Below are 115,343 nucleotides of genomic sequence, written 5' to 3' on the forward strand. Positions count from 1 at the left end.
TTTTGTAACTGGTTAGTGAATATGTTGATAAGTAAATTAATTTTATACGTACAAAAAAGCGGAAATTTACTTATCAACATATTCACTAACTATAATCTGTGTACCGTTACACAAAATGTGAATTGGAAGTATTTTTTAATTTTATGATACAGCTTGAACAATTTTTGTAATTTTTTTGTTGACTTGCAAGACGGTATCTACTCCTTTCTCTTTTAAGTCATTTAACATCCCTAGCCAAAAGTTAGCTCCCTCACTTTCTGCTATATAAAAGCCTAAAACTTCTTTCCTTTCATTCTGCTAATATATTCTACATATATTTACTTACGCAATGCCCGTCTTCTTTGACCTTAAAAAACCATAAACACTATTGGATACACTGATTGCAGTGGACGACTACGCCACTCATTTATTACAGGCAATAATTTATCAGTAATACTTGATATCTCCGCTACAGATATTTTATATCTCTTCTACATGCGACTCTATATCTCTATATACCATGCCACTGGCATATGTACTTAAAACCTTTGCTTCAAGTTCGGTTGTTTGCCTTTTTCTGACTACTTGTGGCTCAAAGCTTCCTTCCCTATCTCTTGGTGTCAATAACTCAAATGAACCTGCACTTGTCCGTAAAGTCTTTGAATTTCTTCAATTTCTTCGATTATTTTCTTCGCTTTTAGCCGACAAGTGATTTTTTATTTCACCTTCCAGAATCGCTTCCAGTAGCCTTTTTACAAACGGTGTTAATGCACCATCTCTTTCCGTCAATGGTCTTCCTTCTCGTATAGACGATAAGATATTTGTTTCTAATTCTTTATAGTCTACCAAACCGGTAGTTCTGTTTGCTTGACTGATTGTCAAACCTCCATTTTTTGTTTCTATTTTATTTTTACTTCTCGGTTTGACACAGTTTATTTAACACTTCCCTAAGTACGTAAGAAAAAACACTCCTATACTGAAAGTACAAGCATTTGTTGAGATTATTAGGAATGTAAAACCTAGCAGAAATCTTGATAATTCAAACGCTGAACAACTTCAAGCTATTGATAGAAAAATCCCTTAATTTTACATAGGCCAAGTTGGCTTATGTGTTCTTATTCTCACTTTGTAAACATGCCAATAATTTTATCCATTATTCCGCCCATATTTGCTTCAGCTTGAGTGTGTGCTATCTTACCACCGTGTGAAATTAATTTGGGATCTGCGCCAGGTGATATATTAACAAATTTACTACCAACAACTCCACTGCTAGTGATTAGGGCTGAGCTATCAACTGGGAGTTTTATATCCCTACTTATACACATGTCGATTCGTGCTATGTAGGTAGCTTTGTCGAGTGATACACCAGTTATGCTTCCGACTTCCACACCAGAGATCTTGACACTATCACCAACTCCTACACCGTTAGCATCAGTAAAAAGGCCATGTATTTTATAACAATCCTTATAGTTTTTCTTTATGTAAGATAATTTATCAATAGCGAAGAAGATAAGAAAAACAGTAAAAATTAATACAAATGAACCAGCAGTTATTTCAAGTATATTTGACCTTCGCATCTTTAGTTATTAGGATTCCAGCTTTCATAGTAATTTTTCACCTTTTGGTTTGGGTAGTATGCATCTTTTGTACCTGTTAAATTAGGAATTTTTCTTTTGTTATTATTCACTGGTACTGCATTATCAGTATAATGCAGCCATATATGCCATGCTGGAGGAATTGTTGTAGGCTCAGAAACATTGTCATATATTACCCATCTTTTTCCTTTACTTGATTCATAGTAAGAATTTCCGTTTTCGTCCCTTCCTATAAGTTCACCTTCTCTCCGCAATAGGCTCGTTACTGCATTATAAATTTTAGACAACATAAAGGTGTTAAAACAAAAAGTATTATATATACTAATACTTTAACGATGTATTAACAACAGTTTAATGCAATTACCAATTCTACAAGTTATTATACCAATAATTGCATCGATGTTCTGCTTTCTTACCAGGAAACATAGGGTGTCCTGGTTTATCTCTTTTTTTACAACGGCAGCTACTTTCTTTATTTCATTAATGTTGCTAGTGAAAACATACAATGGTGAAATTATAACTTATTATCTTGGAGATTGGGCTCCTCCATACGGAATAGAGTTGAGAATCGACATATTGAACTCCTTGATTCTAACTTTGGTGAATTTTATAGCGCTGATTAGTGTGCTTTATAGCTTTCATATTAATGAAAAAGAGATTAGCAAAAACAAAATCATTGGTTTTTATTCTCTATTTTTACTGTGCTTGAGTGGATTACTCGGAATTTTAGTAACAAACGATATATTCAACCTTTATGTCTTTTTAGAAATTTCATCTCTTTCTTCTTATGTTTTAGTTTCAATGGGAAGGGATAAGAAAGCTTTAGTTGCAGCATTTGAATACCTCATTAGTGGTACTGTAGGAGCAACATTTTACTTGTTTGGCATCGGCCTTTTATATTCTATGACCGGAACGCTCAACATGTCTGACATGGCTGAAAGAATAGTACCATTATACGATAATAACATCATAAGACTTGGTACATTATTCATTTTTGTTGGTCTCTCAATCAAAATTGCACTGTTTCCACTCAGTAAATGGCTAGTTAATGCGTATAGTGAAGCACCAAGCTTCATTAGCGTATTCTTTTCAGGTACAGTAACCAAAGTGATGATATATGTTTTTATCAGAATCTTTTACAATGTTTTTCAGCAAAATTTTTTCTTACCACTGCATAATGTGATAATTATCCTCGCACTTTGCGCTATTGTATTTGGATCAATATCTGCAATAATCGAAAAAGATATAAAAAGACTGTTTGCTCACTCCAGTATCAGTCAGATTGGCTATATACTTTTAATGCTGGGTTTAAATTCAAAATCAGGTTTGTTTTCAGCAGTTCTTCACATAGTAAATCATAGCATGATAAAAACGTCTTTATTCATGGTTGCAGGGTGTATTTCTTATAAATTTGGTATGACAAAGATAGAAAATTTGTCAGGACTAAAAAAGTCAATGCCCTATACAACACTCGCATTTACTCTACTTAGTTTAGCATTAATCGGTGTACCCTTGACAAATGGCTTTGTAAGTAAGTGGTATATGATGCAAGCAATTCTTGAATCTCATGCATGGATTTCCCTTGCAGTTTTTGCTGCTGGCTCTTTTCTTGCACTAATATATATGTGGAGGGTGGTAGAGAAAATGTATTTTGAAAATAGCGCAGCATCAAACACTGAAATGACACTTAATGAGGTACCATTACTTATGCTCTTTTGTCTATTATTTATGGCAATTTTAACGATAATAACTGGGATATATAGTAGTCCAATTCGTTTGGTAATTAATAAATTTGCTTTTTGATTTTCTTATGTTTTATTGTATCTAAAAGTCTGTAAAGTTTTCGCTGTGGATAAGCTGAAGAAGATTCACTTATTATTAGTCATGAACGTAATAGCTCTGTTTTGCGTTGGCATTGTTGTTCAATATTCTTCTGCTGGAGGAAAGTGGGCTCCATTTGCAATTCACCAATTGGTCATATTCTCTTTCTTCCTTTTGCTTGCTATAGCTATGTCATTTATAGAGCTAGATTTTTATTTGAAGCACGCTTATTTTTTTTACATAGCAGCAGTAATTGCGCTGTTAGCAGTAAATTTTTTTGGCTCGCATATAATGGGTGCAACGAGATGGATAAGAATTGGGTCAATTAGTTTACAACCATCAGAATTTGTAAAAGTGGGCTTAATACTTGCACTTGCTCGTTATTTTAATAAACAAAGTGTGTATAAAATGATGAAATTTCAAAGTTTATTTAAGCCACTTATAATTATTTTCTTACCTGTATTCCTTGTATTGAAGCAACCTAATTTAGGAACAGCTGTAATAATATTGTTTATAGGAGCATCAATTATATTCACAGCAATAATGGAAAGACCTCATTTAATAATTTTTGGAACGCTTGGCATTTTCGCAATACCAGCTATTTGGCCTTTTTTGCGCCCTTATCACAAGCAAAGGATATTATCATTTTTGGATTCATCAGTAGATCCACTTGGAATAGGTTATAATGCACAGCAATCTCAAATAGCTATTGGTTCAGGAGGTTTGTTTGGTAAGGGGTTTGTTAATGGGAGTCAAACTCAACTTGGATTTTTGCCAGAGAAACGCACAGATTTTGCTTTTGCGGTACTTAGTGAGGAATGGGGGTTCTTAGGCAGCATGGCTTTGATTTTACTCTATACCACATTGCTTGCTATAATATTCTCCATTGCTTACAGGTCAAAAAATTACTTTTCTAAGTTAATATCTATCGGGGTTTTCGCCTTTTTTGGTGCTCATTTCTTTATAAACATTGGAATGACAATAGGCCTATTACCTATAATAGGTGACCCACTTCCATTTCTATCCTATGGCGGAAGCACAACTGCTGCGAGCTTAATATGTATAGGATTGCTACTTAGTTCCGTGACATCTACAAAGGACTTAAAGCTAAGTTTCCGATTTCACCCATAGAAAGAGCTTAGACAACCATCACTCTGCTAATGGTTAACGTCTTATTCTTCAATGAGAGTCCCATTTTACGGTGCTTAAATCTATTCCCTCTTGTACCATTTCCAAAAGTGGGCTCATCTCTCTTAGCCGTCCAACATTTTTAGTAACAAGATCTGCCGCGTATAGAACTTCATCTTTAGTTGTAAATCGGCCAAGGCCAAATCTAATTGATGAATGCTCAAGATCGTGGCCATTGTTTAGTGATCTTATGACATAAGAAGGTTCAAGAGATGCGGATGTGCATGCAGAACCAGAGCTTACTGCTAAATCCTTGATTGCCATGATAAGAGACTCACCCTCAACATAAGGAAAACTTAAGTTAAGGTTACCTGGAATCCTATTTTCGTAATCACCATTTAAAACAACATCAGGAAATGCCTCTTTTATTTTGTTGTACAAAATATCTCTCAACTCTTCTAATTTGCTTGCTTCTATTTCCATTTCTTCTTTAGCGATACGTGCTGCTTCACCAAAACCAACTGCAAGGGGAGTAGGAACTGTTCCAGAGCGCATGCCTCTCTCCTGTCCACCACCACTAATTAGTGGCGTCAACCTAACACGAGGATTTTTTCTACGGACATATAATGCGCCTATTCCCATAGGTCCATAAATTTTATGGCTAGAAAGGCTCATAAGATCAATGTTCATTTCATTTACGTCTATTGGAACTTTTCCAAAGCTTTGAGCAGCGTCTGTATGAAAAAATATATTATGCTTTCTACACATTGCACCAATTTCTTTGACAGGTTGCATTACTCCGATTTCATTATTTGCCATCATCACTGAAATCAGAATTGTTTTATCAGTAATTGCCTTCTCAAGTTTCAACAAATCTATAATTCCGTTTTGCTTAACGGACAAATATGTAACTTTAAAGCCTTCATTTTCCAGATGTCGACAAGAATCTAAAACGCACTTATGCTCCGTGCAGACAGTTATTATATGATTTCCCTTATTCTTATAAAAATGAGCAACACCTTTGATAGCCATGTTATTTGATTCGGTTGCACCCGAGGTAAAGACGATTTCTTTGCTGTCTGCATTCACTAAATCAGCAATGTGCTTCCTTGCTTTTTCTACTGCTTCCTCAGCTGTCCAACCAAATGAATGACTACGAGAGTGTGCATTACTAAACTCACCAAAATAAGGTATCATCACCTCCAAAACACGAGGATCTACTTTAGTAGTAGATTGATAATCGAGAAATATTGGTAATTTTATTTTAGTATCATGTATTTTCTTACTTTCAACATTCATAAAGCTACCACAGAGACAAAATTTACAACTATTTAATAGCACTAAAGCTTAATTTTTTCAAGGTATAATCTTGCCTAAACGAAAGTTGTCAGCGCTCTCTCCTAAGTTATTCCAGTGTCCCTGTAATGTCATTCCCTATGATCAGTGTTTGACACTGGTAGGTCGAATACGCGCTAGGCAAACCTACCAGCGCTAGCAGCTTCTTGCTGTCCATTTGTTAAGACTGGTTTATCAATTTGAGTATCAGGTTTTGACAATGCATATATAGCACTGCCAACTACTAACGCTATAGCTGCAGTTTTAGCCACTGCTATTGGTGTAGAGGGTTTTGACTCAACTGTAACTATTCCAGTTGCAGAAAGTGCTTTCGCTATTAAAACACCTGATAATGCATTTGCACTACCGGCAAAAAAACCTTTCGCAATTGCTGATGTGCGTTGTTTTTCCTCTTTAGTTAAATTCCTAGAAGCAGTTCTAGCATGATTTTTCACATTAACATAGGAGCCTTCACGTTTTTTTGGCGGAGTAAATACATAATCTCTTTGAATAGCCAAAGATGAAGGTGTCACTCTATAGTCATCTTTTATATTAACATTCGCACCGTTTCTTACGAGAGATTCTACCACGTCTGCATGGCCATTCATAAGAGCTAAATGTAAAGGTGTCCATCCCTCCTTATCTTCTTGTTCATTAATCCTGATTTTATCTTTTTCCAACAGAGCATCTACCACCCCTTCATAACCATTTTCAGCAGCTAAATGTAAAGGTGTCTTTTTATTCTTATCTTTTATATTAACATCTATCCCTTTTGTTACTATTAAAGCCTTTGTCAAGCTCGTATAGCCTAACTTAGCAGTTAAATGTAATAATGTGAATTCATTATCTCCAACTTCAAATTTATAATTTACATAAAAATTACTCTTTTCCCACTGTTTAAATACCTCTTCATTGCTTGCCTTTAGCTCTTCTTTTACTTTTTCAATTACGTTCCTTTTATCTAATTTATTATCACTATTAACCGTACTTAATATTTCCAACCACTGCTGATAATTTATTGTCATAACTTTTACCTCTAATCTTAAATATATATTTAATTTTTGTAAAATTATAATAAGAAATCAATATTTATTTTAAATAAGATAATAATTAAGCTTGGATACGCTCTTATTGTCTCTTAAATTACAATGTCCGTATAGCTGCAACTCGCGAGCTACTGTCTTTCATCCACTGCAGATATTGCACGGTGCTGTCGACTTGATCGTCGTGGCGGGTTTCTGGAAACATTAAAATTTCATACTCAAAATCGCTGAGCCATACTGCTTGGTGTGGCAGAAAAACCTTGCCGGATTCTATTATCGGAACAATCTGGTGGAATCGAGCGATTTTACTGTTATGCGGCACTATCTCAATAACAGGTATTGTCTTTAGCTCTTGAATCAATTGTTGACCGCTTGTTTTTGCTTCGATTAAAATTGCGTGTGGCTTCCACCTTGCAGCTAGTGATAGAACTTGTTCTTTAAGTTTTGGATACTCAAGCTTCGCACGGTATACATCGAGTAAATAAAACTTATTATTCACCTTTGTCCAGGTGGTGCAGACACTAAAGCCGCTAGAATCGTTTGTTGAAACTGCAGTATCCCAGCTCTGAGTTATATGTAAGAGATTGTCAGGAAAATTTCTATAGCGTTTCAACCATTCTTGCTTAATTATACCACTTGAAAGCGGCAGAGGATTTTGTTGATATTGAGCAGCAAAAGCGTAACTCCCAAGTTCAGCCTTTATCATTTCAATTTCTCCTCCATCTAGGGGATATAGCAGCTGACCTTCCTTTTTTAAGTATAAAATCCTTGAAGATGTAGCGCCTGTTGAGCTTTTGCACTCATTTGTAGTTACTTGAATAATAGGAACAGGAGAAGGGAGAATTGATCTTTTGATTGAATAGATAATTTCCTTGTTTTCAGAAATCATTGGCAAACAAACATGATGCCATATATTTTTCGGTTTGGAGAGAAGATGCCCGGTTAAATCCTCCTGATGTAGTCTGTGCATTACAACAACGATAACTCCTTTTTTCCTGTCATTGAGCCTGGTTATTAGAGTCTGATCGAACCAGTTTGTGGCACGTTTTCTAAACGTTTCACTCAAAGCTTGAGAGGAACTCAGTGGATCATCCACGACGATAAAATCACCACCTTCACCAGTCAGTGTTCCACCAACAGATGTTGCAATCCTGCATCCTCTCTGTACTGTTTGAAATTTGTATTTAGTGTTTTGGTCTTTGCATAGTTCTACCTCTGGAAATAGCGCTTTATACCAACTAGACTGCATTACGCACCTGGTGTCGAGCGAATGCTTTTCGCTAAGCCGCTGAGAATAGCTTGCAACTATTATTCTTGCAGTTGGCTGATTCCCTAGTATCCATGCGGGCCATGCAACACTCACGCACATAGACTTCATCGAGCGCGGAGGCATATTGAATATTATTCGCTTCACTTCACCAGTGCCTGCTGCTTCAAGCCTGTCTGCTATAATTTTTATATACTGATAATTGTTATACTCACATCCCGGCATCACCGTTTGAAAGCATAGTTCGATAAATTTTAAAAAGTTCATGTTAGTCTCCTATAGTGTTAGTGGAATTTACTTTATGGTGGTGTCAGCCTCTTTGGTGTCATATCAGCGTCCTTTTTCTTGTCATCCAAGTAGCCCTTTCCTTGTCATTCCAGTGCTTGACACTGGTTCACCTTATGATGGTGTTATTCAAGTAGCCTCTATCCAAGTGCCCCTTTGGTGTCATCCGAGTAGCTGACACTGTGACCTTACCCAGAAAAAGTAGACAGAAAGTTAAGACGTTTTTGAAGTAAAATAAAACGTTTTTTCAAAGAGGTGTGGTATGACAAAAAGAAAAGAATATACAGCAGAATTCAAAATTGAAGCTATAAGACTAGTAAAAGAAACAGGTCAATCATCAGCAAAAATAGCAAGAGATTTGGGTATTAGCGGTGATTCATTAAGCAGATGGGTAAAAACATACAATGATAGAATGTCTGGAGTAGATGCGTTTCCAGGAAAAGGGAAAGTAGCTCATTGTGACAAAGAAAAGTTTGATTTAAAGAAAGAGCTGGCAAGAGTAACGAGGGAAAGAGACATTTTAAAAAAAGCCCTGGGATATTTTGCAAACCAAAAAGAGTAAAATATTCTTTTATAAAAGAACATGAAAACTGCTATAAAATACGGGAATTATGCAGATTTTTGAACGTATCTGCTTGTGGTTATTATAAATGGATTACTAAGGAAAAAAACAACAAAAAATCAATAAGAGAAGAGCTCATACAAGATATTCAGAAGGTATATCGAGCATCACAATGCAGATACGGAGCTCCTAAAATTCACGCTGAATTAAAGGCTTTAGGTAAAAATTATAACATCAAAACAGTGCAAAATGTTATGCAGAAAAATGGCATTCAAGCTAAGCTTAGACGAAAGTTTAAAAGTAAAAAACCACAAATAGACAATAGAGTTATAACTCCTAACATATTAAATCAGAATTTCATCGCTGATCAACCTAACAAGATATGGGTAACTGATATTACGTACATAAAAACTAATGAAGGATGGTTATATTTGGCAGCAATAATAGATTTATATTCACGCATGGTGATTGGCTGGTCAATGAGTAATGCAGTAAATAGGCAATTAGTTATAGATGCGTTATTCATGGCTATTGGTAGGCGCAAATCTGCTAAAAATCTACTATTTCATAGCGATCAAGGATCGCAATACACCTCTAAAAATTATCAATTTTTACTAAGTACAAAAAATATTACTTCTAGTATGAGTCACAAAGGTTGTTGTTATGATAATGCTGTTTCAGAGAGCTTTTTTAGTTCACTTAAGAGAGAGTTACTCATTGATACTTCACAACACTCTGCACAACAAGCTAAAACCGCAATATTTGAATATATAGAAATTTTTTATAATAAACAGCGTAGACATTCTACTATTAACTATTGCATTCCTGAGCTTTTTGATTCATCATTCTCATAGCAAAAACGTCTTAACTTTCTGTCTACTTTTTCTGGGTAAGGTCAACTTGGGATGACAGGAAAAAAAGGCATTCTGATGACACTATTTTTTGTACTTTTGCATTCAATATTCGTACAATTATGTGTCAAGCAGTGGAATGACATTATCTACTATGCAAGATGTGAATTATAATAAGAAATGGAAGATATGAACATAACTATACATTCACAAGAAGACTTTGACTTTATGCGTAAAGCTGGCAGGCTTGCAGCTGAAACCCTTGATTTTATTGCACCATACGTCAAAGTAGGCGTAACAACTAATGAATTAAATGATCTATGTCATGATTTTATAATCAATGCAGGTGCAATTCCAGCACCACTGAATTATAAGGGATATCCGAAATCAATTTGTACTTCGAAAAATGCTGTTGTATGTCATGGTATTCCTGATGATAAACCTCTTAAAGATGGAGATATTTTAAATATTGACGTTACAGTGATTTTAAATGGCTGGTATGGTGATACAAGTCGCATGTTTTGGACCGGTAAACCCTCAATAAAAGCAAAGCGTTTGTGTAATGCTGCCTACAATGCGCTAATGGAAGCGATAAAACAAGTTAAGCCCGGCAATAAGTTAAATGAAATAGGATTTGCTATAGAAAAATATATTGAAGATTTTGGATATTCTATCGTACGCAATTATTGTGGACATGGCATAGGAAAGGTTTTTCATGCTCCACCAAATGTTGTACATTTTTATGATGAAGGTGAGGATCTTATCTTAAAAGAAGGCATGTTTTTTACGGTAGAACCAATGATCAATGCTGGAAAACATGAAACTCTTCTCAGCAAGCTAGATGGCTGGACAGTGACAACACGTGATCTTTCACTTTCTGCACAGTTTGAGCATACGCTTGGAGTCACAAAAGATGGAGTTGAAATATTTACACTATCACCTAAAAATTGGCATTTTCCACCTTATGATTAGATTTTTTAAACACTTGGTTTTTGAAAAAACCTAACTCTTAACTTGTGATATAGCAACTAACCCAATTAGTGCACAGAAAATCATGTAAAAACTTGCTAAAGTTCCTTGTCCTGTAACTTTGATAATAGTTGTGCATATAAATGGTGCAAGACCACCAAAAAATCCCGAAGCTATATTTCTTGATAAACCAAATCCACTGTATCGTACCTTTATTGGGAATAATTCGCACATAAACGCGCTAACAGGACCAAGAGAAGCAGCTATTGGGATTATAAAAAGAACGTGCGCCATTATGGTGAGCAAATTATTACCACTTAGTATCATTGAAAAAACTGGATAACTTACTACTATAAAAGTCACAAATGCAAATTTCATGACTCTTTCTCTCCCTACCTTATCAGAAAGTATTGCAAATAGTATAGTCAATCCTCCAAGTGCAACCTGATTCAATATTTCTACTGCGTGATTAAAGTGAGTGTTTATTGTTGATGCAAGTAGATTAAAAAACACTAAATATATGTAAAGAGATGCATTCTCAACTATGTCAACTCCAATTGATATTAGAAAAGGTTTTTTATAGCCATTTAACAGTTCTTTTAACGGTAATTCATGTGGCTTTTCCTGCTTTTTATATTCTGGGCTTTCATCGAGTATATATCTCATATATATACTGATTAATCCTATTACAAAACTGAAAATAAAAGGCAATCTCCATCCCCAAGATTCAAAATCGGATACTTTTTTGCATATAAGCACCACTATAAGACTTAATATTGAGCCAAGAATTGCGCTCAATACTGACCTTACCCAGAAAAAGTAGACAGAAAGTTAAGACGTTTTTGCTATGAGAATGATGAATCAAAAAGCTCAGGAATGCAATAGTTAATAGTAGAATGTCTACGCTGTTTATTATAAAAAATTTCTATATATTCAAATATTGCGGTTTTAGCTTGTTGTGCAGAGTGTTGTGAAGTATCAATGAGTAACTCTCTCTTAAGTGAACTAAAAAAGCTCTCTGAAACAGCATTATCATAACAACAACCTTTGTGACTCATACTAGAAGTAATATTTTTTGTACTTAGTAAAAATTGATAATTTTTAGAGGTGTATTGCGATCCTTGATCGCTATGAAATAGTAGATTTTTAGCAGATTTGCGCCTACCAATAGCCATGAATAACGCATCTATAACTAATTGCCTATTTACTGCATTACTCATTGACCAGCCAATCACCATGCGTGAATATAAATCTATTATTGCTGCCAAATATAACCATCCTTCATTAGTTTTTATGTACGTAATATCAGTTACCCATATCTTGTTAGGTTGATCAGCGATGAAATTCTGATTTAATATGTTAGGAGTTATAACTCTATTGTCTATTTGTGGTTTTTTACTTTTAAACTTTCGTCTAAGCTTAGCTTGAATGCCATTTTTCTGCATAACATTTTGCACTGTTTTGATGTTATAATTTTTACCTAAAGCCTTTAATTCAGCGTGAATTTTAGGAGCTCCGTATCTGCATTGTGATGCTCGATATACCTTCTGAATATCTTGTATGAGCTCTTCTCTTATTGATTTTTTGTTGTTTTTTTCCTTAGTAATCCATTTATAATAACCACAAGCAGATACGTTCAAAAATCTGCATAATTCCCGTATTTTATAGCAGTTTTCATGTTCTTTTATAAAAGAATATTTTACTCTTTTTGGTTTGCAAAATATCCCAGGGCTTTTTTTAAAATGTCTCTTTCCCTCGTTACTCTTGCCAGCTCTTTCTTTAAATCAAACTTTTCTTTGTCACAATGAGCTACTTTCCCTTTTCCTGGAAACGCATCTACTCCAGACATTCTATCATTGTATGTTTTTACCCATCTGCTTAATGAATCACCGCTAATACCCAAATCTCTTGCTATTTTTGCTGATGATTGACCTGTTTCTTTTACTAGTCTTATAGCTTCAATTTTGAATTCTGCTGTATATTCTTTTCTTTTTGTCATACCACACCTCTTTGAAAAAACGTTTTATTTTACTTCAAAAACGTCTTAACTTTCTGTCTACTTTTTCTGGGTAAGGTCAATTGGCTGGTCAATGAGTAATGCAGTAAATAGGCAATTAGTTATAGATGCGTTATTCATGGCTATTGGTAGGCGCAAATCTGCTAAAAATCTACTATTTCATAGCGATCAAGGATCGCAATACACCTCTAAAAATTATCAATTTTTACTAAGTACAAAAAATATTACTTCTAGTATGAGTCACAAAGGTTGTTGTTATGATAATGCTGTTTCAGAGAGCTTTTTTAGTTCACTTAAGAGAGAGTTACTCATTGATACTTCACAACACTCTGCACAACAAGCTAAAACCGCAATATTTGAATATATAGAAATTTTTTATAATAAACAGCGTAGACATTCTACTATTAACTATTGCATTCCTGAGCTTTTTGATTCATCATTCTCATAGCAAAAACGTCTTAACTTTCTGTCTACTTTTTCTGGGTAAGGTCACCCTGGAACAAATGCAATAAGTACGGTTGATAGAGTCATCAATATGATAGAGAGAAATAGAGCAATCCTTCTTCCATATTTATCGCCAATGTGGCCAAATATAGCAGCACCAATTGGTCTTATTAAGAAACCCACTGCAAACACTCCAAAAGCTTTAAGTATGCTGACTAATTTGTCGTCTGATGGAAAAAACACATCTCCGATTATGCTTATTAGATGGCTGAAAAGCATGTGATCATACCACAACAAAGTGTTACAAATTAAACTTGATAGTATTACTTTTGTTATTTGTTGCACGAAATCTTCCGTAATTTGTTTGATATTATAGTAATATTACTTACTTTTTCAAACGTGAATTATGTAAATGTTATATTAATAATATTATCTTATTAAATTTTTATATCGTTGATTATATTTAAATATTCTTATACTATACCTATATATTTCCATATATTTTTTGGCGAGAAAGTTATTTTAATTTAAGTGCACAAAGTCTCTTGATATGACACATACTCCAGTTTTGTTAAAAGAGATGCTATTTCAATTAGCACCACAAAGTGGTGGCATATATGTAGATGCTACATTTGGGGCTGGAGGATATAGCAAAGCAATATTGGAATCCGCTGATTGCAAAGTGTATGCAATTGATAGGGATGAAACAGTTACCAAATTTTATGATGATCTGAACGTTAAATACCCTGATAGAATAAATCTATTTATTGAGAAATTTAGTAATATTAAAAATTTATTAGATAGTAATAATATTAAAGGTATCAATGGAATAGTTTTCGACGTTGGAGTTTCATCTATGCAGCTTGATAATGGAGATAGAGGATTCTCATTTCTACGTGATGGCCCACTTAACATGAGCATGGATAACTATTCTCATATGAATGCTTCGACGTTTGTTAACGCTTTACGTGAAGAAGAGATTGCGAACACTATATATAATTATGGGGGTGAGCGTCATTCTCGTAAAATCGCAAGAGCGATAGTAAATGCGCGGAAGAAGAAAATTATCAAAACTACATTTGAACTTGCGGATATTGTACGTTCTGTAGTGTTTCGTGGAAAAAGCAAGATTGACCCTGCAACTAGAACATTTCAGGCAATCAGAATATGGGTAAATGATGAGCTAGGAGAGCTTGAAAAGGGTATTAAAGCTGCATCTGAGATTTTAAGTGAAAACGGCAAATTAATTGTAGTTACCTTTCATTCTCTAGAAGATCGTATAGTTAAAACCCTTTTTAAAGATTTGTGTGAACCAGGACCTACAAAGACATTCTCCCTTTTAAACAAAAAAGTGATTAAAGCAAGTGCGGAAGAAATAAATGCAAATCCGCGTGCGCGTTCAGCAAAATTAAGAGTTATACAGAGGTTGTCATGAGAACCTTCTGTATTATTTCAATAACTATGTTTTTATTATAGGGTTATTTAAGGTAAAATTACATGTCCACTCACTAAATAAATAGCTAACACAAATAAAACGTGAAATTAATTTAGTGCAAAGCAACATAAAAGTTCTTCAAGCAGAATGAAGTTATTTGAGTAATCCAAAAAAACTTGCAGTCTTACGGAGAAATACCTAAAAAATAACTCTTTGATACTAGCTAGCCAGGTTCGACTATCTAAATGACCTTAGTGTGTTAGCAAAATCATAGTAACGATTAGGTTTAGGTTTTTAGATAAACACACTACGATAAAACTTACTTTGATACGAAATTATTTGCATAAGATTTTGGCAGTCTTTTAACATCTTTTGGCATTTCAATTGTGTACTTTGTGTTGTGTTTCTTTGCGTAAGATATTGCTTTTTCAAGAGAATCAAACTTTAATACAATCTGTTTTTGGGGATCTTTTGAGCCAACCCATCCCATCAAAGGTTCAATATAGTAAGAACAAGGCTCAATTTTTAGGTACCAGAATTTTGTATTACCTAAGCCAGATTGTGTTGCAGTTTTTGTTGGCTTATAAATCTTAAAAACTACTTGATCGTTAATACCCATAGCTCTTACTACGTAATCTTAAGTATATATCTAAATAAATTTTTCCACAAAGAATTAGTGTGAAAGAATGAAGTTTGAAATAAATATTTTTATGTTATATTATTAAATTATATAAAAAGGATTAGCTGAATAGGAGTAATCGATGGCACAGCAAGAAATGGTAACAATTAATGCAGAGTTACGTGATGTAAAAAAAAAGAAAGCGATTCAGGCTCTGAGGGAGAAGGGAAGTATACCTGCAGTTATATATGGTAAAGGGCATGATAACGTAAATTTGACATTGTCTGCAAAGGAATTTACTAAACAATATAAATCAGGTGCTCTTTCTGCACATTTAATAGAACTAGATATTTCAGGGAAAAAAGAATATGCTCTTGTTCGTGATATTCAATGGCATGTAGTAAAGGATACTGTGCAACATGTTGATTTTCAGTTTGTTGATAAAGGTAGTGAAATTAAAATAGATATACCTTTATCATTCATCAATGAAAGTAAATCACCAGGAATCAAATTAGGTGGAGTGCTTAATGTTCTGTGTCGTTCTATTACTGTCAAATGCTCTCCTGAGAAAATACCTCAAGTCATAGAAATTGATTTGTCTGGCAAAATGATTGGTCAGTCTATACATATCAATGATGTAAAATTGCCAGAAGGTGTTAAATTTGTAGCTCATGAGGAAGAAAATTTCACCATTGTAACAATCTCTGCTGCCGATAGTGATGTTGAAGAGACTCAAACAAAAACAGAGGAGTAGTGCATTTAATAGCTGGGCTTGGTAATCCTGGTAGTCAATATGAGTTAACTCATCATAATATTGGTTTTATCGTTATTGACGCAATCTACAAATATTGGAATTTTCAGTCATTTTCTAAGAAAGCCGATTACTTGATAACCTCTGGCATAATTAACAATAATAAAGTTATGCTAATAAAGCCTTCTTCATTTATGAATAATTCAGGTATTCCTGTTGCAAAAATAAAAAATTTTTACAAATTATCGCTAGACAATATTGTTGTCATACATGATGATGCTGACTTGAAATTTGGAAGAATAAAAGTAAAAAAAGGTGGTAGTTCTGCTGGACACAATGGACTTAAGTCTATAGATAGCTTTATTGGTAACGATTATTGGCGTTTGAGATTTGGAGTAGGTAGGCCTGAAAATCGGAAAAGCTTAGCAGATTATGTATTATCAAAATTTGAAAATTTTGATAACGCTATCCTCTTAGTGGAAAAAATAGCAAAGAATATACACCTAATGCTGCAAGGAGATATCGCAGCTTTTATCAACTCAGTTGGGAGAGTGTGAAATATAGCAATTGAACAGGACATCCTATTCAATATAAAACTTGTATCCGTTCAGCAGGGTAGCAAAATAAGATAGACAAAAATATAGGAACAAATAGTCAGTGTGCAAACACACAGCTATACGAACATTGTGACAATTTGCGTAACAAATGGTGTCATCCCAGTGCTTGACACTGGGATCCAATTTTTCATTTAAGCTCATTAATTTAGCATAAGCTTACCGAATTAGTTTGCCTGTGAATTTTCTTAGATCCCAGTGTCAAGCACTGGGATGACACCAAAAGGGCTACTTAGGCGACAAGAAAAGAAGCACTGATTTCAACATTTGCACATTAGCCATGCATCTGAATGGATACTAAAACTTCACCCTAATCTAGATTAGAATACTGATTCTTCTAGAAGTTGTTCACGCTCCTCTTCTATTGCAATAGAGTTATCGTGATTTTTAAATAAATCTCTGATTTTTGTTTCTATTTCATTTGCAATTTCTTTATTCGCCTTGAGGTAGCTTTTTACATTTTCTCTTCCTTGCCCAAGACGCGTATTGTTATATGAATAATAAGCGCCTGCCTTTTCAAGGACACCAAGTTTTGCTCCTATATCTATTATTTCCCCAAGTTTTGATATGCCTTCATTATACATTATATCAAATTTTGCCTCTCTAAATGGAGGAGCGACTTTATTTTTTACAACTTTAACTCTCGTTTCATTACCCGTAATATTCTCTTTATCCTTTATCGCACCAACTTTTCTTATATCAAGTCTTATAGAAGTATAGAATTTTAACGCATTTCCACCAGTGGTAGTTTCAGGATTTCCATATACTACTCCTATTTTCATACGAATTTGGTTGATAAATATCAATATACAGTTTGCTTTTGAAACTACAGAAGTTAGTTTCCTGAGTCCATGGCTTAGAAGCCTTGCTTGCAATCCCATGTGCTGATCGCCCATATCCCCTTCAATTTCAGCTCTTGGAGTTAGTGCTGCAACAGAATCAATAACTATTACATCAACTGCACTAGAACACACTAAATACTCAACAATATGCAACGCCTGCTCTCCAGTGTCTGGTTGTGAAATTACCAAATCATCAGTTTTCACTCCAAGTTTACGAGCATATATAACATCCAGTGCGTGTTCCGCATCGATAAATGCACATAAACCTCCTTTTTTCTGTGCTTCAGCAATTACATGCAAAGCAAGAGTAGTTTTACCAGAACTCTCAGGGCCAAATATCTCAATTATACGTCCTTTTGGCAATCCCCCAACACCCAGAGCTGAATCAAGTGCAATCGACCCTGTAGATATCGTGTCTATTTTTTCTACAGGGTTTTGCTTTAGCTTCATTATTGCACCTTTACCGAATGCTTTTTCAATTTGACTTATTGCATTATCTAGTGCTTTTTGCTTATCATTATTTCTTTCTTCTGGATTATGTGCCATGGATCATTTATTAACTTGTATAGTCTCCATGGTAATTGAACGCAACCAATCTGCCAAGGGTTTTTTAATAACGAAGAACGTTAGTTACCTAAAATTAGATAGATAGACTTTGTAGTGCGATACAAAATAACGATAGAATACAATGGTAGTGGTTTCTCTGGCTGGCAAAAGCAACAACACTCTGCTAACTCAATTCAGGAAACCATAGAAAACGCTATATTTAATTTCAGTGGCGAGAGAGTCTCTTTGCATTGTGGTGGCAGAACTGACACAGGGGTTCATGCTTTAGGGCAAGTTGCTCATTTCAATATGGAAAGGCAATTTGAGCTTTACAGAATAAGAAATGGAATAAACTATCACTTAAAAGCGATTCCTATAGCTGTGCTTAGTGCAGAAGCCGTAGATGATGCATTTCATGCGCGATTTTCAGCAAAAAAAAGATATTATGAATATAGAATAATTAATCGCTACGCTCCTGCAGCTCTGGAAATCGGTTATGTGTGGCAAGTATTTAACCCACTTGACGTAAACATCATGCGTGAAGCTGCTAGACACCTGCTTGGAAAACATAATCTTTCAAGCTTCCGCTCAAAAGATTGTCAAGCTACAAATCCGGTCAGAACAATCGATGATATTGATATAGTACAAAATGGAAGTCACATATACATCAAAATATCTGCGATTTCCTTTTTACATAACCAGGTGAGGATTATTGTTGGTACTTTAGTTGAATTTGGAAAAAATAGAACTAATCCACAAGAAATGCTAAACATATTAAGTCAATGTAAAAGAAACGCCGCTGGGGTCACTGCGCCGTCTCACGGCTTATACTTAGTAAAGATAGATTACTAGCTTAAGTCCTCATTGGCATCACTATGTATAGTGCACTTGGATCATCTTCATCAGTGATAATTGTAGCGCTATTACCATCTGATAGGCTGACCTTACATTTGTTTTTTATACAAGATAAAGCATCAAGCAAATAACGAGAATTAAATCCTACTTCCATAAGAGCTCCATCGTAATCCACCTCTATAGACTCAGTCGCATCACTGCACTCTTGGGAATTTGAATGTAGAGTTAATAAATTCTCTTGCAATGAAAATTTAATTGATTTTATTTTATCGGACACAACAACGGAAACTCGGTCTATAACACTAGCAAGTTTGCTACTCTCAACAATCATTTGTTTATCTTGAGACGTTGGAATGACAGCTTTGTAATCTGGAAAAGTCCCATCTATCAATTTTGATATTAGAATATACTCACCACATGTAAATTTGATTTTTCTATCTGAAAGTTTTATATTTATCTCATTACAATCACCCAATACTTTCAACAGTTCCATGATAGTTTTACGTGGAATGATCACCCCAAATTCTCCGTTGATATCTTCAGGTTTAGGCCTTTTTATACATGATAAACGGTGGCCATCAGTTGCAACGCAGTACAGAAATTGCTCATCTGTATGCAGATATATCCCGTTTAAATTATACCTTGTATCATCCAGCGACACAGCAAACTTCGTTTTAGTCAACAAGTCTACCAAATCTGCACTTAGTAGAGTGAAATCGTATTGATGATCACCTTCTTCAAGAACAGGGAAGTTATTTGAAACTACGTTCGGTAAAGAAAAATTTGCATTTCCACAGGATATCAATAATTTTCCTTGATTATTCATTTCGAAATTGACATCCAAATTAGTTGGCAATTTTTTCACTATGTCATGTAAAGTATGTGCTGAGATTTTCACTTCTCCTTCTGCTGATACATTTGCAGTAAGTGAGGCAAATATTGAAATGTCAAGATCAGTAGCCTTCAATTTTATGCTGCCATGTTGTGCTTTGATATTTATACACGCTAAAACATCTATCGCGTTGCGCCTTTCAACCACTCCACTTACCCTGGATAGCGTATTTAAAAGGCTTGCACGACTTACACTAAAACGCATTTGTTCACACACAGAACTTTGTTCTTTGATTCCTATATCTACAATTTTTGACATATTAATTCTCAAAAATATATTTTAAATGATATTCATATTCTATGTAAAGTGATATCCATATTTTTGTCTGAGAGACAAAACAGCCTATCTTATACTTTAGTGATCAATAATTTGCTTTGTATGGCATAAGTCATGCATTTTTTGGTACGCTTTTTGAAAGCCAAGCAAGGAATAAGTATCATCAACATTTGCTGTTTTTACTTTTCCATTAACTACCATTGATAATCCCTGCTTCATTTTGAGAATCAAATCTTGGTCCATTTTTGTATCATCTGTCCACGCAAGACTTCCCTGTATTATTGGCAATTGATATTTAATTTTTTTATCGATATTGAGAACTACAGGCTCATTATTATACTGAAAGCCAGAAGTGACGCTCACCTCATCTGCTTTTTTATCAACGTAACTGACCATTACATACGGCTTGCGGTCAGCTGTATAATGTTCACTTTTTTTCTTAGGATGAGATACAATGTAACACACTTTTTCACCATCTTCCAATGCAGTGTACACAAGCCAATCTTTATATTTTTCCTTCAGTTGTACGTTACTAACCGATGCAAGAGTACCTATTGAAAAAAGTATTAGAAATACAAAAAGACTACGCATGTAAACCAAGTTTCAAACTCTCTGATTTTACATGTTGTTTTACCTTACTCATTGCTTGCTTAGCCAATTGTCTTATTCTTTCTCTTGAAACACAATATTTTTTGCTAAGCTCATCCAAAGTCTGAGTACTTTCAGATAAATATCTGCTAATGAAAATGTCTCTTGATCTTTCATTAAGACTTGCCAGCGCATTGCTTAAAATTGTTTCTTTTAATGCCTTTTCTTCATGATTCTGGTAAGCTACTTCTTGACTAACTAAATTACACGGAATCATATCTTGTAACTCCTTTTTAGAGTCATCACCTATTTTTATACAATTATTTAACGACTGATCCTTACAAGCCAGACGATAGCTCATCTGTACAACATCTTCTTCAGATACAGAAAGCTCATTTGATATTGCTTTTATTTCTTCTTTACTCAAAGTTTCTCTGTTTGTGTATTGTAAAATTCTTTTTTTTATTTTACGTAAACTAAAAAACAATCTCCTTTGTGCTTGCGTTGTACCTATTTTTACAAGTGACCAAGATTTTAATATAAAGTCTTTCATTGAAGCTTCAATCCACCATACTGCATAAGTTGAAAAACGAAATCCCAAGTCAGGATTGAACTTTTTCACTGCATGCATTAAACCCATATTTCCTTCCATGACCAGGTCCATCAACAATAGACCGTAATTCTTAAATTTCATTGCAATTTTTACTACCAAATTCAAATGGCTAGTAATCAACCTGTGAGCAGAAGAAATATCCTGGTATTCTTGCCAATTTTTTGCTAATCGCACTTCCTCTTCTTGGGAAAGCATAGGAAATTTTCGCACTTCAGCAATATATTGCATGAGATTAGTGCTACTATTAACACATAAATTTGCTACTGGGGTCAACATAATAACTTAAATTAAAACTCTGTACATATAATATATTGATTTTCAGTGAAAAATTCAAGCTTTAATTAAAAAAGCATAACTTTATATCTAGTTGAGATCTTAACAACAGCTACCTAAATGTAGAATTAAAATTGCCAGCGTGTAACGATAAAAACTACATTAAATAAATAATGTGTTATTCCAGTGCTCAAACACTGGAATTCACATTTCTTTTTTCTAGATCCCAGTGTCATGCTACTTGAATGACAAGAAAAACCCACTGGGATAATAAGACAAAGATAGACTAGAAATTAAACGCTACTCCAGCTTCTGCACCAACAGTGCTGTAAACAACATTTTTGATACCAGTATCATCCTTAGCTGCCTTATCAAAACTAGCACCATAAGAACCGAAGTAACGAGCTCCAGCAAAGAGTTTGATTTCTGGAGTTACATCATAGCTAACACCAGCTTTTGCTTGATAAGCAAAACCAAATCCTTTTTGATCTTTAACTGCATCAGCTTTTGAAGGATTGCTGATATATGCTGCACCAACACCAACACCAACGTATGGAGTGATAGGCATATCTTCAATCGCTATATCGTAATAAACGTTAACCAATCCTGAAAATGCTGTTAAACTGTCTGCAACATTTGTTTCAGAAGTATTTACTACAGCTGTATCTTTAGCCAATTGTGAGTAAAGCCCTTCAACATCAACTCTAATGTCATCCATTTTATAACCAAATGCACCACCACCAGCTATAAAAGATCTTGTTAAGGGACTATCCTTTTCTTTACCTGTTGCATTTGTAATACCATCAACTTTTGTATAAAAAGGTAAAATTTCACCGTTGTATTGTAAACGAACGTAGTAGCTAGTTTCTTCATCACTTATTGGACCAATAGGGTCTGATGAAAAAGCAGAGTTTGATAGGCTTAGCAACGTCACTAAAGCAGCTGCCGAAAAAAACTTTTTATAATGCATAATTGCCCTCGTTAAAAAAATTAAAATTCCACTTTAGCAGTCTAAATAATAACTAAAGTTAAGTCAAGTGCTAACTTAATAACACAAAACCTTCTGTATCTTAACTAACTTTTAGGAAAATACAAAGATTTTATTAATTAATAAATAGAGTTACTCTACTTTTTTTACTCTTGATCTTCTGACACCTATTTCACTAATGTCTTTTTATCTTCTGATCTGCATTCATCATTGTGAATTGCTGCATATTCATGCAGTAATATGAATGTACTTCATGGGAGTACTAGTATAAAAGGAAAACACTTAGTTACTGCATTAAGGTAAACTTCAGTAGTAAATTTAAAAAGGAAGTTTAAATCCAGGTGGTAACCCCATCATACCTGCAAGATCAGAGGTTGCATTTGCCATATCTTCTTCTGCTTTTTTAATGGCATCATTAAACGCTGCTGTCACTAAATCTTCTACTATGTCTTTTTCTTCATTTCTCATAAGCTCTAAGTCTATGTTTACCTTTTTAGCTTTATAGCCACCTATTTTTATAACTTCCACTAATACAGAAACTTTGCCACCACCAGAAATACCTTGAAACTCTTTTCCAATATATTTTTCTTGGGCTTCCGCAAGCTTTTTTTGCATTTCTTGCGCTTGCTTCATTATTTGACTGAAATCCACAACCTACTCCTTATTTTCTATATTAACTACCTTTGCACCTTTAAACGTATTTAATATATCCTTAACTACAGGTGCATAATTTAAATTACTCACTTCCCTATTCATATAACTCGTATCAACTATAATAACCCACTCCTGATTAGTAGCTTGATTTAAGTAACTTTTCAAGTCATTACAAAAATTACTGTTCAAGTTAGATACAGCTTTTAATTTTAAATACCCAAATTTACAATCTATTAATTTTAGATTACTACACAGTTGTTTGTAAAGATAAATTTGGTTACTCCGCCTTAATAGTTGCAAAATCTTATCAAAATCGTAATTTTGTTGTTTATTTTTCACATGGATCCCAGTGTCACGCACTGGGATGACAGAGTGGGGTTTTTCCACATATTTTTTTGGATCCGAGTAGTCAGCTACTTGGATGACAGGGGGGGAAGGTGCAACAGGTCTGCCCTGTCTATTTCCTTGCTCTACATTCTGTGAAAGAATTTTTTTGATCACCTGTTCCGGAGAAGGCAAATCAGAAAGATAACAAAGGCTAATTAATATCATTTCAGCGGCAATTTCATTGCATGTTGAAACCTTTATATCTTGAATACCCTTAAGCAGCACCTTCCACAATCTCGAAAAAAATATTAAAGACTTTTTTGCACTCAAATCTTTTACTCTGCTCTTCTCATATTCTGTATCAATCTCTTTTGTAATTAAAAAACGGCATGTTAACTGGATTGTTTGCAGTAGATCTTCAAAAATATTGAGCGGATTTGCTGTTTTTACCACATTGTCGAATACTAACAAAGCCTTCTGTAAATCACTGTCTAATACTGCTTCCAGTAGATCAAATATAACGTTTCTATCTACTAGACCAAGTATGTCTGTAACACTTTGAGTGGATATTGTACCATCTTTGCTATATAGCACTGCTTGATTCATCAAAAATAAAGCATTACGCATTGAATTGCTACAGTGGTGCGCAATTAATTCCGATGCTTCTTTTTCAATAAAATAATTTTCTTTTTGTGCAATATCATTTAAACGCTCCATTATCTTAGCTGAAGGAATGTTATGTAAGTCAAACCTTTGACAACGTGCAATAACAGTTATTGGTATCTTTTTTATTTCTGTAGTTGCTAGAATAAACTTTACGCTAGATGGTGGTTCTTCTAGAGTTTTAAGTAATGCATTAAATGCATTACTGGATAACATGTGTACTTCATCTATAATGTAAACTTTAAATTTAGAACTTATTGGTAAATAGCAAATATCTCCCAAGATCGCTCTAACATCCTCAACACTAGTGTGACTTGCCGCATCGATTTCAACTACATCTGGATGGCTTGAATTTTTTATTGCCAGACAACTTGTACATGATCCACAAGGTTCAAAAGTTGGCCCCAATGAGCAGTTCAAACATAAAGCTATTATTCTTGCAGTGGTGGTTTTACCAATTCCACTGCTACCAGAAAGCAGTATAGATTGTGGAATTTTGTTGAGAATAAAAGCATTTTCTAGTATACGCACCAATATATCTTGACCTACTAAATCTTTAAAGCTACTAGGACGATATTTTAATGCTATGTTCATAGCCTAGAATAAAACAAATAGTACAAATAGGTATGCAACCCAAAAAGATTCTGATATGGTTGCTTCATTTCTGACCTGACCAAGTTACAGAATTTTTGCCTGCATACCTTATAAAAGGTTATACTTTTTTTTTTTTTTAGCAAGGTATATTCTATATTAGTCTTATAATTTATATGTTAGACCTTTTGCAACATTACTTTGGAGTAAACAGCTGTTACCTAAAATACTCTTCTTCTGTCATCCCAGTCTGGGATGGCTTTGTTGCATAGCACCTTAAGCAGTGATGGTTTACGACAAATTTATGTAATGATTTCAAATTTAGCCATACCAATATCAGTGAATTTATTAAGCAAATAGCATTTAGTTCTTTTTCTCGATTTATCTCAGATTTATTCCTAAAACTAAATCCGAATATTTGCTTTAATCTTGAGAAAAACCCTTTAATATAAGATCTTTTCCCATAATTTACTTCTTTTTCCATTCTTTCATGCCATCTTCACCGTATAATTTTATTAACCTAATAGCAGCATTTCTGTCAGACATATAATCTATTTTTGAATGTTCTGCTGCATCCTTTTTTGGTAGAACTTTTGTCTTTATATCGTATTTCTTACACAATTTATAAAGTTTTTGCCTATCGTATGCCCTATCTGCATATAATGCTTTTATTTTGTGCTGAAAATTAACTTCTTCAAGCAAATCGCAAGTGGTCAGAGTAGACGCCATTACTGTATCTTGCAGCTATAGCTTTTTTACTATTCACACTTAACATAACATGTAACTTTCTTACTTGCTCGTAGCTTCGGTACTTTCTATCTGCACTGTTTTCCTTACTGTGGCCAGGAGTGTTACTGTAAATTTGTGCTATCTATGATAATTTCAATATTTTCCATGTTGCTTTTATCAATCCTGCAATCATTTATCTTAATATTAAGTTTTTTTTGATGCTTGTGAATAGCTGCAAATCTCTTCCTATTTGTTGCAAATACCCTTTTATAAACCCGACTGTTTGTCTTAAACCAATTCTAAAGAAACTGACGATTATATGCACTAAAATCACAACTTTATCACTATAAATATAGTTGCCGCCCTGCATTTTTGGACTATTTTCATACCAATTTTCGATAGCTTCATCGATGTAACAAAAAATATTCCCCCTTTTTTCAAGGAATTTGTTATATTCGTTTTGGTTACTGACTTTCATTTTCTGTGGCATATTTTTTCTTCAACAGTTAAATGGCTGTTTTATAATGAATTTTGTCAGTAACTGCCAGTTCTTTTCACTTGAGCGATGCAACAAAGCCCACTGGGATCCAACTAAGTTGGTAAACACTTTACAACGTTTTTTGCACAAAAGGACTGGATTCTAGCGTCACGCGCTAGAATGACATCAACTTTTGAATTCCAGTTATGCAAGAAATCTATTCATTTGAAACTTGTTTGAGAAACGTAGCTATAAAAACCGCAGGTACCAGTTGGTTTTTATTAGCTAAAGTAAAGGTCAAATATCTGGAATTCTGGACATAAAATCCCCCTGTAAAAAAGATTAGAAAAAAATGCAGCGCACATATGACAGAAATTAAGTATACACTGAAGAGGATACGCTACATTTTTTATGAGTTTAATAAAAAAGGTCTGCAGACGGAGATAGATTTTTGAGCTCAATAAATATCTCTAATTGTAATTATAATTGGATTCAAAATACGCGGAAGTAATTTTTTTAGCTATAAAATAATTCTGTCTTGTAAAAGTTTAACAAGAGAACCAAAAAGTTAGTGTCATAAATATTTTTATCAAAAACTATTTTAAAAAAATTTAAATAGAGTTGAAAAATTTTAAAGATGAGATACCCTACCTGAAATGCAATCCCTGTAAAATAAAGAAATATGAAAGGTGAAATAAACACTGCAGCAAATTTTCAAGCAGAAGACCTTGAGTCTAAAAATGCTACAGATCTTGATTGTTTAGCTAACTCTCTAAATTCTTTGAATGCAAAGAGTGCTGAGATTAAAGATAAAAAGAACGATGTGCCTTTTTCCAGTAGAAGAAGCAGCTCGCATGTTTTAGAACTTTTTTCTAGTGAAAATGTTGAGATTAACATTCCAGATGAAACACCTTGTGCCACTCGGAGTGAATCAGGTATAGCTGAACTGTTTAGAGGTATAGCTGGGTTGTTTAAAGGCAGGGGTAGTATGAACATAAACCTTTATCAATCTAAAGTGAAACGTAGCTCTGCAATTGATTACAGTACTACAGAAAGTATAGGGTCACGGCTATTAAATATCTGTGAAGGAGAAGAAGAAGATATCTATTTTGACCAAGAGATTGATTCTCTATATAAAGAGGGCTGTTTGTATGATGCCTTATTGTTGTTGCAAGATAAGAAAAATCAGGACACACCTTTACATTTGGCCATAAAAAAAAATCGTGCTGATTTTGTAAAAAAGCTTTTGTCTATTCTTAAGGAACCATACTGTTCGAATGAGTTTTACAAGCACAAATATTTTGAACGTAAGCAAGAGAATGAAAAGCCGCTTTCTAAAGTTATTAATACTAAGAACAAAGACGAAAAAGATGTAATTACTCTGGCTATTGAAGGTAATAATTCAAAATGCGTTTCAGTTCTTTTCGACTACTTAACTCGTGAACATATTAACAGAAGGAAAGATGTTGAAAGTGAGTACACACCTCTACACGAAGCTGTGCTTCTTGGCAAGAATGAAGTAATCAAAGAGCTTCTAAAATCAAGAGATATAGATACTGAATTTATGGATAAGGAATCTTACAAAGCATATAATTATGCTAATAACAAAGAGGCAATAGAATTGTTTATTAAGCACTATAGTAGTAAAATTAGTGAGTTGCGTATAAAATTAGAAGATAATAATAAAAAACTAGCGCGAATTAAGTGCGTCCTAAACAAAACAAAACTTACTTGCGTATGCTTAGCAGCCTTCGGCTCTTGTTTTAGAATGTATAAAAATTCTCATGACATAATAAATGAAGAAGTGAGTGAAGATATGTTATATTATTCTCTTGAATTGCTCTCCAACACTACAGGTCTAATATTATTTTTTAATTATTTGATCGATACAATACTTTCCAAGTATGAAGAAAAAAATTCTAGTTTGAATAAAGAATCGGACAGTTATGTGGAAGAAAGAAATATGTTGAAAAATAAATTACGTCATTTTCAAAAAAGAAGTACCGTAGTAACTACGCAAATGTGTGAGATAATTTCAGTTATACCTGAATCAGAGTTAGGTTACAGTAGATTGTGATTACATTAATTTTTTCAAGACAGTTCTAAAAAAAAGTGGGAAATCTTTTTCATAGCCAATCAAACTAAGCTTTCTTTACGAAAGGTTTGATGTTATCATTTTATAAACTATATCCTGAATTTGTTAAATGAACATTAATATAAAGAATTTAGTTCATGCTTTTTCTAAATTGCCAAGTTTAGGTCCATCATCATCACGAAGGTTAGTTATACATTTGCTCCAAAATAAAGAGAAAGTCATGCTACCGCTTGCATCTTTGATTAGAGAGCTAGCGGATCTTATAATAGAGTGCAAAATTTGTGGAAACCTAGATACTAAATCGCCGTGTTCTATTTGTACTAACCCAAAGCGTGACACCAAGTTAATGTGTGTAGTAGAAGAATTGGGTGATCTATGGGCATTTGAAAAAGGGAATATATATTCAGGTATGTATCATGTTTTGGGTGGAAGGCTATCAGCAATAAATGGCATAGGTCCAAAAGAACTGAATCTTGATAACATTCCCAAAAAAGTTACAGAATTTAAAATTGAAGAGGTCATTATTGCAATCAATCCGACATTAGAAGGCCAAGTTACTGCGCAATATATAATTGAATTGCTAAAGAATTCGAATGTAAAAATATCGCGCCTTGCTTGTGGTATACCGATAGGTGGAGAAATTGACTACCTAGATGAAGGGACTCTGAAGATAGCGCTTACGTCAAGACAAGAGTATGAGTTAAATATAAAGTAAGGTATGTGCTTAAAAAAACTTACATCGCTAATAACCTTCAGAAAAAAAGAAGAGAAACAATTGCCTAAGGTAATAAATTGGGAAGGTGATTGCTTGGGTTATAAGCAAATTGCAAGTAAATTTAGTTCTATAATCAAGACAATCGATAAGTCTTTTTCAATCGTATCCTTAGAAGGATATGATAAGTGGGGTAAGACATTTTTTTTGAAAGAATGGGTAAAGGATCTAGAGCAGCAAAATGAAATTGCAGCTTATTACAGCGCATGGGATATTAGTGCGCTAGATCAACCATTGCCTTCTTTTTTGCATTTCTTGTTTGAGGATCTATTCGCATCATACAAAGTAAAAAGGAGTGTTATACAGCAGTTCAAAAACATAAACCAAGAACTATTTTCTCTCAATACATTAGGAAAGCTGATCAGTAAATCTCCACTTGCTATGCTTTCAGTATTTCTCGATGCTGCAAAAGAGGCTGATAAGAAAGACATTGGTTTTGTCTTGGGTGAATTAAATCTTCTCCAAAGGAGAAAAGAGAACATTAGAGACTTTAAGATACAACTAGCAGATGTGGTTAATAAAATCAGGAAAGACAAAAACATTTATATAATGGTCGATGATCTTGATATATGTCGCCCTAAATTCATTGTCGATTTTTTAGAATCCATAAAGTACATGCTTGATGTCGAGGGACTGGTTTTCATTATCTCTGTTAGTCAAGATAAGAGTAATGTGCAAAGAGCAATTAGCACAATACTTGGACCAAATTTTAGCCTAAAATCTTTTACTGATCTCTCTTTGCATTTGCCAAAACAGCCAACAGAGCAGTTTATAAGAAAACTGTTTGAAAGTTCTGAATTACCGAAAAAATCAAAGAGCTTAATTATAGATAGCTTTATATTTTATGCAGAAAGCTTCTCATTATCACTGCAGGCAATACAATACTGTATAAGGAGAATAAAGCTATGTTTTTTGAACCATGCAAAAGAAGAATTACTTGATCCGAATTTATTTACATTTTTAGTAATACTACAGTCAGTAAACACTGATTTGTACGAGGAATTATATTCATCACCTCAGAAAGTACTGGAGAAGATTGAGAGTGATTTAATGCCAAATGGTCAAGAAGAATGGAAAAAGCTTAAAATCTCTCTTGAGACTACTTTAAAAAAAAAAGAATCAAAGACTAACAAATCTTTGAAGCAAATAAGAGATATTATATTCTAGCACTTTCTTCTTAATTTGCATGACACAATGGTTGTACTTATTCCAGTTTAGCATTGGAACCATAAGTTGGCCCACATAAATTTTAGCATGTGTGACCTTGAAAGATCGCAGTGCAATACTTAAATTATTAGAGTAGTAGGCTAATAATGGAGCTCAAAATGCACAACATACAAGAAACTGAAAGTTTAAAATTTGACGCTGAAGTAGGCAAAGTACTAAATATAGTAATTCATTCACTTTATACTAATAAGGATATTTTCTTGCGTGAGTTAATATCAAATGCATCAGATGCATGTGATAAATTGCGCTATGAATCACAATTAAATGCTGATTTATTAGATTCAAGTGATGAGTTGAAGATTACTATTAGCTCCAGTAAAGATAAGAATGAGCTGTATATAACCGACAATGGAATTGGCATGAACAGGCAAGATTTAATAGATAATCTTGGCACGATTGCAAGTTCTGGTACGCAAAAATTCTTGGATGCAATTAAGAATAATAAAGATTCGAGCCAAGCTGTAGAGCTGATTGGAAAGTTTGGTGTTGGTTTTTATTCAAGCTTCATGGTTGCTTCAGAAGTTATAGTAGAATCAAGGAAAGCCGGAGAAGAAGAGTCTTGGGTGTGGAAATCTAAAGGAGATGGAGAGTATTCAATCAGCAAATTAGATGGTCAAATCTCTCGTGGCACAAAAATTACGCTTATCATGCGTCCTGAAGAAAGCGAATTTTTAGACAAATTCCGTATTGAAAACATCGTTACTACTTACTCTGACCACATAAATTTTCCCGTTGAGTTTGTAAATGAAGAAGGAAAAAGTGAAAAATTAAATAGCAAAGCTGCAATTTGGACTAAGCCAAAAAATGACGTTACTCCAGAAGAGCACAACGACTTCTTCCGTGGTGTTGCACATGTGGGCGGTGAGCCTTGGATGATATTTCATAATAAAAATGAAGGTGCAATAGAGTATACGAACTTGCTTTATGTTCCTTCTATCAAGCCTTTTGATTTATTTCATCCAGATAGACGCTGCTCTGTAAAATTGTATGTAAATAAAGTGTTTATCACTGAAGATAATGTGCAGATTATACCGCAGTACTTGCGTTTTTTGAAAGGTGTGGTTGATTCACCGGATTTGCCTCTCAATATCAGCAGAGAAACACTGCAAAATAATCGTGTAGTTGAGCAGATTAGGAAATCTTTAACTAAGCGCATAATATCAGAGCTCGGCAAAAAAGCAAAAGAGAATTTAGAGGAATATACAAAATTCTGGGGCAATTTTGGTGCGGTGTTAAAAGAAGGTCTTTGCGAAGCTATGCCAACTGATGAAAGAGAAGCATTGCTTTCCATTTGCAGATTTCATAGCACCAGTGATGGTAAGCTAGTTAGCATTGATGATTATATAAGCAGAATGAAGCCTGAACAGGAACATATCTACTATCTCACAGGTAATAGTCTCGATTCAGTGAAAAACAGTCCACAACTTGAAGGATTTGTCAGTAAGGGATTGGAGGTGCTTCTATTTGTTGATCCAGTTGATGATTTCTGGACTAGCGTAATTCATGAATATAAAGATCAAAAATTTAAGTCTGTAACTCGTGCAGATGTTGATTTAGAAAAATTCTCTTCAGAAGAAGGTAAGAAAGATGAAGAAAATAAATCAGATGAAAACAAAAGCGAAGAAAACGCGGATTCTATACTTGAATACTTCACCAAGGTTCTTGGAAGCTTAGTAAAAAGTGTAAAGATCTCTAAGAAATTAACCGATAGTCCTGTGTGTCTAGCAGTTGATGAAGGAACTATGGATCTCCGTATGGAGCGTTTTTTACGTGAACAGAAGCAGCTAAATTACCGCACGCCAAAAGTACTTGAAATTAACATTAAGCATCCTTTGATAAGAAACATAATGGAATCTCACGCTGAAAATGGTGAAAATCCAACACTTGGAGATATGATTTACTTATTGTTCTATCAAGCTTGTATAGTGGAAGGTGAAGAGATGGAAGACGTAAGTCTATTTGCTAAAAGGCTCAATAACTTGCTTGGCAAAATTTCTATTTAATGCTATACTTAGTTTAGCTAATAATTAGGGGGTAAAACATGGGGTGGAATTTACTTGGTGGGCTCATGCCGCCAGCAGTAGATACTGCAGAAGAAAGGGAGCGTCGCCATTCCAGAGATTCAGGTGCTGAAGAAGAATTTGAAGTTTTAGAACAAGAAGAAATTAAGGAGCATCGTCATTCTGGAGATTCAGGCAATTGTTCAGAGGTTGAGGAAGGACAAAATACTAACAGAGCAATTGAATTGGAATTTCAGCTAACACAATCTTTGCTAAGTCAAGTAAAGGCAGGTGAGAATAATAGGAATGCAAATTCTGGCAAGCAAGCACAACTTGATTTGGAAAGAATGGATTTTGTAATTAATGGGCAAACAATAAGCAAAGCGTATGTTCACGAGTCATATTGCCAGCACAATCACTTAATTTCGAGTGAAAATGCAAATTACCGCCTGTTTGCTAAGCAAGTTTTCACAGAAATGTTTAAATATGCTAAGGCAGAAACTCCAAATGACAATATATTAGAAGAGTTAATTACTAATTGCAATCAGGCTGGGTATGATGGCTCTTTGTTAATGCAGCTCTCTCCTATATTCTCTAAGCATAAACTAAGCTTGCCTCATGCCAACGATAGAAAGATAAGTATTGTATATAATAGCCAAGGTTCTCTCAATATTCAGTATTGTCCAAGTATGCCTGTTAGAGAACTTGATACGAATAAGGAAATATGCAGGGTTGATGCTATTTTAGAGTTCACCCTTAAGTTTCGAGATAGTAAGGTAGAGTATGAAAACGGCAAAGTAACATTTGCCATTCCTGAACAATTAGAGAATTACAAAGCTGATGGCAAAAGTTTGTTAGATGAAATAAATAGGCATTTCGAAGATGAGGATAATAGAATTACAGAGACTCTTGAGAAAAATATGAATGAAGGACCTAAGTCATTTGCTGCTGAAGACTTGTCTATTACTGAGAGTTCATCTGATAGTAGTGAAGTAGCAAACAAAGTAGTTACTGATCCAGGCATTTTAGGTAATGTTGCGAATGTATTGGTAGGTGTTGCAGAAGTTACAGCAGTTGTAGCAACAGAGTTATTTTGGCCTCAAGATCAGGTTAATATAGAACCAAGGCATAATGAAGAAGAATTTACCATTATCCCTAAAAATTTAACCTTTGATGGATTAATAGACGTTATAAATAAAGCAAAAAATTATGGTGATTACGCAAGTTTAGATAAAACTATAAATAATATAGAGGAAAGCGATAGATTTATTACTGATTTGAATTGTGGTAATTTGAAGGATTTTTGCTCTCAACAGCTTAATTTGACTGATCATACGCACAATGTGCTGTTGAATAATAGTTATGATGAAACAAATGGTTATTATAATCATTCAGTAAAAGAGCTTTCACTACTAGCCATTGCAGCTAATGATACGCTTGTGGAAAGATATGCAGAAACGCATAAAAGTATATTATTTACGCAAGATGAAGGGCTCGATAGGCTACTTATTGGTGTTGGTGGACAATGCTATATTAAGTTTTTATTAGAGCATTTGGATAAGCCGAATCATACTATGTTTTTGGATGGTATATGTAAAAAACTTGAAAGGGCATCTTTTGTTGGTAATCAAAAATGCGTAGAAGTGATACTAAATAGGTTTAAGAATACTGAGGCTGAAGGTAGAATTATTTTTTCATCTAAACTTTTGCACTATGCTATACACTTAGCTCCTGAAAGTAAAGCGGCAGAGGTAATTGTTAATCGTAAAGTTGTTGATATTAATAGTATAGATAATTCTGGAATTGCACCTTTGCATTATGCTGTAGCACGTGATAATTTTAAACTAATAAGCTTACTTATTGAAAATGGTGCTAATGTTGATGTTCAAGATGAGAGGCATGGCAGAACAGCTTTACATTGGGCTGCTTACCATGATAAATTTGAAATAGTAAAATTACTTGTAAACAAGGGAGCTGATTGGAACATTAAAGATAGAGATGGCAAAACAGCTTTAGATCTGGTAGGAACGAAAAGTTTATATTTGGTAAGGGAAGAAAACAGGGAAAAATCTTCTAGTGAATCAAAAATCACAAAATTTCTTGAAGGTTTAGATGATAAAACACCTTTGCATTTAAATATTAAAAAAGATCCAGAATCCAAAAATATTGATAATCAACGGCCACAAAGGAGTATTGTTGATAAAGAAGAAAATATTATGAATAATAAAAAGGTTTCAATAGAAGAAACTATAGATAATAATAATTATAGGAGGGGTAAAATGCCTAAAAATATAGAAGAGAAATTGTCTAATGCTATCTTCGCTCTTAATTATGAAGAAGTAATGTCTTTAGTGGAAAAGGTAAGGAAAGAGGACAATAGTGTAGACATAAAGCAAATCTTGAATAAAGCCTTAGAAGACGCTAATAAGACGGAAGTTGGTAAGAAAGATAAAGAATCTAAAAGCAAGCTCGCAAAAATTAAAATATTTCTTGAAAAAGAGCTTGAGAACATCGCTGCTGCATCACCAGTGAGCGATGATGTGAAAACTACCGCAAGTAGTAAAAAAGCTCCTGTGGTGGAGTCTGAAGGAAGTGAATCAAATTTAGCATCGTCGAGTTCTGAAGATGATGATTTTTCTAAACTTGAAAGTGACGATTCTCCTAGAATTTCTTCAGATTCTCCTTCGTTTGATATTATTTATGAAACAGAAGTACCTGAAACTGCAGCAGAAATGCCTTCAATGGTCACTGAGGGAAAGTCTGATGATCTAAATGACGAAAAAGATGATCAGCAAAATCTTACAATACCTACAGCTGTAGATCAGGGTACATCGCCTATTCCCGAAAGTCAATTTGGTACTGCACACAATGAAGAAGATTTTACTGTTCTACCTCAATCATCATCATTAGGTTTTGCAAATGAAAGTGTTAATACCGTAATATCAATTGATAATAACAGAAAAGAGCAAACTTCTAATAAACCCGCCAAGCATGTAGAACAAGTTGCTAACGAAAATATACAACCAAAATCAGTAGCTAATAAGCAAGCTAGTAATAGCAACAAAATTTACACAAAAGAGAATAGCGTTAAATGGCCTACTGTGGCTACATGGATGTTTGCAGTAACTGGAGTACTTTCATTAGCTGCTGCACCAGTTGCATATTTTGTTCTCGGTACTAGTTTGCTGGTAGCAGGAGTAGCGGCAGGCATTGGAGCTTTCTGTATAGTTGCTGCTATAGCTGTACATTATTATAATAAGGCACCTTCAGGTCCACTTAAAGGACCAGATGTTGAGGAGGTTGTTCGTAATTCTGCTGTAGAAGCAAGTTAAGAAATAGTAGTCTATCATTTAATAATTTATTATAATTATATTGATTGTTAATAGATAAAAACTTGGTAGACTACGAAGAGATGCTTGCTAAGTTGACAAAATTGCCATTTAATGCTACACTTAGCTTAGCTACTAATTAGTGAGGAAAAACATGTTAGGTTCAGATTTTGTATCACAGGAATCAAACAAAATTTTAAAGAAATCAGATTCTAGGGATTCGGGAACTGAAGAAGGGTTTGAAATTTTAGAACGAGAGGAAAAAGAGCGCCGTCGTTCTGAGGATTCAGGTAATGAAAGTCAAGAGGAATCTGGCGTTAATAATTCTGATACTAAATCTAGTGCAGTAACTACGTTAGAATTTCAGCTAACACAATCTCTGCTGGGTCAAGTAAAGGCAAATGAGAATAATGAAGATGTAAAGTCTGGTAACACAGCTTATCAAGACCTATATAGAACGGATTTTTTTGTAATCAATGATCGCACTATAGATAATAGTTTCATTAAAGGGTTATATGATAAATATAATGAGGGAGATGATAAACGTCTGTTTGCAAAGTATGTTTTTACGGAAATTTTTAAACATGCTAAAGCAGAAGTTCCAAATGACTATATACTGGAAGAGTTAATTACTAGTTGCAATCAGGCTGGGTATGATGGCTCTTTGTTAATGCAGCTCTCTCCTATATTCTCTAAGCATAAACTAACCTTGCCTCATGCCAATGATAGAAAGATAAGTATTGTATATAATAGCCAAGGTTCTCTCAATGTTCAGTATTGTCCAAGTATGCCTGTCAGGGAACTTGATACAAATAGGGAAATATGCAGGGTTGATGCTATTTTAGAGTTCACACTTAAATTTCATAACGGTGAAGTAGAGTATGAAAATGGTAAAGTAACACTTATCATTCCTGAGGAATTAAAAGCTGGTAGGGAAAGTTTACTAGACGATATTAATGAACGTTTCACAGATTATGATAATGATGGATTTATTCGTTTACACGTTGCAGCACAAAAAGGTGATGTTGAGCTTGGCAGGCGTTTACTAGAATGTGGTGCAAATATTGAGATTAAATCAAAAACAAAAGTAGGTGGTGACACTGCACTTCATTTAGCTGCCAAGAGTGGTCATAAAGATTTTGTGAAGCTTTTACTTGATAATGACGCAAATGTTAATTCAGTAAGCAGTACAGGCAGCAGAGTAACTCCTTTACATGAAGCAGCATATAGTGGACATTTAGATGTTGCGGAATTGCTAATAGAGCGTGGTGCAACAGTTGATGCTAAAGATCGGCATAACTTTACTCCTTTGATGTATGCTTCTGCAAGAGGTAATTTGGAGATGGTGAGATTACTTTTACAAAACAATGCAGATCTTTATTTACAGAATAATAATGATGAAACTGCACTGCACTTAGCTGCTGATAATGGCCATTCTGATGTAGTTGCTATTTTAATAAGTGCAGCAGAAGATAAAGAAAGGTATGTTAATATGCAAAGCAACAGTATTGGTACTGCGTTGCATGTTATAGCTTATAATCGAGAAATAAATGAAGAGCATAAAAAATCTGCAAAATTGCTACTAGACAATGGTGCAGGCCCGTATTTAGAAAATGATCCAATCATTAATACACCATTAGATACTCTTTTGAAAGGAAGCTCTTTAGATATGGCAAAAAAACGAGGAAATAAGGGATTTTTGGAATTTATGTCATCTTTAGGCTATTCAGCAACCGTACCAAGCAATTCAAAGAATGATCCACAAAACACAAAAAAGTATGTCGTAGCTGCTTCTGCGCTTGCAATAACTGTTATTGCCTTAGGAGCAGCTGTTGCAGTTTACTTGGAAATGTTAGCAATAGGAATAGCAGTTGCAGTTTGTTGTCTTATTGCAGCTACAATTACGTACTGCTATAGGCCTAAAAGCTTAGTTGAGGATAATCAGGTCAAAAAGGTTATGCAGACAGAAGAATGTCAGTCTAAGTAATAAATATAGTAGTCTATCATTTAATAATTTATTATAATTATATTGATTGTTAATAGATAAAAACTTGGTAGACTACGAAAAAATATTCTTAAATAAAATCAAAGATATAAAAGAAGAAGGGCGCTATCGTGAATTTACGCATTTTGCGTCATTACCTGGCAAACTTCCCTATATTATGGATTATGAAAGAAATAGAGAGGTTATTGTCTGGTGCAGTAATAATTATCTGGGAATGTCACAAAACGATAGTGTCATTGCTGCTATTCAAAATTCATCTGTTGGTGCTGGAGGAACAAGAAATATATCAGGTACAACAAAGGAAGTTGTTGAGCTCGAGAAGTCTTTGGCTGACTTGCATCAAAAAGAAGCTGCTTTAACTTTTGCTTGTGGCTATCTTGCCAACCAAACTACACTTAGTACTTTATCGTCTGTTATTCCGGGCGTGGTAATTTTTTCAGATGAGAAAAACCATTCTTCAATGATAGAAGGTATAAAATCAGGAAAAAGACCGAAGCACATATTTAGGCATAATGATGTTGATCACTTAGAGCAGTTGCTAAAGTCTATAGATATAAAAACGCCGAAAATAATAGCACTTGAATCTGTATACTCAATGGATGGTGATGTAGCACCGCTTGAAGCGATATGTGATCTAGCAGATCAGTATAATGCAATCACCTATTTGGATGAGGTACACGCAGTTGGCATGTATGGACCGCGCGGTGGCGGAATTGCAGAAAGAGAAGGTTTGATGGATAGAATAACTGTTATTCAGGGTACATTATCAAAGGCTTTTGGAGTGATGGGTGGATATATAGCGTCTTCAAAGAGCTTGGTGGATGTAATAAGAAGTTCAGCCCCAGGATTTATTTTTACTACTGCTATGTCACCCGTTTTAGCAGCAGCAGCAAAGGCAAGCGTTGAGCATTTAAAATCGAGCAATGTTGAAAGAGAGAAGCAAAAGCAGTCTGTTGAAAAGGTAAAAGACTCACTGAGAAACGCAGGAGTGAATTTTATGCAAACAGAAACTCATATAATTCCAATCATAATTGGCGATCCTGAGTTGTCCAAAAAAGCATCAAAATTGTTATTTGATGAGTATGGAATATATGTACAACATATAAATTACCCAACAGTTTCAAAGGGGACTGAGCGCTTCCGTATTACTCCTACGCCTTACCATACAAATGAAATGATAGAGCATTTAACAAAATCTCTTGTAAAAGTTTTTGAGAAATTGTCTGTTTGTGTCTGTTGTTGAGTTTAAAGTTGCCAAGAATAAGGTATCTATTTAAAAGCATGGTTAATGTACAAAATCAGTGCTTTATTTCTTGTCATGAAAGTAGATAACACTGGGATCTATAGCTCACACAGGTAAAGTTTACTCTTTTGTCATCCTATGGCTTGACCATAGGATCCAGTCTAAACAATCTGGATTCTAGTGTCACGTGCTGGAATGACACCTATTTGTTCCTATAGTTGTCTTTTCTCGTCTATCTTATTTTGCCACCCTGCTGCAATGAGGGGTAGGTAAGACCATTTATTATTTTCACTACGTGACTTTTGCTCTTTTGAATGAACTTTAGTTTATATCTCCAGCAATGACAAGCGCGTTATCTTCCCTTAATCTCCCACCGCTTTCTTGCAGAAAAAGCCTACCGAGTGAAGTTTTATATTTATTAATTCCAGAGTAAATTATTCCATTGTATCTTCCGGCAGCAAGATATGCAAAACCTAGTACCGTTGAGCCAAGGGAGCGTAGATTATTATTGTCAAGTGGTAATTTATTTAACAAATTACCACTTATGTCTATTATTCCCCCTTCACGAGCTTTCATCCGCATTTTTACATGGCGAGATTTGAAATCTTCAAGAAAAGCTCCTTTCTTTTCCTCTGCCCAGAAAGTTTCTCTAAGCGCTGGAGCATCAATCACAGCTGCTACAACTCTGTTTTTATGAATGAGACAAACTGATACTGCAAAATAAACCATACAACTAAAAAGGTTTTCCTTGCCTTCTATAGGCATAATAAACCAAGTATAACCGCCGTCTTTTAGATCTTGGCCCACATCGTCTTCAAAAATAAAGTCATAGTTCTGGTTGTAGTTTTTCAAGCAATCGTATATAAGTTGCTTGGATTTTGAATAAGTTTTATTGATAAAGTCTGCTGACTTAACGCTTGAAATTTGCAATTCATTAAAATCACGTATAAGCTGCTTGGAGGCACTGCGTACAGAATCAAGCATCACATTGATTCGTGGTGATGAAATGGCCATTTACTCTTTTACTCTTTCGTAATAGCTGTTATCAGGAGTATGTACTACAATTTTATCCCCTTCTTTTATAAATTGAGGCACGTTAACACGTATTCCGTTTTCCAAAATTGCAGGCTTATAAGAAGCAGTAACAGTCTGCCCTTTGATAACAGACTCTGTTCCTTTTACAGTTAGTGTAACGTGATCAGGCACATGTGCAGAAATTATTTTATCTTGATAAGTTACTACTTTAATTTTCATATTATCTTGCAAATAAGCCTTCTTTTCCCCTAATAAGTCTAAATTTATAACAATCTGCTCGTAACTACTTGGATGCATAAGATTTACGATATTCCCTTCAGTAAAGAGATAAACATATTCCTCTTCATCTAAAATTGCCCTTCTGATTGTTGCATCAGAGCGAAACCTCTCATAGTACTTTGCTCCTGTTTGGATATTTTTCATTTCAGCTTGTATATATGCACCACCCTTACCAGGTTGAGTATGCATAATACTTATAACCGAAAATAAACCACCGTTATGTTCTAGTACCTGACCTGGCCTGATATCATTAGCCCTTTCTGCCATAATTACACTTTTAATTTAGTCTGATGATTATAAATAACTTTATACAAATATCAAAATTTTTATTGGCCAATGAATTCTGGCATGTTGATTACTATATATCTTTCCTTCATGTTGATGTATGGAAATATTTCTTTAGTGAAAGATAGCATAATGTTTTTTTTTGTGCTGATAACCAAAATTTCTAATATATCCCCTGAGCCAAAATTATGTACAGACTTCACATAGCCATATAATTCATTACTTTCTAATCTTACTTCCATATTCACAAGATCATTTTGGTAAAATTCATCCTCATCATTTAATTGTGGTAGCTTATTTCTCTCTATATATAACTTTTTATTTCTTAAAAGTTCTGCTTCATTACGGGAGTTCACACCGCTAATTGTTGCTATTACTAAATTATTACTGACAACAGACACCAAGCTTATTTTATAATTTTCACTTCCGCTTATTAGTTCACCATATAGGAAAATATTTTCGGGCTTTTCAGTAAAGGTTTTTATCTTAACAGCTCCTTTGATTCCATGGGGAGAAGTAATTATTCCGAGGCATATATTCATATTAATATGATAGTTGAAATCAGCTTTTTGTCTATAGAATTGACAATTTACTGAATTAACATACAATTAATATTGTGATAATTATAGTGGATAATGTGTGAGTTCTATCAGCAATCAAGAAAAGCAAAGTATTATAAGTGGCTTAGAAGAAATCAACTGCAAGCTAAAAGGTGAATCTATAAAACTTGATGATACAAAGGAATCTATAATAGTAGCACGTCGTAAACCTGTTGTTGAAGAGGCATTAGAACATTTACGCAACCCTTCTACTACTAACTGTAATGTTCTGATCGATGCAGAAACTGGGTTTGGCAAGACTTACGATATTGGAATGTGGAGCCATGTACTAGCCCAAGCAGGGTTTCATCATCTGGTTGCAGTACCAAACAGTGATCTAGTAAACCAAGCTAAAAAAATGATGAGCAGTGCATTTACTGTAAACATTAGGACACCTAAAACTGCTGAGGAAATTAAAAATGCACTGAAGGCAACTAAACCTACAACAATTATAGTGACACATGACCTGTTATTACAGCAAGAAAATGATCGTAAATTTAAAGACCAAAATACCAAGTTGTGGATTAGTGTTGATGAAGCAGACAGTATTAACAAGCAGCAGGATTTTGAGAACATGTGCAAGCTTGATGAGAAATATCCTACGACTTACCTCACTGCAACACCAAAGAGAAGGATTTTAAATAGATGCGGAAAAGTTATCAGCCCGACAAGATTGAGTAGACGTTGTATTGCAAACGCCATCGAAACAGCAAGTGTTATTGCAAAAACCAATAGGAGAACAAATTTCACTCTAGCATTTGTAGTGAATATTGCTGTTACTATAATACCTATGATTACATTATTTCCTGTTATAAATAGTAATGTTGCTGCTGTAATTGGTCTAACTTCAGATTATTGGCTGTATTCTGCTTTGATTGGAAACTTATATTATACAATTTCTATGTTTATATTTGGTATAGTAATGTTGCCAATTTGGTGGGTACTAACTAAAGCAACTGGTGTAGAGTCAAAAGAACTGCTTTCTAGATTTCTTGCTAACGTGCGTAGCTTATTTACTAGAGAAAAATCGAGCCCAGCTCATGAATATGTTGAAGAGAGCGAAGAAGTTTTTAATTACAATAAGCTTGTTGATACCGATGATTTATTAACTTCTATAAGATGGAATGTGCAAAGCCCAATTGGAGAAAGTGCTCTGCTTTTAGCTGATGATGTAAATAGTATAGTTAATCTTAACTTTGCGTTGCAGGGTAGAGATAATTTAGTATATGAAGGTAGTACACGTTATGAAGTGTATAATAAATTTCAGCCTGAAGGGATGTCTTATCAAGACTATATAGGCTCAAGTTACGCGAAGCGAACTTTATAAGCTGCGTTAAAAAGCAACATCCTAGTCTGACAGAAGAGCAGATATCTGAATTAAAAGAAAAGGTGGATTTCAGTAGTACTGCTGAATATCTAAAATATAGAGTAATGCATTCAATGATCGATCTTACTCTCTCATATTTAATGAAGTGTGATAATATTACTTTAGATAAAAAAAGAAGAGAAGGTTTGAGTGAATTGATAGAAGATGTTAAAAAGAATGTTAGCACCACTAATGATAACAATATTATAAGCTACCTAGAGAGAAAAGGCTTTAGTGAGCAATTTGCTAGAGATGAGCTCTTACTGCAAATAAAGACAGTAATTGAAGCACTGAGTAAAAGTGATAATGAGCAATGCAGCTTAATAGTTGATAATTGGCGCTTAAGCAAAGAGCTCCATGACCTCATGGAAAGAGAGGAAGGTATACTACATAGTCTCATTGATTTCTGCAAACAAAATAAATGTATCTTTGCAGGAATTGGGAAAAATGATCTTGGTATTGGAGAAAACAGACTCTTTTCAGCGATAATACGTAATCAGATAGGTGGATATCGAACTCTTTATTGTGATTATGAAAAAAGAGATTTTGATTCATTGGCTAAATATGCGTTGACAACGGTTATAGATGGATCGAAAGGTCGTGGATTTGATAGTGAATATAATCATGTTGCATCAATATTTGCAGATTCGGTTAGTCAGTTCAATAATCCATCTGAAGCCCTACAGAATCTTGGAAGAAATAGAGAGCGTAATGAGAGCAGACAATCATGGTTTTTCGCTGCTGCAGGTGAAGAAGTTGAGCTATTTGTGAATAAGATCTTAGCAAATTTTAAAAACGAACCACAGAAATTTTGTCAGAAAGTTTTGTTTCCAGCTACTAATAAATACAATAAGTTGCTAAAAAATAGAATGGGAGAAGAACTTGGAAGAAAAATAGAAATCTATATTAGTAAAAATATTGATGCATTAGGAAATATTGATGATTCAGCTCTGAAGAAGTTTTCTAGTGATTTGATAAAAGAAACGTATGAAAAAGTTCATGATATAAATGATTTTGATGTCAAAAAGACAGAACAAGATTTACATAGGATTTTAAAAAGTACAGAGGCATACCTTCGTTCATATGAGAACAGAATTAAAAACAACGGTAAATTATCTTGCACACGCTCAGCTTTATTTTCTGTGGGGAGTGCTATAACAAAGGTAATGTATTATCTTTGGGCAGGGTTTGACTATTTAGTCTTTTTGGCTAAAGCGTACAATATAGATAAATCTGGAGATACCAGTGCAAGAGCGTATGTACACATAATCAGAAACTGTCACTGTGAAAGTAGTGTGAAGGCGCAAAATGTATTGGTTCATGCATTAGAAATTGCCAAAGAACATGACAGCAGTTTCAAAAGAAATAGTTTGTACGAAGGCAATGAGGATAGATGTAAAGAAAAAATCATCTCATATTTTCAATCCAAGCAATATATACGTGCATTAGATAGAACAATTGCTCAAATTGAAAATAAACACTTGGTAACAATTTTGAAAGCTGTAGGCTACGAAGATGATGCTAATAAAATGGCACAAGAAATCAAAGATTTTTTATGTGATTTAAAGAATTTAAATTGTGTAGACTTGAGAGAAAAATATTATCAAGGCAACTTATATCAAGAAAGCAAATTATACAAAATCAATAATCAAGTTAGTACGATAATTGATGAAATTGTAAGGTGTCATAAGTGGCATCATGGAATAGAGGACTTAGAGCTAAAATTAAAAATCAACCATAATATTTTTGAAGTCAGAGTTAACAATGATTTTTCTAAGTTACGTGAGAAAAACTTTAACAAACGCTCTAAAGAAAGGACATATCTAGGTAGAGCTATGTTACTTATTGGGTCCATAATTTCAATGGAGCTTATAGGTAGAATATCATCAGTTCAGACCATGCCATTGCCTTTACTTTGCGGTTTTATAGTATTTGGACCATTGGCACTCTTGTGTGGTGCATTGTTATATGAAATAACAACCTATTTAGTGAGAGGAGCATTTTTTACTTTTGGAGTGCCAGTTGTGTTAGAGGAGCTATTTAAATTCATTGTTAAAAACAGTTTAATGCAGAAGTTATTAGATGTGGCATTATCGTTTGGTAATGGTGCTTTCTTAGGTGTTGAGAAGAGTGCCGTGCAATCTTTTATATTTGAAGATGCAACAAAATTTGACTCACTAAGTGATATAAATGAGCTTACACTGATAAGAGAACAGGAAAAGGCAAAGTGTACAAATGAAGTAGCTGATAAAGTTGTAGCTACTGCTTTATCTGCAATTTTGATACAGCCAACAACTAGTGAGCAGGAAGGTTTAGTTTTTAACTAGAACTTTTCAGATAAATACTGAGTGAGGATTTCAATGCCTTCATCAATCTCTTTTTCAGTGATAATGAGTGGAGGCAAGATTCTTAGAACGTTATCTGATGTTACTCCAACAGTAAGTAAACCACGGTGACTTAGCTCTTCTGCAAATTTTTGGTTATTCATTTTTACTTTTATTCCTAGCATCAACCCTTTTCCTCTCACTTCTTCTATCATTGGAAACTTGCTTGCTAAATTTTCTAGTTTGTTTTTTAAGTACTTACCTCTAACTTCAACATTTTCTAAGAAGCCAGGGCTGAGCAATTCATCCAATACAGCATTACCTACTGAAGTTGCAAGTGGATTACCACCAAAAGTAGAACCATGCATACCGACCGCCATGTACTTAGCAACCTTTTCAGTTGCAAGACAAGTCCCCAGAGGGAAACCTCCTCCTATTCCTTTTGCAAGAGCACATATGTCAGGCTTAATTCCTATGTGTTCATATGCAAATAACTTTCCTGTCCTGCCAGCACCGCACTGAACGCAATCAAAAAATAGCAGTATGTCGTTTTCGTTACATAGTTCTCTTAGCTCTTTCATGAAGACTTCACTCATTATTTTAATACCACCTTGTCCCTGTATTGGTTCTATTAATATAACACCTATGCCATTAGAAATTGCTTTCTTTACACTCTCAATATTGGGCTCTATGTTATCACACCAGTCAATATAAGGATTCAGTAATTCAGAAAATTTCTGTCTATCGTTTGTTGCACAAGTTAAAAATGTCCTTCCATGAAATGCACCATGAAATGTTAGAATTCTATAGCGATTTTTATTACCTTTTCCATTTTGATAGGCCCTAGCGATTTTAAGTCCACATTCCACTGCTTCTGATCCAGAATTTGCAAAAAATACAGTATTAGCAAAGCTGTTGTTTATTAAATTTTCTGCAAATTTGTTGGCAGTAGATATATTATAGGTATTTGATATATGCCATAGTTTTTCTCCTTGTAATTTTAGGACATCAGTTAATCGTGGGTTGGCATGACCTAAACTGCTAACAGCTATTCCAGAGTGAAAATCTATATAGCGCTTATTATCGATATCATACAAGTAAATACCTTTGCCATAAGAAAAATTTATGTTAACAGGAGAATAAACTGGCAAGATAGGAGAAATTGTCATAAAAGTATGATATGCTAATTTTTTATTAATACCATAAAAGACGTTATTTCACAATGAGAAGAATATGTATAAATTAAGTAAATTAATTTTTACTACACTAAAAACAAATAGATATACAAAAATTATCTCGCTATTCTTATTAATTTTTGTGGTTTTATTGGGCACAATATACCGCAGTTATTCATTAAAGAATAATTTTCTTTCTTTTTACCGTAATTCAAATGCAAACTTAAAAGATCTATTGGAAAATAGTATAATAAAAAAATATCATTATTTACTAATAGAAAAACATCATATTAAATATAACAGTTTTGATTACATAAACCAGTTGGTAAAATTGCGTGCTGAATTGTTACAATCAGTAAGCAAAGTAAGAAATTTTAGCTTAATACTGTATGATCAAAATGCCAGAGTAATTTTCAGTAATTTTAATACTCAAGGTCATGACTATGAGCAGTTGCTTACAAATGATGAAATTGATAAATTGCTAAGCAATCAAGAAATATTTTACGCTACAGGAAATACATTAACTTCTACTTTCCCTATATTTCATGAAGATGACATTAAGCCTTCATTTTTTTTGAAGATCATTCAAAGCTATAATGACTCTTATATTATGGTATATAGTCTATTTTCAATATTAATGGGCTTATTACTGGTTATCTTAATACTAATAATGCTTTATTTGCACTTTTCCAATACCCAAATGCTAGCCAAGCAGCATAAAACTAATATTGAATTACAAAGGGTTAAAGAGGCATTAGAGCAAGAAAATGCAAATAAGATAAAATTTTTTGCAAGTGTTACACATGAGTTGCGTACACCTCTTAATGCTATTATTGGATTTGCAAAGTTGATCAAAAATGAAACTTTAGGTTCGGTAGATCACTCTAAATACAAGGAATACGTAGACGATATATATAATGCTGGTACACATTTACTTGCTTTGATTAATGATGTGCTCGATTTTTCTAAAGCTGAATCAAGTAGTTTAACAGTAGAGAAAGTGAAGTTTAATCTGAATAAGATAATAGATTCGTGCTTAAAAATGTTATCACCTAAACTAAAAGAAACAGGTATTAGTTTAAAGAAAGAGATATCTGATAAACAATTATTAGTTATCGCCGATCCCAAAAGAATGAAGCAAGTTATAATAAATTTGTTATCAAATGCAATCAAGTTCACTCCTCAAGGTGGTTTAATAAGAATGATTATTAAAGAGAATATAGAAAAAAATTTATTAACTATTGAGTTTCATGATAATGGAATAGGGATAATGCAGCAGGACATATATAAAGTTATGTCCGTTTTTGGCCAAGCAGATTCGGGATATAGAAACGAAGGCACAGGTATCGGATTACCTCTAAGCAAGAAATTAGTAGAGTTAATGGGTGGGACTTTCAACATTCAAAGTGAAGCAAAACTTGGTACTACGATAACATTGAGCTTCTTTTATGAAGAGCAAACATGTGAAAAGTTGATTGATTTTTAGTAAAATATATTTGATATTGCACTTTTATATCTAGTACATTCCTAAGTCATACTGACGTGATACCTCTTGGCTAATAATAAGTAGCGGAATGTAAGTAAATTAAACTTTTTTAGCTATACTTCCTGAAAACACTTTATAATTCTTGAGCATAAAGAAAATTCCTTTAATAATGAAGCATGCTAATCAGGAACTTAATAAAACAAGCAACTCAAGTAGGAAATAGTGAAAACGTAATACAATATGTCAAATATCTCTATCAATTTGAGAAGTTTAGAAATACATTAAACCTCACTTTGTCACTAATAAAGCAAACTAGACTCTCGTTTGAAATATATCAAGAAGGATTAGTGGATATGGAAGAGGGAGTGTGTAAGACAATTCGTTCTTCTGGTTTAAATAAGTATGTTATTGTGCTAAGAAGGTCAAATCCTTACATCATAGTACATGAACTTTCACATATGGTTGAAAATGAACTGAACTTAAGCTTAGAGCAAGAATTTCTCTATAAAGTTTATCAGGATATTGAGCAGAACTTAAAGCAGTCAAATATTCTGGTACAAAAAATTATTGGTCAAATTATATTTAAGGAGATACAAGTTTACCAAACTCCAAAATCACGTGCGTCTGAGTTATTCGCACGCTATTTTGAGCTGTTTGCTTGGGCTCAGGAAGTTTATCCTAAAGATAAAGAATATCTAATTCGCACTCAAGATTTAAATAAAGTATTTCTTGCTACTAACCAATGGAAAAAGAGATGCCTGGATCCACAAATAATGAAGATAATAGATAAAGAAGTAAAGGAGTATAGCAATAAAACTGCCTTTAAAGATATAAACAAAGTACAAAGCAGTTGGACTAATAAATTTTCCTCTGGGAGTAAAAAAATTGGTTCTATATTTGGAGATGATAATTAGCTTAACAGAACAAAGTTCACTTCTTCAACATTTCAAGTTATAGTTCTCACAATTAAAGAGTTCAAATATATATGAAAACTATATTAGCTGTTGAAACAAGCTGTGATGAAACTGCAGCAGCAATTGTAAATAGTAATAAGCAAGTCCTTGCTCACGAAATTCTTTCTCAGGAAGAGCACAAAAAACGCGGTGGGGTAATACCTGAAATAGCGTCACGTGCTCATATGAAGCATTTAAGTGGTCTAGTAAAAAGCGCTATAGAAAAATCTAACCTTAACTTTTGTGATCTAGATGCAATTGCAGCAACATCAGGACCAGGACTCATAGGTGGACTAATAGTTGGTACAATGATGGCTAAAGCAATTTCGCATGTAGCACAAAAACCGTTTATTGCAGTTAATCACTTAGAGGCACACACATTAGTTATTAGGCTGCTATATGAGGTTAAATTTCCATTTCTAGTCCTACTTATATCGGGTGGCCATTGTCAATTTTTAATTGCACAGGATGTAGGTAAGTATATTAAACTTGGAAAAACACTTGATGACTCGCTGGGTGAAGCGTTTGATAAAATTGCTAAGATGCTGGATCTAAGCTATCCTGGAGGTCCATTGATTGAAGAGTTAGCTAAAAAAGGTGATGGTATGAGATTTAAGCTGCCAAGAGCAATGATAAAACGTTCTGGATGTGACTTCTCATTTTCTGGAATTAAAACAGCAGTAAAAAACTTAGTTAAAGAGCTTGCAATGAGCAAGCAAGATGTTTGCGATATGTGTGCTTCGTTTCAAGAGTGTATTAGCGACATATTACTCGATAGAGTCAGAAATGCTATTGATATCACTGCATCCTTAAATATTAAAATCAATGATTTTGTAATTACCGGTGGAGTTGCAGCAAATAATTTTCTGAAGGAGAGATTGAAAAAATACATAGATTTGAACGTGCTTTCTCCTCCAAGCAATTTATGTACAGACAATGCAGTGATGGTTGGATGGACAGGAATTGAAAGGTTACAGAGAAACTATGTAGATTCTCTTGACTTTGCACCAAGGCAAAAGTGGGAATTAGAAAAATATTACTAGCACAAAAAATTATCTACTATATAATGCGGCCGCTGGTGAATTTTTGTAGGCTTAAAAATTACAGTGGTATCTACTAAAGCCTTATTCACTACCGGCATTATTATTTATGAGGTACAGTATGTTCAAAAATAAATTTGACACAGTTACTAATGTTTTCAAAGCTAAATCTAGTACAAGCGCAAAGACAATCAGGTCGGGTTTATTTGTTGCGGTAAACGTTGGTATGGCCAAAGCAATTAGTAATATAGACCTCTCTTCATTACAAGGCAATTCAGAAGATAAAGTCAATAAGCAAGACCTAATAATCATATATGATTATATTAACAAAGTAACTCAAGAAGAAAACTATAATATATGTACTAATAATCTTGATTATATAAAAAGCAGGATTTTAGAAGAAAATATAAGTGATTCATTAGCTGAAAAATTTTGTCAAGATGGATGGAATATAATAAGTAATGATGGTTCTTCGCTATTAACAGTGGCTATTGAAAGAATTAGGGAAAGACAACAAAAGAAAAATAGGGATTGTGATATTAAAATGGCTGTATCTCTAATTCTTGGTATGAAGAAAGAATTGATTACAAAACTGGAGAATTTTGCAGATAGTAATGATAAAACACTTCTACATTATTTAGCTGAGTTGGGTAAAGAAGATATTTTACGTTTTGTGATAGAAAATTCTAATTTTGACATTGAAGAAGCATTAAGGAATAAAGATAGAGATGGCAAAACACCACTACACTATGCGGCTAAATCTGGTAATAAAGAATGCTTGAAAATTCTCATAGAAAATGAAGCAGATTTTAGTTGCACTACCAATAATAAAACTGAGTTACACTATGCTGCCAGAAGCGGAAGTCCTAACCTCCTAGAATATTTAAAAGAAATATTGACAGCAAAAGGAATTTTTGATAAGGAGAAAATTAAAACAGATAAATATGGAAATAACGCATTACACTATGCTGTGCAATCTGGAAATGCTGAGTGCATAAAATTCTTCATTGATAATCAAGTACAATTTTTAAAAAATAAATATAATGAGAATCCTTTTCATAAGATTGCAGGTAACTCAGAAACTCAAGAAAATGCCATAAATTTTCTTATAAAGCATCTAAAATTTTTAGGTAGACCAAACAGTAAAATTGATCAAGAAAATGTAGATGGTAACACCCCATTGCATATAGCTGCAAAACATGGAAATAAACAGCTAATAGAATTGTTTATTAAATCAGGTGCAAAAATTGTTCAGAATAAACAAGGTAACACCCCCTTACATATTGCTATTATACATGGTAATACATATTGTATAGAGCTATTTTATGAAAATATAGGAAATAGCATACTTCAATCCAAAGGTGAGTATGGAAGAGATCTTGTACATTTAGCTGCAATGTACGGGAAGTATGATTGTCTAACATTTTTACTCAATAAATTTCCTGATTACGATTTAAGTACAGAAACACGCAAAGGAAATATGGCCCTACACTTAGCTCTATCGAGTAATACAGAAACAGAACTAAGAAAAAAATGTGTGAGTCTATTAATAGACAGAAGCATGCAAATAAATAAGAGTAATAATGAAGGAAACACCCCTTTACATTTTGCTGCCCAACTTGATTTATCGTTTTTAAGCATGATAGAAAAAAAGTTGGAAGAGAAGAAATTTGACGTTTATCAAGAGGTTTTGCGTGAGAATAGCAACGGTGACACCGTCTTTCATATGGCAGCACGTGTTGGTAATAAATCATGCCTTGAGCACCTTTTTAAAAAAGAGAGAGTGGGAGAAATATTAAGTAAGAAAAATAAGGATGGACAAACTTTACTACACTTATCTATCCTCAGTGGAAGAGTAGAATGCGTTAAGTATTTGGTAAAAAAAAGCCCAAAGGGTATTTTTTTAGAACAAAATACACAAAAAAAGTTGTTATTTGCAGCTATTTTGAGCGGCAATAAGGAATGTCTTGAATTTGTGTCAAAAGAACTTGTAGGTAAAAAGGTGGCTGCTAACATCAAAGTGTTATATGATGAAAATGACAATACACCGTTACACATGGCTGCTCTTGCCGACGACATAGGATTCTCTCAGTATGTTATTGAAAGTATTGCTAAGTCAATTATTAGGAACACAGTACCACTTTTTAACACAAACAGTCAAGGGCTTATACCTCTACATTTAGCTGCCATGAGCCTTAATGCTGAGTTAATAGAATATTTTATGACAGATAATCATTACCCCTATAATAAGAAAATGTTAAATGTTGTATCTAAATCTGGAAGAACAGCATTACACTATCTTGTAATGAGTGATAATGATTTTGAAAAAACTATAAATGAGGATTTTAAGCAAGGTCAATTTTTGAAAAAGTTGGTTTTAGAAAAGCGTAAACAAAATGAGCGCTTAAGGGAAAAAGCTATTAAAGCCTTATTCTACCTAACAATCAGCACCGGAGAGAAAACTGTAAATAAGAAGATAAATTTTGATATAAAGGATAATGCAAAAAAAACAGCTTTAGATTATGCTTTTAAACATGGCGACACAAATATCTTGAGGTTATTTTTAGATTTCTTTTATGAAATAAGGGAAAACAAAAAAAGGAAATATGATAGACTTAATATGGAAGATCAAGAAAGAAGCAAAAAGCTTCTAGACTACTATAATCTGGCCATGTCAATATCAAGTGTGATTATTTCTGTTTGCGTTAAGTATAATAATGCAGAACCTGAAAAGGAAGAAATTCTTACCTGGATTTCCATTGCATTTTCTTCGATATCATTTTTACTTATCTTATACAACTTAGTGATTGGCCTTCAAAAAGAACCTGTTAAACGTAAGATAGAAAACTATACTGAAAAAATGAACAGAATTGAAGAGGCTACAGGAAAGTTAGCTAAGACAAAAGTAGGGGATCATGATTTGGAGGAATACAACTCAATATTGGAACTATTAATAAAGAATGCAGAAGATATTTCACGATTGGAAAATGAACTTTACAAGTTTACGCATGAAACTAGATTAGAGAGTAAAGACAAACTCAATATTTCTCCTCAGAAAATGAGTAGGGGTGGTAGTGCAGTACCATGTTCGAATAAGTCTTTAGAAGGTAGAAAAAGTTCACCTGTTTTGAATGATTTAACAGCAAAACTTAGTCTGTTTTCAAGACGCAACAGTAGAGTACAAAATACAATGGACAAGTTAGATAATCCATCATGTGTAATTACTATAAATGAGCATCCAGAAATTAAACCAAAAGCTCCGAAAAACAAATTCAAGAATGTTGCAACCAAGCTAAAAATAGGCAATATCTTTAGTAAGAAAAAAGAAGATCTTATTGCTTCATCAAGCTTATCAGAAGGTGCTAATCAAGAGAATATTACAAAAATGAATGAAGAAAACTGTGGGTTGATAAAACGATTTGGTGATACCAATGGGTATTCAACATTTTCGACTCCTTTTAATCCAAGCGGTTCAACCTCAAGAGAAGAGTGTGGTAACAATCATAGTGCAGCGAGTCATGTGAGTTATGGTAGTGCAAATAATTCTGTGAGTGATAAGGAAGTTAGTAAATCTCCATCTCTAATACTTTCTAACTTTGAGGAGTGGATTACTGTTGACTGTTTTAAATTCGAAAGATATAGACCAAGGTTATATTCAAGTCCATCTTGTGTGAGAAAAAGAGCAATTACAGCTAGATCATTGGAATATGTAATACTTCCTGATCATATAGAAAGAGGAAAATAGATGCAGATTGTAATCACTGACTCTGATAGCATCAACTTTCAGAGGAGTGATAGTAAGCATTATAGTAAACTGTCATTGAGTAGTAGATAAGGAAAACATAGAACAATTGGCAAGGCTATCGTATAAGATTATAGTAGAGAAGGAATTAGATAGTCTTGCTATAAAAAAGTTTATGTTTTCCTATTCGCATATGTTAACATTTTATTATATTAACGATAGGGTAAGGCAATAGCTGTTAATACTTTTGAAATAAAAGTTATATATGGTGCATATAGTTAAGTTAAAAGGAAGATTGTGGAAATTACTCCATCAATAAAAAAAGAATTAAAGCAAAGTATACTATACACTTGTCTAGAGAAATGCAAGAGTGCGTTTTGGTTCATTTTCTGGTTTAGTTCAGGGATTAATGCGTTGATGTTATTTTTGCCACTCTATACTTCTCAGGTACTTGATCGAGTGATATCGAGCGAGAGTGTATCAACATTAGTTATGCTGACGATTATTACTTTATCTGCGTTTGCATGTTCTGCAATGCTTGAAACTTGTCGATATTTAGCCATGGCAAAAATTGGCGACTGGATTGATAAAACTGCAACACCAGACCTAATAGTAAGGTCAATTAGGCTAACATCAGTGCAGAGCTCAACTTCCAGCGGTGAAGCAATACGAGATCTTGGGGTAATAAAAAATTTCATTACAGGAAATGGTATATTTTCACTATTTGATACTCCATGGTCGTTAATTTACCTTGTTTTCATCTTTATGATACATACCTCTACAGGGTTTATAGCTATTGCCGGAATTATTATATTAGTTTCAATGGCAGTATGGAATGAACTTGCTACTAAGCGTATATTGAGAGAAACCAATGAAGAAACTATACGTAATATTAATGCTATAGATGTTGCAACACGAAATGCAGAGGTGGTTGAAGCTATGGGTATGTCAGAATTTATAGTTTCTGATTGGTGTAAACGGAATGATCAAAATCGTGCAATGCAAGTTACAGCGCAGAATCGTTCTAATGTGATTACTGGGATTACTAAGTTTTTACGTTCGACTCTCCAAATTTCAGTAATTGGAACAGGTGCATTACTCGCAATCACAGCTCACAAAACTGCTGGTAGTATCATTGCTGCCTCAATTTTGATGGGTAGAGTATTGGCTCCATTTGATGCAGCAGTTCATACTTGGAAATTTTTAAATCAAGCCAAAATGTCATATGGCAGGCTGCAAAGACTTATCCTAACATCACCAAAAAGAGAGCAAACTATGGCTCTACCAGAGCCTGAAGGGAAGTTGGAATTTGATAGAGTATTCTTTACTCCTTATGGGAGTAATAAGCCAACAGTAAAAGGAATATCATTTTTAATAGAACCAGGGGATGTAGTTGGTGTTATTGGTGCAAGCGCTTCTGGTAAGTCCACCATTGCCAAGCTAATTGTTGGTGTATGGAAACCCATATCTGGTGTAGTCAGACTAGATGGTGCTGATGTATACACTTGGAATCGAGAAAATTTTGGTAATTATGTTGGCTACTTACCTCAAGATATTGAGTTGTTCAACACTAGTGTTAAAGCTAATATTGCTCGAATGAGACCAGACCCAAATCCTGAAGAAATAATCAAAGCAGCAAAAACTGCAGGAATACATGAATTAATACTGAGCTTACCAAATGGGTATGATACAACAATAGGAGGACCTGGAGGAGTAATACTCTCTGGTGGCCAAAAACAGCTTCTTGGACTTGCAAGGGCTTTCTATGGTAATACTAAGCTTTTAGTTCTTGATGAACCGAATGCTAACTTAGACAGTAATGGAGAGGCGCGCTTGATTAATGCAATCAATGTTGCAAGAGAGCAAAATACTACCACTGTTATCATCACTCATAAGCTACCGTTACTATCCGTAGTTGATAAAGTGATTATCATGTCAGATGGTGTTATTTATGATATGGGACCAAAAGATGAGATTTTGAGCAGATTAGTTGCTCCATCACCAGATGCCACAGAAGATAAACGTTCTTCAGCAAGTGGTTAAGAAAGAGAGAAGCTGTCACACTTCTCTTTCTCTTATAGTACTAGGGAATGTTCAAAAAAGTGTGTCAAACCGAGAAATAAAAATAAAATAGAAACAAAAAATAGAGGTTTGATATATGAGTTACAAAATAGAAAATGGAACGACTGGCCTGGTAGATTACAAAGAGCTGGAAGCAAATATACTGTCATCAATAAGGGAAGGTAAACCATTGATGGGGAGAGATGGAGCATTAACACCATTTGTAAAAAGGCTGCTGGAAGCAAGTCTAGAAGGTGAAATAGAGCATCATTTATCCAATGAAAGAGAAGAAAAGAATCGAAGAAACGGAAAGAATGGCAAAACTTTGAAGACGAGTATTTGAACTATTGACACCAAGAGATAGAGAGGGAAGTTTCGAACCACAGATAGTGAAAAAAAGGCAAACAAGCTTACATCCAGAACTTGAAACAAAGGTCTTGAACATGTTTGCAAGCGGTGTGGGATACAGGGATATAGCATCCTATGTGGAAGAAATCTATGACCATAAAATATCTGCAGCAGAGATATCTGGAATTACAGATAAATTACTGCCTATAATCAATGAATGGAGGAGTCGTCCCCTACAATCAGTATACCCGATAGTATTTATGGATGGGATGTTTTTTAAGGTCAAAGAGAATGGACATTGCATAAGTAAATGCATGTACAATATATTAGGAATAGACCAAAATGGCAGAAAAGAAGTACTGGGTTTTTACTTAGCAGAAAGTGAGGGAGCTAACTTCTGGCTAGGCGTATTAAATGACTTAAAAGAGAGAGGAGTAGAAGACATTTTGATAGCTTGTGTTGACGGTCTGAAAAGCTTCCCTACAGCTATAAATAGCGTATTTCCCAATGCTGAGGTACAGTTATGCATTGTGCACCAAATAAGAAATTCACTAAAATACGTATCCAGCAAAGATATAAAAGTTTTTATGAATGATTTGAAAAAAATATACCGTGCTACAAGTAGAGAAATCGCCGAAAATTATTTACTTGAACTGGAGGAAAAATGGGGTGAAAAATATCCTTTAGTCATAAAATCGTGGCAAAACAATTGGGAAAATTTGTCTAGTTATTTTAAGTATTCTGGCCCTGTTAGAAGGCTAATTTATACCACCAATCCAATTGAGGGGTTGCACAGACAAATCAGAAAATTTACTAAAACCAAAGGTTCATTTACCAGTACAAATGCCTTGTACAAATTGGTATATTGTGCTATAAAAAAGATAGAGCAAAAATGGGCTATGGCTTTGCCTAATTGGGCTCTAACTATATCTCAACTTGATATCTTTTTTCCTGATAGGTTAAAAATTGAGTTGAACTAAAAATTCGCTTTGACACACTTTTTTGAACATTCCCGTTTTAAATCATAAAATTCAGAGATTTCTCATAGTGAGAACTTTAATCTTTAATCCTCTTTAAAAAGTTATCTGAAGAAACGACTTTCACACCTCTAGCTCTTTCAAATGCCTCTCTTGCTGTGCCTGCGTTCTTACCTCCTTCCTTTGCCGCCTCTAAATTTTTATTATAACCCTGCGCATCTTTATCCTTTATCTCATCAATTGTAGCCTGTTCTCCTAGCATATTGAAAATTAGCTCAATCGGCGTCATATGATCTCTTAAAGGCTGTTTCTTCAAGCCTTTTATTTCCTTATGATGCTTTGTTTTTACTCCAAATGTTCCCTCAGAAATTACGTCTGTCAATATTGCGTATTCCCTACCTTCAATATACTTGTTATTGTGGTCAGATATATTTCTATTACCCCATTCTTTTGTTAGTTGATTTCTGACAGCTATTGATTCTATTCTCTTTTGTATCCATTCTTGAGGGTACCCTTTTGCAGCATAATCGGCATAGATTCGTTTGAGTGCAAGTTCAGGGTTTTCATATTCTTGTAGTCTTTCATACCCAACTTTTGCAAGCCAACGTTTAAATTGCTCAACTCTTTTGGAAGGAATAGACTGCAAAATACGAAACAACCCCTCAACATTTGTACAATTAACATTCTGTTTACCACCTTTTGTTTTAATTTCAAGGGGGGTGACAAATTGTCCCCATCCTTCAGAAAGCCCTATATCTCTGCTTTTTATCTTTTTTAGATAGTCAGATGGGTTCTTACTACCTGTCAGAAAAGCTATTACTTCTGTTATTACATACCACCACTCTCCATCATGTAGTACTCTAGTAAAACTGCTATTATCAAAAGCAGTAGTTTCAATATCTCCTTCTTTTAAAGTTAAAGTATCAGTCATAAGCAACCTCTATAAGTTAAGAATAAACGTAAAAACTAAAAAGACATTATTTTTAAGTCAGAAAAAACATTACTTACAATTCAATAATTTTCCAAAATCAATGATGTGTGAAAAGTAACCACTATCTATAACATCATCACTTACATCATTGACGTGGATAAGGACTGGACGACATGAAAATCCTTTTGGACGATTTAGTGCATCTATTTTCTTTTGTACCTCTTGTATTATTGAATGACCAATTTTATCTTTTGAAAATTTGATTTCGCAAATGTAGAGAGTGTTAAACTTCGTTTGAATCATATAATCAATTTGACAACCTGCACTACTACGCGTTCTCTTCTGAAAAAATGGATTCTCGCTTATTATTCCATCAACTCCCAAGATATTATGTATATTCTTTCTATTGTTCAGCACCAAATTTTCAAATTGAAGCCCAATAATTGTATACCACTCTGGTAAGAACCCTATAGAATAGGTGTCACGACCAATTTTTCCTAGATCTTTTTCGATATATTTTAGATAAAACCTTAAATAATTATCTTGAAGTCTGTACCTCCTGAGTCGTGAATCAGTACCCGTTTTTATACTCCAAGTATGATCCTTTGCTATAAAACCAGCAAGCTCAAGTTCATATAGATACTCAGAAATGCGTCCATGTCTTACGATATTTAAAGTAGCACAAATTTCTTCTTGTTCTTTAGCTCCAGTAGAAAGAGCTCTGACTATTTGCTTATAAAAAGCCGTTTTTCGCATGAATAAATCTGAGAATATTTGATTAAATTCTTCAACTAAAAACCCACCTTTTGTAAAACAAAGCCTTTTAATATTTTCTTCAGCGCTATGTTTAAAATTTACCTCCTCTAAATACTTTGGAATTCCGCCAGTTACTGCAAGCACCTTAAACTTTTCATATGCTGAAATATTTTTTGGCCAAAATTCGTTGCAATCAGAAAGTGATAATTCTCCGAGTGTTAAAGTTAACGATATTCTTCCTACGAAGCCAGTACTACTAAGTATATTTTTCTCGATCCATGATGAAGCTGATCCACAAATAACGAAAATTAGTTTGTTATTATTTTTTAGCTGTGTATCCCAAAAGTTTTTTATTTTGCCTAAAAAGGTTGGATCTTTTGAGCCCATCCAAGAAATTTCATCAAACAGCAATAATGTTTTTCCTGATAGTAGACGTTCACCAACTGCCCATAGTAAATCGCTCCAGTCATCATACCTAGCAAAAGATGTATTAAATTGTCTAGCAACTTGTCTAGAAAATTCATTAAGTTGGTAGGACGTTGTAGTATGCCTTTCTGGTGGCAAACCTATAAAGGAGTAATATTGTTCAAAATACTTACCAAACTCTTGAATTAAACGACTTTTTCCTATACGACGTCTTCCTTTGACTACTACAAAAGATGCAGTATTTTTTTCTGTAAGCTCCAGTAGTTGTTTTAACTCAGTTTGCCTACCAATAAATGATGGAGACATAAAATACGAAATATAAATCTTTGTCTCCGTTATACGCGATAAAATTGGAGACGTAAATAAATAAATTTAGATATTTGTCTCCATCTTGAACTATTGAGAGGGTTTTGTAGCTTCTGTTTCTTCTTCCATAGCAGCAACTCCAAACTTTTTTCCTTTAGCTTCCTCTACAATTTGCTGATTTCATTACTGAGAGTTTTGTAATCAATTGCTCAGAGATTTGCAATAAAAGTTGTTGTATTTTCATAAAGTCTCCATTAACCCCTTATACTCACCACAAGTCGTTCAATCTTTTTTGAAGAATTTTCTTTGTAAAGTGTAAAAAATGTGTTAAACTTACTAGTAAGTTTACTTTGCAACAGTTGGGTTACTAAAGATGCCTTTTATTCGAGTTTTTAGGGAGGCTACGCGCGTTAATTTAAAAAAGACGAACTATCCACAATCTAAATTACAAATAGTGTTGTAAGGACCTCCTAAAGCGTTTTAAAGGGTAGGAGCGTTTTGTTACCCTCTCTATGATAGAAGTGACATAAGTTGGCTGTTGCAAAAATAACGTTTCAAAAAGTCTACTAACCATTTGTTCTTTAGGTTTGAAAAATTTTCTTTGCAACTAACAAAAAACACGATAAACTAACTGTAGGGTTTTTTGTAATAAATAAAAGTTTTAGATAAAAAATAATTTAGAAATGCCTCGTAATCGAGTTTTAAGCTACCCTACATGAGTAACTTAGATTTTGGTGGTAATAATTCTACCCTGAAGTCGTAGAATCGTTTTAAAACCGCGCTAATTGTATCTTTCATTAAATGTAAATATCTTAATAATGTTTTGTGGCAACCTTTCCAAACTTCTTTCTTTTCGCTTACTAGTTAAAAGCTATTATGAACCATTACTATAGTTATTGTATTTTATATTAGTTTATTATTATATCATTTATTATTATTTATATATATAATATATAAGATTCTCGGAAAGTGGAAATTAGCCACTGTAGCGGGTTTGAGTGTTACCAAATTAGCTAAATTTTTTGGAAATGGAAACGTAATATTTCTTATATTAGATGGCTAAAAATCAACGAATTTCAATAGTTTAAGTGTGAATATACTCTAATTTCCAAATCTTGATAAATTTTCCGGAAATCATGGAAATTTGGTCGTGTGGAATTCATTTTTTGTTCTTAAAACCTTACTTTCAGAGAGACAAAATGAACCCACAAAACTTTCATAAGTGAGCTTTAAGTATTTTTTAGAAGTTACCTATTTCAAACCTTCCTGCACCTAGCTTAAACTTACCTTCTCCTCTGGCAAAAGAACCAGTTTTGATATCAAGCCATTTATCCTCTTTTGAGTTTGTAGCCATACCTTTTACTATTTTTCTTTCGTTTAATAGTTCCTGTGCTAAACGTTCAAGTCTATGCCTACTAACACCATGAAATGCAGCTGGTAATCTATGCCGTTGTTGAAACACTCCTGGTCCACCTGTATGAGTAAACGGATGACCTTCTTCTGCTGACACTGCAATAGCTTGCATCAGTATCTTTTTTAAGTATTCATCAGATAATTTTCCAAGCTTAAATTCCTCAGATATATCCTCAAGCAAGCCAGTTGAGGAGCGTAAGTAAGTTCTTATATTCCTATCTGTTGCTCCATTAGACTTAACTATAGCTCCTTGGTATACTGCATTATTAACTTTATTAACCTTTAATGTATTAAACACAGTATTCTGATGCTCTGTTGAAGCAGGCCATAATGCAAAAGAACACCTCACACCATCAACAAGTGCAGTTGTACCTCTTATCGCATCTCTTGCCTGTTCCACAGTCGTAATCGGTTCACTGCACTTAGGTTTTCTCATATGATGTGCTACAATTACAGCTGCTCCTGTTTTATTTGCTAAGCTTGCAAGTAGCCCAATTGCGTAATATCCCATTTCTGGATCTGAGTTTATATTAGCATGGACAAATGATACTAGTGGATCAAATACTATTAGTTTTAGATCTTTAATTTTATCTAATTGTCCACAGATGTCTTCGAATTTATCTGAAGTTTCAGGACATTTACCACGCATGTTGCTTTTCACTATAGAAAAGGGCTCTCCCGTATTTGGAATAGGTATAATAAATAATCGATTTTGATATTCTGCTCTCTTGCTACCAGGATCAAGACGATCAAGACGACGGTGTATCTCACCTGCATCATCTTCTGCTGAAAAAATCACCACTGATCCATGCTCTGTAACAAGGGAACCAAAACCACATATCTGATCTGCATCACTTGCAACCTTAAGTGCCAAGTCAAGGAGTAGCATACCTTTACCTGTATCTCCCATAGCAGCTACTATTGAGGTAACACCTAAAGGAAATAAACCTTCAACAAGAAACCTTTGTATTGGTACTGAACCTAAATAACGACTCACACTCCAGTCTAAAATGTTAAGCGGCTGTTTTGTAGATCTTTCTAAACTTTTCATATTTGAAGTATTTGGAATGTCAGTAGATGTGGTATCAATAGTAAGTAAAGGAGTTGAAGCTAAAAATTCTTCAATGCTTATACCCTCCTTTACACAATCAGCGGCATCCCATTTCTCAGGCTTATCTTGAGGAATTTCAAGCACAGCAAGTGATGCAACTCCAAGATCTAACAGCTTTTTTGCAGCATTTTCAGCATATCGTTTGCCTGCTTCATCATTATCTGGCCATATAATAATGTGTTTACCTTTAAGTGGAGTCCAATCTGTCTTCTCAATAGGTGCATTTGCTCCTGACATTGCTGTTGTTGCAGTTATTCCTTTCTCTATCAGCGCTTCTGCACATTTTTCTCCTTCAACAAGAATAACTTTATCGGACTTCAAAATACCTGGAATATTATAGAGTGGCCTTATCTTCGGTGCACCAAAGTCGGACTTTTTTATATCAAAAGGAAGATATCGCTTTCCATTATTATCATCATAACGATAGACTCTAACAATAGCTTGGCCGTTTTCATCGTAATAATCCCAATATGCAGTTGGATTACTTGAAGTTTTGAAATGACCAAGCCACTCAGCTATAGAAGCCATTACTTCAGGAAACTCTATTCTTGTACTTTTTCTATTTACTCCCGCCCAAAGGTCGATAATGTCACCACCTTCTCCTGTTGCAAAATCATGCCATAGGCCAGCTTCACTACCACTTAATTCTACTACTAGACTCTTTCCTTTATCACCTTGTACATTGCCTACATAAAACTTATCACCACGAACAGTTCCTCTTGGTAATAGATATGAAAGGCATGATCTGATATTTAACAAAAGCTGATCTTTTAGCTGTTCTTTTTCTAATAACGGTTTGTAATGTCCATGTGGTGCTGCTGTATTAAAATCACAATAGATGTCCATAAAATTCCCCAATATATTAAAATTTAACTTATGAAATTCAACTAAGCTGTTTTCCAGTGTCCGTTAACTTCACTGATGAATTTTGTTGGTATGGGTCTTCCATTTTTGAGTTCATACATTACTTGCAGAACATTTCTATGCTGACTAGGTTTAAATATTACTACTCCAGATGTATATAAACTTCTTAAAACATTAGCACCACTCAATGCTTGAAATGGATTCTTTTTTAACGTGGTTGTTGACACTTTTTTGGTGTAATGTGTAACTATTACTCCAGCCGTAGGATTAGTTATAGAGCGTAGTTCATCAATACTATTTTGCAGAAAAGAGATCATACTCCTATAATCAAAAAGAGAGTCTATCACTATAAGATCAACTGTTTTTACATCGAGATTTTCCGACATAATTTCTTTTATTTTTTCCACATTCAAAGTTAACTGTACTTTTTTAGTAATAACTAAGTTTTCTGTTCCTGCATCAAGGGCTTTCTTGCTGACTCTTAACTTCTGTAAGCGCTCTCTTATGTAATCATATTCCATTTCATTCTGTAGATAGAATATCTTAAGTGGCTTTGCAGGCTTCATACCAAGAAATGATACTCCAGCAGCTAAATGTACTAACATGGAAAGAAGAAAATTACTTTTTCCGATTTTTGGAGTTCCACCTATAACCAAAAGACCGCCTGGAGTTAATATTCTTGGCCCTATTATATCTTTTGGCATTGGTGATTTATCATTTAAGTAGTGTCTTACAGAAAATGCTTTTTCTCCATTGTTTTGCAACGTGGAATTTTTTTTAGCGTTCAACCACTTTTTAGCAGAATCTATGTTACCTTCAACTAAAGTCCAAAGACTGAGTATGTCTCCCTTCTTTTCTTTATAAATGTCATTCCAAATTCCTGCTTTCTCTCCTTTTATTTCAACTATTATCTTATCTTTACCTAAATTTGCCAGATAGAACCTATCTTGATAAAATTCTCCACCCGGAAGTAAGTAAGATACACATTCTTTTATGTTATCAATTAACAATGATTTAATCTCTTTTTGAGATGAAAAACCCATAAAATTTCCCTCCTTTTTAATCAACATATTCTTTAAACGTTTAGAGTCCAGATTGGCGAGTTCACAAACAGTTTCAAAGGATCGTGATCGAATCCATTTACAAGCCTCTTTTTTAAGTTTTAGGTTCCTTCCTGCTGCATCCTGAAGAGCTCTAGTAATAACAGCAGCCCAGTTCGTCGTACTTCAAAATGGTAACCAGTCAGATTCAATACCATTGTTTTGTTCTGGAGTAACAACTGTAGCAATTCTGTTTCTATCTCCGTATCTACTGTCGGCTTCAATACCAACTTTTGCAGTAAACTCTAACCCGTTAAAATCAGCTATAGAGTTGATTTTTCTATCAATCACTGCTTTTTCTGAAGTGTCATTTGCATGAATGTTCCGTGCTGACTCTAAAATACTTCTAAGCATAGAACGACCAGATTCTCCCCAAGTATCTTCTCCTTCAACTCTTGCTTTGCCACTTTTAATACCAATTACTTGAAAAATCTTGCGTTTTGCATATGGACCTTCAGTGACAGTAAATTCAACGTTTAAATAGATGCTGCCAGTAGTGTAGCTTTTAGTGAACCAATTTTCATAACCTCCTGGTTTAATTGTCATTTTTACCTTGACTATTGTACCTTTTGGTATTAAATTGCTCTGCAGTTTTGCGTTATTAAAATCAGTTAAAAAATCTGATAACATATTGTCTCCTATAAATTAAGTAAAAATCAGTTACTCCATTGGTCTGCAAGCTTCCAACGACCATCTATCTTATCAACAAGCTTATTTGCTACACGTTCACCATTACGAAGCTCAAATACTATTTGACGGACAGTGCTTTCCTCATCATGAGCAAACATCACCATGCCAGTGCTATAAAATCCACGTAAAGATCCAGCACCACTTAGGCCTTGAAATGGATCTTCTTCTAACATTTTTTTGGATAGTTTTTTTGTATGGTGAGTGAGTATTATGCCCGAATCTGGATTGATAACATTTCTCAGTCTTTCAAGCGTTTTTTGCAAAAAGAATAGCATAGCGCTATTGTCATTTTCATTGCCATATTCACTTGAGTTAAAAATGTTACGAAGAGGATCGATTGCAATAATATCAGGTTTAAAACGCTCTTTAATAACATTTTTAATTTCATCTATTTCTTCACTGCTGAAAGATAATTGTACTCTTGGTGTAATGATTAAGTTATTGGCAGCTATATTCAAAAGTTCGTTATCCAGTTGAAGTTGTTGCAAACGTTCTTTCATATATTCATATTCAATTTCAGTTTGCAGATAGAAAATTTTCATAGGTTTGCTTGGAGTCATACCCAAAAATGAAACTCCAGCAGCCATGTGGACAAGCCATGAAATTAGAAAATCGCTTTTGCCAATTTTAGGTGGGCCACCTAGTACCAATAGACCTCTTTTTGTTAAAATCCTTGGTGAGATTATATCTTCTGGTATCGGTGCTTTGTCGTTTAAATACTCTTTTACGCTGAAAAAGGGAATTTTTTGACCGATATTGAAAAAGCTTTGTTCCATAATAACTATTCTCCAATTTTTAATTAAGCAATAGGCGCAAAAGTTTTGGCTTTAATTTTCGCAAGTAATTTACCCAGATGCGGTTCTTCAACCATATCAAGGCAGCCACTTCGATCTTTAGCAGGGTATCCCCAAGTATTAATAGTCTGACAGACAAAAGAACGTTTCTCTGTACCATCATCTTTCTTGATTCCAACCATACTAATTACTTCATCAACAATACCTGGAATTTCACTAGCAGTTTTTGCTCCTTCACATTGAGGAAGCCAGGTTGAGCGATTGCAATCATCAAGATATTGGCCTAATGTGCCAACTATGAGATGACCTTACCCAGAAAAAGTAGACAGAAAGTTAAGACGTTTTTGCTATGAGAATGATGAATCAAAAAGCTCAGGAATGCAATAGTTAATAGTAGAATGTCTACGCTGTTTATTATAAAAAATTTCTATATATTCAAATATTGCGGTTTTAGCTTGTTGTGCAGAGTGTTGTGAAGTATCAATGAGTAACTCTCTCTTAAGTGAACTAAAAAAGCTCTCTGAAACAGCATTATCATAACAACAACCTTTGTGACTCATACTAGAAGTAATATTTTTTGTACTTAGTAAAAATTGATAATTTTTAGAGGTGTATTGCGATCCTTGATCGCTATGAAATAGTAGATTTTTAGCAGATTTGCGCCTACCAATAGCCATGAATAACGCATCTATAACTAATTGCCTATTTACTGCATTACTCATTGACCAGCCAATCACCATGCGTGAATATAAATCTATTATTGCTGCCAAATATAACCATCCTTCATTAGTTTTTATGTACGTAATATCAGTTACCCATATCTTGTTAGGTTGATCAGCGATGAAATTCTGATTTAATATGTTAGGAGTTATAACTCTATTGTCTATTTGTGGTTTTTTACTTTTAAACTTTCGTCTAAGCTTAGCTTGAATGCCATTTTTCTGCATAACATTTTGCACTGTTTTGATGTTATAATTTTTACCTAAAGCCTTTAATTCAGCGTGAATTTTAGGAGCTCCGTATCTGCATTGTGATGCTCGATATACCTTCTGAATATCTTGTATGAGCTCTTCTCTTATTGATTTTTTGTTGTTTTTTTCCTTAGTAATCCATTTATAATAACCACAAGCAGATACGTTCAAAAATCTGCATAATTCCCGTATTTTATAGCAGTTTTCATGTTCTTTTATAAAAGAATATTTTACTCTTTTTGGTTTGCAAAATATCCCAGGGCTTTTTTTAAAATGTCTCTTTCCCTCGTTACTCTTGCCAGCTCTTTCTTTAAATCAAACTTTTCTTTGTCACAATGAGCTACTTTCCCTTTTCCTGGAAACGCATCTACTCCAGACATTCTATCATTGTATGTTTTTACCCATCTGCTTAATGAATCACCGCTAATACCCAAATCTCTTGCTATTTTTGCTGATGATTGACCTGTTTCTTTTACTAGTCTTATAGCTTCAATTTTGAATTCTGCTGTATATTCTTTTCTTTTTGTCATACCACACCTCTTTGAAAAAACGTTTTATTTTACTTCAAAAACGTCTTAACTTTCTGTCTACTTTTTCTGGGTAAGGTCAGTGTGCTAAAAAAGCGTTTAGAAAGATCGACAATGAAATTTGGCATAGTTTATGGAAATGGGCAAAGAAAAGACATCCTCGTAAAGGATTACGTTGGATAAAGAATCGTTACTTCAAAGTAATGGGTCAACGCCAATGGGTTTTTGCTGCACCCCTATGCAAGAACAAACCAAAAGAGATACGGTATTTAAGACTGCTTAAGCTGATTGATATACCTATCAGACGACATGTTAAAATCAGAGCGGATGCAAATCCCCTTGACTTAAAATGGAAAAAGTATTTTGATGAGAGAGTGAAACGAACAAGAATGTTAGCAAGCTCTTTCTCAAGAGAAGGTTCTCTACTGTTGGTGTCACCATTAAGAATGATGTTTCCTGAGGAATCATGAAGGACAAGCCGGTTCTAGAAAAGAAGAACTTAGATAAGGGGCTCAAGCGTAGTGTTGGGAAACCTGCATGCTGCGTTTCTAAGGGAGGGGGTAGTAGTAATACTGCTTCCTTACCTGACCATTTCAGGTCGTTCAGTGAGATTTTCATATGTTTCTTTCAACCAAGCTCCGATATCATATATAAACCCATATGCTTCTTCTTTAAATTCTCTCCATGATCCACCTAAACTGGCTAGTGTGTTATTGAAGTAAATTGTCACATGATCTCTTGTGGTGTATTGATAACTTTTGCCATCTAACTTGCCACTTTGCTTATCACAAGTTTCGAAGTAACCAAATATGTTATACATTTTGAGCTATTACTGACTATTAACATGCATATATTGTACATTAATAAATTAAAATTGTCAAGAGTGTTTGTGTGACTGAGGAAATGCTCTATATAATAATTTAAAATGGAGCTGAAGCTTGTAGTACAATGTTTTTAAACGTTTAATATAATATTGACTTTACGGCAATAATTATTTTAAGTTAGTAACTATTGTTGCAGTTAAAGTATCGATGCCTTTTTTCTTTTGTTTTTTCGCAATTCTTAGCATTTTATCTGCTGTTTGTGTAATTAGCGTAAGGAATCCTGTGCATGCAGTATTATTTTTAATTTTCACCTTCGTTAACTCTGCAGTGCTTTTTATTCTCCTTGGAGCTGAATTCATTGCTATGATGGTGCTGATAGTATACATCGGTGCAGTTGCAGTGTTATTCCTCTTTGTAGTCATGATGCTCGATATCGACTACATAAGATTGCATCAGGGTTTTGCAAAGCATTTCACTCTTGGTGCTATATTATGTGTTGTGTTTTTTCTAATCATCAGCTTTGTAATCCGCAGCTCAGCACCAAATATAAGCAATGTTATAAACTATAATACCAATAACGTGAAAGCTATCGGTAATTTGCTCTACACTGACTACATGTACGCTTTTCATCTTTCTGGTATTCTGCTGCTTGTTGCAATTGTCGGTGCAATTGCTCTTACTTTGCAGGACAAGAAAAAAGGAGTTAAAAAACAGAATGTATTAAAGCAATTGACACAATCTTCATCTGTAAAATTGATTAAGGCTAAATTTGGAAAAGGAGTAGAATGGAAATAGGATTAAATCATTTTTTGATAATTGCTGCTGTTTTGTTCACTATTGGCGTGTGTGGTATTTTCATTAACCGTAAGAGCATAATCAATATACTGTTATCAATAGAAATATTATTGCTGGCAATTAATATCAATCTAGTTGCTTTTTCTGCCTTTATGAATGATATAGTTGGGCAAATTTTTGTGATGTTTGTGTTGACTGTTGCGGCAGCAGAGTCAGGAGTTGGGCTTGCAATATTGGTTGTATATTATAGAAGCCGTGGCAATATAGACGTTGAACAAGCAAATTTAATGAAAGAATGAAAGTATGATGGATATACTGAAATTAATAGTATTTCTGCCACTTTTTGCTTCATTGTTTGGAGCATTTTTTAGAAAAAGTCAGTTAGTTACAACGGCAGGGATTGGAATATCTGCAGTTTTATCTTGGTATGTTTTTCTCACCTTCTCTGAAAATTATCACTTGAGTTTATTTCCTCTATTTTCATTAAGTGTATTAAAAGTAAATTGGGCAATTAGTGTGGATGCTCTCTCATCCTTAATGCTTATTGTCATTACCACCGTTTCACTAGTAGTCCACCTCTATTCTATCGGTTATATGGAGCATGACAAAGGGAAGTCGAGGTTTTTTTCTTACCTATCGCTATTTACGTTTTGCATGATTGTGCTGGTTGTAAGCGATAATTTCGTGCAGCTTTTTTTTGGCTGGGAAGGGGTTGGCCTGTGTTCTTATTTACTCATAGGATTTTGGTTCCAAAAATATTCTGCAAATAATGCAGCAATTAAAGCATTTGTTGTGAATAGGGTAGGAGACTTTGCACTATTGATTGGAATCTTTCTTATTTATTATACATTTCACTCTTTGAATTTTACTGAAGTTTTTGATACAACTGATCTTCTTGGCACACAGAACATTAGAGCATTCTGCTGTGAATTCAAAGTAACTCATATAATATGCATATTACTTTTTATTGGCTGTATGGGTAAATCTGCACAGCTTGGTTTACATGTTTGGTTGCCAGATGCAATGGAAGGGCCAACCCCTGTTTCTGCACTCATTCACGCAGCAACGATGGTAACAGCAGGTATATTTTTAGTAGCAAAATGTTCTCCATTATTTGAGCTATCAAATGTGGCACGAGAATTAATAGTTATTGTTGGGGCACTTACTGCTTTCTTTGCAGCTACGGTTGCGATTACTCAGAACGATATAAAAAAAATAATTGCTTATTCAACCTGCAGTCAACTTGGTTATATGTTCATGGCATGTGGGCTTTCTGCTTACAATGTTGCTATTTTTCATTTAATGACACACGCTTTTTTTAAAGCTCTACTATTTCTTGGTGCTGGCAATGTGATTCATGCAATGCATCATGAGCAAAACATTCAGAAAATGGGAAATTGCTGGAAGAAAATCCCTTGCACTTATACTCTCATGTGGATTGGATCTCTTGCGCTTTCTGGAATATTTCCATTTGCAGGTTTTTACTCAAAGGATTTGATAATTGAACATGCTTATAGCACGGATAGCTTTGCTTTTGTAATAAGCTTAGTTGTTGCATTCTTCACAGCGTTTTACTCTTGGAGGTTATTGCTTCTTGTGTTCCACAGCCAAAAACAAAGTAAAATTAATATACATGAGGCACCAAAGATTATGCTTATACCATTACTGATACTCGCTTTTGGATCAGTATTTTCTGGAATATGGGGAGCAAATATTTTGAACATAACTAGTAATGCGTTTTGGAAATCAAGTTTAGTGATGATTGATGAGCATGGAGTTCATAATTTCTTTATAAAACTACTGCCAACCTTAGCAAGCCTAAGTGGAATAGCACTTGCGTACCTAATTTACCAATATCAAGTAATTAGGCAAATTAAGAGTAAATTTTTACTTAAGTTTTTGCAGAATAAATGGTACTTTGATGAGGTGTATGAGTTTGTTATAATTGCACCGATAAGGTTTATATCTAGGCTTCTATGGAAGTTTGATGTTAAGGCTATTGATTCATTTGGACCAAATGGTGTTGTAAGGTTGGTTAATGAATGTTCAAAAAGTTCTATAAAGTTACAAACTGGTTATATATTTGATTATGCATTTATTATGTTTGTTACTTTAATAATCGGTGCTTTATATATTATTGGAATTAAATAGAAGGTGTTGTTACTTAGTATATTCTTGCTTCCACTGATAGGAGCGTTGATTTTATCCTCGATCAGGATTAATCATCAATCTATACACTTAAGATTCCTTGCCCTATTTTTTGCTGTACTTCCATTTTTGCTTAGCATTGTAGCTTGTATAGAATTTGATTATAACGATGCGGACTTTCAGTTTGTCAGCTATCCAGTAAGAGATATTGGAATAGGGGTGGATGGAATATCGTTGCTTTTCCTTCTGCTTACAACTTTCTTGTTTGTTATTTGTATGCTCTATAATTGCAAAATGAGTTATACGACCCTAAAAGCCTATATGGCATTATTTCTACTGCTTGAGAGTTTTGTAGTCGGTTTTTTCGTTTCACTGAATGCTATAAGCTTTTATGTGTTTTTTGAAGCTGTCTTAATACCAATGTTCTTTATTATTGGCATTTGGGGAGGGAAGCAAAGGATATATGCGACGTTTAAGTTATTTCTTTATACATTAACTGGCTCATTATTATTTCTACTGGGGTTAGTATACATCTATAGTGTTTTTGGAACGTTTAGTATACAAAAATTAGCTACATTAGTGCCAAGCCTTGATCTTGAAGTGCAGTCATTGCTGTGGATTGCATTTTTTATTTCTTTTGCAATAAAAGTACCGATGTTTCCATTTCACACTTGGCTTCCTGATGCACATGTGCAATCACCAACTTCTGGATCTGTGATTTTAGCTGGCTTGCTTATTAAAATGGGGGGATATGGATTTTTAAGATTTTCTATTCCAATGCTTCCTCAGGCAAGTTTGTATTTTTCAAATTTCGTTGTTGTGCTGAGCATTATTGCGGTGATATATGCTTCTCTAGTTGCGTTTGCTCAAGATGATATAAAGAAGTTAATAGCTTATTCTTCAATAGCACATATGGGGATCGTTACCGCTGGCCTCTTTTCATTTTGTGAGGAAGGAGTACTGGGTAGCATATTTCAAATGATTAGTCATGGCCTTATTTCTGCTGCTTTATTTTTGTGTGTTGGAATGCTATATACTCGAACTGGGACTTTGGAGATTGCAAAATATTTTGGCATAGTAAACACAATGCCAAAATTTGGTTTTATGTTCATTTTATTTTCAATGGCTTCAATAGGGCTACCTGGAACATCTGGGTTCGCAGGTGAGTTTTTGGCTATGGTTGGAATGTTTAAGAGCATAGGGTTTTTTACAGGATTTATCGCACTTGGCACTATTTTAAGCGCAGTTTATATGCTGAATTTATGTAAGCAAATAATATGGGGGGTTAGCTATTCTAAATTATTAAATAATCGCTTGGATAGCATAGAATTTTCTGTCTTAATTCTGCTTGCAGTGTTTGTTATTTTGCTTGGATTCTACCCAACCCTTGCACTGAATTATTTGAAGCCATGTATGGCAAATTTGTTAGTCAAATATAATGCGCTATGAATTATATACAGATATTGCCGGAAACGTTCTCTATTATCTCCTCGTTAGTGTTGCTACTGCTTGGAATTATATTTAACCGCCGAACTATCAACTTATTAGCACTTGGCTGCACAGTGGTAACTTTGATTATTTTAATAATTTCGGCAGAAAACAATGAAATTTTTCTCTTTAATTCGTTGTTAAAACTCAATTTATACATCAGGTCAGCCCAAGGGTTAATTCTCAGCACAGGAATTTTAATACTTTTGATGCTGAATTTATCAAAATATGACTATAAATATGAATTTTCAATACTGATTCTTTTTGCGCTATTTGGCATGATAACTTTGGTTTCAGCAAATAGTCTGATTTCTTTTTATTTAGCTTTTGAGTTGATGAGTATATCTTTGTATGTTCTTGCGAGCTTTAATAAAGATTCAGCTTATTCATGTGAAGCAGGAGTGAAATATTTTACACTTAGTGCACTATCTTCCTGCATTATGCTATATGGAATGTCGCTGATTTATGGATATACAGGACAAGTCAATTTCTCTGAGCTCGGTTCATTCTTGCAAAACCATCAGATAACTTATGGAATAGTTTTTGGGTTAGTTTTTATCCTTATTGGTTTGTGTTTCAAGCTTGCTATTGCTCCTTTTCATATGTGGGCTCCAGATGTCTATCAAGGTGCACCTACCATAGTAACTGCGTTTTTTTCTACGGCCCCAAAAGCTGCACTTGTAACATTTTTAATTCGATTGATGAATGAAGAGTTAGTAAATGTAAAAAGTTATGTTCAGCCTATTTTCTTATACGTTTCAGCATTGTCTGTGCTTATCTCAGCTTTTGGGGCCTTGCGTCAGCAAAACTTAAAAAGGCTGTTTGCTTACAGTTCAATTGGTCACATTGGTTTTATATTTGCTTCACTTTCTATTTTTACACAAGCAGGAACAGATAGTGCCTTAATGTATTTGGTGATATATATCATCACAAGCATAGGGCTATTCTCATATCTCGTACAAATTGACGATGATGATTGTGATATTGCAAATTTATCTGGTATAGGAAAAAAGCAACCAATTTTAGCATTCCATCTTTCTATACTATTACTCTCGATGTCGGGAATACCTCCACTTGCAGGTTTTATCGCTAAATTTTTTATATTCAAAAGTTTAATAAATTCTGGCTTTATCAGCCTGTCTTTGATTCTTGTAACAGCGAGTGTGATATCATGCTACTATTATTTAAATATCATGAAAGTTATGTATTTTGATAAAGCTAGTGGTAATAAGGTTGCTTATTCTAAGGGTCTATTCATTATCACTTCAGTGGCTTCACTGATCAATCTCGTTCTTTTCTTGTATGTAGAAGATCTTGACTCACTCATTAAACTAAAGGGCTGACAAGGTGATCCTTGAAGGTTTTCGTATTTATCATTACAAAGAAGTTCCAAGTACTAATAAAGAAGCATTGGGTTTAATTGAGAAAGGGATATCAAATGAAACTGTCATTATTGCTGATAAACAAACAGAAGGTAGGGGACGCACTGGAAAAAGCTGGATTTCTCCAGAGGGTAATCTCTATGCGAGTTTGATAATTAACCAAGAAAAGGATGTCAGCAAATTGACAGAATTGACTTTTGTGACTGCTCTTGCTGTTGGAAATACTTTATTATCGTTAAATTTCTTGAATAATCAAACCCACTGCGGTGTCATTCCAATGCGTGACACTGGGATCCATACTTTTTCTTCTGGATCCCAGTGTCAAAGCACTGGGATGACAAGAGATCAATTCATAAACGATCTCAATCTTCAACATAAATGGCCAAATGACATTCTAATCGATGGCAAGAAAATAAGCGGAATATTGCTTGAAAAAAAATCCAATTCAAATTGGCTCATTATAGGAATTGGAATTAATGTCAATCATGCGCCACTTCCAGGCACAACGTGCATTAGCAATTACGGTGAATCTGTGTCTAACATGGATCTGTTAAAGGAATTAATAATAAATTTTAATAAGCTAAGAAAGCAATGGCTATTTGATGGGTTTTATGCTATAAGAGAAATGTGGTTAAAAAAAGCATTCAAAATGAATGAGCAAATCAGTGTAAAGTTAGCTGACAAATTGTATGAAGGAATTTTTGCTGATATAGATAAAAGTGGTAAATTGGTGTTGCAGCAAAAGGATGGAAGCTTAATTTATTTTGATGCAGGTGAGTTATTTATTGGCAGTGCATTATGAATACATATGTAATTTTTGCTTACCTTATTAGTTTCATACTGATTGGTGGAAATTTGATTTTTACCGTTTCTTGCTATACTAAAAGTAAAAAAATTCTAGAAAGCCTGAAAGATAATAATGAAGAAGAAACATAAGCGATTACTTATAACTTCAGGAATTTTCTGCTTTTTAAGTTGTGCAGTTTTTTTTATTTTAACAACGCTCAAAGAAAATATCTCGTTTTTCTATACAGTAAGTGAGGCAATAGTTTTACCAAATAATCAAAAGCCAATCCGTGTTGGTGGAATGGTTGTTGAAAATAGCGTGATACGGAGCGAAAGCGAAGTGATTTTTCAAATGACAGATTTTAATAAGAGCGTTATGGTGAAATATCAGGGAATACTTCCACCAATGTTTTCAGAAAAAAGTGGTGTTGTTTTGCAAGGTAAAATGTTTGATAATAGTACTTTTCTTGCAGATACGGTGTTTGCAAAACATGATGAGAATTACAAGCCGAAAGTTTTAAAATAGATTCCCTAATTTAGCTGTATCTAAACAGCATGTGGAAAAAGTAACAGCCTGCTAGCACGCTATTGCTTTTATAACTGCTGCAATATAGCTATTACTCCCAGCCATCTATGTTATTATGGTTAATTGTTTCTAATTCTATAATTTCGCCTTGAATTCTCTTCAAGTTTTCGATAAATAGGTGAAATTCATTATTTAATTCAGGAACAAATATCTCATTAAAATCGTTGATAAATTTTTCTATGATTACGTTAACGTAGCTAGCTGATACAGGGTTGTCTTTAATATCCTCAAAGTTTTTAGGTCTAATTTTGGCTACTAAGTTATTTATTGCTTTATAGTCAAAATCCCTCATTTCGCTCATTGCTTTTTCACTTTCTTGTTTACTGTAATTATTCATATTAATTCCTATAAAAAAATTAAAACTATATCGTGTAGTTTTTTTCTATCTTACTGAGCATATGATTCTTATATTAGTTCAGTATCAGTATATTGAAGCTGTGTAGCTTCCCATTCCGATCCACTACCATCATCTCCATCGTCTTCTAAGCTTTGTATCCTAGTTTTTAAATCATCAAGTGCTTTTACTAAGCCTTTATCACTGTTACCAAGAGTATTTTCTAATTTAGTAATAGATTCGTTATTATTATTTAACACGCCATCTAATTGAGAAACAAACTCCTTGTTCAGCTTTTTAGTTAATCCGTCTAAGGTTTTGTGGATATAATTAACCTGTGCTATCTTTTTTCCCGATACTTTTTCATCATAGTCTTTAGGTCTGCTATCAATTTTTATTTCGTTTATTACTTTAAGATTGTCTTTAATCTTCTGTTCACTGTCATTACTCATACTAACTCCTATAAAAAGTTACAATTTCAAAATTAACTAAGTTACATAGCTCAAACTTCTTAGATTACACATTCAATCTGAACGTTTTCCTCCATTTCCGTTAGTTCAAATTTAGTATCTTGGAAATTCGGACTACTATCCCATTTAACCTTACTCTCGTCTACTACTTCAAGTTTTTTAAGCATCTCCATCATCTCTTTTTGCTTTTCATTGCACTCCTTGGACTTCTCTTCCAACTTCTCGTCCAACACCTTTTTCAACATTTCAATGGTAGCATTAGATTGATCTTTACTGCCAAGATCACCAATCACGGATAGGACTTTCTCATGAGGCAACTTGTGAATAATATCTTTAAGCTCTTCTGCATCTACGTTATCCAAAAGTTCTTTAAACTGCTCATTAGACATACTATGAGCAAAAGCTTGAAGTTTTTCTGGTTTGTCAACTAAAGACTTAATAACCATCTGAATCTTATTAGGATCAGTTAAATCTCGAGCTACTATTTCAAGTTTCTCGTGGTCTAGCTTCTTAACTAAATTATGTAATGTATCTTCTTCTAAAGTTTTTACTAAGATTGGAAGTCGATCTTTTAACGCTTCATTAAAAAGAGTGCTTAAAATTTGCTCAGGTGCATCTTTTATTAGTTCTACAAACTGGTCATTACTCATTGTCTTGATCGCCATCTGGAACTGATCCATTTTAAGGTGAGGGAAAATTTGTTTTACTTGATCTGGGTTAAAGTCTTTTACTAAGTTCGTAACCTGATCCTTATTTAATAAGGGGACTATTATTCCTAACTTTTTTGAATCCAATGTGTGAGTAAGGGCTTGTAATTGATGATTGGTTAAATGATCCACTAAAGCTAGAAATTGTCCATCTGTTAAGTTCTCTGCTAAAACCTGTAGTTGTTTATTTGTTAAGCTCTTTGCTAAAATCTGTAATTTCTCATTATTAAGAATATCGGCAAGAGTCTCTAACTGATTTCCTGTTAAGTTCTTAAAAAAAGTTTTGGCGAACTCATTCGATATTAGTACACTCTTTGGTATCTTAGACGATGTTATATCTTCTATCACCTTTGCTGTATCATGGTGTGGCATACTGTATTGTAATATCTTGTTGTCAGGCGAATCGATTATGTTTCCTTCCTTATCTGAAAAATAATATTTATCGTCACCAAGACCTGATTCCTCCCATGTTAAATATTTGTACTTCAATTCTTCACCTACAAAATTATGATAACCAGTTTTATCTCCTATGCCCCAATTTAATGATAGTTTAACTAATCTATCATTGTCATATGCAAATGAATTACTGTTCTTATAATAACCAGGTTGATCATCTCGAATATATCTGTTTTGTTTTTCTTCTACGCAATACATTCCTAATCTATCAAGAAAATCGCTACAGAATTTTATAGATAATTCTAGCGTATCGTCTTCTTCGCTTAGCGATATAAGCTTGACTTTTTTCATAGATTGAGGATCTTCAATGTTAGAATACGTTTCATATCCACTAGATCCGCATGAAAATTGCTGTCCAGGTACCATCTTAAAGACATGTTTTTTTCCACTCATAAGTATTATCTAATAAATTTAATTATAGCTATTCTAGCATTTACTGATTAATTTATAATTAAATTAGCATGTATTGGGGTCATAATAACAAATATCACTAGAGAATTAGTATAAAACCCCGATAGAATAAATAGGCTGGCTTTATGGTATGTTGAAACCTATATTGGTGGAGGCAAGCGTACTTTTCGAACTCACTCTCTCGAATATTATACAAAATGAGTAAAGTGAGTAAATAAAAGAATTTAATTTGTACTTAATGACATCTCAATTCAACCACTATGGATTAAAATCCAAAGATTGAAAGAGAGCGTAGAATGCTAACTTTCGACTTACCAAATTTATCTTCTTTTTTAGAGTGATTTTCAATATGATTTTTTATCATTACAAAGTAGCCTACTAACCATAACTCAGTATCTTTTTCTCAGCTCTGGAAAGTTTTGCTGGAACTTTTTCCTTTTATTAACTGCACTAACTTACTAATACTTAAGTATGGGGGTACAGAAACGTATACATGTTGACGTAACTCTACCTCTGATAATTTCTACTTCCACATACTTCTTGTACAACTTCTTTAGTTTTCTGACCAATATCTCCAACTCATACTGGATATCGATATTTTGTTATCCACACTATGTGATATATATACAGAGTGACTGCTTTTTCTATAATATTCCACATTCTTTCAAATTTTTCACCTTAAAATTATATTCTTGAAAGGATGGTCCAGGGTTTTTCTCCCAAATTTGGGAGAATAAAGAAAAATTGAGATGATTTACAGCAAAAACGAAATTAGAACAAAGCCCTTCTACAAGGAAGCTCAAAAACTTCAACAAAATACCATAATATTCAAAAATCCTTTGTTTTTCTGATGTATCTAATTACTATATAAAAGCTTTAGGTAAGATAGGGGGTGTGTATGCTGAGGACACAACATCGAGTAAGTAATCTAAAAAAAGAGATTAATTCAGAAATCATTGATCGGTTGAAAGAGCAGCTGAATAAGCAACAAAACAGTAAATCTTTTCAATTTAAAAATAGAATAAGACGTCAATATAATCCTGATGATACTAACATTGCTAAATTGTTTCTGGCGATACGTGAGCATAGAACGGGTAATCCTGAGCTAGATAAGACTAATGCAATTAAAGAATTAGTTACTAAGGTAGAAAATATTAATGATACTGATCTCAATGATGATGGTAATACACCATTACATGTTGCTGTAAGTAAAGAACATCAAGACATTGTCGAACTTCTTTTGAATGCGTCTGGTATAGATGTAAACATTCAAAATAATCAAGGTAATACTCCTTTACATATTGCTATTTCTAAAGGTAATGAAGAATTAGTACGATTACTCCTAAGTAAAGGAGCAAAGATTAATATTAAAAATAAGGATGATAAAACTCCACTAGATAATGCTAAACAATCAAATAAGGAAAAGATTATTAAGACTTTAGAAGAACATTTAAAAAAATCTTCTGATCAAGTAGAAAGACTTTCTGCACAGGAGAAGGAAGTGCATGAAAAGCTCAGAAAGTTTGTTGAAGATTTTGTTTTTATTTATGAACGCTCTTTATCAGAGTACTATGAGAGACTAGAAAATCAAAGAGGAAAGCAAGGTAAATGGGCTGATTTTGTTAATATGATAATATATATAGGAAAAGGTGGAACAGAACAAGGAGAAGCGGAATCAAAAGTAATTCCTCTTATTGGAATTAACATTCTTCGAGCAACAATATCCAGCATTGGTAGTAGTTATAATAGAGCAGAGCTTAAAAAGCTGATAGATCAATTGTATATATTTAAAAAGGATCCAATCAAAGTCAGGGAAGAGTTAGTAAAATCTGGTATTGAAATCTTTCAAAGTTTTGAGAGCCAATTTATACAAGTAACAGCAGAAGGAAGTTGGCGGAGAGCAATGACAAAATTAGCAGAAGATGCTGTGAGTAGAGTGGTTGATTACTATAGAAAAAATACTGAAAAAGAGCTTTGTGCTTCCTCAATTACTGAGGGTATTATTTTTGGAGAATCAAAAAGATATAAACAAACCTACACTGGTGTTCCTCATATTAAGCTAGGACATACTTTAGAAAGTAAATAATTCATGGAATACTGCAGAAATATTTGATAAAGCGGGATTAGTAACGATAAAGAGCGATGGTCGTGCTGATAAATACTATAGGAGAATAGATGGAAAGAGTGATACTAGCAAATATGGCTATCGTCTTCTTTTGAAGTGGGAGTTGGAAAATAAAATAAAAAAATTCATGAAAGAATACAGTGAAGAAAATCCTCCCAGAGAAGAGTATAGGTATGTTTTAAAGTCAGATGGGAAAACAAATGAAGAATGGGAAGATGAATTATTGAATGAGATTAATAAGCAAGATCCGAAGTTAGTCGAAGAGAGGTTACTAAGCAAATTCAAAGGAGAAATGGAACAGGAAGCTGAAAAAAACTTCAATGAATTAGAGGATTATATAGGTAAGAATTTTAATGAGTTATCAGGTTACATAGAAAGTAATCAAAATGAGATTAAGGGAGTCTTTGATGAATTAATGAGTCAATATCAGGAAGCCAGTAGGCAACGTCACAAGATAGCAGATTCTATTGTAGAAGGAAGGAAAGAAAGTGAAAAAAGTTTCGAGAAAATAGATAAAAAGCTTGATAAGATATATGATGCAGTTGTAGCAGGACAACAAGTAAGAGAGCCTATTTGGTTTAATGTGAAAAAGCCAGTAATTTTGTTTGCTGGAAGAAGGGAAGAGTCAATTGACCTGCATAATAAGATACAACGTAGTTCAGAAAAAGTAACAGTAATATCACAAATAACCTCAATTAGCGGTTTAGGAGGAATAGGAAAAACTGAGTTAGCTAGACAATATGTTCAAGAATATAGTAAAGATTGTTATGACAACGTTATATGGATCAATGCTGAAAGTGAGATAGCTCTTGTTGAATCATTTACTCGATTAGCGAAGAATAAACTAAGAATTGATATAAAAGATGAGAATGGAAAAGAAAAGGATATAAAAGCTCTCATAGAAGAGGTTTATGAATTTTTCAGTAATAGTAAAAGCTTGTTTATTTTTGATGATGCCGAGAAAAGTAATTATTTGAATAAGTTTTTACCAATTCATGATTCATTACCGGGTGGTAATGGACCTTATATTTTAATTACTTCTCGTAATCGAGAGTGGGAAAGGGGGATAGAAGTTATTAATCTAAACGAATTAAAGTCAGAAGAAGCGATAGAATTTGTAAAAAAGGGCTTTAGTATAGAAGATGAATCTCAAAATGAAAAGATAAAAGCTTTGGTAGAGAAATTACAACACTTTCCTTTAGCTACACAGCAAGCAATATCATATATTGAAGATCAAAGAGTTACTAGAAAATTTGATATAGATGATTACCTAAAGGAATATGAGAAAAAAGCGAAAGATTTGCTTAATTATGAAGGATTTAGAGGAATTGATAATAACTATGCAAAAACAACTTTCACAACTTGGAAGATTACAACCGATAAGATAGCAAGCAATGAAAAGCATGGAAATTTAGCTTTAAGGATTCTTGATGTTATCTCTTATCTTGCACCTGACAATATTAGTAGAGAATTCTTTTTAGATTTGACAGGAAATAATGAAGAGGAATTAAGGTCTGCTGTTCGTTTACTTATAAAATATTCTATGGTTAATGGTGAACAAGAGCAAGGTGTGTTGAGTATTCATAAATTAGTTCAAGAAGTGACAAAAATAGCGTTAGAAGAAGAGGGTAAAAGCGAAGAAGTTATGAAAGAGACTTTCGAGCTACTCAGAGCAAGTTTTCCTTATGGTAGTGATAAATTAGAAGACTATTTAAAAAAACGAGAATTATTACCGCACTTAGAGGCATTTTTATCACGTATAGATAGTTGGTTAAAAAAGAACCCTCAAGATAAAGAAAAAATAGAAAAGGATTATCTTGAAAATTTGTTGACATGGATGAGTGATGGGTATTTTAATTTGGGTAATCCCAAAAGAGAAAAGGAGTTGCTAGAAAGGGTTTTGCCTATTTTAGAAAAGCATTACGGAGAAGATCATTTTGAAGTATTTAAAAGACTAGTAAATCTAAGCAACAGTTATCTAGTTTTAGGTGATTACCAAAGAGCAAAAGATTTGCTAGAAAGAGCTTTAAAAATTGAAAAGCAAGATTATGAAGAAGAGCGTTTTCAATTAGTTAGAACACTGGTAAATCTGAGTATCAGCTATCGAGCTTTAGATGATTATCAGACAGCGAAAGAGTTACTAGAAAGGGCCTTTCCCATTTTAGAGAATCATTATCGGGAGGATCGTTCTTCATTAGCTCAAGTACTAATAAACCTGAGTATTGCTTATGGATCTTTAGGTGATTATGAAAGAGCGAAAAAGTCAATAGAAAGAGTATTCTCTATTTTAGGTGACAATTATGAAGAAGAGCACTTTGAGTCAGCTAAAATGTTAGTAAATCTTAGTATTGCTTGTAGAGGTTTTGGTGATTATCAGACAGCAAAAGAGTTACTAGAAAGGGCACTACCTATTTTAGAAAATTATTATGGAGAAGATCATTTTCAGGTAGCTATAGCTAAAACAAATCAAGGTATCACTTATATAGCTTTAGATGATTATGGAAGAGCAGAAGAGTTGCTAGAAAGAGCTTTGCCTATTTTAGAGAATCATTATGGAGAAAATCATGTTGAAGTAGCTAAAATATTAGTAAATTTAAGTACCATCTATAGATACTTTGATGATTATCAAGGAGCAAAAGAGTTGCTAGAGAGCGCTTTACCTATTTTAGAGAAGCACTATGGGGAAGAGCATTTTGAAATAGGTATGATTCTGGAAAGTTTAGGCACTGATTATATAGCCTTAGGTGATAATCAGGAAGCAAAAGAGGTGCTAGAAAGAGCTTTATCTATTTTAGAGAAATATCATGAAAGAGATCATGTTGAAGTAAGTAAAATATTAGTAAATTTGAGTATCGCCTATAGAGGTTTAGGTGATACTCAGGGAGTAAAAAAGTTGCTAGAAAGGGCTTTACCTATTTTAGAGAAGCATTATGGAGAAAATCATTTTGAAGTAGCTATAGCCTTAGAAGATTTAGCTATTGCCGATGGAGCTTTAGGTAATGTTCAGAGAGCAAAAGATTTACTAGAAAGGGCTTCTGCAATATATCAAAGGAGTAAAGTTGAAGAATGTTTGCCGAGTACGAGTTCAGTAAGGAACAGAAGAGAAGCGAAGATTGGGGAGTGTAAACTGTCTTGGGAAGACGTAGATGAATTCAATACAGAAAAAGATGAGAAAAGAGATTTTAGTAAAATTAAAATAGATAGTAAAAAGTTTATTGACTATATAAAAGATATACCAGAAGAAAAACGTTCTCAGCTAATTGAGCTAGCAGATAAAGTGCAAGTTAAGGGTAGGTTTAGCAATTTGGTCAATAAGCTTACCAGTAATCAGAAGGTCATGAATCATTTAAATAGAGTAAAGAAAATCTCTAGCATAACTATGCATGGAATGATAGCTAAAAATATTTTAGCTGACTTTTTAACCGGAGATTATCAGGGTGTAGCAATTAATGTTGGCTTTATTGCCGGTGGTCAAGGATTTGCTAAAGTTGCTGAAGTTGCATCTCGTAAAGGATTAAATTTGCTCTCAGAAGAAAAGGTACTACTTGGTAGGTCTTTAAGAGTTGCATCACCTTTTCTTGCTCGAGGTACTTCTGCCTTTATTATTTATGATTTAGTAAATCAGGTAAAAGCATTTAAAAATGGTACAGAAGGAGCATTGGTTGGCGTAGTAGGAGATAGCATTTACCTGGGAGTTGACGCTGCAGAGATTGGTATTGAAGTTGCTGAAGGTTTTGAAGTATTAGAAGGAGTTTCATCTATTACTGGACCTATTGGAGCAGGAGTTGGCACTGCAGTATTTATTTACACTGATATTTATATGGCAGTAAAGAGAGTTGATAAAATTGATGAAATTATTCACTTAACTAGAGGAGAAAAATTTATTGAAGGATTGCGTGCATTTATAGGTATGCGACCTGAACAATATGTAGAAAAGTTAATGGAAGAAAAACAACTTTATAACCAATTAGTTAAGCAAGGATTTGAGTATTTAAAGGAGTATAGTGATATTCAAAGCTATGTATTCCCTACTGGTAAATCAGTTGTGAATTCTTGTCGTACAGTGCCACACCAAGTAAGGCAGTGTGGTGGTGCCGGATTTGGAGAGCTATGCATGAGAAGGATTAACGTTACACTTTATACTGAAGAATGCAAAGTTAAATTTAAGATAGACTTAGACAGTAAAGTACTACTTGATAAAAAAAGAACCGATATGAAATGGAGCAGAGCAAGGCCGAATAATCCAAGTGGTGGAAAATTGTTTTGTTTACCAAAAGGAGATGATGAGCCTGCTCCAAGTTATGGCTCATATTTATGTGAAAATGCGATTGGTTTATCTAATAACAAGACAGAAGGATATACTCTGATTAATTTAGGAGAAGGTGAAGATTATGCAAAAGGATTTAAGGATAGTTCGAACATATTTGTAGTGAATGATGGGTCTAAAGAATATTATGGAGGAAATAAGAATGATATCTTTGTTTTACAGGGAGATTTTATAGAAGGGTCCTTTTACGGAGAAGATGGAATTGATACCTTAGATCTGACTGAATTTGCTCAAGAAGCTGTAAGTGTGAATGTGTATTTAAATACAAATATTGGCACTATTATGTACAACAGATATGGTTATTCTGGATTTCAAATTAATTCAGTAGAAGGAGTGCTTGGTAGAAAAGCTAAGGCAGATCATATATTTAGTGCATGTGAAACTAAATTCTTGGATGGTAATGGTGGTAAGGAAGATCAACTTGATTATTTGGAAATAAAAGATAATAACTGTGTCTATGATATACAAGTAATAGTTAGAAATTACACTGAAGTAAATAATCTAGCACTCAAAGGTAACTTTAACTATATTGTACCATTTCAAAAAGGTAGTGCATCTGTTAAATTACTTGCTAATTTCGAAAATAACCATAGGTTTATATTCGACTACTTGCTTGCTGATATTCAGAGTATTGATATTAAAGATCACAATAGTATAAACCTCAGTTGCGGATTAGCCAACGAAGTAAAGCTTAGAAATGCAGGGCTTTTTCGGCTGCATGGAATATGAAACAAGCGTAGAAAAAATGTGTACCAAAAAATTTATCGGTGATCTATGTCTTGTATGCTCAATCTCAAAGTTGTTTTTCAGAGAGCCAAAAACTGTCTCAATAATCGATCTTTTTCTTAACAAAATCTTCTCATTTAGCGCCATTAATGAGTTTTTCATACCCTTTTTTATACTGGTTACAAGCTTTAACCCTCTATCGAATAATTCGTGAAAAAGATCTTTTTTGATATATCCTTTATCTCCAAACAATAATCCAGTCAATTTCTGAGTTAAATTTGGCACAGGTTTTCTATCATCAATGTTGCCTTTTGTCACCGTAACCCCTTGAATTTCGCCAGCTTCGTTGATTACTAGATGTAGTTTAAAACCGAAAAACCACCCATAGGTAGTCTTTCCAATCTTTGCCAACCCTTTGAAAACTTTATTTCTCGAGGTCCTTTTTGGATGGCAAACAGCGATAGATGTTGCATCTATGTACGAAATCCCTGTCACTTTTGACTGTTCGCAAAACCATTGCATTAAGAGCACTAAATACCATAAAACCCTAGATTTTAGCCTAATAAACCTACTATAGGATGGCAATTTTGGAAACGCTGATTCGTATAATAATTTCAAATAATGCACATAGAAAATTTTAAAATTGTCGCACTTGGATTGGTGATATAGCAATATTATGGTAAGAATCTCTGAATGCGTAATCTCTGGCGTCCTGGTTGGTTTTTTGCTACTTGGTAGAAGTTTTTCTGCAAAATTCTTGTCAACTGAATTGCAAAAATCGTCGATCAGGCAAAATAATTCTGTTATATTTTCATTCATTGGTAACCTCTCTATTTTGTAAATAATTTTCCGAGGTTACCCTATTTTCCTGGCTTTTTCACTGATTTCTAATCCGCAACTGGGGTTATAAAGTTCGATTTTTCCTCAAAAGTTGCAAATAGTAACTTTAGTATATCTATCTCATATAACATAATGAACAATATAATCTATCAATTAAAAGACAGTGCTGAAATAAAAGTAGGTAAGGAAAGAAACTTGTATGCAATACAGAATACTAATAAAACTATTGATGAAATTATAGAAAGTTACCCAGCTATAGCAAATAAACTTAATATGACTATCGCTGTTCAAGATGGTGATGAATCTATACTTGTTGGCTATGGGAAGTGTGAGGTAATTTACAATAATCCAATCTATAACAGTCACTTAATTGGAAATGGTGGTAAAAACATATACGTAATTACTATAGCCTCAGGTGAGCAAAGATATGAACATAATATTTTTTCTATGCCACAAATAAACATCTACAATCCTGATCAAGCAAGTTCTATAGATACGTTAGATTTACGTAACGTGATAAAAATAATACAAGATGATTTGAAAATACATATTAATCTGCCAAGAATTTTTCAAGATGGAAATGATTTGCTAGTTAGGTTAGAAGCAGAAATGGGACAAAGTTTTTTATTAGAAGTGCTAACAGTAAGATTAAAAGACGGTTTGGATTGGTATGAAAATCTTCATATTATCTCAGATAGTGCGCCTATGAAAATAAGTTCTGAATTAGAATTAAAACCACTACCTTTGATCTTTGACAAAGATAAAGAAATTATTGTGGTAACGGGTCAAGATGTGGAGAAAGATGCTGAGCTTATCACGCCTAGAAAAGGAGGAAACAATACGTTTGTTCGTAGTAATGGTCATGATCTAATAATAACTAATGCTTTTGATTCGACTATTACTAAAGATGATTTTTGCAGTATTACACTTAGTAAATTCTATAAAACACCTAAGATGAAAACGTTATCAATAAAATTTACTGATAAAGAGATAGTATTAAAAGATCATGAGAAGGAAATAAGTGCTGCAAGATACTTGGATATTGTAAAAACCCCAGTTGCGGATTAGAAATCAGTGAAAAAGCCAGGAAAATAGGGTAACCTCGGAAAATTATTTACAAAATAGAGAGGTTACCAATGAATGAAAATATAACAGAATTATTTTGCCTGATCGACGATTTTTGCAATTCAGTTGACAAGAATTTTGCAGAAAAACTTCTACCAAGTAGCAAAAAACCAACCAGGACGCCAGAGATTACGCATTCAGAGATTCTTACCATAATATTGCTATATCACCAATCCAAGTGCGACAATTTTAAAATTTTCTATGTGCATTATTTGAAATTATTATACGAATCAGCGTTTCCAAAATTGCCATCCTATAGTAGGTTTATTAGGCTAAAATCTAGGGTTTTATGGTATTTAGTGCTCTTAATGCAATGGTTTTGCGAACAGTCAAAAGTGACAGGGATTTCGTACATAGATGCAACATCTATCGCTGTTTGCCATCCAAAAAGGACCTCGAGAAATAAAGTTTTCAAAGGGTTGGCAAAGATTGGAAAGACTACCTATGGGTGGTTTTTCGGTTTTAAACTACATCTAGTAATCAACGAAGCTGGCGAAATTCAAGGGGTTACGGTGACAAAAGGCAACATTGATGATAGAAAACCTGTGCCAAATTTAACTCAGAAATTGACTGGATTATTGTTTGGAGATAAAGGATATATCAAAAAAGATCTTTTTCACGAATTATTCGATAGAGGGTTAAAGCTTGTAACCAGTATAAAAAAGGGTATGAAAAACTCATTAATGGCGCTAAATGAGAAGATTTTGTTAAGAAAAAGATCGATTATTGAGACAGTTTTTGGCTCTCTGAAAAACAACTTTGAGATTGAGCATACAAGACATAGATCACCGATAAATTTTTTGGTACACATTTTTTCTACGCTTGTTTCATATTCCATGCAGCCGAAAAAGCCCTGCATTTCTAAGCTTTACTTCGTTGGCTAATCCGCAACTGAGGTTAAAAAGAGAGTATAAGGATCAAGTGTACGATGATGTGTTTACAGAAGTCATGTTATCTGATCAACCTCATAGACATAGGCAGCACATTAGAAACCGTAGAAGTGAGTACACAATGAGTAGTGGTACAAGAGACCATCTTCATGGATAAATGATTTATTTGGTTGGGTAAAAAGCTCTATAGGTGGGTTATTAGATTCCAAATCAAGTACTACAACTAAAAGTCCAATCTCACAAGTAGATGCAAAAATGGATGTAAATGGTACGATAATGTTACTTGATGTGCTTGTAAGAAAGTTTACGGGTAAACAATATATACCTGCAGTAGATCAATCTATACCTTTATTAGAAGCAAGAGGTTATGCACTAAATATTACACATAGATTTGAGAAAGTGTTAAATAAAACTGCTATTAAGTCAGGAATATCAGTGACAAATCTAAACTTTGATCCCATGGCAGTGCAATCAGCTATAATTGAAAAAATAATAAATGGAAAAATAACAAATAGAAGATTTTCTGAAATAGCAGAAACCCTATATTCATTTGGAAAAGAAGCATGTCCAGAATTTAAACAAACTGATAAGTTTCTAGATCATTTAAAGAGTAACTTAGAAGAAGTTTTAGCTAAGGAAGAAATTATGATACTTGACCTTACCCAGAAAAAGTAGACAGAAAGTTAAGACGTTTTTGAAGTAAAATAAAACGTTTTTTCAAAGAGGTGTGGTATGACAAAAAGAAAAGAATATACAGCAGAATTCAAAATTGAAGCTATAAGACTAGTAAAAGAAACAGGTCAATCATCAGCAAAAATAGCAAGAGATTTGGGTATTAGCGGTGATTCATTAAGCAGATGGGTAAAAACATACAATGATAGAATGTCTGGAGTAGATGCGTTTCCAGGAAAAGGGAAAGTAGCTCATTGTGACAAAGAAAAGTTTGATTTAAAGAAAGAGCTGGCAAGAGTAACGAGGGAAAGAGACATTTTAAAAAAAGCCCTGGGATATTTTGCAAACCAAAAAGAGTAAAATATTCTTTTATAAAAGAACATGAAAACTGCTATAAAATACGGGAATTATGCAGATTTTTGAACGTATCTGCTTGTGGTTATTATAAATGGATTACTAAGGAAAAAAACAACAAAAAATCAATAAGAGAAGAGCTCATACAAGATATTCAGAAGGTATATCGAGCATCACAATGCAGATACGGAGCTCCTAAAATTCACGCTGAATTAAAGGCTTTAGGTAAAAATTATAACATCAAAACAGTGCAAAATGTTATGCAGAAAAATGGCATTCAAGCTAAGCTTAGACGAAAGTTTAAAAGTAAAAAACCACAAATAGACAATAGAGTTATAACTCCTAACATATTAAATCAGAATTTCATCGCTGATCAACCTAACAAGATATGGGTAACTGATATTACGTACATAAAAACTAATGAAGGATGGTTATATTTGGCAGCAATAATAGATTTATATTCACGCATGGTGATTGGCTGGTCAATGAGTAATGCAGTAAATAGGCAATTAGTTATAGATGCGTTATTCATGGCTATTGGTAGGCGCAAATCTGCTAAAAATCTACTATTTCATAGCGATCAAGGATCGCAATACACCTCTAAAAATTATCAATTTTTACTAAGTACAAAAAATATTACTTCTAGTATGAGTCACAAAGGTTGTTGTTATGATAATGCTGTTTCAGAGAGCTTTTTTAGTTCACTTAAGAGAGAGTTACTCATTGATACTTCACAACACTCTGCACAACAAGCTAAAACCGCAATATTTGAATATATAGAAATTTTTTATAATAAACAGCGTAGACATTCTACTATTAACTATTGCATTCCTGAGCTTTTTGATTCATCATTCTCATAGCAAAAACGTCTTAACTTTCTGTCTACTTTTTCTGGGTAAGGTCATACTATGTCTTCCTTTATTTTTGGAGCTAAATAATTTAATCTCAAAATTTGCTGTATACGTCTTGTACCTATATTAATTTTGGCACTCATCTCTTTAACACTTCTATACTTTCCCTCTTCTAGCTGACGTTTCCATAGGTGAGCTCTCACCACTGCTTTGAGTAACGCATTGTTTGTTTTTTACCTTCTGGCTCTACTACTGTGCATTTATTTCCTTTCTTTTTTATTGGTATAAATGTTTCCTCTGACTCAGAATGTACCTCTATTCCATCTTCTCTTATCATTACTCCCTTTATTAACTTTTTCACTACTTCTTTTTGCTTTCCAAAATTTAAATTTTCCCATTTTTCTTCGGTCTTTTCTCTCCAATTTTCATATAAATCTTCCGCTTTCTTCATCACTTCTTTTTCCACTTCTCCAGCAACTATTGTTCGATTTACTGATTCACAATTCTTTCCCCTTAAGTGATTGTTGCATACGTAATATCTATACCTTTTGTTCTCTTTTTTTGAGTATGTCAGCGTCATATTTACATCACAGCTCTTGCACTTGATTATTCCCTTTAGCAGTGCTTCCTCATATTTTGCTTTTCTATATGGTTGATTCCTTATCAATTCCTGCGCTTTTTGCCACTTTTCTTCTTCTATTATTGCTTCATGCTTTCCCTCATACTCTTTCTCATAATGTCTTATCTTTCCCATATATATTGGATTTGTTATTATTCTCCTTACCGTCGCTTTTTTAAAGATATCTGATTTTGTCCGGTATCCTTGACTATTTAACTCCCTTGCCAATTCTGCCATTGATTTTAGCTCCAAATATCTTTCAAATATGTGCCCTACTATTTTTGCTTCTTTTTCATTTATTATTAATTCTTTATCTTTTACATCATACCCAAGCGGTAAAGTTCCAGGAGAGTAGACCGGCGGAACTTCCCCAGCCAGTCTCTCGCAAAACTGTACGTAAATCTCTCGATTTATACAGCTTCCATTATTCAGCCTTTTGACCTAACCCTAATGTCCAGTGGTAGAAAGTCTTTGGATTCTCTTCTTTTATTTTTCCTAGAAGTTGCCTTGCTAGTCTTTTTCCAAGTTTCGGATATTTCTTTCTCGTCCACTTTTCTAGATGTTGCTCTACATTGTTAAGAGGTTTATACACCTCCGATTGGTAAAACCTGCCATAGTACTGATACCAGCCTCTGACTATTGGATTTACTTTCTTTGATACCTCCTCTAATGTTATGTGTGTTTTTCGTAGTATTTGCCATGACCTTACGGTTGTAGTAATCTTTTTCTTAACCTTATTGCTAATTGCTGGAAGAAATGCAACGAAATATTTCCCTATCTTGCTCTTTGCTTTTCTAGGTCTAAAAGTATATCCTAGGTAATCAAAGCTTTGTGTAGGAAACATATTCTTCCTGTTGCCATCCTTACAATACACAATTTGTGTTTTATCAGGATGTAACTTTAGCTTATATTTGGCTAATCTTTCTTCGATCATTACTCTCATAAATTCTGCCTGTTTTTGCGTCTTGCAGTGCACTATCGCATCATCTACATACCTCTCAAATGGTACTGTAGGGTAGTTCTGTTTCATCCATATATCAAATACGTAATGCATGAATATATTCGAAATGATTGGGCTAACTGAACCTCCTTGCGGAACTCCCTTTTCCCTAACTACCTTACTGCCATCTTCTAGCTGAATAGCGGCTTTCATCCACCTTTCAACATACAGTATGATCCATTTGCAATTTGTATGCTTCTTGATAGCTTGCAATGCCAACTCGTGATCCAAATTGTCGAAAAACCCGGATATATCTAGATCTATCGTCCAATCATACCTCCAGCATCTTTTCCTTGCCGTATCTACCGCATCCAGTGCTGATTTATTTGGTCTATAACCATATGAATCTTCATGGAATTTCGGCTCTACTAGCGGCTCAAGATACATAGACGCAGCCGTTTGCCCTATCCTGTCGAATACTGAAGGAACACCTAAAATTCTTTGTCCCCCTCCCGTATCTTTCGGTATTGCTACAGCTTTTACAGGCTCTGGAAAATAACTTCCTGATGACATCCGATTCCATAGTTTGTACAGATTATCCTTCAGGTTCTCTTCAAACTTTGTTATCGATACCTCATCCACACCAGCCGCACCTTTATTTTTCGATACTTGTTTATAAGCTCTCCAAATAAGTTGCTTTGGTATATCAAAAGACTTTGTTTTATTCACTTACTCCTCCCTTTCGGTTGACAAATAATTAAAACTGAATAACTCAGCTCCTTCGCTCCATTTCCATTACAGAAACTTCTTCACTACTACAAGCTGATCCGCCCCTGTTCTTCGCATCGGTACTCTCATCCTTGAAGTTTAGCTTCTTGGATTTCTCCCTTGTCATCGAAACGACAGGTTCCCGCAGTTCTACACAATAGCCTATAATAGTTTCACGCCACCTTTATGCCGGACGCCACCTACCCAGTAAGCAAGTTCCTTGTAGATCTATCCCAGGAGAGATGGGAGCTCCTGGTTTTGACATCGTCTCAGCCCTTTCGACACTTCATCAGTGGTTCATTTTCATTCGCCTCTCTATTTCGTACATGACACGTATTTGTGCCTTTTCCATAACGCTCACTACCTTGACTCTTTATCAAAGCAGCTTATGGTTGTTTAAAGCCTGCTCTTGCAAGCCGACTTTGAGGGACCTTCCCTCATCTATTGTGCAGCTTAAGCACTTAGTTTGCTCATTTCTGATCATCCTTTGTGTCTCTACGGCACACCCCATCCATAATCCCTGCTCTTTTGATGTTGCTATTTTATTTTTTACCCTTTCTACAATCATCTCTCTTTCTAGCTGTGCTGCTCCTGATAACACTGTTTGTACAAACTTTCCCATTGGCGTATTATTATCAAATATCTGCGTTACTGCTACAAAATTTACTCGGTGCCTTCTAAAAAATGATGTTACTTCGATGCTGTCTTTTGTTTCCCTTGATAGCCTATCCAGAGTATATACTACTACACAATCTACTTCTCCTTTTTTTACATCTTCAAATAATTCCTTTATTGCTGGTCTTTCTAAGTTTTTCCCTGAATATCCTCCATCATCGTACCTTTTTGCCAATGCTACCCAGCCTTCTCTGCTCTTTATGTACTTTTCACATGCTACTCGCTGCGCATCAAGACTGTTAAACTTTTGTTCTAGCCCATCCTCATTTGATTTTCTTGTATATATCGCGCACCTTACCTCTTTTAGCATTTTCTCCTCTTCAGCTCCCATTTTTATCACGCATCCCGAATAATAAAGGTCCATTATAGCTCATTCCCATTATTTTTCCGGCTACTGCTGACAATGACGTAAAAAATTCTTCTCTGTAGATTAAACCCTTGTCTGTTACCATTACCGCATGTGTCTCTTCACCTCTCTCTAGTATTAATTCTGTCCCTTCTACTGGTAATTTATCGCTACTTATTCTTTTTCCCTTCTCTAGCCGATCTGCCAGATACTCTAGTCTTTTTAATCCTTTTCTTGACATTTCTCCATATACTTTTTCCTGCATTCTATAAGCTAATCTTGGTATCAGATATTTCTTTGAATGTTTAGGCGCTTCTTCTCCATATGCCTTCTTCCACATTTTTCTCAGCTCATCCAAAGGTTTTCTCTCTAAATTCATTACTTTCTTTTCTATTTCTTCCTCCATATTTTTAGCCCTTCATAAATAGCTTTTCAATTCTGTCTGTTTCTTTCTTTAATACCTCGGTTACTTCTTTACTATAATCCATTGCTGTCATTCCAAATTTATCTGCTTGCTCTATTTCTCCTCCAGCTTTCACTAGTTCCTCCACTATTTCCACTTTCCCCACCATACATGCAAGGTGCAATGGAGTGCATTTATTGCCATACTCTTCAGCATTTACGTCTGCTCCTGATTTTATCAATTCCCTCACGATTTCTAGACGTTTTTCCGTTACCGCTAGGTGCAGTGCTGTGTATCCTTCTACATCTGCTGCATTCACATTCACTCCTTTTTCAACTAATAACTTCACTGTTTTTGCGTCTACTGCATAATGCAGAGCTGTTCTTTCCTTCTCGTCTCTTTCATAAATATTTTCATATGAGTTCTCTAATAATTCTTTTGCTGACTTATTAAATTTGCCAAGCTTTAACATAATCCACCTCACCTTTTCTTTAAATTTAAATCCCTCTTTTAAACCTTCCTTTTCGCTACCTCATCTATCATTTCGTTCACTTGGCTCATTATTTTGCTTGCTAAATTTTTACATTCTTCCTTTATCAGTGATTTGTCTCTCTTCCTTATTTCTTCTATCTCTATTATTTTTAACTCCGGCATATAGCTCCCATTCAACATGTCTGCTATTTCTCCCACTAGCCTCTCTATTCCATAGCAGGTCAGTTCTCTACTTTTTGTTATTCCTCCTTGTTCTCTCAGAAATTTACTCGCCTCTTCACTCTCTTTGCTATCACATAGACGATACTTTTCACTTTCCCAGATGTAATACATTGGTGTTGCACCGTACTTATTCAGTTGATTAACTTCAGCTCCCGCTTTTACTAGCTCTTTTATTATTTCAACTTTTGCTCCTCCTATTTTGCACGCAGAGTGCAGTGGCGTACATCCAGTGACATATTGAGTGGCATTTACTTCTGCTCCCGACCTTAGCAGCACTTTTACATTTTCTAAACTCTTTGCGAATACTGCACAGTGTAGTGGTGTATAACCATTTTTATCTCTTGCATTTACCTCTGCCCCTTTTTTTATTAATAACCTCACTGTTGTGTAATCGGAGATTTCTACTGCTTGGTGCAAGATCGTTTCTCCTTCTTCATTTCTTTTATTAATATCGTTACTTGATACTTCTTTAAAAAACTTACTCTTGCTAAAACTCATTTCATACCTCACAAAATTAGCTTTTCTAGCGTCAGATAAATTTCTTATGTTTACCTGCTGCTATTCAAGTCATGTCCTTTTTAGCATGAGAAAGCAAGTCCTTTTCTTTTTATTTCATACACTTTAACCTATTATTAATATAATATATGAGAATCTAAATATAAGTATTTAACTTATTATAGATATTACTTGACTATTTTTCCAACTTCTGTGCAAATGTCGATGTTCGTGCCACTTCAGTACTCCTGGGTAAAATACTAAAATGTAATTTTCTAATTCGTGTATCGAATCTTTTTGCTCTGAATTTAATTCGCTTTCATAATGAACATTATGTTCTGCTAAACCAAATCTTATAACTTTCTGGTTGGTAAAATCTTCTACCTTGTAGTGGTGAGTAACGCTAAACCTTTCTAAAATTGGCTTATACTTTAAGTTCCACAGTTCTTCAGATAATTTGCTATCCCCTAGTAAAAATTTATTTCCTTTTTCTTCTACGCTACTTACTGGAAAGCACCCATTTATTTCTCCCAAATTCCAACTGTCCGATAATATAACTTGCGCTTTCGCAAACTTTATTTCTGGTAATAAACTCTGTGGTAGTGGATATAGTGCTTTTAAGTTGTACCACTGATGACTTCTTTCATAGATGCCTTTGTAATCCTTTGTGTGAGGCTCTGTTTCTCCAAGTACTGCTACATCTAATCGATATATGTCATTACTAAATATAGCTCTTCTCATAATAGTCAGAACAAAAAAGCAGAATCAACAGCATGACGGAAAGACTTAAAAATAGGGATATTTTTTCTAGCTCTGTTCTTTATAGCAAACCACTGATGCTCAATTTTATTAAAGTCTGGAGAATATGGAGGAAGATAAAGAATTTCAGCACCAACTCCTTTAGCAAGATCATCTATTTTTTTAGATTTATGAAAAGTAGCGTTATCAAGAATTACAGTTTGGCCAGACCTTAAAATTGGAGTTAAAAACTGCTCAAACCAAGCCTCGAAAACATCCTTATTGCAATATCCTTCAAAGGTCAATGGAGCAATGATTTTCTCTTTATTTAGAGCTGCAATCATACTGACCCGCTGAGCTTTTTTACCTGATTTTAGTGAATGAAACCTCTCTCCTTTTCTGCAGTATCCGTATGGGTAGTCTTCTGTATTATCTATTCCAGATTCGTCAATATATACAAGATTTTCATGACGTTTTGTTGCTATAACCTTTGAAAAGTGAGCTCGCTTCTCTTCATTTCTTTCTTTATATCCGTAGGTCTTTTTTTCTTGTAAATCCAATATTTTTAAGTGCACGGTGAATCGTTTGTCTACTGATATTGCCCCAGAGTTTAGCCATCTCTGACTGAGTTTTGCCACCATGGTTTTTTGCAAATTTGGTAAAAACATTCCAGTCAGTAATTTTATGGTTATATCCTACGCTTCCAGGCTTTTTTGACTGAAAATCTCCCGTTTCCTTACGTCTTTTCTGCCACTCATATAACCCCAGTTGCGGATTAGAAATCAGTGAAAAAGCCAGGAAAATAGGGTAACCTCGGAAAATTATTTACAAAATAGAGAGGTTACCAATGAATGAAAATATAACAGAATTATTTTGCCTGATCGACGATTTTTGCAATTCAGTTGACAAGAATTTTGCAGAAAAACTTCTACCAAGTAGCAAAAAACCAACCAGGACGCCAGAGATTACGCATTCAGAGATTCTTACCATAATATTGCTATATCACCAATCCAAGTGCGACAATTTTAAAATTTTCTATGTGCATTATTTGAAATTATTATACGAATCAGCGTTTCCAAAATTGCCATCCTATAGTAGGTTTATTAGGCTAAAATCTAGGGTTTTATGGTATTTAGTGCTCTTAATGCAATGGTTTTGCGAACAGTCAAAAGTGACAGGGATTTCGTACATAGATGCAACATCTATCGCTGTTTGCCATCCAAAAAGGACCTCGAGAAATAAAGTTTTCAAAGGGTTGGCAAAGATTGGAAAGACTACCTATGGGTGGTTTTTCGGTTTTAAACTACATCTAGTAATCAACGAAGCTGGCGAAATTCAAGGGGTTACGGTGACAAAAGGCAACATTGATGATAGAAAACCTGTGCCAAATTTAACTCAGAAATTGACTGGATTATTGTTTGGAGATAAAGGATATATCAAAAAAGATCTTTTTCACGAATTATTCGATAGAGGGTTAAAGCTTGTAACCAGTATAAAAAAGGGTATGAAAAACTCATTAATGGCGCTAAATGAGAAGATTTTGTTAAGAAAAAGATCGATTATTGAGACAGTTTTTGGCTCTCTGAAAAACAACTTTGAGATTGAGCATACAAGACATAGATCACCGATAAATTTTTTGGTACACATTTTTTCTACGCTTGTTTCATATTCCATGCAGCCGAAAAAGCCCTGCATTTCTAAGCTTTACTTCGTTGGCTAATCCGCAACTGAGGTAAAAAAGGGTATGAAAAACTCATTAATGGCGCTAAATGAGAAGATTTTGTTAAGAAAAAGATCGATTATTGAGACAGTTTTTGGCTCTCTGAAAAACAACTTTGAGATTGAGCATACAAGACATAGATCACCGATAAAGGGAATGTTCAAAAAAGTGTGTCAAACCGAGAAATAAAAATAAAATAGAAACAAAAAATAGAGGTTTGATATATGAGTTACAAAATAGAAAATGGAACGACTGGCCTGGTAGATTACAAAGAGCTGGAAGCAAATATACTGTCATCAATAAGGGAAGGTAAACCATTGATGGGGAGAGATGGAGCATTAACACCATTTGTAAAAAGGCTGCTGGAAGCAAGTCTAGAAGGTGAAATAGAGCATCATTTATCCAATGAAAGAGAAGAAAAGAATCGAAGAAACGGAAAGAATGGCAAAACTTTGAAGACGAGTATTTGAACTATTGACACCAAGAGATAGAGAGGGAAGTTTCGAACCACAGATAGTGAAAAAAAGGCAAACAAGCTTACATCCAGAACTTGAAACAAAGGTCTTGAACATGTTTGCAAGCGGTGTGGGATACAGGGATATAGCATCCTATGTGGAAGAAATCTATGACCATAAAATATCTGCAGCAGAGATATCTGGAATTACAGATAAATTACTGCCTATAATCAATGAATGGAGGAGTCGTCCCCTACAATCAGTATACCCGATAGTATTTATGGATGGGATGTTTTTTAAGGTCAAAGAGAATGGACATTGCATAAGTAAATGCATGTACAATATATTAGGAATAGACCAAAATGGCAGAAAAGAAGTACTGGGTTTTTACTTAGCAGAAAGTGAGGGAGCTAACTTCTGGCTAGGCGTATTAAATGACTTAAAAGAGAGAGGAGTAGAAGACATTTTGATAGCTTGTGTTGACGGTCTGAAAAGCTTCCCTACAGCTATAAATAGCGTATTTCCCAATGCTGAGGTACAGTTATGCATTGTGCACCAAATAAGAAATTCACTAAAATACGTATCCAGCAAAGATATAAAAGTTTTTATGAATGATTTGAAAAAAATATACCGTGCTACAAGTAGAGAAATCGCCGAAAATTATTTACTTGAACTGGAGGAAAAATGGGGTGAAAAATATCCTTTAGTCATAAAATCGTGGCAAAACAATTGGGAAAATTTGTCTAGTTATTTTAAGTATTCTGGCCCTGTTAGAAGGCTAATTTATACCACCAATCCAATTGAGGGGTTGCACAGACAAATCAGAAAATTTACTAAAACCAAAGGTTCATTTACCAGTACAAATGCCTTGTACAAATTGGTATATTGTGCTATAAAAAAGATAGAGCAAAAATGGGCTATGGCTTTGCCTAATTGGGCTCTAACTATATCTCAACTTGATATCTTTTTTCCTGATAGGTTAAAAATTGAGTTGAACTAAAAATTCGCTTTGACACACTTTTTTGAACATTCCCTTATTTTTAGCACTAAATAATAAAATTAAAGGCTTAAATATTTTTCTCAAAAAGCTTACCATAACTTGGTCGCAGTTTTCATTAAAAGACAAGTACAGAAAAACTAGGGTATCCACCTTAACTTCTCTAAATTTGCTCACAATCTCTTAACTTGACGCGTATGATTGACTGAACACTCTCCATCATAAGAGAGAATATAATCCTGACCTTGATATTTTATGAAATTGCTAGGTATAGAATTAAAAGTAGCTATTTTGACAATATTTGTATCATTATAGTAAACATAATAATAATATTGATCTTCATTATTAACTAGAACCAACTTATAATCACTTTCTACTTTTTCTAGCTTTAAGTATAGCTCTTGTTGATAAAAATTAGTTAGTATACTGTTCGTAGGGTTCATCTTGAAATTAGAGATGATAAAATGGTGATGTTTATCAAAGATATATGACGTATAAGGTAAATTAATCTTTTCTTCATCATTTATTTTGACAGTTACAAGCTTATTTTTACCATCACAAAAAGCACCTCCCGGCTCTAAATTAAAACGCATCTTAACCCTCCTGATCTTAATATATATTAACTATCATAATCCCCTACCATAAGCTCTTGCATTTACTTTTAGTAGCTGATTTCTATTAACTTCTTCTAAAAAGCTAGATGGATTTTCCATTGTACAATCTGACTGTCTAATAGTCTTACCTAACTCTTTAAAAACACTACTATTTCTTTCGAAATACCCATTTTCTATGGCTGTCAAAACACTTTCTCCCCCTAAAAGACAATTTTGTCCTAAATTTGATTTATTCTCTAACTTATTAAACCTTACTTTATCGATAAGCCTCACCTCTATTTTATTACTATCTTTCTCATTAGGACATAGATGAATACTGATCTCTCCTACTTCAGTGGTAAAAGACATTTCAATGATATCTCCTGAGATGTCTGTATAATTTCTCCTTCCTTCTATGTTTTCAACTCTAATTATACTTTTTCCAACTTGAACTATACCAATATTTAGATTTAAATCTTTAGCTTTTTGATTATTGAATATCTTTGCAACTTCAATAGTACTATTTTGTGGGTAATCTATACAAAAATATCCATTATCTATTTCTAGTTCAAAGTCATGTTTATCAATTTGCTCACTTTTACTTATAATACTTTCAAGTGCTAACTCCTTCAGCTTTGAAAGGTTTGCTTTTCGCTGACCTAAGGTATCTTTATCTGAACAAATTACGTTTACTACATCTCCATGCTCTTCATCGCTAAATCTGTTTAAAGATGCACCTTCTGATATTATCTGAAATATTTTTTTCTTGTATAAAAACTCATAAATTCGAGTAGTGTCAGCAGATAAATATAGCTTTGGGAATGTGTCAGCTATACGATCTATCAAGGACATATCAGATTTATATGGAAAAGTGAACATTATTCCTTGTTTCAGTGCTTCGTTTATAACTTTATCAAGTTCTTTTTCGCACTCCTCATAATCTTCTTCGCTACCAGAGTAACCTAAAATGTCCAGATAATCATGGATCTTATTTATTTTTTGCCAAATACTTTCATACTTTTCTTCTTCTCTTGTATTCGGTTTTACTTTCGCTAAAGAAAAAGAATCTTTTTGACGAATTAAAACAAAAGTATCTTTTTCTTTATGAATTATGGCTTCATCATAGAATAGTTGACTGTAACGCCTACCAAAACTTTCATCATAATCAGGGCAAGGGCTAACATTGTCACTTTCACTATCCGTTTCGTTCCATACTTCAATTGGGAAATCATTATTATCAATAATATGTTTAATTTTCACTTCAGGTACAAACTGAAGCTTTGCTATTTCTTCTCTTACGTTTTCTTTGTTTATTTCATCTGTAAGAGACACTTCATTACTAATATAGAAATTTTTCTGTTTTAAACTTTCGTTTTCCTTCTGCAGTCTATTGAATTCTGCAAATAGTTCTTTATATTCTAATAAATAAATACAAAATTGATCTCTTACATCATTAAGTTCCTTCTCTTTTTCTAATATCTGATTTTCATAGTCACCTTTCAAATCCTCTATACTGTTTATCAGCACTGTACTTTCTTTTCTTACTCTGTTTAACTCAGCTTCAGTCAAATCCAGTTTTTGCTGTAACTCTTCATTTATTTTGTCTGTTAACTGAATTTCATTCTTTGCCTCTTTTAATTGGTTATTTAAGTTCTTAATTACATCACTTTTGTTCTGAGTTTCTAATAATAATATTTCTACTTTCTGTTTTAGCTGTTCGATGTCTTGATCATTTTCAGTTAAACTTCTTGTACTTTTTTGTAATTTAACTTCAAGCTTTTTAATTTTCCCTTCTAGGGTTTGCATTTCTCTGGTAAGTTCACTTACTTCTTCGTAATACTCTTCTACTCTTTTCCTATAGTGTTTTTGTAACTCTACATTTTTTTTTAGATCAAAATTTTCTTGTTGTAGATTTTCTATTTTACTTTTCAAACTATCTATTGCTTGATTTTCTTCATTGCTAATCTCAAATACCTCTTCAGGAAAATGTGCAAATTTACAAGATGAAATGCCTTCAAGGCCGTTACTACCAAATAAATTATATTGTACTACCTGCTTTGAACTAAACATACCTATACCCCCTACTAAAATAAACAAGTAATATATTGTATGCGCTATATATCATAAATACAATCGGTTTGAATATAATCTATTTACTAATTCGTATTGTGAATTTTTATAGAATAGATTTAGGTGTAAAATATTATAATACCATTAAAGCAGGTGAATAAAGCATAGTCTTTTTGAAAGGATAAATTTAATGAAAAGACCATACTAATTAGTGTTATAAGGAATTGAATTATTTACTTTCTCCAAAAAACATAAAAAGATCGTATATTTGTGAGAACAATTTAAGCAAAAGCTGCGTTATGAAAATAGAAGCTTGAAATTTTTGCAACAAAGCCAAGTAAATTGGTTCGCATGTAAATATGGCTGAAGTAGGCTAATATAGCTGCTTTTACTATATAATAAATTGATATAAAGAAAAGTTCGCACGGATCTAGCGGTAGACCAACCCATCCCAAAACAAACTATTCTCTCACTAGCCGGTTTTGAGTTCTGGCAATGGTTGTTCTATTTAAATTACTAACATAATATTTTGATAAATTAATAATAATTCATTTAGAAATGATAAAAAATCAGAATAAATTTATAGTAAAAATAGATCTTTTTTGGTATCTAATAGGGGCATGGTAGAGAAAGTGTATCTGTTAGTAATACAGCCAAAATACAACTTAAAAATCTTAAGTAATCCATTTTTTGCTTTGCACTGTATAGGAGATCAAAAAAACAGCCAAATCGCACTATATTTAACCTATTTTTATCCTAACAACTTTGATGTATAGCCATTTTCTACGAGACACTGAGTAGATACTAATTATCTTCGTATAGAACTATGATCCAGTTGATTATATACCTGAAGAGTTTCTGGAAGAGATATAAGAGTATTTGGCAGTTCTGCATCATTATTGAATACAGCACAAGATAAAAAACTATCTCATTCCCATCAGTAACACGCTTATACCCTCTCTGACTCATATATCCTGCTGACTGTTCTTCTCCTTCATTCATTTTCTGCTGTACCTCTCCTTCATTAGGAGCAAATTTCAATTCTTCTCCAATTGGATGAGTATTTCGACCGTGCTCTATAGGTCTTAATAACAAAAGATCTAACTTTTTTCCTCTTCCCACTTGGTATTCAATAAGCACTCTAGCAGGATTATCACAAGCATAAAATATCCCATGCAATATAGAATGAAATCTGGCCTCACTATTCACATTTATTGCATTCTTTAATGGAATTAGCACTCTAGAAATGGCTTCAAATAGTTGATTATGCCTATCTATATTTTGCCAATCATCTTCCATAACCATATTAGAAATATCATATACATTTCTAGCACTTAATACTGGTACAAGTTGACCAATAAAAGTACCTCTATTTCTCAGATAATTATGAGGTGATTGAAATAGTCTTACACCAACAGTTATACCTAGATCATCCTCAGCTCTTCTATCAGGATTTAGCTCACATATTACTTCATAAACTCTAGCATTTGGCCATCGTGATAAATCTAACTCCATATCTGGAAATTGATGACGCAACATATGGTGGAGATGAAATACAATAACTCTCTCCTGTTTCGTAAAAGATGCATGTAAAACCATAGTTAAAGCACGATCTCCAACATTTACTTGTGCAATTCTTCCTCGTGGACCCAGCATCCTATCATCATCATGATAGTGAAACAAATACTTAGTCACATTTATTCTACTTCTGCCGATTGATACAGTGTCTCTTGCAAATGCAGCACTTCCAAAAGTAAAACCATTCATATAAGAAAATATCCTATCACTGCCACTTCTAGCACCTGGTACTGCAGGTACACCAAAAGATGGATAAAGTAGATAATCTCTAACGTTTTCTTCAACTTCAACCTCTCCTTCTACTACAGCTTCAAATAATCTTTCTACCAAAGGAAAGCCTCCCTCTAAAAAATTTTCCACACTAGTCATAAAATGCTGCTGTTGTAGATCAAAATTCAATCCAACACAGACGGCATTTTCTGATGAAGTATAGATAGATATAGATGAAATAGGACATTTTCTAACATAATTTTCAGCTTGTTCCAATGCTCTATCAGCATATTTATCTCTAGTAGCTCCTGCCTTAAGTTCAATAATAATGGGAACAGAATCTGTCAATCTTTCTTGACCACGTACAAGAAAAGTGATATCTGCATACCCACCTCCTACAAATAGCTCAAGGTAAATATTAGCTGTATGCTGATACCTAAAATTCATAAAAAAGCCTGCTAAAAACCCATGATAATCTGACTCTTTACCATAAAAACTCAATGCATTTTTATATCTATTATGGATATTCAAAGTATACCGAAGAACCTGTCCCGTTAAATACTCTACATTGTCTGTATTGTTACTCACAAGTCCCGCTAAATTTGGTAAGTTGTTTTGCTCAATATGAGGAGTAATGATTTGGAATCTATTATTTCTGTTTCCTGTATCATTTCCATTAAATCTATTCCCTAACTCTTCACATTTTGTAGGTTCTTCATCATTCTGCCTCCATACATACACCTTGTACTCTATAAAAACCAAATTTCCTTGTAACTGTTGGTTTTGTCCAATAAATTCCCTCTCCACTTCTAGCCTTTCCCATTCACTAAACCTCGAACCAGCACTATTCCGCCTATCAGCAATGGTGAAACATTTAACTATTCTTCTGCCTTGCTCACCAGCTTCATTAGTAAGAACAGCAACCTTTAGGTTTCCTTTTTTGTTCCCATCATAATTATCAAAACGAAAATAAACCATTTCATTGTTTAAAATACCAGCATCAAATGCAGTGGCAAACATGCCGAAAAAGAATGCAGGGAAGAAACGATCTTTACCTACGGAATGTAAGAAAGATGGGCATTGATCTAAAAAAGATTCAAATCTTTTAATAAAATCATGGCAATCCATACAATCATCACAATTTTCATCACTACATTCTCCACTTAACAGACTTCTAATTAATCCGATATTTTCGTCATTGTTATCCACAAAACACCTCTATTTACTGTGACCAGACAAACCGCTAACACCAGGAGTTCCTAACATGGACTGTGGATGATCACCATAGGCAACAACCTCAGGAGATAAGGGCATCTTCTTCCCCTCTAACTGAGAAAATAATCTTCTTGCTAATTCACTGTAGTCAATACCCTCTTTCATACCTTTTCTACCAACCATTTTTAAATTTTCAACTATACAGTCCTTAAAAGATGAAAAATCTTTAGGTGAGCAACACTTTTTAGCAAACAATAAAATTTCTAATATTTCTTCTCTCTTTTCAGAATCACCTTTATCATCATCGTGTTTCCAATCAACAACTAACGCTGCAAGAGTATCTTGTATTGATATATCAGAAACAACAGCAGCTCTTTTATGCTGATCAAAGCGATCACACTTCCAGAGATTTATTATCATCTTTCTAATTTCCAGACCAGGATTTTGTAACATGACCTTTGAAATAGAAAAAAGAAGAAGTGAGTAATTTTGGCTTGAAAGTATTTTATTTGCTGGTATTACAGTTTGTTCAAGAGTCAAATTTTCAACAACATCCTCAACTGTATCAACAAACCCCCAACGTATCAATGGGTTAAGAAGTGAGTATATTCCCTCATCTTCCTGTGATAATTTATCTAGCAGGGCATTTTTATCACCTATGTTACGCACACAAAAATCTAGAATGGCAGCACTATTTTGGTTACATTGAGCAGAGGATAAAGCAATAATTGTTTCAGTAATCTTCTTATCTTTATCTTCTCTTTTCAAACGGTTACAAAAATATTCTACTCCTTCGCTCCACTTAAATTTTACAGCTCTCTCAAAACCATCTACCACATTATCATGTTGCTCTAATTCTCCAGACTCTTTATTGATCCAAAAACTGAATACAGGATCCTGACTCTTCATATATTCTAGTAATGAGTCTCTCATGTATCTGTCAGTTATTGGATTGCTGTCACCATCAACTGCATCAGAAGGAAAACTATCCTTGTAAGATGCAAATTGCTCTTGAAAGAGAGGATGAATCTTATCTACCAGACAATACCTACATGCCATATCATATCTCGAAAGCGGGTTCTCTATTTCACCTGATTTTTCTTCAGTAAACCTCTGTCCTAAAATTGTGTTGTTCAATCTAGTACCTGACCAACAATTTTCATCGCGAAATATGTTGCATAAGAATTCTAATTTGCTGTCTTCGAGATGTTTCACTTGCCTAGTATAGGTTTTTACCCATCTTTCAATAGCTAAACGCTTTCCAGCAGCAATTTTAGAATCTGCATATTTTATAACACCCTGTAATTTTTTAAGCACTGTAGCATGACGATCTGTTTTTCTTGGCATTGCACTCTCCATATAAAAATACTTACTGCATTATGCAAAAATTAGAATCAAATATCAACACTAAACTTATCAAGAACAAGAAAAATTTTATGAAAAACATTTTCTATATTTCGATATTATGCATTTAACTGATACGTAGAATTGGTGAGAAAATCAAACAGGCCATAGCGAGAATAGCGGAAGAGTTAGATATAGGCTCTAGACTAGTGGATAAAGAAATATAATAAGTTAAAAATGGATAGAGCTTTAAGGGAGTTGCAATACTTAGGCTTTTTTCTTGAGTTGTTCAATTTCATCTATCGAAAGGCCGGTAGACTCAGCTATTAAGTTAACAGATACGCTAGCTTTCAGTAAGTTTTTTGCAACTTCAATTTTACCTTCAATTTTACCTTTTTCATGGCCAATTTGGATGCCTCTTTCTTCTCCAACTCTAAGACCCTCATCAAACTTTTGAGCAAAAGCAGCTATCTCATCCATTATGCGTTTTTTCATTTGTTCATATGCTAGTAACTCTTCTTCTGACCAATTAAACTTATTCATCTCTTCATAAGCTCGTTTTATTATTACGTCACTACCAACTATTTTATCTAGGTCCTCTTCCCTTGTTTCTGCTGCATATCGAAAAAAATAACACCATTTTTCTACTATATTTTCTAGTTGATCTTCTTTCGTCTTTGTAAATTTTGGTAGTTCAATGAATACAAAGTAGAAGTCCTTTAAGTCGTGCTCAAAGCTATTCTTATCCAAGATGACATGATTTGATTTGTACTCAGCCTTATCTGGAAAAATAATGCAATCAGCAACAGCTATAAAGATTATTTCCTTGAGGTTATGATAATCATTCCCTTGATCTGCTTGACTTGAATAGGCTTTAGCAGCATAATATTGAGCACGCTTTTCGAAGCCTTTGGTCTTAGTAAACTGGTCAGGTAAGGAAGCAGTATTACTACTACCCCCTCCCTTAGAAACGCAGCATGCAGGTTTCCCAACACTACGCTTGAGCCCCTTATCTAAGTTCTTCTTTTCTAGAACCGGCTTGTCCTTCATGATTCCTCAGGAAACATCATTCTTAATGGTGACACCAACAGTAGAGAACCTTCTCTTGAGAAAGAGCTTGCTAACATTCTTGTTCGTTTCACTCTCTCATCAAAATACTTTTTCCATTTTAAGTCAAGGGGATTTGCATCCGCTCTGATTTTAACATGTCGTCTGATAGGTATATCAATCAGCTTAAGCAGTCTTAAATACCGTATCTCTTTTGGTTTGTTCTTGCATAGGGGTGCAGCAAAAACCCATTGGCGTTGACCCATTACTTTGAAGTAACGATTCTTTATCCAACGTAATCCTTTACGAGGATGTCTTTTCTTTGCCCATTTCCATAAACTATGCCAAATTTCATTGTCGATCTTTCTAAACGCTTTTTTAGCACACACATGGTGATAGTAATTTCCCCATCCTCTCAGTAGAGAGTTGAGTGACTTAATTACTATAGCCTGAGTGTTCGCTATATTTGCTTTTATCAATGTACGTGCTTTATTAAGAAGTCTTTTAATACTTTCTTTCGAAGGTTTAATAATTAACTTCTTATTATATCTACGTACATTACAACCAAGAAAGTCAAACCCTGTTGTGATAGATGTAATCTTTGTCTTCTCTTCTGACAGAATTAAACCTCGCTCATGAAGAAAAGATGATACTAAAGGCTTAACTTCCTTTTCCAGTACTTCATGTGTGAAACCTGAAATAATAAAGTCGTCTGCGTATCTGATTACATTCACTCCACTTCTGATTTTGTTTCTTTTTCTACTGCCGAGTTTACCAAATCGACTTTCCAATAACTTTTCAAGTCCGTTTAAGGCTAAATTGGCTAGTATTGGAGAAATTATACCACCTTGCGGGGTACCTGCAGTTGTGGGATACAGAGTTTTTGATTCTAGGAAGCCAGCTTTTAACCAACTATGCAGAATTTTTTTCTCCATAGGAATATGCTTCATAAGCCATTCATGATTAATGTTGTCAAAGCATCCTTTGATATCACCTTCAAGTATCCATTGTAGTTGATTACGACTTGCCAGTAACAAATGACAAGCTACTGTAGCATCTGCACAGGATCTTTTAGGTCTAAAGCCATAGGAGTGACGATCACTGATCGTTTCAGCTATCGGTTCCAGAGCAAACAGATATAATGCTTGCATGGCTCTATCTTTTATCGTGGGTATTCCAAGAGGTCTTCTTTTGCCATTAGATTTACTGATATAAATCCGTTTTAGCGGAGAAGGTTTATATCCTCTTTGCTTTAACTGCTTTATTCCTTGAAATTTAGCATTGCAAGTTGACCATAGTTGACGATCTACACCCGCTGTGTTTTTTTCCTTGGTTTTCAGTTACTCTCTTAACAGCCAAAGCTTTTCCGCTAAAAGAGCGTGTGAGAAGATGTTGTAAAGTTTTTACCTTACCCCATCTTCCTTCTTGGACAGCCTTAACAATACGTCTTTGTAGCCTCACAATAACTTTCTGGCAGTTCTTCCATGGCAACTGCTTCCATGCTTCAAAGCTTTTGGTAGATGCACTTACAGGTTTACTTGTAATCATCTGCTTTCCTACCTTAAGTGGTTAACAAAGTTTCTTGTCACGAGGGACCAAACGGAAGTCTGCTCGTTTTCACGCGAATTAATGTTACAAATTCTATCCATTTCGTTACAAAATGGCATTCGCTTTCTCCATTCTCCTTTACCTGCACTTCCATCAGCATTCCTTGCGGTTTGCTTGCCATGTAGGCGAAAATACAGGCTTACCCTGTTTCTCCAGTCATACAATAGTGGGTTAGGTGGCTTCTCTATACCGGTGGAGTTATTATTTGCGTACATCTAGAAATGAAAAATGTAACTTATCCACATTACCTTTTGGTCAGAGCTTATCAGCATCTTTAGCTCTTTCATCGTATCGGTACTTATAAAGCTTCACTTACGTTCACCATACCACTAGCCTAGCCCTCCAACCACATGATGCTTGCAGTTTATGCCCCTCTCACGATTGAGCATCTTCTTTTTCAAGAGGAGGTTCATTGTCCGCATCGCTTGGCACCAACCGGTTGCCCGATTCGCACTGATGCGTAGACTCAGACGGCAAAACATCTGGTTTAATAAGTTTTAGAATCCTTTCAGTTTCTTTCTGAATGAATTCCTCTCCTTTTAAACAATATGACCGAAGACTTTCAGGTCGCACCATCTCTATAATGTATCAGAGGTCCTTTTTCTTTTTATCGTGAACTAATTAGCCATTTTTATAAAGCTCACTTTCAAAATATTTATTGATTGCATATTCTACTAATACAATGAACATTCCTATTATTGGAATAAAAAATAATATACCTATAAACCCAAAATATGAGGTGCATATGACAACTCCTAAAATAATGATAGTTGGATGTATATGAACTTTTTTTCCTATTAATAAAGGCACTAATATGCTTGAGTCTATTAATTGACCAACACTAAATAATAGCAAGACAGCAGTACTTTCAAACCATCCACTAAATTGAGTAATGGCGCTCAAAAATCCGATAATAGTGTATAATAATGGCCCTATATAGGGTATAAATGTTAATGTTCCTGATAAAATTCCAATAGCTACAGAATGCTTCAGCCCAATTATGCTAAGGCCCACGGAGTAAAAGATCATCATGACTATACATACGTTTAACTGTCCCTTTAGGTAATTAGATATAATGAAATCTACTTTGGAAAAATAACCTGCAGCTTTTTCTCTGTAAAGAATGGGAATTAGTTTATTAGCCTTTTCTACAATTGCAGGCCAATCACGTAATACATAAAAAAACACCACAAGCGTAATAGCTATTAATGATACCATGTAAATCAAATTAAAGCTTGAATTTAGCACTTGAATTATAAGATTACTGCCCATGCTAAGAGCATTTATAAAATAAGATATATAATCACTGTAATTTTCTACTAGATTTTTAGACAAGTGATCAAATAAACTATCTTCAGTTTTTATATTAAGAAATTCTAGCACAGAAGGAATCACTTTAAGCTTTAATGAAGGTATCTTATTCACTAAGAAATTTAATATTAAAGTAATTTGAAAATATATAATAGGTAAAACAAATGTGATAACTAATATAAAAGCTATCAATAAGGTAAGTATTATAAAAACTACAGAACATGAACGTGGTATTCTATATTTTTCAAACTTGGTTACTAGCGGGTTAAATAGATGTGCAACAAAAACAGATATTAGACACGGAACAATCATAGGACGCATCAAAAATAATGCCCCTATTATGAAAAGCAGTACACAACAAATAGTTATATGACGTTTTTGCATGTGTTTAGAATAGTTAATTTACCGAAAAATATACAGTTTTTTGTAAGTACTATCTATTCATTATTTTATTAGGCATGAGATCAGCCAAATTTTCACTCAATTGCCAACTAGATAAAACTCCGTTATGCGGGTTATCTGTAAAGCCTCTCAGATTAACGATCTTAATCGAATTTCTATTTAACAATAGATCATCTACTGCCTTTGCCAATTGTGCAGGATATGGTATTAAGGTGTCTCTTTCATGATTAATGACTACTATTGGTATATTATCATTTTGTAGCTTTTGTATATTGCTTACTATATCAAAATCTAAATTTAGGACCTTAAGCATCTTTTTCAATAAGCATGAGGGCAGTACACTTAAAATTTTTGCTTGAGGAATTGGAAAATGCTTTATTGCATTATGAAAAGAGCTGAAAGTGCTAGTAAAAATAACGCCTCCAAGTTTAATATTTTTGTCTGTAAAATATTTTAATACTTCTGATGCAACTGCTCCTCCAAAGGAATGGCCGAAAAGTATGATGTTTTCAGGTTTTACACCCTTGTCCATTAATTCATTGATTTTTTTTATCGAAGACTGAGATAAGCTTTTATTCTTATTTATAAATGGAATCATGAGTATTGATATAGACAAAAAAGTGCAAATCAAAGCTGCTAATATTGCTGAATTCGCTGTCCTAGACGTCATTGGGTTGGTAAATAATATCAGAGCGGGTGATAATATGGATATTCCTAAAAATAAGAAACTAGCTATTGCGTAAGTTATATAGTTTTGAAATGCAATTGGGTATTTATGTGCATGAGTGTAGAAATTAGACCTATGGAGATATGTAGATCTATCTTGTATATACCTGGACGCATTTTTATAATTATCACCTATTCCATGAAAAAATATAAGATGTATCTCATTTTCTTTATTATACTTAGCAACGTGCATTATTTCCCTCTAACATATATTACACCTAGTAAAAGAATATTCTTTTTTGAGAATTGGATCAAACTTTTTTAAAATGCTAGATAACTTGTATTAACAACGAAAATGATAAGCATGTACACTAACAGACTTGAGGAATACAAGATAGCAGCATTAATAGTTGCAGCAGGAGTAGGCAGTAGATGCAATGCCAAAATCCCTAAACAGTATATAAAACTGGCAGGTAAGTCTGTTTTATTTCACACAATTAGAAAATTCTTAGCTAATCAGTACATAAGTTACATAAGAGTGGTAGTAAATGAAAGTCAAAAAGATTTCTATAAAGAAGTTACGTCATCAACTATAGATACTAAATTGCTGAGTCCAGTATGTGGAGAAAAAAGCAGGCAGAGTTCAGTTAAACTTGGACTGGAGAGTTTGCAAAAGATCAATCCAGATTTTGTTATTATACATGATGCTTGTAGGCCTTTTGTATCAAATATTCTAATAAATAACTTGATTGAATCTATGATTAATGGTCAATATACAGGAGTAGTTCCAGCAATAGAAGTCGAGGATACTATATCGTTGGTGAGTAATAATTTCGTTGAATCTGCGATTTCAAGAGAAAAACTTAGAGCCATACAAACCCCTCAAATTTTTAATTTCAGAGAATTATTATCGTGCCATCAGTCAGTCAAAGAATTTACTGATGATTCATCACTAATGGTGGAGCATAAAAAACATGTTGCGATTATTGAAGGTGAGAAAAAGAATTTTAAGTTAACTACAAAAGAGGATATCAATATGGCAAAACTTCTCTTTGGAGAGCCAAAATTCCGTGTCGGAACCGGTTATGATATACATAAATTTGTTAAAATTCAAAATGATGCTAAGAGCTTTATAAAAATTTGTGGTGTGGAAATTGAGCATAATATGGCAATAGAGGCACATTCCGATGGTGATGTTGCAATACATGCAATCGTTGATGCAATACTCGGAGCACTAGGATGTGGCGATATAGGAGAACATTTTCCTCCTAATTCCTCTAAATGGAAGGATTGCAATTCATCTCATTTTCTTGACTTTGCTGCTAAAAAAGCACAGGAAAAAGGATATAGCGTGTCTAATTTAGATATTACTATAGTTTGTGAAGAGCCTAAAATATCGCCTTACAAAGCAGGAATGAAGGAATTCATATCAAAAATATTAGAAATTAATGGTGAATTCGTAAATATCAAAGCAACCACAGCGGAAAAATTAGGTTCTATTGGAAGAAATGAGGGAATAGCAACGTATGCTTCTGTGCTATTGCGTGCAAATTTTTATTGAAGGTAGAAACGAAATAACTTACTTGACAAACTCCACCATTTCACTTCCATTGCAAGGAAAGTGGGAAGGTTTGTCAAGAAATTTCTATGAGCTACTTTCGACATTAATAGCTGATTCAAGTCTTCTATTCAAAATTTTCAATATAAAATCCAATTCATTTGAGTTGTTATAACGTATCATGACTTTACCCTTAGAATTACTGTCATTAATTTTGATCTTTAAACCAAGCTGAGAAGATATAGCTCCTTCTAATGCTGCCATATCTTGATTTTTAGTACAATTATGCTCTTTTCGGTCGTTATTTTGTTGTAAGTCTTTTATCAATTTTTCAGTTTGTCTAACGCTCAGGCCCTGAGAAACTATTCTTTCTGCAATACTTTCCGCATTTTCAACATTAATCAATGCTCTTGCATGACCCATAGACAATTTTTTCTCGTTGATCATTGTTTTTACTCCATTAGGGAGTGACAGCATTCGTATCATATTGGTTATGTGACTGCGGCTTTTACCTAAAGTTAAGGCTAATTCTTCGTGTGTATAGGAGAATTCATCTATTAGTTTTCTGTACGCCTCACCTTCTTCTATTGGATTAATATCTTGCCTCTGTATGTTTTCAATTATCGATACTTCTAAGCATTCCTTGTCATTTAAATCTTTTATGATAACCGGCACACTATCAAGATTTATGACCTTACTTGCTCGCCAACGACGTTCCCCTGCTACTATTTCATAACCTTCATTATTTGGATCTTTGCGCACCACAACAGGTTGTATTATACCATTTTTCTCTATCGAACCTGCAAGTTCTTTTAATGACTCCTCATCAAAATATTTTCTCGGCTGAAATTTGCTCGGGTGTAGTAATGAAATAGGTAACCGATCTTCTTTATTACCATAATTATCGCCTATGAGGCCAGCAAGACCTCTACCTAAGCGCCTATTGTCCTTCACGCTGCACCCTCACTTATCAGCTTTTTCTCTTTACAGATGCTCATGTGTTTCTTTAAAATTTCTTTTGCCAAACTTATATATGCTTGTGCACCAGGACACTTAAGATCATATACAATAGCAGGTTTTCCATGAGAAGGCGCTTCTGATAACCGTACATTACGTGGAATAATGGTCACATACAAGGGGATAATAGTTTTATATACTTTATCATTTAAATATTGGCAAATATCATTTTTAATCTGCTCACTAAGTTTGTTGCGTCTGTCATACATTGTGAGCAATATTCCTTCTATTAACAGGAAAGGGTTTAGGTTATTTCTTTTTATCAGCTCTACAGTCTTAACTAAATGGCTCAATCCTTCCAGAGCGAAAAATTCACACTGAAGAGGAACAATAATCGAGTCAGCAGCGGTCAGAGCATTGATAGTAAGCAGACCAAGTGATGGAGGACAATCGATAATTATGTACTCATAATTATTACGTACTTTCTCTAGCGTATCTTTTAGTACGAATTTTCCCTGCTCAAGTTGTGATAGCTCAATTTCTGCAGCTGATAAGTCAACCACTGATGAAATCAGCGATAGATTTGGAATTTCCTTTATATTGAAAATTGCCGATTCCACCAATTCACTTTCGCTGCTCAGCAGTATTTTATATATATTTTTTTCTTCCCTGCTACGATAAGAAATCCCAAGTCCTGTACTAGCATTTCCTTGAGGGTCAAGATCTACCAGTAAAGTACTTTTTCCCACAGCAGCAAAGGCTGTTGATAAATTTATACTAGTTGTAGTTTTACCAACTCCACCCTTTTGATTTACTATTGCAATGATCTTGCTCACGCCTTTTATCTTATGTATAAAATAACTCTATTGTATATATGCAAGAAATTTTTGCATTAGAAAAATTTTTTTGTTGCCAATCATGCTCAAAGTAAACTGCCTTTTTTTGTCTTGTGTAACACACTTTGAACCTTATTTCCTAACTCATTCAGAGTAAATGGTTTGGGTAAAAAATGGAAGTCTTCTATATTGATTTCATCGCTCTTTAAAAAAGCATCCTCTGTATACCCAGAAATAAAAATAACTTTGATGTTTGGCCTATGTATCAATGTTTCTTTAACTATTTCTGGACCACTCACCTCTGGCATGATTACATCAGTGATTATTAGATCTATGTGTTGATTTTTTTTTCTAATGATCTCTAGTGCCTCGCTGCCTATACTCGCTTCTATTACATTAAATCCTTTTCTTGTAAGAGCCTTAGCAGTAAATTCCCTTACTGAATCTTCATCTTCAATTAATAAAATTATACCATTACCTTTAATCTCTACCGGTTTCTCTATTTCTTTACTATCTTCCTCTTTATCATTTTCATCCGATATGTAAACTATGGGCAAAAATATGCTAAATTTAGTTCCATGATTCACTTTGCTAGCAACATAGATGTATCCTTCGGTTTGTTTAATAATGCCATATACAGTAGAGAGGCCAAGACCTGTACCAGAAGTAATATCTTTGGTAGAAAAAAATGGATCAAATGCCTTTTCAATTATATCACTCGTCATTCCACATCCAGTATCAATCACTTCAATCACAACATAATTCCCATGTTCAATCGTTTCCTTATCTGGAGAAAACATATCCTGAGGTGTAGAATTTAATGAATCAACCTTTTGATTAAAGGTTCGTATAGTTAACTCTCCCCCCTTTTCCATAGCAGCACCAGCATTAACTGCTAAGTTAAGCATAACTTGCTCTAATTGTCCTTGGTCAGCCCTAACAGCACCCAAATCGCTACCATAATAAATATTAAATTTTATATTTTCACCTATTAATCTTTTGATCATTTCATAAAGATTAGCTATCGTACCATTTACATTAATAATCTTTGGCTGCAAAGTCTGTCTTCTTGAAAAAGCAAGCAGTTGTCTTACTAAATTTGACCCACGTTTTGCATTTTGCTGTATCTGTATTATATCTCCAAAAGATGGATCGCTAGCTGAGTGCTGGAGTAAAAGCAAATCACAAAATCCTATTATTCCGGTTAATATATTATTGAAATCATGTGCAATACCACCTGCTAATTGCCCTATAGCTTGCACCTTTTGATAATGCTCAAGTTTTATCTCTAGTTTTTTACGTTCAGTATTATCAATAAAATAACAAAGTATGAACATCACTTTATTATGAAGAAACTTATTAAAATATATTTTCATGTTATTACCGCAATTGAGCTGCACATCAAAGGACGCATTATTTATCCTATTACTTGAAAAATATTCACGCACTTTCATATGATAACCATCTGATATCAATGCAAAGATAGAACCATTATTTGACCCCGCAAGTTTTACTAATGCTATATTTTTCTTTATAAAATTGCCATTTATGTCGCATTGTGCAATAGCAATTGACGAATTTGTAAAACAAGGGTGTAGTTGATAATCAACAATATTTGATTCAGTTGGTGTTATAAAGCCGTGTATATAGCTATGATTGTATTTATCACAAAATATAGCAGTACTCATATAAGCCTTAAATGGAGCACCGCTTATAGTAAAAAACATAATTTCATTTTTGGTTATTGTATCGTCATACTTAGATTGAGATATAAAATCATTGATTGAGCTACCTTTTTCCAATTTTTTTAGTTCAAACATGTCTAAAAATCTTTTATTTACAGATAAGATACCTCCTTTTGTATTTGCAACGTAAGTTGCTATATTGTGTTTCTCTATCAACTCTTCATATACCTGCTCTTTGTTTACCTGTGTTGCCTTCAGTACAAAATACCCATTCGGTCTTGCTATTGGGGCTAATGATAAATTTAAAGTCTTATTACTATTTATAGCAATTTGTGGATTATCCGGTATTGGTTCAGAGAGCAAAAGAAAGTTAGATATTCTACTCTTCTTGCTTAATGAAATGCATACTTTTACAGAAGTGTTATTTCTTAACGCATGATAGAGTGATTTTCTGTCTTTTTCTGACACATCTCCTGCTTCAAGAATTTTATCTAGCGTAACATCATCGTTTATGTGATCTTTAAACCTTTCGTAGAACCTCGCATCAGCATAAATAATACCCTCATCTTTATGTAAAATGAGACAAAACTCTGTATTATGATTCAGCGCATTTGCAAATATTGCATTTTGAAACTCTATGATATTAAGTAGATACTTGTAACGTTTTATATTATATGCCACAAAGAGAGTCATTAGAATGCTAATTAATAAATTAATCTCTATATTAACATGCTGACTATATACATTAGAAAAATAGAGTACTGATATTGCTATTGGAGGTAAGAACATAATGACTGCCATCACAATAATTGACATCCCATAATTTCTTAGTATGA

Annotated in this window: 83 protein-coding genes, 1 other RNA gene and 19 pseudogenes (1 of these 103 cut by a window edge); 45 read left to right on the forward strand and 58 right to left on the reverse strand. The window is 33.9% G+C overall.

From position 1 onward, the window contains the following. Nucleotides 1–186: 186 nt before the first annotated feature. From ACQH21_RS01410 to ACQH21_RS01420, 3 genes and pseudogenes are all read right to left on the reverse strand, one after another. A pseudogene (locus ACQH21_RS01410) lies at nucleotides 187–855 on the reverse strand (transposase); the annotation flags it as partial. A 245-nt stretch (nucleotides 856–1,100) separates the two neighbouring features. Continuing rightward, entirely contained in the window at nucleotides 1,101–1,556 is a 456-nt protein-coding gene (gene mlaD, locus ACQH21_RS01415; RefSeq protein WP_010404199.1) for an outer membrane lipid asymmetry maintenance protein MlaD, read from the reverse strand. A 2-nt stretch (nucleotides 1,557–1,558) separates the two neighbouring features. After that, entirely contained in the window at nucleotides 1,559–1,864 is a 306-nt protein-coding gene (locus tag ACQH21_RS01420; RefSeq protein ID WP_010404196.1) for an NADH-ubiquinone oxidoreductase subunit NDUFA12 family protein, read from the reverse strand. 64 nt (nucleotides 1,865–1,928) lie between these two features. Between ACQH21_RS01420 and ACQH21_RS01425 the strand changes: the two genes are divergently transcribed. Continuing rightward, nucleotides 1,929–3,377, forward strand: coding sequence for a proton-conducting transporter membrane subunit (locus ACQH21_RS01425; protein ID WP_425384344.1), 1,449 nt, complete (start codon nucleotides 1,929–1,931; stop codon nucleotides 3,375–3,377). A 45-nt stretch (nucleotides 3,378–3,422) separates the two neighbouring features. Further along, nucleotides 3,423–4,526 (forward strand): rod shape-determining protein RodA, encoded by a 1,104-nt coding sequence (gene rodA / locus ACQH21_RS01430; RefSeq protein WP_029237648.1) that lies wholly within the window; start codon nucleotides 3,423–3,425, stop codon nucleotides 4,524–4,526. A gap of 48 nt (nucleotides 4,527–4,574) precedes the next feature. Here rodA and ACQH21_RS01435 read toward each other — a convergent pair whose 3' ends face one another. The 3 genes from ACQH21_RS01435 to terL all read right to left on the reverse strand — a co-directional run bounded on the left by ACQH21_RS01435 (nucleotide 4,575) and on the right by terL (nucleotide 8,435). After that, nucleotides 4,575–5,822 carry an IscS subfamily cysteine desulfurase gene (locus ACQH21_RS01435; protein ID WP_353278472.1) on the reverse strand — a complete coding sequence of 416 codons (1,248 nt, stop codon included), beginning with the start codon at nucleotides 5,820–5,822 and terminating at the stop codon, nucleotides 4,575–4,577. Between the two features lie 173 nt (nucleotides 5,823–5,995). Then, entirely contained in the window at nucleotides 5,996–6,883 is an 888-nt protein-coding gene (locus ACQH21_RS01440) for an ankyrin repeat domain-containing protein (protein ID WP_425384345.1), read from the reverse strand. A 118-nt stretch (nucleotides 6,884–7,001) separates the two neighbouring features. Next, a complete protein-coding gene (gene terL / locus ACQH21_RS01445) occupies nucleotides 7,002–8,435 on the reverse strand; it encodes a phage terminase large subunit (RefSeq protein ID WP_425384346.1) in 1,434 nt (477 codons plus the stop codon). A gap of 280 nt (nucleotides 8,436–8,715) precedes the next feature. Here terL and ACQH21_RS01450 point away from each other — a divergent pair. After that, nucleotides 8,716–9,869, forward strand: a pseudogene (locus tag ACQH21_RS01450) (IS3 family transposase). 186 nt (nucleotides 9,870–10,055) lie between these two features. Next, nucleotides 10,056–10,838 carry a type I methionyl aminopeptidase gene (gene map, locus ACQH21_RS01455; RefSeq protein ID WP_010403864.1) on the forward strand — a complete coding sequence of 261 codons (783 nt, stop codon included), beginning with the start codon at nucleotides 10,056–10,058 and terminating at the stop codon, nucleotides 10,836–10,838. Nucleotides 10,839–10,868: 30 nt separating this feature from the next. Here the strand turns inward: map and ACQH21_RS01460 are convergent. Together ACQH21_RS01460 and ACQH21_RS01465 are read right to left on the reverse strand one after the other, a co-directional pair. Beyond that, nucleotides 10,869–11,654 (reverse strand): annotated as a pseudogene (locus tag ACQH21_RS01460) (MFS transporter); the annotation flags it as partial. Between the two features lie 26 nt (nucleotides 11,655–11,680). After that, a pseudogene (locus ACQH21_RS01465) lies at nucleotides 11,681–12,834 on the reverse strand (IS3 family transposase). Between the two features lie 79 nt (nucleotides 12,835–12,913). Here ACQH21_RS01465 and ACQH21_RS01470 point away from each other — a divergent pair. Beyond that, a pseudogene (locus ACQH21_RS01470) lies at nucleotides 12,914–13,300 on the forward strand (integrase core domain-containing protein); the annotation flags it as partial. Between the two features lie 44 nt (nucleotides 13,301–13,344). Here the strand turns inward: ACQH21_RS01470 and ACQH21_RS01475 are convergent. After that, nucleotides 13,345–13,641 (reverse strand): annotated as a pseudogene (locus tag ACQH21_RS01475) (MFS transporter); the annotation flags it as partial. A gap of 205 nt (nucleotides 13,642–13,846) precedes the next feature. Here ACQH21_RS01475 and rsmH point away from each other — a divergent pair. Then, nucleotides 13,847–14,731, forward strand: coding sequence for a 16S rRNA (cytosine(1402)-N(4))-methyltransferase RsmH (rsmH, locus tag ACQH21_RS01480; protein WP_425384347.1), 885 nt, complete (start codon nucleotides 13,847–13,849; stop codon nucleotides 14,729–14,731). Between the two features lie 319 nt (nucleotides 14,732–15,050). Here rsmH and ACQH21_RS01485 read toward each other — a convergent pair whose 3' ends face one another. Continuing rightward, nucleotides 15,051–15,350: an ETC complex I subunit gene (locus tag ACQH21_RS01485; protein ID WP_264375063.1), complete on the reverse strand. Its 300-nt coding sequence runs from the start codon at nucleotides 15,348–15,350 to the stop codon at nucleotides 15,051–15,053. Nucleotides 15,351–15,492: 142 nt separating this feature from the next. On the opposite strand from ACQH21_RS01485, the gene ACQH21_RS01490 reads away from it, so the two are divergent. Together ACQH21_RS01490 and pth are read left to right on the forward strand one after the other, a co-directional pair. Continuing rightward, complete coding sequence (locus tag ACQH21_RS01490) at nucleotides 15,493–16,104, forward strand: 50S ribosomal protein L25/general stress protein Ctc (RefSeq protein ID WP_264375064.1); 612 nt, start codon at nucleotides 15,493–15,495, stop codon at nucleotides 16,102–16,104. Beyond that, entirely contained in the window at nucleotides 16,104–16,658 is a 555-nt protein-coding gene (gene pth / locus ACQH21_RS01495; RefSeq protein ID WP_425384348.1) for an aminoacyl-tRNA hydrolase, read from the forward strand. The genes ACQH21_RS01490 and pth overlap by 1 nt, the downstream gene beginning before the upstream one ends. A gap of 377 nt (nucleotides 16,659–17,035) precedes the next feature. On the opposite strand, the gene recA is transcribed toward pth, so the two are convergent. Next, nucleotides 17,036–18,103: a recombinase RecA gene (gene recA / locus ACQH21_RS01500; protein WP_264376085.1), complete on the reverse strand. Its 1,068-nt coding sequence runs from the start codon at nucleotides 18,101–18,103 to the stop codon at nucleotides 17,036–17,038. A 114-nt stretch (nucleotides 18,104–18,217) separates the two neighbouring features. Here recA and truA point away from each other — a divergent pair, with 114 nt between their 5' ends. After that, entirely contained in the window at nucleotides 18,218–18,955 is a 738-nt protein-coding gene (gene truA / locus ACQH21_RS01505) for a tRNA pseudouridine(38-40) synthase TruA (protein WP_407511886.1), read from the forward strand. A gap of 1 nt (nucleotide 18,956) precedes the next feature. Here truA and dnaN read toward each other — a convergent pair whose 3' ends face one another. From dnaN to ACQH21_RS01545, 8 genes and pseudogenes are all read right to left on the reverse strand, one after another. Beyond that, the gene (gene dnaN / locus ACQH21_RS01510) at nucleotides 18,957–20,108 is read right to left on the reverse strand and encodes a DNA polymerase III subunit beta (RefSeq protein WP_010407054.1); all 1,152 of its coding nucleotides are present in this window, start codon (nucleotides 20,106–20,108) and stop codon (nucleotides 18,957–18,959) included. Between the two features lie 96 nt (nucleotides 20,109–20,204). Beyond that, nucleotides 20,205–20,717, reverse strand: coding sequence for an invasion associated locus B family protein (locus ACQH21_RS01515; protein ID WP_064085618.1), 513 nt, complete (start codon nucleotides 20,715–20,717; stop codon nucleotides 20,205–20,207). Then, entirely contained in the window at nucleotides 20,710–21,603 is an 894-nt protein-coding gene (locus tag ACQH21_RS01520; RefSeq protein ID WP_264686809.1) for an RNA polymerase factor sigma-32, read from the reverse strand. The genes ACQH21_RS01515 and ACQH21_RS01520 overlap by 8 nt, the downstream gene beginning before the upstream one ends. Before the next feature lie 283 nt (nucleotides 21,604–21,886). Beyond that, entirely contained in the window at nucleotides 21,887–22,570 is a 684-nt protein-coding gene (locus tag ACQH21_RS01525) for a P44/Msp2 family outer membrane protein (RefSeq protein WP_425384349.1), read from the reverse strand. 336 nt (nucleotides 22,571–22,906) lie between these two features. Beyond that, nucleotides 22,907–23,221 (reverse strand): YbaB/EbfC family nucleoid-associated protein, encoded by a 315-nt coding sequence (locus ACQH21_RS01530; RefSeq protein ID WP_006013488.1) that lies wholly within the window; start codon nucleotides 23,219–23,221, stop codon nucleotides 22,907–22,909. 21 nt (nucleotides 23,222–23,242) lie between these two features. Continuing rightward, nucleotides 23,243–24,826, reverse strand: a complete 1,584-nt coding sequence (dnaX, locus tag ACQH21_RS01535; protein WP_425384350.1) for a DNA polymerase III subunit gamma/tau — start codon at nucleotides 24,824–24,826, stop codon at nucleotides 23,243–23,245. Between the two features lie 16 nt (nucleotides 24,827–24,842). Continuing rightward, nucleotides 24,843–24,941: signal recognition particle sRNA small type (gene ffs / locus ACQH21_RS01540), an RNA gene on the reverse strand. A 184-nt stretch (nucleotides 24,942–25,125) separates the two neighbouring features. After that, nucleotides 25,126–26,042: pseudogene (locus ACQH21_RS01545) on the reverse strand (transposase). Between the two features lie 670 nt (nucleotides 26,043–26,712). Between ACQH21_RS01545 and ACQH21_RS01550 the strand changes: the two are divergent. The 7 genes from ACQH21_RS01550 (at nucleotide 26,713) to hemA (ending at nucleotide 38,701) form a co-directional block, all read left to right on the forward strand. After that, on the forward strand, nucleotides 26,713–28,107 hold the full coding sequence (locus ACQH21_RS01550; protein ID WP_425384351.1) for an ankyrin repeat domain-containing protein: 1,395 nt from the start codon (nucleotides 26,713–26,715) through the stop codon (nucleotides 28,105–28,107). 133 nt (nucleotides 28,108–28,240) lie between these two features. Continuing rightward, nucleotides 28,241–28,840, forward strand: coding sequence for a recombination mediator RecR (recR, locus tag ACQH21_RS01555; RefSeq protein WP_425384539.1), 600 nt, complete (start codon nucleotides 28,241–28,243; stop codon nucleotides 28,838–28,840). Nucleotides 28,841–28,843: 3 nt separating this feature from the next. Next, nucleotides 28,844–30,064 (forward strand): KAP family P-loop NTPase fold protein, encoded by a 1,221-nt coding sequence (locus ACQH21_RS01560; protein WP_425384352.1) that lies wholly within the window; start codon nucleotides 28,844–28,846, stop codon nucleotides 30,062–30,064. A 158-nt stretch (nucleotides 30,065–30,222) separates the two neighbouring features. After that, complete coding sequence (gene htpG / locus ACQH21_RS01565) at nucleotides 30,223–32,127, forward strand: molecular chaperone HtpG (RefSeq protein WP_010403187.1); 1,905 nt, start codon at nucleotides 30,223–30,225, stop codon at nucleotides 32,125–32,127. Nucleotides 32,128–32,165: 38 nt separating this feature from the next. Further along, entirely contained in the window at nucleotides 32,166–35,456 is a 3,291-nt protein-coding gene (locus tag ACQH21_RS01570) for an ankyrin repeat domain-containing protein (protein ID WP_425384353.1), read from the forward strand. 151 nt (nucleotides 35,457–35,607) lie between these two features. Further along, the gene (locus tag ACQH21_RS01575) at nucleotides 35,608–37,440 is read left to right on the forward strand and encodes an ankyrin repeat domain-containing protein (RefSeq protein ID WP_425384354.1); all 1,833 of its coding nucleotides are present in this window, start codon (nucleotides 35,608–35,610) and stop codon (nucleotides 37,438–37,440) included. A 64-nt stretch (nucleotides 37,441–37,504) separates the two neighbouring features. Then, the gene (hemA, locus tag ACQH21_RS01580; protein WP_214303449.1) at nucleotides 37,505–38,701 is read left to right on the forward strand and encodes a 5-aminolevulinate synthase; all 1,197 of its coding nucleotides are present in this window, start codon (nucleotides 37,505–37,507) and stop codon (nucleotides 38,699–38,701) included. Between the two features lie 321 nt (nucleotides 38,702–39,022). Here the strand turns inward: hemA and ACQH21_RS01585 are convergent, their stop codons facing one another. Genes ACQH21_RS01585 through rimM form a run of 3 tightly spaced genes read right to left on the reverse strand, consistent with a single transcriptional unit; the run spans nucleotide 39,023 to nucleotide 40,842 of the window. After that, nucleotides 39,023–39,715: an inositol monophosphatase family protein gene (locus ACQH21_RS01585; RefSeq protein ID WP_007302192.1), complete on the reverse strand. Its 693-nt coding sequence runs from the start codon at nucleotides 39,713–39,715 to the stop codon at nucleotides 39,023–39,025. Beyond that, nucleotides 39,716–40,282, reverse strand: a complete 567-nt coding sequence (gene efp / locus ACQH21_RS01590) for an elongation factor P (RefSeq protein WP_010403241.1) — start codon at nucleotides 40,280–40,282, stop codon at nucleotides 39,716–39,718. 59 nt (nucleotides 40,283–40,341) lie between these two features. Continuing rightward, the gene (gene rimM, locus ACQH21_RS01595) at nucleotides 40,342–40,842 is read right to left on the reverse strand and encodes a ribosome maturation factor RimM (RefSeq protein ID WP_007302194.1); all 501 of its coding nucleotides are present in this window, start codon (nucleotides 40,840–40,842) and stop codon (nucleotides 40,342–40,344) included. 97 nt (nucleotides 40,843–40,939) lie between these two features. Between rimM and ACQH21_RS01600 the strand changes: the two genes are divergently transcribed. Continuing rightward, entirely contained in the window at nucleotides 40,940–42,226 is a 1,287-nt protein-coding gene (locus ACQH21_RS01600) for a DEAD/DEAH box helicase (RefSeq protein WP_425384355.1), read from the forward strand. Nucleotides 42,227–42,288: 62 nt separating this feature from the next. After that, complete coding sequence (locus tag ACQH21_RS01605; RefSeq protein WP_425384356.1) at nucleotides 42,289–44,592, forward strand: hypothetical protein; 2,304 nt, start codon at nucleotides 42,289–42,291, stop codon at nucleotides 44,590–44,592. Here ACQH21_RS01605 and ACQH21_RS01610 read toward each other — a convergent pair. After that, the gene (locus tag ACQH21_RS01610) at nucleotides 44,589–45,758 is read right to left on the reverse strand and encodes an aspartate aminotransferase family protein (protein WP_425384357.1); all 1,170 of its coding nucleotides are present in this window, start codon (nucleotides 45,756–45,758) and stop codon (nucleotides 44,589–44,591) included. The genes ACQH21_RS01605 and ACQH21_RS01610 overlap by 4 nt on opposite strands. 64 nt (nucleotides 45,759–45,822) lie before the next feature. Here ACQH21_RS01610 and ACQH21_RS01615 point away from each other — a divergent pair, with 64 nt between their 5' ends. The 6 genes and pseudogenes from ACQH21_RS01615 (at nucleotide 45,823) to ACQH21_RS01640 (ending at nucleotide 56,374) form a co-directional block, all read left to right on the forward strand. Then, complete coding sequence (locus ACQH21_RS01615; protein WP_010403276.1) at nucleotides 45,823–47,250, forward strand: sensor histidine kinase; 1,428 nt, start codon at nucleotides 45,823–45,825, stop codon at nucleotides 47,248–47,250. A 176-nt stretch (nucleotides 47,251–47,426) separates the two neighbouring features. Next, nucleotides 47,427–48,164, forward strand: coding sequence for a WD_0702 family putative metalloprotease (locus ACQH21_RS01620; protein WP_010403278.1), 738 nt, complete (start codon nucleotides 47,427–47,429; stop codon nucleotides 48,162–48,164). A gap of 71 nt (nucleotides 48,165–48,235) precedes the next feature. Further along, complete coding sequence (gene tsaD, locus ACQH21_RS01625) at nucleotides 48,236–49,246, forward strand: tRNA (adenosine(37)-N6)-threonylcarbamoyltransferase complex transferase subunit TsaD (protein ID WP_064085270.1); 1,011 nt, start codon at nucleotides 48,236–48,238, stop codon at nucleotides 49,244–49,246. A 118-nt stretch (nucleotides 49,247–49,364) separates the two neighbouring features. Continuing rightward, on the forward strand, nucleotides 49,365–52,988 hold the full coding sequence (locus ACQH21_RS01630) for an ankyrin repeat domain-containing protein (RefSeq protein ID WP_425384358.1): 3,624 nt from the start codon (nucleotides 49,365–49,367) through the stop codon (nucleotides 52,986–52,988). A 294-nt stretch (nucleotides 52,989–53,282) separates the two neighbouring features. Then, nucleotides 53,283–55,028 carry a type I secretion system permease/ATPase gene (locus tag ACQH21_RS01635; RefSeq protein ID WP_064085532.1) on the forward strand — a complete coding sequence of 582 codons (1,746 nt, stop codon included), beginning with the start codon at nucleotides 53,283–53,285 and terminating at the stop codon, nucleotides 55,026–55,028. A 115-nt stretch (nucleotides 55,029–55,143) separates the two neighbouring features. Beyond that, nucleotides 55,144–56,374: pseudogene (locus tag ACQH21_RS01640) on the forward strand (IS256 family transposase). A 76-nt stretch (nucleotides 56,375–56,450) separates the two neighbouring features. Here ACQH21_RS01640 and ACQH21_RS01645 read toward each other — a convergent pair. The 8 genes and pseudogenes from ACQH21_RS01645 to ACQH21_RS01680 form a co-directional block, all read right to left on the reverse strand. Beyond that, entirely contained in the window at nucleotides 56,451–57,302 is an 852-nt protein-coding gene (locus tag ACQH21_RS01645; protein ID WP_047759514.1) for a BRO family protein, read from the reverse strand. 69 nt (nucleotides 57,303–57,371) lie between these two features. Then, complete coding sequence (locus tag ACQH21_RS01650; protein ID WP_425384359.1) at nucleotides 57,372–58,790, reverse strand: AAA family ATPase; 1,419 nt, start codon at nucleotides 58,788–58,790, stop codon at nucleotides 57,372–57,374. A 1,240-nt stretch (nucleotides 58,791–60,030) separates the two neighbouring features. Next, a complete protein-coding gene (locus tag ACQH21_RS01655; RefSeq protein WP_425384360.1) occupies nucleotides 60,031–62,160 on the reverse strand; it encodes an AAA family ATPase in 2,130 nt (709 codons plus the stop codon). Nucleotides 62,161–62,201: 41 nt separating this feature from the next. Beyond that, a complete protein-coding gene (locus tag ACQH21_RS01660) occupies nucleotides 62,202–63,221 on the reverse strand; it encodes an AAA family ATPase (protein ID WP_425384361.1) in 1,020 nt (339 codons plus the stop codon). Between the two features lie 183 nt (nucleotides 63,222–63,404). Then, nucleotides 63,405–63,908 carry a hypothetical protein gene (locus ACQH21_RS01665; protein ID WP_425384362.1) on the reverse strand — a complete coding sequence of 168 codons (504 nt, stop codon included), beginning with the start codon at nucleotides 63,906–63,908 and terminating at the stop codon, nucleotides 63,405–63,407. A 26-nt stretch (nucleotides 63,909–63,934) separates the two neighbouring features. Continuing rightward, complete coding sequence (locus ACQH21_RS01670) at nucleotides 63,935–64,744, reverse strand: AAA family ATPase (protein WP_425384363.1); 810 nt, start codon at nucleotides 64,742–64,744, stop codon at nucleotides 63,935–63,937. 23 nt (nucleotides 64,745–64,767) lie between these two features. Further along, nucleotides 64,768–65,064, reverse strand: a pseudogene (locus ACQH21_RS01675) (hypothetical protein); the annotation flags it as partial. A gap of 45 nt (nucleotides 65,065–65,109) precedes the next feature. After that, nucleotides 65,110–66,263 (reverse strand): annotated as a pseudogene (locus tag ACQH21_RS01680) (IS3 family transposase). Between the two features lie 200 nt (nucleotides 66,264–66,463). On the opposite strand from ACQH21_RS01680, the gene ACQH21_RS01685 reads away from it, so the two are divergent. Continuing rightward, nucleotides 66,464–66,730: a hypothetical protein gene (locus ACQH21_RS01685; RefSeq protein ID WP_264331194.1), complete on the forward strand. Its 267-nt coding sequence runs from the start codon at nucleotides 66,464–66,466 to the stop codon at nucleotides 66,728–66,730. Nucleotides 66,731–66,840: 110 nt separating this feature from the next. On the opposite strand, the gene ACQH21_RS01690 is transcribed toward ACQH21_RS01685, so the two are convergent. After that, nucleotides 66,841–67,080, reverse strand: a complete 240-nt coding sequence (locus ACQH21_RS01690) for a WD_0964 family protein (RefSeq protein WP_425384364.1) — start codon at nucleotides 67,078–67,080, stop codon at nucleotides 66,841–66,843. A gap of 211 nt (nucleotides 67,081–67,291) precedes the next feature. Between ACQH21_RS01690 and ACQH21_RS01695 the strand changes: the two genes are divergently transcribed. From ACQH21_RS01695 to ccmE, 8 genes are read left to right on the forward strand one after another with little or no spacing between them, the layout of a single operon-like run. Next, nucleotides 67,292–67,879 (forward strand): NADH-quinone oxidoreductase subunit J, encoded by a 588-nt coding sequence (locus ACQH21_RS01695; RefSeq protein WP_264374512.1) that lies wholly within the window; start codon nucleotides 67,292–67,294, stop codon nucleotides 67,877–67,879. Continuing rightward, nucleotides 67,870–68,178, forward strand: a complete 309-nt coding sequence (gene nuoK, locus ACQH21_RS01700; protein ID WP_010404075.1) for an NADH-quinone oxidoreductase subunit NuoK — start codon at nucleotides 67,870–67,872, stop codon at nucleotides 68,176–68,178. The genes ACQH21_RS01695 and nuoK overlap by 10 nt, the downstream gene beginning before the upstream one ends. Before the next feature lie 4 nt (nucleotides 68,179–68,182). Continuing rightward, the gene (gene nuoL, locus ACQH21_RS01705) at nucleotides 68,183–70,030 is read left to right on the forward strand and encodes an NADH-quinone oxidoreductase subunit L (protein WP_425384365.1); all 1,848 of its coding nucleotides are present in this window, start codon (nucleotides 68,183–68,185) and stop codon (nucleotides 70,028–70,030) included. A 3-nt stretch (nucleotides 70,031–70,033) separates the two neighbouring features. Next, complete coding sequence (locus tag ACQH21_RS01710; RefSeq protein WP_264730218.1) at nucleotides 70,034–71,476, forward strand: complex I subunit 4 family protein; 1,443 nt, start codon at nucleotides 70,034–70,036, stop codon at nucleotides 71,474–71,476. Further along, a complete protein-coding gene (locus tag ACQH21_RS01715; RefSeq protein WP_425384366.1) occupies nucleotides 71,473–72,858 on the forward strand; it encodes an NADH-quinone oxidoreductase subunit N in 1,386 nt (461 codons plus the stop codon). The genes ACQH21_RS01710 and ACQH21_RS01715 overlap by 4 nt, the downstream gene beginning before the upstream one ends. Nucleotides 72,859–72,862: 4 nt before the next feature. Further along, on the forward strand, nucleotides 72,863–73,699 hold the full coding sequence (locus ACQH21_RS01720) for a biotin--[acetyl-CoA-carboxylase] ligase (protein WP_425384367.1): 837 nt from the start codon (nucleotides 72,863–72,865) through the stop codon (nucleotides 73,697–73,699). Then, a complete protein-coding gene (locus ACQH21_RS01725) occupies nucleotides 73,696–73,833 on the forward strand; it encodes a CcmD-like small membrane protein (RefSeq protein WP_007302385.1) in 138 nt (45 codons plus the stop codon). Before ACQH21_RS01720 ends, ACQH21_RS01725 begins: the two co-directional genes overlap by 4 nt. Further along, a complete protein-coding gene (gene ccmE, locus ACQH21_RS01730) occupies nucleotides 73,817–74,209 on the forward strand; it encodes a cytochrome c maturation protein CcmE (protein WP_425384368.1) in 393 nt (130 codons plus the stop codon). The genes ACQH21_RS01725 and ccmE overlap by 17 nt, the downstream gene beginning before the upstream one ends. Before the next feature lie 91 nt (nucleotides 74,210–74,300). Here ccmE and ACQH21_RS01735 read toward each other — a convergent pair whose 3' ends face one another. From ACQH21_RS01735 to tnpA, 4 genes and pseudogenes are all read right to left on the reverse strand, one after another. Next, the gene (locus ACQH21_RS01735; RefSeq protein ID WP_425384369.1) at nucleotides 74,301–74,606 is read right to left on the reverse strand and encodes a hypothetical protein; all 306 of its coding nucleotides are present in this window, start codon (nucleotides 74,604–74,606) and stop codon (nucleotides 74,301–74,303) included. A gap of 68 nt (nucleotides 74,607–74,674) precedes the next feature. Beyond that, nucleotides 74,675–75,055 carry a hypothetical protein gene (locus tag ACQH21_RS01740; protein ID WP_425384370.1) on the reverse strand — a complete coding sequence of 127 codons (381 nt, stop codon included), beginning with the start codon at nucleotides 75,053–75,055 and terminating at the stop codon, nucleotides 74,675–74,677. 59 nt (nucleotides 75,056–75,114) lie between these two features. Continuing rightward, nucleotides 75,115–76,629 (reverse strand): MgtE intracellular N domain protein, encoded by a 1,515-nt coding sequence (locus tag ACQH21_RS01745; RefSeq protein WP_425384371.1) that lies wholly within the window; start codon nucleotides 76,627–76,629, stop codon nucleotides 75,115–75,117. A 283-nt stretch (nucleotides 76,630–76,912) separates the two neighbouring features. Next, a pseudogene (tnpA, locus tag ACQH21_RS01750) lies at nucleotides 76,913–77,305 on the reverse strand (IS200/IS605 family transposase). Between the two features lie 240 nt (nucleotides 77,306–77,545). Between tnpA and ACQH21_RS01755 the strand changes: the two are divergent. Further along, entirely contained in the window at nucleotides 77,546–78,733 is a 1,188-nt protein-coding gene (locus ACQH21_RS01755; RefSeq protein ID WP_425384372.1) for an ankyrin repeat domain-containing protein, read from the forward strand. Nucleotides 78,734–78,875: 142 nt separating this feature from the next. Continuing rightward, complete coding sequence (locus tag ACQH21_RS01760; RefSeq protein ID WP_425384373.1) at nucleotides 78,876–83,828, forward strand: tetratricopeptide repeat protein; 4,953 nt, start codon at nucleotides 78,876–78,878, stop codon at nucleotides 83,826–83,828. Here the strand turns inward: ACQH21_RS01760 and ACQH21_RS01765 are convergent. Next, nucleotides 83,772–84,644, reverse strand: coding sequence for an IS982 family transposase (locus ACQH21_RS01765; RefSeq protein WP_425383942.1), 873 nt, complete (start codon nucleotides 84,642–84,644; stop codon nucleotides 83,772–83,774). The genes ACQH21_RS01760 and ACQH21_RS01765 overlap by 57 nt on opposite strands. 153 nt (nucleotides 84,645–84,797) lie before the next feature. Between ACQH21_RS01765 and ACQH21_RS01770 the strand changes: the two genes are divergently transcribed. From ACQH21_RS01770 to ACQH21_RS01790, 5 genes and pseudogenes are all read left to right on the forward strand, one after another. After that, entirely contained in the window at nucleotides 84,798–85,733 is a 936-nt protein-coding gene (locus tag ACQH21_RS01770) for a hypothetical protein (RefSeq protein WP_425384374.1), read from the forward strand. A gap of 68 nt (nucleotides 85,734–85,801) precedes the next feature. Continuing rightward, a complete protein-coding gene (locus ACQH21_RS01775) occupies nucleotides 85,802–86,674 on the forward strand; it encodes an IS982 family transposase (protein WP_425383942.1) in 873 nt (290 codons plus the stop codon). After that, nucleotides 86,667–86,837, forward strand: a complete 171-nt coding sequence (locus tag ACQH21_RS01780) for a hypothetical protein (protein WP_425384375.1) — start codon at nucleotides 86,667–86,669, stop codon at nucleotides 86,835–86,837. Before ACQH21_RS01775 ends, ACQH21_RS01780 begins: the two co-directional genes overlap by 8 nt. 98 nt (nucleotides 86,838–86,935) lie before the next feature. Continuing rightward, entirely contained in the window at nucleotides 86,936–87,355 is a 420-nt protein-coding gene (locus ACQH21_RS01785) for a latrotoxin-related protein (RefSeq protein WP_425384376.1), read from the forward strand. Between the two features lie 57 nt (nucleotides 87,356–87,412). Beyond that, a pseudogene (locus ACQH21_RS01790) lies at nucleotides 87,413–88,566 on the forward strand (IS3 family transposase). Between the two features lie 44 nt (nucleotides 88,567–88,610). On the opposite strand, the pseudogene ACQH21_RS01795 reads toward ACQH21_RS01790, so the two are convergent. The 8 genes and pseudogenes from ACQH21_RS01795 to ACQH21_RS01830 form a co-directional block, all read right to left on the reverse strand. Further along, a pseudogene (locus ACQH21_RS01795) lies at nucleotides 88,611–89,524 on the reverse strand (recombinase family protein); the annotation flags it as partial. 76 nt (nucleotides 89,525–89,600) lie between these two features. Further along, nucleotides 89,601–90,845: a group II intron reverse transcriptase/maturase gene (gene ltrA / locus ACQH21_RS01800; RefSeq protein ID WP_425384377.1), complete on the reverse strand. Its 1,245-nt coding sequence runs from the start codon at nucleotides 90,843–90,845 to the stop codon at nucleotides 89,601–89,603. A gap of 544 nt (nucleotides 90,846–91,389) precedes the next feature. Next, nucleotides 91,390–91,869 (reverse strand): annotated as a pseudogene (locus tag ACQH21_RS01805) (recombinase family protein); the annotation flags it as partial. A gap of 10 nt (nucleotides 91,870–91,879) precedes the next feature. Then, on the reverse strand, nucleotides 91,880–92,311 hold the full coding sequence (locus tag ACQH21_RS01810) for a DUF2924 domain-containing protein (RefSeq protein WP_425384378.1): 432 nt from the start codon (nucleotides 92,309–92,311) through the stop codon (nucleotides 91,880–91,882). A 4-nt stretch (nucleotides 92,312–92,315) separates the two neighbouring features. Continuing rightward, nucleotides 92,316–92,780 (reverse strand): ankyrin repeat domain-containing protein, encoded by a 465-nt coding sequence (locus tag ACQH21_RS01815; RefSeq protein ID WP_425384379.1) that lies wholly within the window; start codon nucleotides 92,778–92,780, stop codon nucleotides 92,316–92,318. Nucleotides 92,781–92,818: 38 nt separating this feature from the next. After that, a complete protein-coding gene (locus tag ACQH21_RS01820; RefSeq protein ID WP_425384380.1) occupies nucleotides 92,819–93,520 on the reverse strand; it encodes an ankyrin repeat domain-containing protein in 702 nt (233 codons plus the stop codon). Nucleotides 93,521–93,688: 168 nt separating this feature from the next. Further along, nucleotides 93,689–94,240 (reverse strand): annotated as a pseudogene (locus ACQH21_RS01825) (phage tail protein); the annotation flags it as partial. Nucleotides 94,241–94,263: 23 nt separating this feature from the next. Further along, nucleotides 94,264–95,017 (reverse strand): annotated as a pseudogene (locus ACQH21_RS01830) (IS630 family transposase); the annotation flags it as partial. An 85-nt stretch (nucleotides 95,018–95,102) separates the two neighbouring features. Between ACQH21_RS01830 and ACQH21_RS01835 the strand changes: the two are divergent. The 4 genes and pseudogenes from ACQH21_RS01835 to ACQH21_RS01850 all read left to right on the forward strand — a co-directional run. Then, nucleotides 95,103–95,975, forward strand: a complete 873-nt coding sequence (locus ACQH21_RS01835; protein ID WP_425383942.1) for an IS982 family transposase — start codon at nucleotides 95,103–95,105, stop codon at nucleotides 95,973–95,975. Between the two features lie 6 nt (nucleotides 95,976–95,981). Further along, nucleotides 95,982–96,119, forward strand: a pseudogene (locus ACQH21_RS01840) (transposase); the annotation flags it as partial. Nucleotides 96,120–96,199: 80 nt separating this feature from the next. Next, a pseudogene (locus ACQH21_RS01845) lies at nucleotides 96,200–97,430 on the forward strand (IS256 family transposase). Nucleotides 97,431–97,464: 34 nt separating this feature from the next. Continuing rightward, nucleotides 97,465–97,614: pseudogene (locus ACQH21_RS01850) on the forward strand (IS4 family transposase); the annotation flags it as partial. Here ACQH21_RS01850 and ACQH21_RS01855 read toward each other — a convergent pair. The 10 genes from ACQH21_RS01855 to ACQH21_RS01900 all read right to left on the reverse strand — a co-directional run bounded on the left by ACQH21_RS01855 (nucleotide 97,601) and on the right by ACQH21_RS01900 (nucleotide 109,724). Beyond that, nucleotides 97,601–98,020 carry a hypothetical protein gene (locus ACQH21_RS01855; protein WP_425384381.1) on the reverse strand — a complete coding sequence of 140 codons (420 nt, stop codon included), beginning with the start codon at nucleotides 98,018–98,020 and terminating at the stop codon, nucleotides 97,601–97,603. The pseudogene ACQH21_RS01850 and the gene ACQH21_RS01855 sit on opposite strands and share 14 nt — an antisense overlap. A 33-nt stretch (nucleotides 98,021–98,053) precedes the next feature. Continuing rightward, nucleotides 98,054–100,090 carry a coiled-coil domain-containing protein gene (locus tag ACQH21_RS01860; protein ID WP_425384382.1) on the reverse strand — a complete coding sequence of 679 codons (2,037 nt, stop codon included), beginning with the start codon at nucleotides 100,088–100,090 and terminating at the stop codon, nucleotides 98,054–98,056. An 804-nt stretch (nucleotides 100,091–100,894) separates the two neighbouring features. Beyond that, nucleotides 100,895–103,087 carry a hypothetical protein gene (locus ACQH21_RS01865; protein ID WP_425384383.1) on the reverse strand — a complete coding sequence of 731 codons (2,193 nt, stop codon included), beginning with the start codon at nucleotides 103,085–103,087 and terminating at the stop codon, nucleotides 100,895–100,897. Between the two features lie 9 nt (nucleotides 103,088–103,096). Continuing rightward, on the reverse strand, nucleotides 103,097–104,440 hold the full coding sequence (locus ACQH21_RS01870; RefSeq protein WP_425384384.1) for a hypothetical protein: 1,344 nt from the start codon (nucleotides 104,438–104,440) through the stop codon (nucleotides 103,097–103,099). Between the two features lie 264 nt (nucleotides 104,441–104,704). Next, a complete protein-coding gene (locus ACQH21_RS01875) occupies nucleotides 104,705–105,487 on the reverse strand; it encodes an Rpn family recombination-promoting nuclease/putative transposase (RefSeq protein WP_425384385.1) in 783 nt (260 codons plus the stop codon). After that, nucleotides 105,484–106,824, reverse strand: coding sequence for a group II intron reverse transcriptase/maturase (ltrA, locus tag ACQH21_RS01880; RefSeq protein WP_425384540.1), 1,341 nt, complete (start codon nucleotides 106,822–106,824; stop codon nucleotides 105,484–105,486). Before ltrA (ACQH21_RS01880) ends, ACQH21_RS01875 begins: the two co-directional genes overlap by 4 nt. Continuing rightward, nucleotides 106,760–107,032: a reverse transcriptase N-terminal domain-containing protein gene (locus ACQH21_RS01885; RefSeq protein ID WP_425384047.1), complete on the reverse strand. Its 273-nt coding sequence runs from the start codon at nucleotides 107,030–107,032 to the stop codon at nucleotides 106,760–106,762. Before ACQH21_RS01885 ends, ltrA (ACQH21_RS01880) begins: the two co-directional genes overlap by 65 nt. 435 nt (nucleotides 107,033–107,467) lie before the next feature. After that, entirely contained in the window at nucleotides 107,468–107,665 is a 198-nt protein-coding gene (locus ACQH21_RS01890) for a hypothetical protein (protein ID WP_230609272.1), read from the reverse strand. 48 nt (nucleotides 107,666–107,713) lie between these two features. Further along, nucleotides 107,714–108,787: an AI-2E family transporter gene (locus tag ACQH21_RS01895; protein ID WP_264377590.1), complete on the reverse strand. Its 1,074-nt coding sequence runs from the start codon at nucleotides 108,785–108,787 to the stop codon at nucleotides 107,714–107,716. Nucleotides 108,788–108,836: 49 nt separating this feature from the next. After that, nucleotides 108,837–109,724 (reverse strand): alpha/beta hydrolase, encoded by an 888-nt coding sequence (locus ACQH21_RS01900; protein WP_265014937.1) that lies wholly within the window; start codon nucleotides 109,722–109,724, stop codon nucleotides 108,837–108,839. A gap of 102 nt (nucleotides 109,725–109,826) precedes the next feature. Here ACQH21_RS01900 and ispD point away from each other — a divergent pair, with 102 nt between their 5' ends. Next, a complete protein-coding gene (ispD, locus tag ACQH21_RS01905) occupies nucleotides 109,827–111,032 on the forward strand; it encodes a 2-C-methyl-D-erythritol 4-phosphate cytidylyltransferase (RefSeq protein WP_264377591.1) in 1,206 nt (401 codons plus the stop codon). An 84-nt stretch (nucleotides 111,033–111,116) separates the two neighbouring features. Here the strand turns inward: ispD and ACQH21_RS01910 are convergent, their stop codons facing one another. From ACQH21_RS01910 to ACQH21_RS01920, 3 genes are all read right to left on the reverse strand, one after another. Beyond that, on the reverse strand, nucleotides 111,117–111,983 hold the full coding sequence (locus ACQH21_RS01910; RefSeq protein ID WP_264376151.1) for a ParB/RepB/Spo0J family partition protein: 867 nt from the start codon (nucleotides 111,981–111,983) through the stop codon (nucleotides 111,117–111,119). Beyond that, entirely contained in the window at nucleotides 111,980–112,822 is an 843-nt protein-coding gene (locus ACQH21_RS01915; RefSeq protein WP_010404000.1) for a ParA family protein, read from the reverse strand. Before ACQH21_RS01915 ends, ACQH21_RS01910 begins: the two co-directional genes overlap by 4 nt. Nucleotides 112,823–112,908: 86 nt before the next feature. After that, nucleotides 112,909–115,343, reverse strand: the 3' portion of a protein-coding gene (locus tag ACQH21_RS01920) for a response regulator (protein ID WP_264686748.1). It continues 46 nt past the right edge of the window; the window shows 2,435 of its 2,481 coding nt (coding positions 47–2,481); its start codon lies off the right edge, out of view; it ends in the stop codon at nucleotides 112,909–112,911.

The organism is Wolbachia endosymbiont (group B) of Eupithecia inturbata (assembly GCF_964030915.1).
GTDB lineage: Bacteria > Pseudomonadota > Alphaproteobacteria > Rickettsiales > Anaplasmataceae > Wolbachia.

Excerpts from the sequence above, each read along its gene's own strand:
- ACQH21_RS01875 (WP_425384385.1), bottom strand. The coding sequence starts at position 105,487 with ATGAAGGACAAGCCGGTTCTAGAAAAGAAGAACTTAGATAAGGGGCTC.
- ACQH21_RS01525 (WP_425384349.1), bottom strand. The coding sequence starts at position 22,570 with ATGCATTATAAAAAGTTTTTTTCGGCAGCTGCTTTAGTGACGTTGCTA.
- dnaX (WP_425384350.1), bottom strand. The coding sequence starts at position 24,826 with ATGAACATAGCATTAAAATATCGTCCTAGTAGCTTTAAAGATTTAGTA.
- ACQH21_RS01895 (WP_264377590.1), bottom strand. The coding sequence starts at position 108,787 with ATGCAAAAACGTCATATAACTATTTGTTGTGTACTGCTTTTCATAATA.
- ACQH21_RS01515 (WP_064085618.1), bottom strand. The coding sequence starts at position 20,717 with ATGCGTAGTCTTTTTGTATTTCTAATACTTTTTTCAATAGGTACTCTT.
- ACQH21_RS01765 (WP_425383942.1), bottom strand. The coding sequence starts at position 84,644 with ATGAATGAAAATATAACAGAATTATTTTGCCTGATCGACGATTTTTGC.
- ACQH21_RS01810 (WP_425384378.1), bottom strand. The coding sequence starts at position 92,311 with ATGGAGGAAGAAATAGAAAAGAAAGTAATGAATTTAGAGAGAAAACCT.
- ACQH21_RS01485 (WP_264375063.1), bottom strand. The coding sequence starts at position 15,350 with ATGGGTATTAACGATCAAGTAGTTTTTAAGATTTATAAGCCAACAAAA.
- ACQH21_RS01490 (WP_264375064.1), top strand. The coding sequence starts at position 15,493 with ATGGCACAGCAAGAAATGGTAACAATTAATGCAGAGTTACGTGATGTA.
- ACQH21_RS01870 (WP_425384384.1), bottom strand. The coding sequence starts at position 104,440 with ATGCCAAGAAAAACAGATCGTCATGCTACAGTGCTTAAAAAATTACAG.
- ACQH21_RS01860 (WP_425384382.1), bottom strand. The coding sequence starts at position 100,090 with ATGTTTAGTTCAAAGCAGGTAGTACAATATAATTTATTTGGTAGTAAC.
- ACQH21_RS01645 (WP_047759514.1), bottom strand. The coding sequence starts at position 57,302 with ATGACTGATACTTTAACTTTAAAAGAAGGAGATATTGAAACTACTGCT.
- ACQH21_RS01695 (WP_264374512.1), top strand. The coding sequence starts at position 67,292 with ATGCCTTTTTTCTTTTGTTTTTTCGCAATTCTTAGCATTTTATCTGCT.
- ACQH21_RS01560 (WP_425384352.1), top strand. The coding sequence starts at position 28,844 with ATGTGCTTAAAAAAACTTACATCGCTAATAACCTTCAGAAAAAAAGAA.
- ACQH21_RS01775 (WP_425383942.1), top strand. The coding sequence starts at position 85,802 with ATGAATGAAAATATAACAGAATTATTTTGCCTGATCGACGATTTTTGC.
- ACQH21_RS01550 (WP_425384351.1), top strand. The coding sequence starts at position 26,713 with ATGAAAGGTGAAATAAACACTGCAGCAAATTTTCAAGCAGAAGACCTT.
- ACQH21_RS01885 (WP_425384047.1), bottom strand. The coding sequence starts at position 107,032 with ATGATTACAAGTAAACCTGTAAGTGCATCTACCAAAAGCTTTGAAGCA.
- ACQH21_RS01740 (WP_425384370.1), bottom strand. The coding sequence starts at position 75,055 with ATGAGTAATGACAGTGAACAGAAGATTAAAGACAATCTTAAAGTAATA.
- recA (WP_264376085.1), bottom strand. The coding sequence starts at position 18,103 with ATGGCACATAATCCAGAAGAAAGAAATAATGATAAGCAAAAAGCACTA.
- nuoL (WP_425384365.1), top strand. The coding sequence starts at position 68,183 with ATGATGGATATACTGAAATTAATAGTATTTCTGCCACTTTTTGCTTCA.
- nuoK (WP_010404075.1), top strand. The coding sequence starts at position 67,870 with ATGGAAATAGGATTAAATCATTTTTTGATAATTGCTGCTGTTTTGTTC.
- ACQH21_RS01660 (WP_425384361.1), bottom strand. The coding sequence starts at position 63,221 with ATGGGTTTTTCATCTCAAAAAGAGATTAAATCATTGTTAATTGATAAC.
- ACQH21_RS01620 (WP_010403278.1), top strand. The coding sequence starts at position 47,427 with ATGCTAATCAGGAACTTAATAAAACAAGCAACTCAAGTAGGAAATAGT.
- ACQH21_RS01735 (WP_425384369.1), bottom strand. The coding sequence starts at position 74,606 with ATGAATAATTACAGTAAACAAGAAAGTGAAAAAGCAATGAGCGAAATG.
- ACQH21_RS01670 (WP_425384363.1), bottom strand. The coding sequence starts at position 64,744 with ATGGAACAAAGCTTTTTCAATATCGGTCAAAAAATTCCCTTTTTCAGC.
- ACQH21_RS01835 (WP_425383942.1), top strand. The coding sequence starts at position 95,103 with ATGAATGAAAATATAACAGAATTATTTTGCCTGATCGACGATTTTTGC.
- ACQH21_RS01665 (WP_425384362.1), bottom strand. The coding sequence starts at position 63,908 with ATGTTATCAGATTTTTTAACTGATTTTAATAACGCAAAACTGCAGAGC.
- htpG (WP_010403187.1), top strand. The coding sequence starts at position 30,223 with ATGCACAACATACAAGAAACTGAAAGTTTAAAATTTGACGCTGAAGTA.
- ACQH21_RS01745 (WP_425384371.1), bottom strand. The coding sequence starts at position 76,629 with ATGAGTGGAAAAAAACATGTCTTTAAGATGGTACCTGGACAGCAATTT.
- tsaD (WP_064085270.1), top strand. The coding sequence starts at position 48,236 with ATGAAAACTATATTAGCTGTTGAAACAAGCTGTGATGAAACTGCAGCA.
- ACQH21_RS01520 (WP_264686809.1), bottom strand. The coding sequence starts at position 21,603 with ATGTTGACCCCAGTAGCAAATTTATGTGTTAATAGTAGCACTAATCTC.
- dnaN (WP_010407054.1), bottom strand. The coding sequence starts at position 20,108 with ATGTCAAAAATTGTAGATATAGGAATCAAAGAACAAAGTTCTGTGTGT.
- ACQH21_RS01585 (WP_007302192.1), bottom strand. The coding sequence starts at position 39,715 with ATGGCCATTTCATCACCACGAATCAATGTGATGCTTGATTCTGTACGC.
- ACQH21_RS01755 (WP_425384372.1), top strand. The coding sequence starts at position 77,546 with ATGCTGAGGACACAACATCGAGTAAGTAATCTAAAAAAAGAGATTAAT.
- ACQH21_RS01900 (WP_265014937.1), bottom strand. The coding sequence starts at position 109,724 with ATGCACGTTGCTAAGTATAATAAAGAAAATGAGATACATCTTATATTT.
- ACQH21_RS01575 (WP_425384354.1), top strand. The coding sequence starts at position 35,608 with ATGTTAGGTTCAGATTTTGTATCACAGGAATCAAACAAAATTTTAAAG.
- mlaD (WP_010404199.1), bottom strand. The coding sequence starts at position 1,556 with ATGCGAAGGTCAAATATACTTGAAATAACTGCTGGTTCATTTGTATTA.
- ACQH21_RS01685 (WP_264331194.1), top strand. The coding sequence starts at position 66,464 with ATGGGTCAACGCCAATGGGTTTTTGCTGCACCCCTATGCAAGAACAAA.
- ACQH21_RS01725 (WP_007302385.1), top strand. The coding sequence starts at position 73,696 with ATGAATACATATGTAATTTTTGCTTACCTTATTAGTTTCATACTGATT.
- ispD (WP_264377591.1), top strand. The coding sequence starts at position 109,827 with ATGATAAGCATGTACACTAACAGACTTGAGGAATACAAGATAGCAGCA.
- ACQH21_RS01570 (WP_425384353.1), top strand. The coding sequence starts at position 32,166 with ATGGGGTGGAATTTACTTGGTGGGCTCATGCCGCCAGCAGTAGATACT.
- ACQH21_RS01855 (WP_425384381.1), bottom strand. The coding sequence starts at position 98,020 with ATGCGTTTTAATTTAGAGCCGGGAGGTGCTTTTTGTGATGGTAAAAAT.
- map (WP_010403864.1), top strand. The coding sequence starts at position 10,056 with ATGAACATAACTATACATTCACAAGAAGACTTTGACTTTATGCGTAAA.
- terL (WP_425384346.1), bottom strand. The coding sequence starts at position 8,435 with ATGAACTTTTTAAAATTTATCGAACTATGCTTTCAAACGGTGATGCCG.
- ACQH21_RS01440 (WP_425384345.1), bottom strand. The coding sequence starts at position 6,883 with ATGACAATAAATTATCAGCAGTGGTTGGAAATATTAAGTACGGTTAAT.
- ACQH21_RS01610 (WP_425384357.1), bottom strand. The coding sequence starts at position 45,758 with ATGACAATTTCTCCTATCTTGCCAGTTTATTCTCCTGTTAACATAAAT.
- ACQH21_RS01715 (WP_425384366.1), top strand. The coding sequence starts at position 71,473 with ATGAATTATATACAGATATTGCCGGAAACGTTCTCTATTATCTCCTCG.
- efp (WP_010403241.1), bottom strand. The coding sequence starts at position 40,282 with ATGGCAGAAAGGGCTAATGATATCAGGCCAGGTCAGGTACTAGAACAT.
- ACQH21_RS01770 (WP_425384374.1), top strand. The coding sequence starts at position 84,798 with ATGAACAATATAATCTATCAATTAAAAGACAGTGCTGAAATAAAAGTA.
- rimM (WP_007302194.1), bottom strand. The coding sequence starts at position 40,842 with ATGAATATATGCCTCGGAATAATTACTTCTCCCCATGGAATCAAAGGA.
- ACQH21_RS01820 (WP_425384380.1), bottom strand. The coding sequence starts at position 93,520 with ATGAGTTTTAGCAAGAGTAAGTTTTTTAAAGAAGTATCAAGTAACGAT.
- ACQH21_RS01420 (WP_010404196.1), bottom strand. The coding sequence starts at position 1,864 with ATGTTGTCTAAAATTTATAATGCAGTAACGAGCCTATTGCGGAGAGAA.
- ACQH21_RS01785 (WP_425384376.1), top strand. The coding sequence starts at position 86,936 with ATGGATGTAAATGGTACGATAATGTTACTTGATGTGCTTGTAAGAAAG.
- ccmE (WP_425384368.1), top strand. The coding sequence starts at position 73,817 with ATGAAGAAGAAACATAAGCGATTACTTATAACTTCAGGAATTTTCTGC.
- ACQH21_RS01655 (WP_425384360.1), bottom strand. The coding sequence starts at position 62,160 with ATGGACATCTATTGTGATTTTAATACAGCAGCACCACATGGACATTAC.
- ACQH21_RS01615 (WP_010403276.1), top strand. The coding sequence starts at position 45,823 with ATGTATAAATTAAGTAAATTAATTTTTACTACACTAAAAACAAATAGA.
- rsmH (WP_425384347.1), top strand. The coding sequence starts at position 13,847 with ATGACACATACTCCAGTTTTGTTAAAAGAGATGCTATTTCAATTAGCA.
- ACQH21_RS01630 (WP_425384358.1), top strand. The coding sequence starts at position 49,365 with ATGTTCAAAAATAAATTTGACACAGTTACTAATGTTTTCAAAGCTAAA.
- ACQH21_RS01425 (WP_425384344.1), top strand. The coding sequence starts at position 1,929 with ATGCAATTACCAATTCTACAAGTTATTATACCAATAATTGCATCGATG.
- ACQH21_RS01690 (WP_425384364.1), bottom strand. The coding sequence starts at position 67,080 with ATGTATAACATATTTGGTTACTTCGAAACTTGTGATAAGCAAAGTGGC.
- ACQH21_RS01530 (WP_006013488.1), bottom strand. The coding sequence starts at position 23,221 with ATGAAGCAAGCGCAAGAAATGCAAAAAAAGCTTGCGGAAGCCCAAGAA.
- ACQH21_RS01650 (WP_425384359.1), bottom strand. The coding sequence starts at position 58,790 with ATGTCTCCATCATTTATTGGTAGGCAAACTGAGTTAAAACAACTACTG.
- ACQH21_RS01435 (WP_353278472.1), bottom strand. The coding sequence starts at position 5,822 with ATGAATGTTGAAAGTAAGAAAATACATGATACTAAAATAAAATTACCA.
- ACQH21_RS01815 (WP_425384379.1), bottom strand. The coding sequence starts at position 92,780 with ATGTTAAAGCTTGGCAAATTTAATAAGTCAGCAAAAGAATTATTAGAG.